Raw genomic sequence first — 106,292 nt, 5'->3', positions numbered from 1 at the left:
GCCGGTGTTCGCCACGCAACATCTTCTCATAGCCTTCGCCACGATCGATCATCGGAAGCGCGGCGGTGCGCTTGCTCCTGAGGTCCATGCGAGTGCGGTCCGTCGCAGCCATGTCCACGCGCGGCTCGTCGGGATCGTCGCCGGCCACAAAGACAACGCCGTAATCGCGCAGCGCGCTGTCCGGCGATACGCGTCCTTCGATCAGATCGCGCTGTACCAGTTCAACCTCGCGATCGAGCGGATCGCCCCACCCGCCGCCGCCGGTGGTGACCACGCGGACGACCTGGCCTTTCAAAACGGGATCGCCATCCACGAGCCCGCCGAGATCGCGCGCTGCGCCTTCGGCATCCACAGTGACGCAGAAAGGTTGCCCGGCCTTGCCGCCCTTGACGCCATAGCAGCCGAGACGGACGCGATCGGCGGTGACGATGGTGCGGCAATCGACCAGCATGCGATAATGTTTCTCGTAGCCTTGGCCGCCGCGGCGATAGCCGACACCGCCTGAGTCGGTCGAGAGCGCGAGCTTCTCGACGAGATAGGGAAACTTGGTTTCGGTGAATTCTGCTGGCTGATTGCGCGAGTCCGGCACGATGTGGATGACGTCGCTGCCATCGGCATAATAGCGACCGCCCGAACCGCCGCCGAGCACCTCGCGCGACAGGAATGACTTGCCCTCGAGGTCCTTGCCGTAGAATCCGGTATAGCGGATCGTCTCCTGATCCGCAGGCATGCGACCATCGACGGCCTGCGCGACCACGCCGCCGAGCAGACCAAGACTGCGCAGCAGCACGAAGGAGCGCGCATTGGTCGCTGCCGGCCATTCCGGCGTGATCAGCGTCCCCTTGGGCGGGAAGATGATCTCGAACACATCGCAGACGCCTTCATTGACGTGAATCTCTGCCGCGCGCTCGGGCGTATCGGCAAGATTGCGCAGCACCGGCGCGATCCATTTGATCAGAAAAGCACCATCGGCATAGTCGATGGGCCAGTTGATCGGCCCGGTGGATTGCGGATCGGTGCCGTTGAAATCGAGGATGAGCTTGCCATCCTTCTTGGTCATCTTGATCGCGATCTTGTGCAGCTTCGGATCGGTGATGCCGTCGTGTTCGACATAGTCTTCCCAGGCATAGTCGCCATCGGCGATCTTGCTGAGCAGTTCGTCGCGAAAAATATCGCGGCATTTGTCGAGAATGGCCTGGAAGCAGAGTTCGACCTGCGCGCGACCGAAACGCTCGAACAGGCCGGCCATGCGACGCGCGCCCATCAGGCAGGCCTGCACCTCGCTGTCGAGATCCGCCGACAGCATTTCGGGCACGCGGGTGTTGCGGCGGATGATGGTGAATACCGCCTCGTTGCGCACGCCCTCGCTATAGATCTTGACCGGCGGGATGGCGATGCCTTCCTCGAACACGGTGGCGGCGGTGCCGGGCATCGAGCCGGGCACGCGTCCGCCGACGTCGTCGTGATGACCGAAGGCCTGGATATAGGCGACCACCTCGCCGTCATGAAACACCGGGACCGTGCTGCAGACATCGGGGAGATGACCGATGGAGCCTTCGGTGAGATAGGTGTCGTTCATCAGGAACACGTCGCCGGGCTTCATGGTCTCCGGCGGAAAGTCGCGCACCACGGCATTGGGCATGGCCGAATAGGAGCGGCCGGTGAGCTTGCGGCAATATTTGTCGAACAGGCCGACACGATAATCATGCGCCTCGCGGATCATCGGCGAGCGCGCCGTGCGCTCGATGGCATATTCGATCTCGGCTTCGATGGAATTCAGCGTGCCCTCGACGATCTGCAGCACGATGGGATCGACCATCGTAGCATCGGTCTGCGGCGCCGTGGGCCATGGATGCTTGCTGTGCTTGTTCATCACACCGACTCCTTTGCCGATACCGGACGAATGACGAGAATGCCGTGCGGATCGACCTCGACGCTCTGATACGGGAACACCACCGTGGTGGAGCCGAATTCCTCGACGATGGCGGGGCCGAGCACCCGGCCGCCCGGCGGCAGCGCGGCGCGGTCATAGACCGGCGTGTCGCGGAAGGCGCTGCCGAAATAGACCGGGCGGCTCGATTGCGCCGCCGGATTGCCGGCGCGCGCCGCCAGCTTCGGCAGCGACGGACGATCGATCACGCCAAAGCCGGAGACGCACAGATTGACCAGCTCGATCTTCTGCCGACCGGCATAGTCATAGCCAAAGGTCTTTCGGTGGGCGGCGTTGAAACTGTCGACCAGCCCTTTCAGAAACGCTGCATCGATGGAGCCCGACGGCGCGGGCACGCGCACTTCCATGGACTGGCCGGCATAGCGGATATCGGCCTCGCGCACGAGCCGGATGCGCGCGGGATCGATGCCGTCGCGTTTCAGCGTGGCGGTCGCCTCGCCCTCGAGCGTGACATAGCGCGCCGCGATATCGGCGAGATCGATGGCATCTTCATGCATCACCTTGGTGACCATGTGATCGGTGCGCCAGTCCACCGCCAGCAGGCCAAAGGCGGAGAGATTGCCGGGATTGGGCGGCACGATGCAGGCCTTCATGCCGAGCAGATCCATCACCGCGGCGGACTGCACGGGCCCGGCGCCGCCGAAGGACAGCAGGCCGAAGGTGCGCGGATCGATGCCGCGCTGGATCGTCATCTGGCGGATCGCATTGGCCTGGCTCCAATTGGCGATCTCGATGATGCCCGAGGCGAGCTGCTCGACGCTCATATTGCCGGGCAATCGTGCGGCCAACGCCGCGATGCCTTCGCGGGCGCGCGCAACATTCAGCGTGATCCCGCCGCCGATCAAGGCTGCCGGCAGCCGACCGAGCACAAGATTGGCGTCGGTGATGGTCGGCTCCGGGCCGCCATTGGGGTAACACATCGGACCAGGATCGGCGCCGGCGCTGCGCGGGCCGACCTTGAGATGGCCTTCGCGGCTGAGCCAGGCGATGGAGCCACCGCCGGTGCCGATGGTCTCGATATCGATCATCGGGATGCGCACCGGGAACGGGCCGACCGAGCCGCCATTGGTGATCTGCGGCTTGGCACCCTCGATCAGGCAGAGATCGGTGGAGGTGCCGCCGGCATCGAGGGTGACCAGATCAGGGAAGCCCGCGATCTCGGCAATGACGGCACTGCCGAGCGCGCCGGCCGCAGGTCCCGAGAGCGCGGTGGTGATCGGCTTACGCACCACTTGCTCGGCGCTGGCGACGCCACCGCTCGACTGCATCACCAGAAACGGCTTGTCCTGCAGGCCCCGGCCGAGCTCGTCATGCACGCGCTTGAGATAGCGGTCCATATACGGCTTGACGTAAGCGTCCACCAGCGTGGTGACCGCGCGCTCATATTCGCGATATTCGGGCAGCACCTCGCAGGACAGCGACAGCGTCGCCTCCGGATACTCCTCGGCGACGATTGCGGCGACGCGGCGCTCATGGGCGTCATTGGCATAGGCATGCAGCAGGCAGATGCCGATGGAGCGGATGTTCCTGGCACGAAAGAAGCGCGCGGCAGCGCGGACGCTGTCCTCGTCGAGCGGCTTGAGTTCATTGCCCTTGAAATCGAGGCGCCCGGTGACCTCGCGGACGAATTGCAGCGGCACGATGCGATCGGGCTTCACCCAGAAATAGGAATTGCCATAGCCATCCGGCACCGACTGGCGCGCGATCTCCAGAATATGCCGGAAGCCGGTATTGACGATCAGGCCGAGCGAGTCGATCGCGCCCTGCAGCAAGGCATTGGTGGCGACCGTGGTGCCATGGGCGAGACCGGCGACATCCTCATGGCTGGCACCATGGGCCTCGAGGATGGCATTGACGCCGCGGACCAGCGCGATTCCGGGATTGCCCGGCGTGCTCGACACCTTGGTGACCTGGGTCGCGCCCGACTCCATGTCGACGGACACGATGTCGGTGAAGGTGCCGCCTGTATCGATGCCAATCCGAAAACGGGGAGTCGAGAGCTGGGACATTGGCGCACCATTCCGTGTGAACGTGCCCAGCATCCGTCGGCGGCTGCTTCCAAGTCAAAAACCGATTACCGATACACCTATCGGAAAATCAGATGGCTCGCTCAAGATTGCTTCAGCATCTCCAGCACGGTCTGCAATGCGCTCTCCTTGCGCCGCGACATCGGCTGGCGGCGGCGATAGAAGCTGAAGGCGACATTGCGCGCCGGCGCGATCGCCATCGCCTTCAACTGGCCGAGCGCCACTTCATTGGCTACGCAGGGGCGCGGCACGACGGCAAGGCCGCCACCGGATTGCACGATGATCTTGATGGTCTCGATATTGTCCACCACCGCACGGATATTCGGCTTCATGCCGAGATCGGTGAAAAGCGACATCACCACCGGGCCATAGCCGACCGACAATTCGCTCATGATGAAGGGCTCGGCAATCAGGCGGCCGATATCAACCGGCTGCTTGCTGCGCGCCAATGCATGTTTCACCGGTACGATCAGCGCCATCTCCGCATCGGCCAGCCGATCGAATACGAGCCCGGAAGGCAGCCGCTCCGGATCGGACTCGATCGCAAGGCCGGCATCGATGCGTTCTTCATGCAGCTCGGTGAAGATCGCGCGGGTCGGCGTGGTCTGGATATTGAGCTGCACATCCGGGAGCTTCTTGTGCAGATCCTGGAACAGCCGCGGGATGAAGAGCTGCGCCATGCCCGATCCCATGGCGATGGTCAGCGTATCCAGCTTGGCGCCGCGCAGCCGCCGCGCCGTGTCCGACAGGCTGAGCAGGTCGCCGACCACGCGCTCGGATTCGTACAGGAACGTGCGGCCACGATCCGTCGCCTCGATGCCGCGCGGGGTGCGCGTGAACAGGTCGAAGCCGATCTCCTCCTCCAGCAGGCGCACCTGTTCGCTGACGGCGGACTGCGAAATATTGAGCCGCTTGGCCGCGCGCGTGAAACTGCGCTCTTTCGACACCGATAGCGCGTAACGTAACTGCCGGAAATCCAAACCGTCATCCCTCCTCACAGCGCGAAACGACGGGAGAGTAACGGCCCGGCGGGACTTATCCAAGCGACGCAGCAGCACCTGTTCAGCCAGAAAACTCGTGCTATACAGTCAAAATGGGATTTGGGGTTTTCATTCACCGCACCGATTCGATTTACGACGACAGCCCGGCTGAACGATATCAATTTCCCAGTCAGTACCTTAGCCGCGCACAAACGTTCGTCGATGATTGGGTAGTCTACTACGAACCACGCAAAGTTGAGGCAACACGCGGCTATTTTGCTATCGCTAGAGTACAGCAAATTATACCAGACCCGGCCACGCAAGGCATGTATCTGGCTCTAATCGAGCCATCAAGCTACCTCGATTTCTCAACTCATGTGCCATTCACAGACGTAAACGGCGTTATTGAACGTGGCGTCCTCAATGAGCAAGGCCGAATATCTGGCCGCGCTCAATCCGCAGTTCGACCAATCAGCCCAGCGGACTTTGAGCGAATCGTTGAACGAGGACTAGGCGAGGATGCTGAGTTCTTGCCTCGGGTTGGCGATGCACAGGCACCTCTGCAACTTGATGAGACTCAAACTCCTTTTCAGTTCGATGAAACGCGAGAGCGGCTGGACTATCTCACATCGCGAATTGTCCGGGATCGAACTTTTCGCCGCATTATTCTTGACGCCTATGACCGTCGATGCGCGGTCACCGGCCTGAAACTCATCAATGGCGGCGGTCGCGCTGAGGTAGATGCGGCGCATATCAAACCTGTCGAAGCCAATGGTCCCGACATCATCAGCAACGGAATAGCCCTCTCAGGCACAGCTCATTGGATGTTTGACCGTGGACTGATTAGCCTATCAGACGACCTGAAGATTTTAATCTCGCGCCAAGTCAATGACGTGGTGAGCATTCAAGGTCTTCTCAATAAAAGCGGTCAAGCGATTTCTCCGCGGCGGGCGTCTCAACGCCCCCATCCACATTTTTTGAGCTGGCATCGCGAGAATTGCTTCAAGCATTGATCTGCTAATTTTACTCGCCCGGATACGACTGAGTTCAACGACGGAGACGCTTTATCCATGCTGCGAATGCCCCTGCGATTTGCGATCTTCCTCGTAGCACCGGTCTTCCTCACCTCCCCGGCCTTCGCCCAGCGCGGCGCATCCTGCCATGGCGGGCAGAGTTTTGATCAGTTTCTCGCAGGACTGAAGCAGCAAGCGGTCGCTGCCGGTGTCTCGCAGCGGGCGATGGCAGAAGCCGCGCCTTACCTCGTCTATGACCAGGGCATCGTCAATCGCGACCGCGGGCAAAAGGTGTTCGGGCAGCTGTTCACGCAATTTGCCGGACGCATGGCGGCGGATTACCGGATGCAGAACGGGCAGCTCAAGATCAAGCAACATGCCGCCGCCTTCGCGCGTGCCGAGAAGGAATATGGCGTGCCGCCGGCGGTGATCGCGGCATTCTGGGCGCTGGAAAGCGATTTTGGCGTGCAGATGGGCAATCTGCAGACGCTGCGCTCGCTGGTGTCGCTGGCCTATGATTGCCGGCGTTCAAAAATGTTTCAGGACGAGACGATTGCAGCGCTGAAGATCATCGATCGCGGCGATCTGGCGCCGGCCGAGATGATCGGATCATGGGCCGGCGAACTCGGCCAGACGCAGTTCCTACCGACGCACTACTTCAATTATGCCGTCGACTATGACGGCGACGGCCATCGCAACCTGTTGCGTAGCCCCGCAGATGTGATCGGCTCCACCGCGCATTACATTTCCACCGGGTTGAAATGGCGACGCGGCGAGCCGTGGCTGCAGGAAGTGCGTGTCGGCGAGAACCTTCCATGGGATCAGGCTGACCTCACCGTGAAACTGCCGCGCGCCAAATGGGCGTCGCTCGGTGTCAGCTATCCCGATGGCCGGCCGCTGCCGAATGACGACATGCCGGCTTCGCTGCTGCTGCCGATGGGCCGGCATGGCCCGGCCTTCCTGGCCTATGCGAATTTTGCGGCTTACACCGAATGGAATAACTCGCTGATCTATTCCACGACGGCGGCCTATCTCGCGACGCGCATTGCCGGGGCTTCCAAGATGCGCCAGCCTTCGGCGCCGGTTGCACAGCTGTCGCATAACGAGCTGCGTGAATTGCAGCAATTGCTGGCCAGGCGCGGCTTCAATGTCGGCAAGGTGGATGGCATCCTCGGCCAGCAAAGCCGCACCGCGGTGAAGGCGATGCAGGTGAAATTCGGATTACCGGCGGATTCCTGGCCGACGGCGGAGCTGCTGGGGACGCTGAAATCCGCGCGGTAACCTGTCATCGCCCGGCTTGACCGGGCGATCCAGTAAACACCGACCTTCGCGGCTTAATCAATATCGTCAGCGTTGACTGGATCGCCCGCTTCCGCGGGCGATGACAGATGACAAGAGAGTGTACAGCCACGACAAATTTCTTCTCTTTTCTGATACCGGGGCGGTTGAATTCCCCCGACCGCGCCCCAACTCCATGCAGCAGCATCTTTCTTGTTTCCGCCGCTGCATGTTGACCCGCATCACAGAGAAGCCCCATGTCCTTCTATGATTCCGCCGTTCCCGCCTATCTGCAGATGCTCGGCAGCCTGTCCGCCATTCTCGACAAGGCGGAAGCCCATGCGGCGGCCAGGAAAATCGACCCCCAGGTCCTGCTCAGCGCGCGGCTTTTTCCGGACATGCTGCCACTGACCAAACAGGTGCAGACTGCCTGCGACCAGGCCATGCGCGGCTGCGCAAGATTGACCCAGAACGAACCACTCTCGGTGCCCGACACCGAAACCACATTCGCCGAACTGAAAGCGCGGATTGCCAGGGCCGTCGACTATGTGAAGGGCTTTACGCCCGCGCAATTCGAGGGCGCCGACTCCCGCGACGTCACCTTCCCGATCGGCGCCGGCAAGACCACTACCATGTCGGGCCAGCAGTTCCTGACCAGCTTCAACCTGCCGAACTTCTACTTCCACGTCACCATTGCCCACGGCATTCTGCGACATAACGGTGTCGAGATTGGCAAGCGCGACTTCCTCGGCGCAAATTGAGCGATGATGCGGGGAGGACAATCCAGTGCTCGCAGCCTTGATCGCGACACACCCATTGCGCGATCCGCATCCATTCAGCGTGAACATTCTTTCGTCACCCGTGCGCCCGCAGTTGCCTTGCTAAAGCCTGCCGCAATGCGCAATTCCATCTTCATCGATCCCCTTCCGGAGCTTTCCTGATGAGCACGTCCAAACTCTTCGAGCCCTACAAGCTTGGCAAACTCACGCTGACCAACCGGACCGCGATGGCACCGCTGACGCGCAATCGCGCGCTGCCCGGTTTCGTGCCCGGCCCGCTGGCCGCCGAATATTACAGCCAGCGCGCCAGTGCCGGTCTGCTGATCACCGAAGCGAGCCAGATCTCGCAGCAGGGCCAGGGCTATCAGGACACCCCGGGCATCTACACGCCGGAGCAGGTCGCCGGCTGGAAGACAGTTACCGAGGCCGTGCACGCCAAGGGCGGCCACATCTTCATCCAGCTCTGGCATGTGGGTCGTATCTCGCATACCAGCCTGCAGCCGAATGGCGGCAAGCCGGTCTCGGCCTCGGCAATCGCGGCAAAGACCAAGACCTTCGTCAACAACACCTTTACCGACGTCTCCGAACCGCGCGCGCTCGAGCTTGCGGAAATTCCCGGCCTGATCGACGACTACAAGCGCGCCGCAAAGAACGCGGTTGAAGCCGGCTTCGACGGCGTCGAGATTCATGCGGCCAATGGCTATCTGCTCGAGCAGTTCGCTCGCGCGAGCACCAACAAGCGCACCGATGCCTATGGTGGCTCGATCGAGAACCGCTCAAAGCTGATCCTCGAAGTGGCAGCCGCCGTCGCGAAGGAAATCGGCAGCGACAAGACCGGCATCCGCATCTCGCCGGTGACGCCCGCCAATGACGCCGCCATCGACACCGATGCGCAAAAGCTGTTCGACCACATCACCGACGGGCTCAGCGCCGAGAAGCTGGTCTATCTGCATGTGGTGGAAGGCGCCACCGGCGGCCCGCGCGACAACGCCCCGTTCGACTATGCCAGCCTGCGCAAGCGCTTTGGCGGAACGTATATTGCCAATAACGGCTTTGATTTTGCGCTGGCGGAGAAGGTGCTGGCAGCCGATGCCGCCGACCTGATCGCCTTCGGCAAGCCGTTCATCTCGAATCCGGACCTGGTCGAGCGCCTCAAGGCCGGCGCACCGCTGAACGAGCCTGACAAGGCGACCTTCTATGGCGGCGGCGCGAAGGGCTATACGGATTACCCGACACTGGCAGCGGCGAAGTAGGACGCAGGCGTTTCCACACACTCTGATTGTCACCCCGCGAAAGCGGGGATCCCGTAGACACCGGCAGCTCGGCAAGAATACTGGCGCCTCGGTTTACGGGATCACCCGCTTTCGCGGGTGATGACAGATGAGATTGAAGCAGATGGCTAGCCACAATGAAGAGGCCGGGATCACTCCCGGCTTTTTGTTTGCAATTTCCGGCGCACGCCATCATGTCGTACTCACTCGTGAAACGATGTGCCTATCACAATCAGGTTCAACATGACGCAATCCACCTATCCCATCTCCATGAAGGCCGCTGCCTTCGATGACTTTGGCGGACCGGAGGTGTTGCGCTATGTCGATGTCCCCTCGCCGGTCGCGCGGTCGAACGACCTCATCGTGCGTGTGGCCGCGGCCGGCATCAACCAGGCTGACGTCAACTACCGGCTCGGCAAATACGGCAAGCAACCGAATTTCGGCGATTCCGATCTGACCGGTCTTGAAATTGCAGGCGCTGTCATCGCCGTCGGCGACGCGGTCACGACGTACAAGCCGGGCGACCGTGTGATGGGCATCACCGGTGGCGGCGGTTATGCCGAGCTGGCGCGCCTGGATGCCGGCCTCGCGATGCCCGTGCCGAACTGGCTGACGGATATCGAAGCCGCAGCGATCCCTGAGGCTTTTGTCACCGCCCATCAGGCGCTGTTTCATCTCGGCCGCCTGCAGGAAGGCGAACGCGCGCTGATCCACGGCGCCGGTGGCGGTGTCGGATCGGCGGCGGTGCAGCTCGCTGTTCTGGCCGGAGCTGGTGCCGTCATCACCACCAGCAGCGACGCCAAGCGTGACAGACTGCTATCGCTCGGCGTGCACCGCGCGATCGACTATCGCAGCGAGCAATTCGACGAGGTCATCGCGCAGTTACCGAGCGAGCCCGGCGTCGATGTGATCGTGGATTTCGTCGGCGCCCCCTATCTCGAACGCAACATCCGCTCGCTCCGCCCCGGCGGACGCCTGATCCAGATCGGCATTTCCGGTGGAGCACAGGGGACGCTTCCGCTGGATCTCGTTCTCTTCAAGCGATTGCGGATTGAGGGCACCGTGATGAAATCCGTGTCGCTGCAGGAGAAGCGCAACATGGTCAGTCGCTTTGCCGAGCGATGGATGCCGGCGCTGGTGAAGCGCGAGCTGACGCCGATCATCGATCGGACCTTTGCGTTGAGCGACGCCGGCGAGGCGCATCGCTATCTGCAGCGCGCCGAGCATTTTGGCAAAATCCTGTTGCTGCCGTAAGGCACAGTCCTACAGCCCGGCTGTCTTGCACATTCCTGCGCATGCGGCGCGGAAGCGCATATACCTTCGTTCAGACCGCGCAAACGCAAGCATGCTCAAGGCACGCTCTCGCGTGATGGAGCCGCGCGCGTCGTGCTGCGACAACAATGGCGTCGTTCCCGTCGAATGACAGCTGGCAGACAGCCACTGCAAAGGACATCGCCATGAAAATCCTCCTCGATCAGATCCTCTCCCAATCCGCTTTTTCGAGCGACATCGACGTCGCCATCGACAAGATCGATATCGCCGACTGGCTGTTCAACCTGCCGGAGGCGGAATATCAGCGCTGCTGCCCGCCCGACCATATCTCTGCGGGCACGACCAGCACCGATGACGGACGGCGGATGTCGATCAATGTGGAGCAGATCGGCGCGGGGCTGGTGATCCAGCACTATGTGGCCGAGGAGGCGACGCCCACCTATTGCAGGATGAATTCGATCTCGGATGTGTTCACCGCAAGCGGGCGCACACAGGTGAATGTGATCTGGGAATTGATCGCCGAGCCGCTGGAGGGCGGTCGCACGCGCTACACCAATCGCGTCACTTGCCATCCGACAGATGCGTTCATGGCGTTTATTGCGGAGCATGGCCAGCCATTCGAGCAGGCGGCCGCAGCGCGGCAGGCTGCAGGCGGCGATCACAACAGCCGCGAGACGCCGCTGTTTGCGGCGAGCATTGCAAGGAAGGCGCTGGGAAAGAAGTGAAGTCGTGCCTTCTCCCCGCCTGCGGGGAGAAGGTGTGGGCGCGAAGCGACAACGGATGAGGGGGCTCTCCACAAGCACGGAGCAAGGGGAGAGCCCCCTCACCCGCCCGGCTTCGCCGGACGACCTCTCCCCGCAGGCGGGGAGAGGTTAGGGCCGGAGCCTAATTCGCCGACGCGCGCTTCTGCGGCGGAGTGGCGGGCCACGACTTGATCAGCGTGTCGTAATCCACCGTCTCGCCCTTCGGCTTCTCATTCGCCAGCTTGCGCTGCGGCGCGATGTTGCCGTCCTTCGCGGACTTGTTGTACCAGAACTCCGCGGTCTCCTTCTTGTTCAGCTTCGGACCGCATTCGCCCTGCACCTTCGACCGCTCAAGACGCTCCAGCACCGAGTCCTGGGCCGCGGCCAGCGAGTCCATCGCCTGCTGCGGCGTCTTCGCACCGGACGACGCATCGCCGATGTTCTGCCACCACAGCTGCGCCAGCTTCGGATAGTCCGGGATGTTGTTGCCGGTGGGCGACCACTGCACGCGGGCCGGCGAGCGATAGAACTCGATCAGACCGCCAAGCTTCGGTGCACGTTCGGTGAACGACTTGTCCCAGATATCGCTTTCGCGGATGAAGGTGAGACCGACATGGCTCTTCTTCAGCGACACCGACTTCGAGGTGATGAACTGCAGATAGAGCCAGGCGGCCTTGCGGCGATCCGGGGGCGTCGACTTGAGCAGCGTGCCCGAGCCTACGTCCTGATAGCCGAGCTTCATGCCTTCCTTCCAATAGGCACCATGCGGCGATGGCGCCATGCGCCACTTCGGCGTGCCATCCGCATTCATCACCGGCAGGCCGGGCTTCACCATGTCGGCAGTGAAAGCGGTGTACCAGAACATCTGTTGGGCGACATTGCCCTGTGCCGGCACCGGACCCGACTCCGAGAAGGTCATGCCCTGCGCCTGTGGCGGAGCATATTTCTTCATCCAGTCGAGATATTTTACGATCGAATAGACCGCCGCCGGACCATTGGTATCACCGCCGCGCTCGATCGATGAGCCGACCGGACGGCAGCCTTCCATGCGGATGCCCCATTCATCGACGGGCAGACCATTCGGCAGGCCCTTGTCGCCATTGCCGGCCATGGAGAGCCACGCATCGGTGAAACGCCAGCCGAGCGACGGGTCCTTCTTGCCATAGTCCATATGGCCGAACACCTTGACGCCATCGATCGTCTTGATGTCGTTGGTGAAGAATTCGGCGATATCTTCATAGGCCGACCAGTTCACCGGCACGCCGAGATCGTAGCCATACTTGGCCTTGAACTTGGACTTGTACTCGGCATTGGTGAACCAGTCATACCGGAACCAGTAGACGTTGGCGAACTGCTGGTCGGGCAGTTGATACATCTTCTTATCGGGGCCGGTCGTGAACGACGTACCGATAAAATCCTTGATGTCGAGCGAGGGGCTGGTGACATCCTTGCCTTCGCCACTCATGTAGTCGGTGAGCGGGATGGTCTGGCCGTAGCGGAAATGCGTGCCGATCAGATCGGAGTCGTTAATCCAGCCATCATAGACGTTCTTGCCGGACTGCATCTGCGTCTGCAGCTTCTCGACCACGTCGCCTTCCTGGATCAGGTCGTGCTTCAGCTTGATGCCGGTGATCTCGGAAAACGCTTTGGCAAGCGTGCGCGATTCATATTCATGCGTGGTGATGGTTTCGGAGACGACATTGATCTCCATGCCCTTGAACGGGGCGGCCGCCTTTTCGTACCACTGCAGCTCCTTGAGCTGTTCTTCCTTCGACAGCGTCGAAGGCTGGAATTCGCTGTCGATCCACTTCTGGATCGTGGCGTCATCGGCCTTGGCGGGGACGGCGAGCAGCGCGCTCGCGGCCATCAGCGCGGCGGCGCTGGTCATCATGATGTGGCGCGTCGGACGACGGGCCTGCTTAGACAGGTGCCTCATAACTTCCTCCCATATGTTCAGGCCGGGTTATCCCGTGCCTGCAGTCCAGACTGGTCAGACGGTGCGGAAAATTCCCACCGCCGCGGCCAGCGAAATCAATGTCGCGAACCAGAGATTCGATACTTCAAAACCTTCCTCGCCGATCGGCAGCGTGGCGACCGGATCGGCGCCGATGAAGGCGATCCACAGGAGATGGATCACAGCGGCCGCGATCAGCGACAGGAACAGGCGATCGCCGCGCGTGGTCGGAATGCGGAGAATGCCGACGCGCTCGGCTTCGGGATAACGCACGGCGAGCACGGTCATGGTGGCGAGCGTGAGCGCGATGGCCGCGAAGAAGATCGCGGTCGGCGGCGTCCAGGCCATCCAGGCGATGTGATCCATCTTACGCCTCCGCTCTTGCCGCTTTAGAAACCAAGCGCGCCACAAGGTCCCCTCCCCCCACCGGGGGGAGCGTTAGGGAGAGGGGGCGCCACACGTGAGGTCGGCGTTTGTGGCTCCCCCTCTCCCGCGCGCAAGAGCGCGCGACCTCTCCCCGGTGGGGAGGGGTGACCGAAAGTGCGGTGTGTGTGGCCTTCATAATCACACCCGTCCCAGCGCGAAACCGCGCGCAATGTAGTTGCGGACGAACCAGATGACGAGCGCGCCGGGGATGATGGTGAGCACGCCGGCCGCAGCCAGCAACCCCCAATCCATGCCGGAGGCCGACACCGTGCGCGTCATGATCGCCGAGATCGGCTTCGCATTCACCGAAGTCAACGTGCGCGCGAGCAGCAACTCGACCCAGGAGAACATGAAGCAGAAGAACGCGGCGACGCCGATGCCCGACGCGATCAGCGGCATCAGGATTTTCACGAAGAACTTTGGAAACGAATAGCCGTCGAGGAAGGCTGTCTCGTCGATCTCCCGCGGCACGCCCGAGACAAAGCCTTCGAGAATCCACACCGCCAGCGGCACATTGAACAAACAATGCGCCAGGGCCACCGCCCATGGCGTGTCGAACAGGCCGACGGCCGAATAGAGATTGAAGAAAGGCAATGCGAACACGGCCGGCGGCGCCATGCGGTTCGACAGCAACCAGAAGAACAGATGCTTGTCGCCGAGGAAGCGATAGCGCGAGAAGGCATAGGCCGCCGGCAACGCGAACGAGATCGACAGCACCGTGTTGATGACGACGTATTTCAACGAGTTGATGTAGCCGGAATACCAGCTCTCATCGGTAAAAATACGGATGTAGTTGTCGAGCGTCGGCCGGTGCGGCCACAGGGTCATGGTCGAGACGATCTCGCCATTCTCCTTGAAGCTCATATTGACCAGCCAATAGATCGGCAGCAGCAGGAAGATCAAAAACAGCGTCAGGATGATGCGGCGGCCGGGGATGGAATTGTTCATGCCGTGCCCTCCGCCTTGCGATCAGTGCCGGCATTGGTCATCACGGTGTAGAACACCCAGCACACGATCAGCACGATGATGTTGTACACCAGCGACAGAGCCGCGGCCTTGCCGAGATCGAACTGGCCGAGCGCGATCTTGACGAGCTCGATGGAGACGAAGGTGGTGGAATTGCCGGGACCGCCGCCGGTGACGACGAAGGGCTCGGTATAGATCATGAAACTGTCCATGAAGCGGAGCAGCACGCCGATCAGCAGCACGCGGTTCAGTTTCGGCAGCTGGATGGCGCGGAACACCGCCCAGCGCGAGGCACCATCGATCTGCGCCGCCTGATAATAGGCGTCGGGAATCGATTTCAGGCCGGCGTAACACAGCAGCGCGACGAGGCTGGTCCAGTGCCAGACATCCATCACGATGACCGTGGCCCAGGCATCGAACTCGTTCGACACGTAATTGTAGTCGAAGCCCATGTGATTAAGGGTGTAACCAAGCAGGCCGATATCGGGGCGACCAAAGATCTGCCAGATGGTGCCCACCACATTCCATGGAATCAGCAGCGGCAACGCGAGGATGACGAGACAGGCAGCCACCCGCCAGCCATCGCGCGGCATCGACAATGCGACGATAATGCCGAGCGGCACTTCGATGGCGAGAATGATGGCGGAGAAAAGGAGGTTACGGCCGAGCGAGGCCAGGAAGCGGCCGCCGAGATCGCTGGAGGGATCGAGCAGTTCCTTGAACCAGCCGACGCCGTTCCAGAAGAACTGGTTGTTGCCGAAGGTGTCCTGCACCGAATAGTTCACCACCGTCATCAGCGGCAGCACCGCCGAGAAGGCGACGATGAGGAACACCGGTAGGACGAGGAACCAGGCCTTGTTGTTGACGGTCTTGTCCATCACTGGGCCCCTTCGATGAGGCGGCTGTCGGCATAAACGTGCACCCGTGCGGAATCGAACACCAGCCCGACATCATCACCATCCGGCGAGAATCCATCGGGCACGCGGGCCGCGAATTTGACGCCGCCGATGCGGACACGTGCGAAGCGGATGCGGCCGAGATCGTCGATACGCTCGATCTGTGCGGTGAGCAGTTCCGGCGCCGGTGTCGCCACATGGACGAATTCGGGACGGATGCCGATTTCGATCTTCTTGTTCGGCGGCAGAGCGTCATAGCTGCTGACCAACCCGATGACATGGCCACCGATGCGCGCTTGCCGGCCACCGACTTCTGCCGGCACGATATTCATGCCGGGCGAGCCGATGAAGTAACCGACGAATGTATGCGCGGGCTTGTCGAACAGCTCCTGCGGCGTACCGGATTGCACGACGCGGCCGTCATGCATGACGACCACCGTATCGGCAAAGGTCAGCGCCTCGGTCTGGTCATGGGTCACATAGATCATGGTGAGATCGAGCGCGCGGTGCAGCGCCTTCAGCTTCGAGCGCAGCTCCCATTTCAGTGCGGGATCGATCACCGTCAGCGGCTCGTCGAACAGAACGGCGGCGACGTCGTTGCGAACGAGCCCGCGGCCGAGCGAGATCTTCTGCTTGGCATCCGGCGTCAGCCGCGTCGCCTTGCGGTTGAGCCAGGGCGTGAGATCGAGCAGCTCACCGATCTCGGCGACGCGGGCATCGATCTGCGGCTTCGGCATGCCACGGTTCTTGAGCGGGAAAGCGAGGTTCTCGCCAACTGTCATGGTGTCGTAGATGACCGGAAACTGGAACACCTGCGCGATGTTGCGCTTCTGGGTCGGCAGCGGGGTGATGTCCACGCCGTCGAACAGGATCTGGCCGCGGGTCGGCGTCACGATGCCGGAGATCATGTTGAGCAACGTGGTCTTGCCGCAACCGGATGGTCCGAGCAGCGCATAGGCGCCACCCTGCCGCCAGGTCATGGAGATCGGCTTCAGCGCAAACGATTCCGGATCGGCATCGTTGCCGCTATAGGATTGCGCGAGATCGACGAGATCGATGCGGGCCATGTTACGCTCCCTTCGCCATGCCGGGAGCGGCGACCAGGCGGTCGCTGCCGTCGAAGACAAACAGATTGGCGGGATCGAGCACGGCGTCGAGCATGTGGCCGGGCTGGAATTCATGCACGCCCTGCAGCACCGCCACCCAGTTCGACGCATCGCGCTTCAGATGCACAAAGCTCTCCGAGCCGGTGATTTCGGTGACCGTAACTTCGGCCGGAAAGGCGTGACGGCCGGCAATGCCATTGGCGACTTCGAGCTGATGCGCGCGGAACCCGACGCGATAGGCGCCGTCAGCGAGCGATGCGTAAAGGCCGGCGGCCGGCGCATTGGCGCCGCCGGCGTAATGCACCTGTCCGTCCTTCTTCTCGATCGCGACCAGATTGAGCGGCGGATCGGAAAACACCTCGGCGACCTTCAGCGTTTCCGGATGACGATAGACCTTTGAGGTCACGCCATGCTGCAACACCTTGCCTTCCCACAGGCACAGTGTGCTGCCGCCGAGCAGCAGCGCCTCGGACGGTTCGGTGGTCGCATAGACGAAGATCGCGCCGGAGGCCTCGAAGATCTTTGGCAGTTCGGTGCGCAGCTCTTCGCGCAGCTTGTAGTCGAGATTGGCGAGCGGCTCGTCAAGCAGCACGAGATCGGCGCCCTTCACCAGCGCACGCGCAATCGCGGTGCGCTGTTGCTGGCCACCGGAGAGCTGCAGCGGCGTGCGCTTCAGATAAGGCTCCAGCTTGAGCAAGGCCGCGGACTCACGTACGCGCGTCTCGATTTCTGCCTTCGGCTTGCCTTGCACGCGCAGGGGAGACGCGATGTTCTCATAGACGGTGAGCGAGGGGTAATTGATGAATTGCTGATAGACCATCGCCACCGAACGCTTGCGGATGTCGATGCCGGTGACGTCCTTGCCGTCCACCAGCACACGGCCCTGGGCGGGCTTGTCGAGCCCGGCGAGCAACCGCATGATCGAGGTCTTGCCGGCCAGTGTCGGCCCGAGCAGCACGCTGAGGCTGCCGCGCTCCAAAGTGAGCGAGACATCGCGGATGGTCGTGATGCCATCCACCATCTGCGAGACGTGATCGAGGGTGACGCTCATGAACGCGCCTCCGCTTGTGCGGCGACGCTGTCATCTCGGTTCGCAGAGAGCCACGCGTCGAGCGCCACGATCTCCTCCCCTGACAATCGCAGGCCGAGTTTGGAGCGTCGCCAGACAATGTCCTCGGCGCTCACGGCCCATTCATGGGCCATCAGATAGCGCACCTCGCGCTCGGTCAATGTGGCGCCAAAGTCGCGGCCGAGATCGGCGGCAGACTTCGCATGCGCGAGAAGCTTTGCAGCACGGGTGCCATAGGCATGGACGAGACGGTTCGCATGCGCAGCACTCAGAAATGGATAGTCGCGGCGAATTTCGGCCGTCAGCGCTTCCACCGACGAGACATCAAAATCGCCGCCGGGCAGCGCCGCATGCGCCGTCCAGCCTTCTTTGGCCTTCGTGCCCTTGAGGTAAGGCGCGAGCTTTTCCAGCGCTTCCTCGGCCAGACGGCGATAGGTGGTGATCTTGCCGCCATAGATCGAGAGCAGCGGCGTGCCGCCGGGCAGATCGAGTTCGAGCACGTAATCACGCGTCGCGGCCTTGGCATCGCTGGCGCCGTCGTCATAGAGCGGGCGCACGCCGGCATAGGTCCAGACCACATCATCGGCGAGCACGGGCCTGGCGAAATATTCGCTGACCGAACTGCAGAGATAGGCGATTTCATCCGGCGTGATTTTCACGTCGGCGGGATCGCCGTGATAATCGACATCGGTGGTGCCGATCAGCGTAAAATCGTTCTGATACGGGATCGCGAAGACGATGCGGCCATCGGCGTTCTGGAAGATGTAGGCGCGATCATGTGCGTAGAGCTTCGGCACGATGATGTGCGAGCCCTGCACAAGCCGCACCTTCGCTTTTGCGTTCACCCCGGCGCCTGTTGCCAGCACATTCTCCACCCACGGCCCGCCGGCATTGACCAGCGTGCGCGCGTTGATGGTCTCGCGCTCATGGGTGAGCACGTTCTCGACGGTGACCTGCCAGATGCCGTCGGCCTGGCGGATCTCGACAGCGCGGCAGCGGGTACGGATATCGGCGCCGCGATCGGCGGCATCGCGGGCGGTGAGGACGACCAGGCGGGCGTCGTCGACGAAGCAATCGGAATATTCAAAGCCGCGATGGAAGCGGCCGGGGGTCAGCGGCTTGCCGGTCTCGTCCTTGTCGAGATCGAGGGTGCGCGTGGCCGGCAGCAGTTTGCGGCCGCCGATATGGTCGTAGAGGAACAGGCCCAGGCGCAGCAGCCAGGCCGGCCGCAGACCGGCGTGATGCGGCAGCACGAAGCGCAGCGGGCGGATGATATGCGGCGCGATCGCCCACAACACCTCGCGCTCCAGCAGCGCGTGACGGACCAGCTTGAAGTCGTAATATTCGAGATAGCGGAGCCCGCCATGGATCAGCTTGGTGGACCAGCTCGAGGTACCCGAGGCCAGATCCTTCATCTCGCAGAGAAACACGGAATTGCCACGGCCGACCGCATCGCGGGCGATCCCGCAACCGTTCACACCGCCACCAATGATTGCGAGGTCGTAGATCTGACCCACCCGGCTTCCCCTCTGCGCCAACAGTCTGGCGCCTCACATGGACGCGCCACCTTCGCTTTCAGCGATTTGGCTTTCGTTTCGGATTAAAGCACAAGTAAAAACGAAAGCAATGGGCGTTTTGGGGGGTGTCAAACGCCCGTTTTTGGCCATTGGCCTATCGACCGGGCTCAACCTGTCATCCCCCGCGAAAGCGGGGGATCCAGTAACCACTGGCTCAGGCCATAAACGGCGCTGTCTACTGGGTTGCCCGGTCAAGCCGGGCAACGACAAAAGAGGTTAAGCCTCCTCCGCCTCATCCTCGGCGCCCGGCAGTGCCTCAATCACCTTCACCCCCCGGCTCCTGCAGATCTCCTGCAACGCCAGCGGCAGGGCCGTATCGGTCACGAACGTGTGGATCTGGCTGACATGCGCGATGCGCACCGCGGCGCTGCGGCGCAGCTTTGTGCTGTCGCAGACCAGCATGACGCTGCGGGCATTTGCGATGATCGCCTGCGCCGCCTGCACCTCGCGATAGTCGAAATCGAGCAGCGCACCCTCCTCGTCGATCGCCGAGGCGCCGATGATGGCGTAGTCGACCTTGAACTGGCCGATCAGCTTGATGGCTGTCGAGCCAATCACCGCGCCATCTGCACGGCGCACCGTGCCGCCGGCGACGATCACCTCGATATGCGGATGGCGGTACAGCATCATCGCCACATTGAGATTGTTGGTGATGACCAGCAGGTTCTCGTGATTGGTCAGTGCGGCCGCGACTTCCTCGGTGGTGGTGCCGATATTGATGAAAAGCGACGAACCGTTGGGAATCTCGGCCGCAGCGGCAGCGCCGATCGCCTTCTTTTCGTCGGCAGCGACGAAGCGGCGGGCTTCATAAGCAAGATTTTCCGTGCCCGAGGCGACGATGGCGCCGCCATGGATACGCGTCAGCAGCCGCTGGTCGCAGAGATCGTTGAGGTCCTTGCGGATGGTCTGAGCCGAGACTTCGAAACGGCGGACCAGGTCATCGACCATCACGCGGCCAAAGGCGCGGGCGTGATTGAGAATTTCGGATTGGCGATGGGGAAGCCCGGCAGTCACATCAGCACCTCATGGAATGATTCCATGGTGGTGATGTTGGCGATGCGGGTCAACTTGGCTCGTCATGCCCCGGCACCCACGTCTTGGCGGCCGTCGCAGGAAGGCGTGGATGGCCGGGACAGGCCCGGCCATGACGGAGTTATAACAACTCTGTTCAGTGCTTACGCAGCTGTCGCCGCGACCGGCGTGCCCTGAGCGAACTGGAATGCAGCCCGCTCGGCCTCACGCGCATTGCGGAAAATCTGGCCATCCATCCCGTTGAACTTGTGAGACGCGGCAAAAAAGCGAAAACCGCCGGGATCGCGAACCACGATGCCGGCTGCCTGCGACGAGACTTCGATAATATAGGTGTCTGACATGGCGGCCCCTTTCGCGATGCGCCGTTTCGCGAATACGCTTTGCATATTCCGGGCCACTAACCGGGACGGTGGTAAATCGTTCCCGGCGCCGTTTAGAATTCCTATGCCGTAATCGTCGCATCCGGCTTCTGGATCACCTGCGGACGGCCGTTTTCGTCGATGGACACGAAGGTAAAATTGCCGTCAGTGACCAGGATCGGGGCGCTTTCGTTGCGGCGAAGCACCCAGGCTTCGATATGCAGCGTCAATGATGTGCGGCCCATGCGCACGAGATTGGCATGCACGGAGACGACATCGCCCACATGCACGGCCTTGCGGAAGGTCATCGCCTCGATCGCGACCGTGACGGTGCGGGTCTTGGCGACCTTGGCTGCTGCCATGCCGCCACCGAGATCCATCTGGCTGAGCAGCCAGCCGCCGAAAATATCGCCATTGGCATTGGTGTCCGCCGGCATCGCGACGGTACGGATGGTCAGGTCGCCAGTGGGCTCGGTGCCGAGACCGGTGGCGGGCTGATTCGTTGATTCAGTCATGAGCAGTGAGTGCCTGAAGTTGAGTCATTAGGAGAAGGTGTCCCAGCCCTCGTCCGGCGCGAAACGGTCGCCGTATTTCGCGGCCAGCGTGCGCAGCGTGGCGGCGACATTATCGGGGCCACGCGAGCGGGCATAGTTTAGAGGGCCGCCGCGGAACGGGGCGTAGCCGGTGCCGAAGATCATGGCGCCATCGACCACATCGGGATCGTCCACGATGCCTTCCCGCAGGCAGGCGACGCAGACATTGGAGATCGGCAGCACCAGACGGTCGATCATCTCCTGCGACGGCCGTGCGGTAGCGGCAGCGGCCGAGCTCTTCTCGGCCTTGCCGTCGCGCCACGTATAGAAGCCCTTGCCGGTCTTCTTGCCGAGTTCGCCGCGATTGACCTTCTCACGCAACCACGCCGGCGTCGGCGGCAGGAGGTCGCCGAATTTCGAGCGCAGCATGTCGCCGACGGCCATGCAGATATCGAGGCCGACCTGATCGGCCAGTTCGATCGGGCCCATGGGCATGCCGAATTGTTCGGCCGCAGCGTCGATGGTCTCCTTCTCGACCTTCTCGTCGAGCAGCATCATCGCTTCCAGCATGTAGGGCGTGAGTGCACGATTGACCAGGAAGCCCGGCGACGACTTCACCGGCAGCGGCAGGCGATCGATGGCGCCGACAAAGGCTGTGGCACGCTTCAACACATCCTGATCGACGCCGTCATGGCTGACGACCTCGACCAGTTGCAGGCGCGACACCGGATTGAAGAAGTGCAGCCCGAGGAAGCGGCCGGGATGGGCCAGCGACGATCGCAAATCCTGCAGCGGAATGCTCGACGTGTTGGTGGCGAGAATCGCATCTGGCTTCATGCGCGGCTCGAGCGCGGCATAGACCTTCTGCTTGAGGTCGAGTTTCTCGGACACCGCCTCGATGATGAGATCGGCACAGCGCACGCCCTCGCCGTCGAGATCCGGGATCAGGCGGTCGAGCGTATCGCGCTGATCGGTGCGCTTGCGGATGATTTTCGCGTAAAGATCGGCAGCGCGCTTGATGGCGCTGGCGAGCGGCTCCGCCTTCATGTCGGCAAGCGTGACGCGCAGGCCCTGATGCGCGCACCAGGCGGCGATATCGCCGCCCATGGCGCCGGCACCGATGACATGGACATGCCTGATTCCGCCATCGCCCGCGCCGGCAAGCTTCTTCATCGCTTCGCGCAGGAAGAAGACGCGGATGAGATTCTGCGCCGTGGTCGTGACCATCAGCCGGGCGAAAGAGCCCTGCTCGGCCTTGAGCATCGCGGCGCGGTCGCCGCCATGCTTTTCCCACAGATCGATCAGCGCATAGGGCGCGGGATAATGTTCGCGCGGCGCCTGTTTGGCGGCTTCCGCCACCATACGCGAGGCGAGAATGCCGCGCACCGGAGAGAAGTTCAGCAGCGGGATCAGCGGCGACGGTTTTGCCCGCTTGAGGCGGCCGAATACCGCTTCTTTCACCGCATTGCGGACATGGCGTTCTTCGGTGACGGCATCGACAAGGCCGATGGCTTTCGCCTTGCGGGCATCGATGGTCTTGCCGGTGAGCATCATCGGCATCGCCTGCAGCGGCGAGACCAGATGGGTGAAGCGTGCGGTGCCGCCGAGGCCGGGATGCAGGCCGAGCATCACTTCCGGGAAGCCGAAGCGGGCGCCATCGATGGCAATGCGCATCTGGCAGGCCAGCGCGATCTCGAGGCCACCACCGAGGCAGAATCCGTGGATCACAGCGACCGTCGGGATTTTTAACGCCTCAAGGCGATCGACCACCGCATGCGCACGCGCGATTTGGGCCTCGATGGCGCCGGCATCGCTGCCGCGGAATTCATTGATGTCGGCACCAGCAATGAAGCCGGATGACTTTGCGGAGCGGATCACGATGCCGGTGGGACGCTGGGTTTCCAGCGCGGTCAGCACCATGTCGAATTCCAGCAGTACTTCTTCTGATAGCGTATTCGCGGTGGACTCTGCTCGGTCAAACAGAAGCCACGCCACGCCATCGGCATCGCGGGTCAGCTTGAAATTGCGATAGGTGTCGCTCGTGTCAGGAGTAGGCCCGAGTTCGAGCGCACGGTCCTTGAGGGCGTCCAAAATTCTGCTGTCCATGACGCGCCTCACACCGTCTCGATCAACATCGCACCACCGAGCCCGCCACCGATACATTCGGTGGCGATGCCGCGCCGGGTGCCGAGCCGCTTCATGGCATTGACGAGATGCAGCACGATGCGGTTGCCGGACGTGCCGACGGGATGGCCAAGGCTGATAGCACCGCCATCGACATTCAGCTTGGCACGGTCGATTTCGCCGGCCGCGCCATCGAGACCGAGCACCTCGCGGCAGAACTGCTCGTCCTTCCAGGCAGCCAGACAGCCGAGCACCTGGGTGGCGAAAGCCTCGTTGAGCTCCCAGGTCTCGATGTCGTGGATCGTCATGTTGTTGCGCTTGAGCAGGTCATGCGACGACAACACCGGGCCGAGCCCCATGATCGAGGGATCGAGCGCCGACCACTGGCTATCGAGGATGACAGCCTTGGGCGTGAGCTTGTGTTTCACCACGGCTTCTTCGGAGGCGAGGATCACCCAGGATGCGCCATCGGTGATCTGGCTGGAATTGCCAGCGGTGACCTGTCCCCACGGCCGCTCAAACACCGGCTTCAGCATTGCGAGCTTGTCGGCCGAGGAATCCAGCCGCACGCCATCGTCGTGATCGTAGAACTTGCCCTTGCGATCGAAGGCAGTCTCGACCTCGCCTTTCAGCCAGCCCTGCTCCTGCGCACGCGCGAGACGCTTGTGGCTTTCCGAGGCATAGGCATCGGCCTGCAGACGCGTGATACCGAAGAGATGGCCGACCTTCTCGGCGGTTTGGCCCATATTGAGATCGGTGATGGGATCGGTGAGGCCGCGCTCGAGGCCGATCACCGGCTTGAAATAAGCGGGCCGCGCCTTGGCGAAAGCAGCGAGTTTGGCGAGCGGCCCCTTGGCCATTGCGAGGCCAGCGAACCAGCGCACGCCGTTCTGCGGCCAGACCAAAGGCGCGTGGCTGAGCGCTTCGGCACCACCGGCGAGAATGAGATCGGCATTGCCCTCGCGGATATAGCGATAGCCGGTGTCGATGGACTGCATGCCGGAGCCGCAATTGATCTGCACGGTGAAAGCCACCATGCGCTCGCCCATGCCGAGCCGGAGCGCTGCGACACGGGCGGGGTTCATCTCGTCCGCAATGACATTAACACAGCCGAGGATAACCTGATCGAAAGCGTTCGCCGCAAAAGGCTGCCGTGCCAATAGCGGGCGGCCACATTGCACAGCAAGATCAACCGGCGTGAACGGGCCGGGCCCGCTGCGCGCCTTCAGGAACGGCGTGCGGCTCCCGTCGACGATATAGACTGGTCTTGTCATCAGGATGCTGCTCGCTGGTCACCAAGTTCCTGGAAGAACTGATGCACATTGTCCGACTTCTTGGCCAGTGGCGACAGATCTTCCGGCGCGAAATCGTCCACCTCGATCACCAGCCTGGCGGCCTCGCGCGCAGCTTCCAGCCGCTCGCCTTCCGCTTGCGTAATCACGCCCTGCGCCACGGCCTGCTTCCAGTCCTTCAGTTTCGCGGTTCGGATGCGTTTGGCAATATCGTCAGTGGATGTCACCAGTTTGAAGGCCGTTTCCAGCCGTGCCAGGCCGCGATCGTCATCCACATGCGCAAGGTCTGGTGTCAGCCGGTCGCGTGTGGCCGAGGGCTCCAGAATCATCTGGGCACAGAGATGCACGACGCGGTCCGACGGGCCGAGCACCGACGCACCAAATGGCTGCACGACGAATTTCAGGATCGCCGCGACAAAGCGGTTCGGCAGATTGGCGAGGATTTCGGCAAAACGGTTCTCGATGGTCTTGAAGCCCGTGGCCATGCACCATTCGAGCGCCGGCAGATCGTCCTGCTGGCGGCCTTCGTCTTCCCACCGTTTGAGCGCGGCCGAGAGAAGATAGAGCTCGGAGAGAATATCGCCGAAGCGCGCCGACAGCATCTCCTTGCGCTTCAGCGCGCCGCCCAGCGTCAGCAGTGCCATGTCGGCGCAGAGCGCGAAGGCCGACGAATAGCGCGACAGCTGGCGATAGAACTGCGTGGCGGCACCTGCATCGGGCACGGGCGCAAAAGCGCCACCGGTCCAGCTGCGGCCCCAGGCGCGGAACAGCGTGGTGACGCTATGGCCCACATGTTTCCAGAATGCGGTGTCGAAGGCGTCGAGCCCCTTCTTTTTGTCGGGATCGCTGAGGGCATTCATCTCCTGTAGCAGATAGGGATGCGCGCGGATGGCGCCCTGCCCGAACACGATCAGATTACGCGTCAGGATATTGGCGCCCTCCACCGTGATGCCCACCGGCACCGCGCGATAGAGATTGCCCATGTAATTCTGCGGGCCATCGATGACGGCCTTGCCCGCGTGGATGTCCATGGCGTCGTCGATAACAGTGCGCATCCGCTCGGTGGCATGCAGCTTCATGATGCCAGAGATGACAGCGGGGTGATGGCCCTGATTGAGCGCCGCCGATGTCAGGCGTCGCGCGGCGTCGAGCAGATAAGCGGTGCCGGCGATGCGGGCGAGCGGCTCCTCGATGCCTTCGAATTTCGAGATCGAGATATTGAACTGCTCGCGGATGCGGGCATAGGCGCCGGTGGCGCGGGCGGCATAGGCGGCACCGGCCGCGGAGAGCGACGGCAGCGAGATGCCGCGGCCAGCGGCGAGCGCCGACATCAGCATCTTCCAGCCCTGCCCGAGCCGCTCCTGCCCGCCGATGATGTAATCGAGCGGGATGAAGACATCGCGGCCCCAGTTCGGGCCGTTCTGAAACACCTGCATCGACGGCAGGTGGCGCTTGCCGATTTCGACGCCCGGAAGATCATGCGGGATCAGCGCGACCGTGATGCCGAGCTCGTCCTGATCGCCGACGAGATGATCGGGGTCATAGGCCTTGAAAGCGAGACCGATCAGCGTGGCGACGGGGCCGAGGGTGATGTAGCGCTTGTGCCAGTTCAGGCGCAGGCCGAGCACGTCCTGGCCGTCAAAGGTGCCCTTGCAGATGATGCCGCTGTCGATCATCGACGCGGCATCGGAGCCGGCTTCCGGACTGGTGAGCCCGAAGCAGGGAATGTCGCGGCCATCGGCGAGACGCGGCAGCCAGCGCTGGCGCTGTTCGTCGGTGCCGAATTTCATCAGCAGTTCGCCGGGGCCCAGTGAGTTGGGCACCATTACGGTGACGGCAGCGACCACCGAGCGCGACGAAATCTTGCGCACCACTTCCGAATGGGCATAGGGCGAGAAGCCGAGACCGCCAAATTCCTTTGGGATGATCATGCCGAAGAATTTTTCGCGCTTGATGAAGTCCCAGACCTCCGGCGGCAGGTCGCGCAACTCCCAATTGATCTTCCAGTCGTCGATCATCTCGCAGAGACGATCCACAGGCCCGGTCATGAAGGCCTGCTCTTCCGCCGTCAGCGTGGCCGGCGCGACCTTGAGCAGCTTGTCCCAATCGGGATTGCCCGTGAACAGATCCGCATCCCACCAGACGTCGCCAGCCTCCAGCGCCTCGCGCTCGGTGTCCGACATCCTCGGCAGCACGCCCTTGGCCCAGCCGAAGATCGGCTTGGTGACGTAGTCCTTGCGCAGGCTTGGGGAGCTCATGGGAAGTCCTCTTCATCGGCGCGGCCGGGCTTCCGGGCGGAAGACGAGCCACTCAAAGGCATTCGCTCTAGCGGGACGGCGTTGGTTTCAGCTTAGCTTTCGCATTGAAATTTAAGCGAAATTGGCCAGCATTGAGCCATCGATAACGGCAAGGATACCGCATCGGTTCCATCAAGGCGAATGGAGGCTGCGTGGCAGGAGGTCGCGCGACCGGTCGTCCCCGCGAAAGCGGGGACCCATAGACACCGTCGGCGCGGTTATTGGCTCAGGCGGCGACAGCGTTTCGATCAGATCTTCGGAGGGTATGGGTCCCCGCTTTCGCGGGGACGACACCGAGTGTCAATCCGGCCGCACCATCTCGAACATGTCGTCATGTTTGACCGTGAAATAATCGCCCTGACGGCCGGCGCGGACGATCGGGCTGGCCAGGGCCGTGCGGTACACGCCGTCCACGATCAGGGTCTTGTCGATATGGACCGCCACCACTTCGCCCATGGTGAGGAAGGCATTGGCGGACTGGCCATCGGCACGCTTCAGCTCGATGATCTCGGTGACCTTGCATTCGAAGGAGACACGCGCCTCGCCGACGCGCGGAACGCTCACCAGCGTACTGGGCACCGGGGTGAGGCCGGCCACCTCGAATTCGTTCACGTCCGCATCGACATGGGCGGCCGTGGCGTTCATCTGCTGAGCCAGATCAATGGTGGCCAGATTCCAGACGAATTCGCCGGTTTCCTGCGCATTGCGGGTGGAGTGCTTGATGCCCATGCTGGAGAAGCCGATCAGCGGCGGCTTGTAGTTGAAGCCGTTGAAAAAGCTGTAGGGCGCGAGATTGACGCGGCCATCGGCGCCCTTGGTCGAGACCCAGCCGATCGGACGCGGCGCGATAATGGCGTTGAAGGGGTCGTGCTTCAGACCATGTCCGTTGCGGGGCTCGTAGCTGTGGAGTTCGAAAGCGCTCACGGGATATCCCTTTATTGACCGACGCTTCGAGGTCTAGCCCCGCGGTGCCAGCCCGGCAAGGACGAAGTCGACCATCTGGTCGATGGAGGGACCAGGCTTGTCGGCAGCCTCGACGATCATCTGGGGATGGAAATAGCGGATCATCGCCGCACAGACGCACATGGCGGCCAGAGGTACATCCGGTGCGTGAAATTCGCCGGATGCGGCGCCATCGGCGATCACTTGGCCGATGGCCCCGGTCACGCATTCGATATGGGCGAGGCAGACGTCCCAGCTCTCTTCCATGGCGATCGACACCATTTCATGCAGCTTGGCGTCGCCGACATAGCGCTCGGTGTTCATCTGGTGGATCGTGACCAGCAACTCGCGCATCCGCTGCGACGCCGGCTGCGGCTTGGCCACGATGGCCGTTGCTGCAACCTCGACTTCCCCCATCAGCCGCCTGGCCACGGCCGAAATGATCGACTTCTTGGAGTCGAAGAAGCGATAGACATTGGCCGGCGACATCCGCAGCAGTTTCGCGATATCAGCGACGGTGGTCTTCTGATAGCCCAGTTCGCGGAACAGCTTTTCAGCCGTCACCTCGATCCGGGTGCGCATATCGTCGGTTTCGGTATGGTCGGAAACAAGCGTCATCTTGAGCAAGCTATCTTCTTATTCGGCAGCAGCGGCAAGCGGAAAGGCGAGCTGTTTGTCGTGATGCTGCGGCGCATGATGCTCTGTATCTTCACCGGGACCGCGCTCATCGAGGCTCTTCCTGAACCACAGCGCATAGAGGCCGGGCAGATAGAGCAGCGTGAGGAAGGTCGCGACGAACAGACCGCCCATGATGGTGACCGCCATCGGGCCCCAGAAGGCCGAGCGTGACAGCGGGATCATCGCCAGGATCGCCGCCAGCGCGGTGAGCACCACCGGACGCGCACGGCGCACCGTCGCCTCGACGATCGCCTCGGCGCGGGTCAGACCATGCGCCACGTCGGTCTCGATCTGATCGACGAGAATGACCGCGTTACGCATGATCATGCCGGCCAGCGCGATCAGGCCCAGCAGCGCGACGAAGCCGAACGGCTTGCCGGCGACATTCAGCGCCAGCGACGCGCCGATGATGCCGAGCGGCGCCGTCAGGAACACCAGGATAAGCCGCGAGAAGCTTTGCAGCTGGATCATCAGCAGCGTCAGCATCACGATCATCATCAGCGGGAAGAGCAGCGCGATCGAGGCATTGCCCTTGTTGCTCTCCTCCACCGCGCCGCCGATCTCGATGCGATAGGCGGGCTCCAGGCTATCGCGGATCTGCTGCAGCTGCGGCCAGATCTGGTTGGTGACATCCGGCGGCTGCACGCCATCGGCGACGTCGCTGCGCACGGTGATCGCCATGTCGCGGTTACGCCGCCACAGGATCGGCTCCTCATGCGAGTATTCGATATTCGCCACCTGGGTCAGCGGCACCGCAACGCCATTGCGCGCGATGATGGTGAGATCGCCAACCTTGCCGAGATCAAGACGCTCCGACGGCACCGCACGAGCGACGACGGCGACCTTTTCGATACCGTCACGGATGGTGGTGACCGTCGTGCCGGAGATCAGCAGCGCCAGCGACTGCGAGACATCCTGCGGCGTGAGACCGAGTGCGCGCGCACGGTCCTGATCGACGACGAGCTTGAGGTAAGGCGACTGTTCGTTCCAGTCGAGCTGCGCTTCCATGATATTCGGATTGGCGCGCATGACGTCGCGCACCTTGTAGGCGATATCGCGCACCTTCGCTGTGTCCGGGCCGATGACGCGGAACTGAACGGGGAAGCCGACCGGCGGGCCGAAATTGAAGCGATCGACGCGCACGCGGGCCTCGCTGAGCTGGCCGTCAGTCACAGCCTTCTCGATCTTCGCCTTGATACGCTCGCGCGACTCGACGCCCTTGGCGACGATCACGATTTCAGCGAAGGCCTCATTGGGCAATTGCGGATTGAGACCAAGCCAGAAGCGCGGCGAACCGCGGCCGACATAGGATGTATAGGTCGCGATATCCTTGTCGTCCTTGAGCAGGGTCTCCGCTTTCTGCACCGACTTCTTGGTGACATCGAAAGCAGTGCCTTCCGGCAGGCGCAGCTGGAAGAACAGTTCGGGGCGTTCGGAGAGCGGGAAGAACTGCTGCTGGACATGGCCGAAGCCAACCACCGAGGCGAAGAAGATGCCGACGGTGGCCACCACCACCTTGATGCGATGATTGACGCACCACTGCACCACACCGCGCAGGATGCGATACATGCGCGTCTCGTAGATTGCATGCGGATCGTGATGCGCAGCCCCGTGTGCGGCCATATTCGGCAACAGCTTGACGCCGATATAGGGCGTGAAGATCACGGCCACGAACCACGACGCCACCAGCGCGATGGCCACGACCCAGAAGATGCTGCCGGCATATTCACCGACCGCCGAATTGGCGAAACCGATGGGCAGGAAGCCGGCGGCCGTCACCAGCGTGCCGGTGAGCATCGGGAAGGCAGTGGATTCCCAGGCGAAAGACGCCGCGCGCACGCGGTCCCAGCCCTGCTCCATCTTCACCACCATCATTTCGACAGCAATGATGGCGTCATCGACGAGCAGGCCGAGGGAGATGATCAGCGCGCCGAGCGAGATGCGATGCAGGTCGAGCGAGATCGCATTCATCACCATGAAGACGATGCCGAGCACCAGCGGCACCGACAGCGCCACCACGATGCCGGTGCGCCAGCCGAGCGCGAGGAAGCTCACGAACAGCACGATGGCCAGCGCCTCGACGAAAGAGCGCGTGAATTCGCCGACGGCCTCCTCGACCACATGCGGCTGATCGGCGATCTGCTCGATCTCGATGCCCTGCGGCACTGCGGCCATAAAACTGTCGGCGGCCTTCTTCACATTCTCGCCGAGCTGGAGAATGTTGGCGCCCTTGGCGGTGACGACGCCGATGCCGAGCGCCGGCTTGCCCTTTTGCTGGATCTGGAAATCCGGCGGATCGACGAAGCCATGGGTCACATTGGCGATGTCGCCCAGGCGGAAGGTGCGGCCATTGCTCTCCACCGGAGTCGAGGCGACAGCCTTCACGCCATCGAGCGCGCCGGTGACGCGCAGTGGCACGCGCTGCGAGGACGTCTCGACGGTGCCGGCGGGCGTGATGGAATTCTGCTTGGCAAGCGAGTCGAACAGCGCCTGCGTCGTGATGCCCAGCGTGGCGAGCTTCGCATGCGAGAACTCGACAAAGATGCGCTCGTCCTGGGTGCCATAGAGATTGACCTTGGTGACGCCATCGACCTTGAGCAGGCGCTGGCGCAGGCCTTCGGCGACCTTCTTCATCTGCGCGAAGTCGGCGCCATCGCCGGTCATCATGTAGAGGATGGAATCGACGTCGCTGAATTCGTCATTGACGGTGGGACCGATCAGGCCCGTCGGCAGGCTGCCCTGCACGTCCGCAAGCTTCTTGCGCAGCAGATAGAAGAGATACGGCACATCCTTCGGCGGCGCGTTGTCCTTGAACGACACCTGCAGTGCGGTGAAAGACGGCTTCGAATAGGTCTGGACCTTGTCGAAGTACGGCAGCTCCTGCATCTTCTTTTCGATGGGATCGGCGACCTGCTCCTGCATCTCCTTGGCGGTCGCGCCCGGCCAGATCGCCGTGACGTTCACCACCTTGACGGTGAAGAACGGATCTTCGGCCCGGCCGAGCTTTTCGTAGGAGAAGAAGCCGGCAAAGCCCAGCGCAATGATCATGAACAGGATCAAAGTGGGATGCGCAACGGCCCAGGCCGAGAGGTTGAAGCGATGCATCGGCTTCGTCCTTTATGTTTGCTTAGAACGACAGGGCCGAGACCACGCGCACCTTTTGCGCGGGATCGAGTTTCTGCACGCCGAGCGTGACGACCTTGGCGCCGTCATCGACACCGCCGGTGATGATCGCGTCGGCGCTTTCATAGGTCTTCACCTTGACCGGACGCAGCGTGATGTCGCCGCTGTCATTCACGGTGTAGAGCGAGGACTGGTTGCCCTGGCTGAACAGGGCAGACAACGGGACGCGCGCGATGCGCTCGGTCTTCGGATCCGCGAGCGTCAGCGTCGCGGTCATGCCAAGCGCGACCTTGTCGTCGGCTTCGGGCAGCGAGAATTTGGCCAGATAAGTCCGCGTGGCCGTATCGGCATTCGGGGCGATCTCGCGCAGCTTGGCCTGATAGGTCTTGCCGGGCTCCGACCACAGATTGACGGTGGCATTGCCATCCTTGGCGCGGCCGACCAGCGTTTCCGGAATGGCGACCACGGCTTCCTTCTCGGCAAAGCGCGCGACACGGATCGCGGCCTGGCCGGCAGAGATGACTTGGCCGGGATCGATCAGGGTGGCGGTGACCACACCGGCGGTATCGGCGACAAGCGTCGCGTAGGAGAGGCTGTTCTTGGTGAGCTCGACCTGGCGTTCGGCGCGGTTGAGGCGGGCGCGGGCCTCGTCACCGGAGGCCTTGGCCTGATCGAGTTGCGCCTGGGTGGCCCAGCCCTTGATCTTCAACTCATTGGCCCGCCCCTCGGCGGCGCTGGCCTGGGCCAGCACACCGGTGGCGGCGCTGAGTTCGGCGGCGGCCTGCTCGGCCTGCAGCTTCAGATCGACTTCATCCAGGGTGCCGAGCGGCTGGCCGATCTGGACGGTCTGTCCGACCTCGACGAGGCGCTTGGCGACCTTGCCGGTGACGCGGAAGCCGATATCGGTCTCGATGCGGGGCCGGATGGTGCCGACGAAACTGCGTGACGGCGATTCCGGCTGGTACTGCACGGTGGTGACCAGAACCGGCCGCGTCGGCTTCGCTTCGGCCTCGGTCTTCTTGCCGCAACTGGCCAGACCAAGCGCTGGGACCAGCAGCAAGGCTGCGACGGCCGGTTTACGGAGGACGCCGGACAGAGAAGCGCGGAACATGGGAGTTTCCTTTGAATGACGTAAGTCAAACTAAAGATGACCACTGACGATTGTCAATATTCGTCATTGATCACAAACTCGCCATCATCTCTGCACGATCGCGCAATGAAAAACGCCGGAGCAGAAGGCCCCGGCGTTTCGAACAGACTGAAAGCACAGGCGAATTACTTGCCCGGCTGGGGTGCCTTGCCGGCAGCAGCGAATTCCGTCGCCGTGCCGTGATTGCCGGCCAGCACAAGGATGCCCGCGATCAGCGGCATCGCCGCCAGCACGAGAAGCCCTGTCGAGGTGCTGCCGGTGGCTTCCTTCACGAAGCCGATCAGATACGGCCCGCCAAAGCCTGCAAGATTGCCGATGGAATTGATCATGGCGATGGCACCGGCCGCAGCGGTGCCGCTGAGCCATGCCGTCGGCAGCGTCCAGAACAGTGCGAAGGTGCAGAACACGCCGATGGCGGCGACGGTCAACATCACCATGGTCACCGTGGGATTGGTGACGACACCCGACGCGGCGAGCGCCACGGCGATTAGCAGCAACGGCAGGCCTACGTGCCAAACACGTTCCCGCGTCCGATCCGAATGGCGCGCCCACAGGATCATCGCGACGGAGCCGAAGGCATAGGGGATCGCCGTGACGAAGCCGGTCTGCACATTGGTGAAGCCGAACGCCTTCACGATCTGCGGCAGCCAGAACTGCATGCCATAAAGGGCGGCGACAAAGCCGAAATAGATCACGCTGAGCATCAGCACTTTTGGCGAGGTCAGCGCCTGGCCGAGCGACATGCCATGCGCACTTTCCTTGACGGTGCGCTCGCTCTCAAGCTTGTCCGCCAGCCACATCTTCTGGTCCGGCGTCAGCCAGTCCGCCTTGGCCGGTTTATCGGTGAGATAGAACCAGGTGACGATGCCAAGCAGCACCGAAGGAATGCCCTCAATGATGAACAGCCACTGCCAGCCCTTCAGGCCCATCATGCCATCGAGCCCGAGCAGCATGCCGGAGATCGGCGCGCCGATCACGGTGGAGACCGGCACCGCAATGGCGAAGGCCGCGAGGAAGCGGGCGCGGTACTCGGCCGGATACCAGTAGGTCAGATACAGAATGATGCCGGGGAAGAAGCCGGCTTCGGCGACGCCGAGCAGGAAGCGCAGCACATAGAAGCTGGTGGAGCCGCTGACGATCGCCATCAGCGCCGAGATGATGCCCCAGCTCACCATGATGCGCGCGATCCAGCGGCTGGCGCCGAATTTTTCCAGCGCGATATTGCTAGGAACCTCGAAGATGAAATAGCCGACGAAGAAGATACCGGCACCCCAGGCGAACACCGTGGGCGAGAAGTTCAGATCGGCGTTCATGGTCAGCGCGGCGAAGCCGAGATTGACGCGGTCGAGATAGGCGAGGAAGTAAGCCAGGATCAGAAACGGGATCAGCCGCCATGAGATGGCACGGATGGTCGATGTTTCGAGATCGGTCTTCGCGCTCTGCTCTGCACGCGTGCCGATGGTGGTCTGGCTCATTGTTCGCTCCCAGTAGCCTAATGTTCGCAGCGACCTTTGGCCGCACATTTTTGAATGTGAGCCGTTTAGCCGCCAACACCCCGGCTGGCAACGGGTCTTGCTATCGGGACGAGGTTCGGTGCAGCGCTAGAAAGGACGGTCCACAAGCAAACAGGGCCGGCATCGCTGCCAGCCCCAAGGGAATTTCAGAACCGCGCGACTGGCTTTCTAGGACCGCCTAGCCGCCAAACTTGTAATTGATGCCGACGCGCACCGTGTCCTGCTGGTGCCGGAATCCATAGGTCTGGAAAGTGGTCGGATCGAAGCGATCGACCAGAGTGAGGCTGGTGCTGCCGAGATCGACATGCAGGTACTCCGCTTTCACCGACCAGTTGGCGGCAAACATCCATTCCGCGCCGGCGCCTGCGGCCCAGCCGACACTGGTGCCGCTCACCGATCCCGCATTGGCGTAAGCCGGTCGCCCGGTCACGATGGGGAACACGTTCGGCAAGGCAGGGAACGTATTGGTGACACTGCTCTCGGTTTCGCCATAGGCCAGACCTCCGGTGACATAGAGCAGCAAAGTGGAGACCGGCGTGAAGCCGGCGCGGGCACGCACCGTGCCGAACCACTTCACACGATCGGATGCTGACTGCGTGTGATCAGCAAGAAATGAGTTACCGAGAAATGGCGTCGGTCGCGACAGGAACGTATTGCTGCGCTGATCGGCCCACTGAATATCGGTTTCCAAACCGAACACATATTGGCTCACTTGATAATTGTAGCCGATCTGGCCACCGCCAAACACACCGTCATTTTTGTTGCCGAAAGCGTCGGTGTAGAATTCCAGCGGGCCCACGGAGCCATTGAGATTAGCGCTATTGCCCGTGACATTGCCGCTGCGGCCGCCCCAGCCGTAGCCGACATTCGCGCCCGCATAAAAGCCGGTCCAGTTATAGATAGGCGCGACATAGGCCGGCGCCTTCGTATATGGCCTTGGCGCCAGATCGGCGGCCTGTGCGGACGCGGCGGCAGAGCCCACCAGACAGGCGGCGACCAGAAACTGTTTCATGTCGAATTCCCCAAAGCACAGCCCAAAACGGCTTTGGCGGAATCATTGCGAGATTTGCGGCGAGTTCGATAACCGGCATATGCCGGTGGCAGCAAGCTTTCGACAGGCCCTGTGCCCCATGAGCCACAGGCGGCGAATTAGCCGTAACGCCTGTTGGCCTCGATGGTCAGTCCCTTGCCGACGGCACCGAACGTGTCGCCATCAATGGCGCGGGCGGCCGGCAGCGCGCCGAGGATCGCCTTGCGGACATGCGCAAGCTGCACAGAGCCACCGGTCAGGAATACCGCGTCGATATTCTCCGGCTTCAGCTTCGCCTGCGCGAGACAGATGCCGATCCGCGCATGGATGCGATCGGCCAGCGTCTGGGTATGGCTGACGAGTTCCTTGCGTGCCATGCCGGCCTTGAGGCCCGGCTCCAGCCAGCTCAGCGGAATGCTCGATTTCGGACTGTCGGACAGACCGATCTTGGCCCCCTCCACCTCCATCGCCAGGGTGTGACCGCGCTGCTCCTCCAGCACGCGCACAAGACGGTCCAGCAATTCCGGCTGCTGAGCCTCGAAGCGCACCTGCCGGATCTCGTTCATCACCTTGGAATCATACATCCGATTGATGCTCGACCAGGTGGCAAGGTCGTGGAAATAGCCCGACGGCACGTCGAGGCCCGCACGCTTCATCGCCGAGCGATAGCCGAGCAGCGGCATCACCACGCCGAGGCTCAGATGCCGATCGAAATCGGTACCGCCGATCCGCACGCCGTCATTGGCAAGAATGTCGTCCTTGCGATCGGCATGGCGGTGCCGCTCCGGCGACAGGCGCACGATGGAGAAATCCGACGTACCGCCGCCGATATCGGCGATCAGCGCAATCTCTTCCGACTTGATCTGGCGTTCGTAATCCAGCGCCGCCGCGATCGGCTCGAACTGGAACGAGACGTCGGTAAAGCCGATGTCCTTGGCGATGCCGAGCAGCACATCCTCGGCCTTGCGGTCGCCGGCCGGATTGTCGTCGACGAAGAACACGGGGCGGCCGTGCACAACCTTGTGCAATTCAACGCCGGATGCTGCTTCCGCACGGCGCTTCACGGCGCCGATGTAATTGCCGATGACGCTGCGAAATCCGATGCGCTCGCGCCCGACCCGCGTGGTCTCGTCGATCAGCGAGGTGCCGAGCACCGATTTCAGGCTGCGCATCAGGCGGCCGGAGACGCCCTCCACATAGGCTTCCATCGCCTTGCGCCCGATAAAGGCGCCGCTATCGGCCTTGTAGAAAATGGCGCTCGGAATCGTGACATGCGCATCCTCCAGCGCAATCAGAACCGGGACGTCATTGTTGATGGTACCGAGCGTCGTGTTCGACGTTCCAAAATCCAGACCGCAAATCGACATGACCGCTCCAAAAGGAGCGTTCGTCTACACAGTTCGCGGCAGACGATCCAGCACTATATTTTTGCACAGCCGCATGGCTGAAAGGCACGCAATGATCCGGAAATCCGAAAGCGTTTTCAAAGCGGAACAGGCGATCCACAGAACATTCTGCCGCCGCGATCGGGGTTGATGAATCGCCGAATGCCGGTCAATAACGCGTTTACGACGGCGGGATGACCGCCACAGACTTTCGAAGGAATGGCTACGCGTGGCAAACATCAATCTAAAGATCGCAGACGAACTTGGCGTGCGCGAACAGCAGGTCGCGGCGACGGTGGAACTGCTGGACGGAGGTGCAACCGTGCCGTTCGTCGCGCGCTACCGCAAGGAAATCACCGGCGGTCTCGACGACGCGCAGCTGCGCACGCTGGAAGAACGCCTGACCTATCTGCGCGAGCTGGAAGACCGCCGCAAGGTGATCCTGGAATCGGTGCGCGAACAGGGCAAGCTCGATGCCACCGTCGAGACCGCCATCATGACCGCCGACACCAAGGGCCGCCTCGAAGACATCTATCTGCCGTTCAAGCCGAAGCGCCGCACCAAGGCGGAGATCGCCAAGGAAGCCGGCCTGATGCCGCTGGCGGATGTGCTGCTCGCCGAGCCGCAGAACGATCCGAAAGTGATGGCCGAAGCCTATGTCGATGCCGACAAGCAGGTCGCCGATGTCACCGCAGCACTCGATGGCGCGCGCGCGATCCTTGTCGAGCGCTTTGCCGAAGACGCCGATCTCATCGGCGCGCTGCGCGAGCAGATGTGGTCGAATGGCGTGATGGCCTCGAAGGTGCGCGACGGCAAGAAGGCCGAGGGCGAGAAGTTCAAGGATTATTTCGATTTCTCCGAGCCGCTGCACAAGCTGCCGTCGCATCGCGTGCTGGCGCTGTTCCGCGGCGAGAAGGAAGAAGTGCTGGATCTCGCGATGCAGCCCGAGCCGGTGCCGGCCGTGCCCGTGCCATCAACCACGCCAAGCTCGTATGAAATGAAGATCATGCAGCGCGTCGGCGTGTCGGACAAAGGCCGCCCCGGCGACAAGTGGCTGACCGATACCGTGCGCTGGGCCTGGCGCACGAAGATCCAGGTGCATCTCAATATCGATCTGCGCATGCGGCTGTGGACCTCGGCGGAAGAAGAAGGCGTGCGCGTGTTCGCCTCGAACCTGCGCGATCTCCTGCTCGCCGCCCCCGCCGGCGCACGCGTCACCATGGGTCTCGATCCCGGTTTCCGCTCCGGCGTGAAGACCGCGATCATCGACGCCACCGGCAAGGTGGTGGCGACAACGGCGATCTTCCCGCATGAGCCGCAGCGTCAGTGGGATGCGGCCCTGGCGACACTCGGCAAGCTGGCCGTGCAGCACAAAGTCGAACTGATCGCCATCGGCAACGGTACCGCCTCGCGCGAGACCGACAAGCTGGCGAGTGATCTGCTCAAGCTGCTGCCGGATCTGAAGATGACGAAGATCGTGGTGTCGGAAGCCGGCGCGTCGGTCTATTCGGCCTCGGCCTTCGCATCGGAAGAACTGCCCGAGCTCGACGTGACGCTGCGCGGCGCCGTCTCCATTGCGCGCCGCCTGCAGGATCCGCTGGCGGAGCTGGTCAAGATCGATCCGAAGGCGATCGGCGTCGGCCAATACCAGCACGATCTCGGCGAGAGCAAGCTCGCCCGCTCGCTCGATGCGGTCGTTGAAGACTGCGTGAATGGCGTCGGCGTTGATCTCAACACCGCATCTGCCCCTCTGCTGGCGCGCGTGTCGGGCATCGGCTCCGGCCTCGCCCAGAGCATCGTACAGCACCGCGATGCCAACGGCCCGTTCAAGTCACGCAAGGGACTGAAGGATGTGCCCCGTCTCGGCCCGAAGGCGTTCGAACAATGCGCCGGCTTCCTGCGTATCAATGACAGCGAAGACCCGCTCGACAAATCCGGCGTGCATCCGGAAGCCTATCCGCTGGTGCGCAAGATCATCGAAGCCACCAAGAGCGATATCCACGCGCTGATCGGCAATGCCGAGGTGTTGCGAAAAGTGCAACCGAAGAGCTTTGTCGACGATACGTTTGGTTTGCCGACGGTCACCGACATTCTGAAAGAGCTGGAGAAGCCGGGCCGCGATCCCCGTCCCGCTTTCAAGGCCGCGGTGTTCATGGAAGGCGTCGAGAAGGTCTCGGACCTCAAGCCCGGCATGATCCTCGAAGGCACAGTCACCAACGTTGCCGCCTTCGGCGCCTTCGTCGATGTCGGCGTGCATCAGGATGGCCTGATCCACATCTCGGCGATGTCCAGAACCTTCATCAAGGATCCGCGCGAGGTGGTGAAGCCTGGCGATATCGTCAAGGTGAAGGTGCTGGAGGTCGAGGTCGATCGCAAGCGCATCGCATTGTCGCTCCGCATGGACGATCCAATCGGCGCCAAGGAAGATCGCCCGAAGGCTGATCGCGGACCGCGTTTCAGCGAACGCAACATGACGTCGCGCGCGCCCGGCAAGCCGGAAGCGGGCGGCGGTGCATTTGCAGAAGCCATGCGCCGTGCGGCAGAAAAGGGGAATGGCAAGGGGCGGTAATGCCCCTGTCGTCCCCGCCTAGCACGCCGAAGGCGTGCGCGGAGCGGGGACCCATAACTTCCGAAGAGCTCTGGCACGCTGAACCGAGAGGCCAATCATTCGACACGACGACGGTGTCTATGGATCCCCGCTTTCGCGGGGATGACATCGGAGAGGTCGTCAGACCTTGCCCAACTCCACCGCCAGCGACAGCAGATCCTCGTCGCAATCGCGTGCGGCCATAATCGACAGGCCGATCGGGCAACCATCCAGTGTTGCCGCCGGCATCGACAGTTGCGGCGTGCCGGCGTGGCCGGCGACGCAAAGCAGTTCGATCGCGCGCGCACGGAAGACGTCGAGCACTGCATCGGGCGTCTGTCGCAGCGGTGCAATGCCCGGTGCCGTCGGCAGCACGAGGATCGCGTCATCCGCGAGCAGTGCGTTGATCCTGTTGATGATGGACTGACGCAACGGTTTTGCCGCTGCGATCTCGGCCGGATCCATCACCGCCGCCGCAGCAAAGCGCTCTTTTACGCCGGGGCCGAATGACGGCTTCACCGCCGTGATCCATTCGCCCTGCACCGCCCAGGCTTCTTCCGACTGCAACACGCGAAACGCATTGCGCCACGCGTCGCGTTCGCCACCGATGACATCGACCTCTTCGCTGCTCCCCACCAGTGCGATCAGGCGATCGACCGCCGGCTGCAGTGCATCGCGCACTGTCACATCCACCGCAGCAAACAGATCACGCGCAATGAGCAGTTTCTTCGGCTTGCGCGGCGCACGGACGCGATCGAGCAGCACATTGCCGACCTTCAGCATCAATTCGGGCGATCGCGCAAACCAGCCGAGCACATCATAACTCGGCGCCAGCGGCACGGCGCCATCAAGCGGAATACGGCCATGGGTGGTGCGGATGCCATAGATGCCGCAATAGCTCGCGGGTAAACGCACCGAACCGCCAGTGTCGGAGCCGATGGCGAAATCAACGAGTCCGCCCGCCGTCGCCGCAGCCGAGCCACTCGACGAACCGCCGGGAATGCGGCCGGGCGCGGCCGGATTCACCGGCGTGCCGTAATGCGCGTTCTCGCCATTGAGGCTCCACGCCAGTTCGTCCGTATGCGTCTTGCCGACAAGCTTCGCGCCGGCACCAAGCAGACGATCGGCCGCCGGCGTGGATTGTGTCGGCACCGGATGCGTCGCCAGCCATTCCGGATTGCCAGCCGCGGTCGGCACGCCGGCGAGATCGAACACGTCCTTCAGGGCAAAATTCAGCCCCGATAGCGCACCTTCGCTCGTCGGCTGCACCTCGATGCGGCCATGGTCCACAAAAGCGCCCAGCGTATCGTCGATCGGCATCATCATTCCCTTATCAAACCGGCTTCAGCAGGCTCGCAGCCGGCCTGACGAAGGTGCGGATCCCCGTCTTGAAGCCGAATATCGGCTGCGCGATCTCGCATACCGCCTCGGCCTTGGTCTCGCAATCCAGCACCACGAGATCGGCCGAATGGCCGACGGCAATGCCGTAGTCCTTCGTGTTCAGCAGCCGAGCCGATTCCGACGTCACCATGTCGAGGCAAGCGGCAAGTTCCTCGATGCGGCCGATCTGCGCGACATTGGCATAGAGATTGATCATGCGGATCAACGACACGTCGCCGAATGGCGTGAAGGGATTCAGCACATTGTTGGTGGAGATATTCGCCGTCACGCCAAGCGCCCGCAAGCGATGCGCCGGCGTGACGCCGCGCGGCACGTTGTGATCGTGATTACGGCCAGTGAGAAACAGATCTGTGGCCGGTAACACGGTGACGGCAACGCCGGCATCAGCCAGCCGACGCGCGGCAGCTTCGAAATCCGCACGCGGCATCGCCGAGAGTTTTGTCGCATGGCCGATGGCGACACGGCCGCCCCAGCCGGTGGCTTGGGCCTGACGACACACTTCGCCGAAATTGGCATGCGCAGGATCGAGATCGAAATCGAGATGGAAGTCGATATCGACGTCGAACTCCCGCGCCATCTGGAAAATTTTGGCGATCTGACCATGGGCATCCCGGTCCAGATAAGGCACGCCGCCGACCACATCGGCACCCTCGCGCAGCGCCTGCAGCATCACCTCCTCGCAGCCGGGATCATCGAGCAATCCTTCCTGGGGAAACACGCACAACTGCAAATCGATCGCCCAGGCATAATCCTGCTTCAGTTTTTTGAGCGCGCGAAAGCTGGTGAGGCCAACGCGCGGATCGACCTCCACATGGGTGCGCATCAGATTGGTGCCGTGGCTGATCGCCTTTTCCAGCGTGCGCGCGGCGCGGCGATAGACGTCTTCCTCGGTGAAATCACGTTTGGCCTTGGCGACCTCCGCCACCGCTTCCTGCACCGTTCCGCTGTCGCAATTGCAGCGGCCGAGCAGGCAGGATTTATCGAGATGCAGATGGGTTTCGACAAAGCCCGGCAGCACCAACCGGCCGTGCAGGTTCTGATCCGGTGCTTCGCCCTTGGGCAATCCGACCTCGATGGCGGCGAAGCGGCCATCCTTGATGCCGATATCGAGAGGGCTTTCCGGCCGATCCACGATGCGGGCATTGCGTAGAATAAGGTCGAACGTCATGGAGGCTCCTGAAGGCACGCGGTGGGCCATCTCACGGCCGACCCGGTGTAGCCGAAAGCAAGAGATACGCCAATGCGCATGCGATCAGGACAGGCCACAATCGATTGAAATTTATAGGGATATTTGAACTTCAAGCGACTAGCGGCGCCCATTTTTCAGGCTGCTACAGAACGAAGTGCATACAATTTAGGACGCCCAATGAATGCAATCTGTTCCTTGCTTTGCTAGGATGTCGCCAGCCCCGATTTCAGGAGACAACCGATGTCGCAACCATCAGCAACCGCGCCCCTTACCGACGACGCCGCACTGGTCGAGCGCTTTCTGGTCGCGTCAATGATCCCAGATCCCGAAACCGCCGGGACCTTCATGTCGGCCGATGTGGACATCACATTCACAGGCGGCCGCAAGTTCAAGCACCCGCGCGACGCCACCGCCTTTAACGCCATGCGCTACAAATGGGTGAAGAAGAAGATGGAGCGTACCGACGTGGCGCCTGGTGACGGCGAGACGGTCGTCTACAACACCGGCACGCTGTATGGCGAATGGCACGACGGCACCACCTTCGAAGGCAATCGCTATGTTGATCGCTTCGTGGTGCGCGACGGCAAGATCGTGAAAATGGATGTCTGGAACGACAGCGCCGAGCGCATTCTCGTCCGCATGGATATCGAGGCCTGACAGCCGCCCGACAGTCCGGATGGAGCACCGCTCCATCCGGACAACACGCTATTTTTCTGTCTTGAGCAGCACGAGATTGGCGGCGACTTCCTTCGCCACCATGTCGTCCATCTCCTTCGTCGTCATCGGCACCGGTTCCACGCCGATCTTCTTCAGTGCCGCCTGCATCTCCGGCTTGGCCAACACTTTCAGGCCCGCATCGCGCATCTTGTCCACGATCTCGCGCGGCGTCTTCGACGGCACGAATACGCCGATCCAGCTATCGCTCACGCCATCCTTGAGCCCCACTTCGGCCAACGACGGCACGTCGGGCAACTCAGCCGAACGCTTCTCTGTCGAGACAACGAGGGCGCGTACCTGCCCTTCGCGGATGAGCGGCAAGGCCGTCGCCGCCGGGCAGAAGTAGAAATCGATGCGCCCGCCGAGAATGTCCGCGATCACTTCCGGCCCGCCGCGATAGGGAATGTGGGTTGCCTCGAAATTGCCAGCCCGGCGGAATTTCTCGGCGCTGATATGCACGGCACTGCCGATGCCGACCGAACCGAAATTGATCGATGAGCCCTTGGCCTTGGCATCCTTCAGGAAATCATCCACCGTCTTCCACGGCCGATCCTTTGGAATGATCATGATCTGCGGGCTCGCCCCGATCATGATCACAGACGACAAGTCTTTTGTCGTGTCGTAGGGCAGGTTCGCATTGATGGCCGGCGTAATCGCCAGGGCCGAAGAATGCGCCAGCACCGTGTAACCATCAGGCTCGGCCTTCGCGACCGCCGCCGTCCCGACGGCGCCGCCGCCACCCACGCGGTTTTCGACGACGATGGTCTGGCCCAGTTCGGGCCCGAGCCGTTCGAAGAAAATCCGCGGCACCACGTCGGTCGCGCTGCCCGGCCCGAAGGGAATGACGGCCTTGATCAGCCGGCTGGGCCAGTTGGTTTCGGCCTGGGCTGCCGAGCACAGCAATACGCTCGTCAGGACACAGGACCATCGCAGAAACGTTCTCATCACGCGCTCCAATCCTGCCGTCCGGTTGGACGGCAGCCCGATTTTCGGGTCAATCTTGCATGCGATGCAAGAAGCAGACCGCGCGGGGAGCCTTTCACACCGTCACTTCGCAGCCTCGCCCTTGAGCAATTCCTTGTTCGCCACGATCTCGCGGGCGAGCAGCGCATCCATCTCGGCCGACTTCAGGGGCATCGGCTCGATGCCGATCTTCTTCAGGCTGGCCTGGGTCTCCGGCGCATTCAGCACCTTCGTCCCGGACTGATAGAGCTTCTCGACGATGGCCGGCGGTGTCTTCGACGGCACGAAGACGCCGAACCAGATCGAACTATCGGCATCCTTGAGGCCGGCATCGAGGGGCGTCGGCACCTCAGGCAGATCGCGCGCACGTGTCGGCGTTGACACCACCAATGCACGCACCTGCCCCTCGCGGATCAGCGGCAGAGCCGTGGCGATCGGGCAGAAATAAAAATCGATGCGCCCACCGATAATATCCGTGATGACTTCGGAGCCCCCGCGATAGGGGATATGCGTCGCCTGGAAGCCGGCAGCCGCACGAAACTTTTCCGAACTGATATGCACGGCGCTGCCCACGCCCACCGAGCCGTAATTGATCACTGTGCCCTTGACCTTCGCCGCGGCAAGAAAGTCCTGCACCGTCTTCCACGGCCGTTCATTCGGCACGATCATCACATTCGCCGCATAGCCAATCATCACCACCGAGGTGAGATCCTTGGTGGTGTCGTATGTGAGATTGTTGAAAATGGCCGGCGCGATTGCGATCGCATTGGTCTGCGACAGCAAGGTGTATCCATCAGGATCGCTCTTCGCCACGGCGCCGGTACCGACCGAACCACCAGCACCGACGCGGTTTTCAATCACGATCGGCTGTCCGAGCTCGGCGCTCAGGCGCTCGAAGAACAGCCGCGGGACGACGTCTCCGGCACTACCCGCTCCGAAGGGATTGACCGCCTTGATCGGCTTTGACGGATAGATGTCGGCATCGGCCGCAGACGACAGTAGTAGACCGGCCAGCACGCACGCCCATCGCACAGACTTGTTCATCGCTCGCTCCTGTTGTCCCGCGCATCGCGCGGCATTCACAGGTTCAAAAGCAAGAACCGGACCGGGTTAGAAAGAAGCACCCGCGCGCCGCTTCTTTTCCGGCACTTGCTGCGGTTCGACCGGCACCGGGCCGATGCGCAGCGCCGTGATCCGGTTGCGCTCACGGCGCAATACGCGGAAGCGGAAGTTGTAGAAGGTAAAACTCTGGCCGCGCTCCGGGATCGAGCGTGCCTCGTGAATCACGAGACCGGCCACCGTCACCGCCTCATCATCCGGCAGATGCCAATCCATCACACGGTTGAGATCGCGGATCGGCACCGAGCCATCCACCACCACGGAGCCATCCGCCTGCGCGCGCACGCCGGCGACGACGTCGTCATGTTCGTCGGAAATATCGCCGACGATTTCCTCGAGGATGTCTTCCAGCGTCACCATGCCTTCCACTTCGCCATATTCATCGACGACGAGGGCGAAGTGTGTCTTGCGGCGGCGGAAGGCCTTCAGCTGATCTGATAGCGGCCGCATCTCCGGCACGAACCACGGCGGCGATGCGATGGAGGCAACATCAATTTTCGACGTATCACCTTCGGCGGCGCGGATTGCACGGAGCAGATCCTTCGCATGCAGGACGCCGACGATGTTTTCCGGCTTCTCGCGCCACAGCGGAATGCGGGTGTATTCGGTGGAGAGCACCTCACGGACCAGTTCTTCCGACGGAAGATCGGCATTCAGCATGGTCATTGCCGTGCGATGAACCATCACGTCGGAGACGGCGAGTTCGCCGAACCGAAACACGTTCTGCAAATATTCGGCCTCACCGCTCTCGATGCCACCATGTTCGGCGGACTGACCGACAAGCCCCTCGATTTCGACGCCGGTGAGAATCTCATGCGGCGACGCTTCCTTCACGCCGATCATCGACAAAACACCGCGCGAAGCCGCGTTGAGCAACCAGTTCAACGGAAAGAAAACGATATAGGAGACATAGAGTGGATAGGCGATCCATTGCGACACCGGCTCGGGCTGGCGGATCGCCAGCGTCTTCGGCACCTGCTCGCCGATCACGATATGCAATGACGAGAAGACGAGGAATCCTGTCAGAAACGAGGTGAAGTGCAGCGCCGATTCCGACATGCCGAGCGGATCGAGCACCGGCTTGAGCAATGCAGCCACCGTCGGCTCGCCCACCCAGCCGAGGCCGAGCGAGGCCATGGTGATGCCGAGCTGGCAACAGGCGAGATAGGGCTCGATATTATTCATCATCCGCTGCAGCAGATGCGCGCCAAAACTGTTGCGCTCGGCCATCGCCTTGACGCGAAAACCGCGGCTTTTCACCAGCGCGAATTCCGCAGCCACATAGAAGGCATTGGCCGTGAGGAGGAAGACGGCGAGCAGGATATTGACGGTGATCGAACTCATGGAACTTCCGTAATTATTCGTCATTGCGAGGAGCGCAGCGACGAAGCAATCCAGAGTGCGGCGAAGAAAGACTGGATGGCTTCGCTACGCTCGCAATGACGACCCCGGGAAAGAAAAACTCTACGCTGTCAGCTTCCGATGCAGGAAGTCGCGCACCGTAGCAGGATCGACATCATTGGCGATGACAGCCTGACCGATGGCCTCAAGCAAAATGAAGGTCAGCTTGCCGCGCTTCACCTTCTTATCCTGCGCCATCAGCGCCATCAGCCGGTCCGCATCCGCAAGACCTTCTTGCGTGAAGCCCGCAATGTCCCGCAAACGCGTCGGCAGACCGGCATCGATGAGATGGCGTTCAACGCGTGCGGCATCATCCACCGCGATCATGCCGAGCTGCGCCGAGAATTCGGCGGCCAGCACCATGCCGATGGAGACACCTTCGCCATGATAGAGTCGATCGGAGAAACCGGTGACGGCTTCCAGCGCATGACCGAAGGTATGACCGAGATTGAGCAGCGCGCGCTCGCCATTCTCGCGCTCGTCGCGCGACACCACGCCGGCCTTGGCGCGGCATGAGGTGGCGATGGCATGTTCTCGCGCCGAACCACCGCGGACAATGTCAGCATGATTGGCTTCGAGCCAGTTGAAGAACGCGGCGTCGCCGAGCACGCCATATTTGGCGACTTCCGCATAGCCGGCGCGGAACTGGCGCGGTGACAGCGTATCGAGCACCGCCGTGTCGGCCACCACCAGCACCGGCTGATGGAAGGCGCCGATCAGGTTCTTGCCCTGCGGCGAGTTGATACCGGTCTTGCCGCCAACCGACGAGTCCACCTGCGCCAGCAGCGATGTCGGCACCTGCACGAAATCAACGCCGCGACGCAGGATCGAGGCTGCAAAGCCGGCGAGATCGCCAACCACGCCGCCGCCGAGGGCGATGACGAGATCGTTGCGCTCGATCCTGGCCGCGACCAGCGCTTCGGAAACGGTTTCAAGGCCGGCATAGCTCTTCGAGCCCTCGCCTTCCTCGACTGCAATATGCGAAGTCGGAATACCGGCTGCAGCCAGCGACTCTTCCGTCGCCTTCAGCCAGTGTTTTGCGACCGTCTTGTCCGTGACGATCGCCGTGCGCGCGCCTGGCCGCAACGCAGCGATGCGCGCGCCGAGAGACGGCAACACGTTGCGGCCGATGACAATGTCATAGGCGCGTTCGCCCAATCCCACATTGACGGTGATCGGATCGGCGTTCTTCAGCGGTGCGGTCATAAACTCGGGCTCAGGGGATCGCCGGCCGGGGTCGGCAGTGCGGATGCCGTATGCGGGCGGAACAGGTGCTCATGCAGCGCCACGATCGCCTCATCGACGATCTTCTCATGCGGCACGTCACGGGAATCGATGGTGATGTCGGTCTGCTCGTAGAACGGATGCCGCGCCTCGATCAGCCGGGCAATGGTGCCCGCCGGGTCCGGCGTCTTGAGCAGCGGGCGATTCTCGCGCTTCTTGACCCGGCGCAGGATCACATCCGCGTCGGCCTTGAGCCAGAGCGAGATCGCCTTGTCATGGATGCGCTGGCGGGTGTCATCGCGCATGAAGGCGCCGCCGCCCGTGGCCAGCAGGATCGGCCCGCCCTCCAGCAACCGCGCGATCACCCTCGCCTCGCCGTCTCGAAAATGCGGCTCGCCATGAACCTCGAAAATATCCGGGATCGACATGCCGGCTGCAGCCTCGATCTCGTGGTCGGCATCGATGAAGGGCAGCCGCAGCCGCATCGCCATGCGGCGGCCGATGGTCGACTTGCCCGCCCCCATCATGCCCACCAGCACCACGGCGCGCCGGCCCAGCGCCGCGACGATCGCGGCCTCCTGGGTGGCGCCGGCCAGAGCTGGCAGAACGGTCTCGGACATCAGAAAAACACTCGTAAAATCAGTGGGCGACACTGGATCGCAGCGATTTGCCCCATTCCTGTCATTTATACTACCCCCGAAGGCAGCGTTGCCAGCACCTCGTGCAATCTGTATCCGAACGTGGTGACCGCCGCGGGCGGCCCCGAATCGCCCCATCCGCCGAGTTCCCGAGCCATGCCCAGCCTGTTCCGCTTCCTGACGGTCGTCGCTGTCATCGGCGGGGTGATCTATGGCGCCATTTTCGCTCTGGCGAATTTCGTCAATCCGAAGCCGCGGGACATGACGATCACGGTGCAGCCGGACAAATTTCTCAAGAAATAGCGGATAGGGTTTAGGCACGCTCGTCGTGTCCCCTCCCCCCAAGCGAAGCGCAGCGGGGAGGGTCAGGGTGGGGCTGCCCCACGCTCCGACGTCACGTGGGGCGCCCACCCGGCGCTTCGCGCCACCCTCTCCACTGCGCGGCTGTGCCGCTTGGGGGAGGGAAAGAACCGCGCGTCCACTTCGAGGCCCACGCATGAGCATCCCGTCCGACGCCCGCCTGTCCGCCCTGTTCCTCGACATGCTCGCAGCCGAGCAAGGCGCCGGCGCGAACACCCTCGACGCTTATCGCCGGGATCTCGAGGATTTTTCCGAGTTCGCGGCCCGTGCCAAATCCAGCTTCGGTTCGGCCGATACCCAGTTGCTGCGCGACTATCTTGAGGACCTCGACGATCGCGGCTTCAAATCGACCACCGTGGCGCGCCGGCTGTCCGCCCTGCGCCACCTGTTTCGCTTCATGCTGAGCGAGAACATCCGTACCGACGATCCCGCCGCCATCCTGTCCGGCCCCAAGCGCGGCCGCAGCCTGCCGAAGGTGCTGTCGATCGCCGATGTCGATCGCATGCTGGTGCAGGGCCGCAGCATGGCCCAGAGCACCGAGGCCACGCTGCCGCAGCGGCTGCGCCATGCGCGGCTCTATTGCCTGCTGGAGGTGCTCTACGCCACCGGTCTCCGCGTCTCCGAACTGGTCTCGCTGCCCATCACGGCCGCGCGGCGCGATGCACGTATGATCGTGGTGCGCGGCAAGGGTAACAAGGAACGGCTGGTGCCGTTGAATGAGACGGCGAAGACGGCCATGGCGGAGTATCTTGCCGTGATGGCCGAAACGCAGAAGGGCGAGAAGAAAGGTGCCACGTCAAAATGGCTGTTTCCGTCGTCCGGCGAAAGCGGCCATCTCACCCGCCAGCATTTCGCCCGCGACCTGAAGGATCTCGCCAGTGCCTCCGGCATCGCGCCGCGGCTGGTGTCACCACATGTGCTGCGCCACGCCTTTGCCAGCCACCTGTTGCACAACGGCGCCGATCTGCGCATCGTGCAGACCCTGCTCGGCCATACCGATATCTCGACGACCCAGATCTACACCCATGTAGTGGAAGAGCGGCTCAAGAGCCTGGTCCGCGACCTGCATCCGCTGGCCGAGCAATAAAGCGAAACGTGAAATGTCGAGCGTCTCTAAAGAGACGGCCTTGGCGCGAAACCGGATCATTGCCACATAGGCCTTGCCTCGATTTCACTCCATGGATTGCACCTACTTGACCAAGCATGAAATTACCCGCGTCCGCCACGAGCTGCGCCGACGCCTTCTCACCGTTTCCGCCACCGAGCGCCTCACCCCGCAGATGCAACGCATCACGCTCACCTCATCGGACCTGCACGACTTCGTCAGCGCGTCATTCGACGATCACGTCAAACTGATCTTCCCGGGAAGTGGCGACACGCCTGAAATGCGCGAATACACCCCGCGCAGCTTCGACACAGCGCGCAACACACTCGTCCTCGACTTTGCCCTTCACGAAGCAGGTCCTGCGACGGCGTGGGCAACCAGCGCCAAGGTCGGTGACACCTTGCAAATCGGGGGCCCACGCGGCTCCGCCGTGATCCCGGACGATTTCGACTGGTATCTCCTGATTGGCGACGAGACTGCACTCCCCGCCATCGGACGACGGCTCGAAGAACTGCGGCCGGGTGTACCAGTTGCGAGCTTTGTCATCGGTGAAGCGCAGCGACGAAGGCCGATTGGTCATCGCAATGGATCGCGCGTGACGGCAAGAGCGACGATGCAGCTCAGTTGCAGGCGGCACTTGAAAGCTATGCCTTCCCGCAAGGCGAAGGCTTTGTCTGGATTGCCGCCGAAGCGCAGGTTGCGCGCCAACTGCGCCTCTATGTCACCGGCACCCGCGGCCACAACAAGTCGTGGACCAAGGCTGCCGGCTACTGGACCCGCGGCAAGGCAGACACCAGCGAGAAGTCGATCGAGGATTGATCGACCCCGATCGTCATTGCGAGGAGCGCAGCGACGAAGCAATCCAGAGGGCCACAAAGCAAGGTCTGGATGGCTTCGTCGCCAAGAAGCTCCTCGCAATGACGGAGTTTTCTATTCTTGACTGTCCCGTCGCATCCCGGAACTCGGCACCAGCACCGGCTGCAGCGCCGGAATCAATTTTGCGCGCTCCCGCTTCGCCGGCAGCGCGCGATAGACCTGCTTGCTGGCCTCGACGATATGCAGTCCTGCAAACGGCATCGACAATGCCGCGCCAAAGCGCTCCCACATCAGGGCCGAGCGCAGGAACCATCCCATGCCCACCGGTGGCATAAACAGCGCTTCGCTCCAGGCGGTCGGCGTGAACCAGGTCTGCCGCAGCAGCTGCGTGATCTGCGAGCGCGAATAGGGTCGGCCATGGCCGAACGGCGTCGAATCCGAGCGCGTCCACACGCCACGCCGATTCGGAATGATCGCGATCATCTTCCCGGACGGGGCGAGCACGCGCCAGACTTCGCGCAGCAGGCCCTCGGGATCATCGGAGATTTCCAGCGCATGGACGAGGATGATCCGGTCCACCGCCGCATCCGGCAGCGGCAGCGACATCTCATCCACCAGAGTGGCCAAGGCCGGCTTGGCCGTCGGCCATTTCAGCACCCCCTGCGCCGCTGGCATAAACGCGATGCAGCGCTCGGCATTCTCCCGGAACAGGCCGAGATAGGGCGTGGGATAGCCGATGCCGAGCACACGCTGGCCTCCGGCATCCGGCCAATGCGCCTTGATGCCACGATTGATCAGCCGCCGCGCCACGATGCCGAGGCGGCGGGAATAGAAATCCCGGAGATCGATCACATCAATGGTCATGAATACGTTCTACCATGCCACATCTGGTGCACGATCCCTCAAATCGCGAATTGCTTGGCGCAACCTTAACGCTCTATGTCGGCGACATGGCGGCGCAGAGCGCGCGCAATTGACAAAACCCGTCAGGCTGCGGCTAGCTTGCATGGCGAGAATCCTGGAGAACCGGCATGGTGTCACGGCGACTTCAAAAATCCGCGGGAAGAGCGGCGATCATGGCCGCTGTGATGATGGCGGGGCTGCCGGCCCGCGCCAACCCCGCGACCGTCGATTATCTGTGCAACCCAGCGCTGCCTGGCGGCAACAAGATCTCGGTGGATTACAATTCTGGCGGCAAATCGATCACATTATTTTACCCCAATGGCGAATCGCTGCGCATGCCGATCCTGCGCTCCGGCTCGGGCTTTCGTTACGGCGAAGGCAATATCCTGATCGCCGGCAAGGGCACGACCACGATTACGCTGCAGATTGGCGAGCAACCTTCACGGCAATGCGTGACGCCGCCGCGCTAGGCGCAAAACGCTACCAATCACGACACGCGCCCCGCGATGCGGGCGCGTCCAAGAGACGTCAACGGAGTTACCATGGCTGCTGAAATTCGCGTGTTCCCCTGCCTGTCCGACAATTTCGGCTATTTGATCCATGATCCGCAAAGCCTGAAGACGGCGGCCATCGACGCCCCCGAAGCCGGCCCCATTATGAAGGTGCTGCAGCGCGAGGGCTGGAAGCTCACCGATATTCTGGTCACCCATCATCATGCCGACCATGTCGGTGGTATCGCCGAACTGAAAAAGACCTATGGCTGCAAGGTGACCGCGCCGCACGACCAGGGCACTCCTATCCCGCATGTGGATGTCCGCGTCGCGGAAGGCGACACCGTGCAGGTCGGCGCGCTGGTGGCGCGTGTGTTTGAGACGCCCGGCCATACGCTGGACCACATCTGCTACGTGTTCGACAGCGAGCTGGCGCTGTTCTCTGCGGACACGCTGTTCTCGGGCGGTTGTGGCCGGGTGTTCGAGGGCACCTATCCGATGATGTGGCAGTCGCTGAAGAAGCTGCGCATGTTGCCAGACGACTACCGTGTCTATTGCGGCCATGAATACACCGCATCCAACATGAAATTCTGCCTCGGCATCGACGCCAATAACGAGGCGCTGAAGAAGCGCTCCGACGAGGTGACGCAGCTGCGCGCCGCCGGCAAGCCGACCATTCCCGTGCTGCTCGGCCTGGAAAAGCAGACCAATGTGTTCCTGCGCGCCGATGATCCCGCCATAGCCGCCGCGGTGCGCCTCAAAGGCTATAGCGAGGACGACGTGTTCAGCGAGTTGCGCGAGCGCAAGAACAAGTCGTGACGATGCCGACCGCAGCCGACATCATCGCAACGCTCGGCCTGCAACCGCACCCGGAAGGTGGGCATTACCGGGAAACGTTTCGCGATGCCCGTACGGATGCCGATGGCCGCGCGGCATCGACAGCGATCTACTTCCTGCTGGCGTCCGGCGAACGATCGCACTGGCATCGTATCGATGCGGTGGAGATCTGGCACTATCATGCCGGCGCCCCGCTGACGCTGGAGATCGCGGACGACAACGGACAGCGCGCGATCACGCTGGGCCCGGATCTCGCAGCAGGCCAACAGCCGCAAGGCATAGTGCCGCCGCACGCCTGGCAGGCGGCATCGACGACTGGCGACTGGACACTGGTCGGCTGCACGGTGGCGCCAGGATTTGACTTTGCGACGTTTGAACTGGCGCCGAAGGGCTGGGAGCCGGGCGGCTAGCACCGCGCACTCTCCCCTCATCCTGAGGAGCCGCGGAGCCGCGTTTCGAAGGACGGCCGCAAACGCAGAGCCCGGGCATCTCATGGTTCGAGACGGCGCATCGCGCCTCCTCACCATGAGGGTTAGGAGTTTTGCCGCCAGAACATGTCCTTGGCCGCGATCAGCCCGCCGCCGGCGATCAATGCGGCGGCCAGCGCGATATTGGCGCTTGCCTGCGCAAAGCCCGCCAGGATCAGGAAACCGGTCGACAACAGCGGCGTCGCATAGGAGGCTGCACCCAGCACGCGGATATCGCCGCGTTTCATGCCGATGTCCCAGGTGTAGAACGCCGCGCCGACCGGGCCCACGCCGAGCGCGATGACCGACAGCCATTGCAGCACTGTCTCGGGCCAGATCGTCGTCTCGATGGCGAGATGCGTGATAGCGGCGAGCACGGCCGTGGCAAAACAGAATCCCGCCACTGCATCGGTCGGCACCGCCTTGAGCCGCCGCGACATCACTGAGTAGCCCGCCCAGACGAAGGCGGCACAGAAAGCCGCCAGATATCCGCCGGCATGGCCGGACGAAAAATCCAACGAGACATTGCCCCAGAGCAGCAGCACGGTGCCGGCAAGGCCGAGCAGCGCGCCGAGCATGTGATGCGGGTAGAGACGCTCCCCGGGCAGCAGCGATGAAAACAACACGATCAGCAGCGGCCAGAGATAATTCAGCAATCCTGCCTCAGCCGGCGGCGCGAAGCGCAATGCGATGAAATACAGCGCGTGATAGCCGAACAGGCCGCCGACACCGACTGCCCAGGTGAGCGGCGACTGCCGGAGCGTGCGAATCGCGTCGGGGCGCCAGATCCAGCTGAGCGCCGCTGCCAGCGCACCGATGGCGAAGGTCATGGCGGTCAATTGAAACGGCGGCATGCGGCCTGATGCCACCGTCATGACGGACAGCAGCGACCACATCAGGATAGCAGTGAGGCCGATGAGAGTGGCAGTGCGGGAGGTCATCATGGCCCTGTGTCGCAGGCCAGTTCCGGCCCTCAAGGTGAGGAGGCCGCTTCTTCAGCGGCCGTCTCGAACCATGAGATGCATGCACATCCTATGAGACGCCCGCAAGGGTGGACTGCTCAGGATGAGGATAGAGCGTGTTTCAGCTTACGCGTGATACTGCCCGCCATTCACCGTCAGCGTCGAACCGGTGACGAAACCAGCCTCATCCGCAGCGAGGAACAGCACGGCGCGGGCGATTTCCTCGGGCTCGCCAAGACGACCGACAGGGATCAGCGGCAGGATGCTCTTCTCCAGCACGTCCTTCGGCACGGCCTGCACCATCTCGGTGTTGATATAGCCGGGGCAGATCACATTCACGGTGATGCCGAGCTTGGCATTCTCCAGCGCCAGCGCCTTGGTGAAGCCGATATCGCCGGCCTTGGCGGCGGAGTAGTTGACCTGGCCGAACTGGCCCTTCTGGCCGTTGATCGACGAGATATTGATGACGCGGCCGAATTTCCGCGCGCGCATGCCGTCGATGACGGGCTTGGTCATGTTGAACAGCGAGCCCAGATTGGTGTTCACCACCGCGTGCCAGGACTCCGGCGTCATCTTATGGAACGCGCCATCCTTGGTGATGCCCGCGTTGTTGACCAGCACATCGACAGGCCCAAGGTCAGCCTCGACCTTCTTGATACCGTCGGCACAGGCCTCGAACGAGGCCACGTCCCATTTGTAGACGGGGATCCCGGTCTCGCTCTTGAATTTCTCGGCGGCGGCGTCATTGCCGGCATAGGTGGCGGCGACTTTGTAACCCGCGTCCTTCAAAGCCTTGCTGATGGCTGCGCCGATGCCTCGTGTTCCACCCGTCACCACTGCTACGCGCGCCATGATCGCTCCCTCCACAAAATCACTTCGAAATTATAGTAGCGAGTTAAGCTGGCGATAGGATGAACATCAAGAAAAAACGCCCGACGCATTGCGCCGAGCGTTTTGATTTAATCGACGATGCAACGTCAATCGCTGTGTGCAGTGCAATCGCGCGCTGACATTTTCAGCGCGCGTGCTGCCCTTTTAGTCGCGTGCAATGCACATCGCGATGCCCATGCCGCCGCCGATGCACAGCGTGGCGAGACCCTTCTTCGAATCACGCTTCTGCATTTCATGCAGCAGCGTCACGAGAACGCGTGCGCCTGACGCACCGACCGGATGCCCAATGGCAATCGCGCCGCCATTGACGTTGACCTTGGAGGTATCCCAGCCGAGATCCTTGTTCACCGCACAAGCCTGCGCAGCGAAAGCCTCGTTGGCCTCGATCAGGTCGAGATCGTTGATCGACCAGCCAGCCTTCTTCAGCGCCGCACGCGAGGCCGGGATCGGGCCGGTGCCCATGATCTTCGGATCGACGCCGGCCTGGCCCCAGGACACGATGCGCGCGAGCGGGGTGAGGCCTTCCTTGGCGGCCTGCTTGGCAGTCATCAGCACCACGGCGGCAGCGCCGTCATTGATGCCCGAAGCCGAACCCGCGGTGACGGTGCCTTCCTTGTCGAAGGCCGGGCGCAGCTTGGCCATGGCTTCGATGGTGGCGCCATGGCGCGGATATTCGTCGGTGTCGACGATGGTGTCGCCCTTGCGGCCCTTGATGGTCACCGGGACGATTTCGTCCTTGAACTTGCCGGCCTTCTGCGCGGCTTCCGCCTTCTGCTGCGAGGCAACGGCGAACTCGTCCTGCTGCTGACGCGTGATCTGGAACTGCTTGGCCACGTTCTCGGCGGTGTTGCCCATGTGATAGCCGTTGAAGGCATCCCACAGACCGTCCTTGATCATGGTGTCGACCAGTTCGGTGGAGCCCATCTTCACGCCGCCGCGCAGATACTGCGCATGCGGAGCCATGCTCATGGATTCCTGGCCGCCGGCGATGACGATCTCGGAGTCACCATTCATCAGCGCCTGATAGCCGAGTGCCACGGTACGCAGGCCGGAGCCGCACAGCATGTTGACGCCCCAGGCCGAGGTCTCGACCGGAAGGCCTGCGGCGATCGCAGCCTGGCGCGCCGGGTTCTGCCCCTGCGCCGCGGTGAGGATCTGGCCCATGATGACTTCGGAGACGCGGGCGGGATCGAGCTTCGCACGCTCGAGAGCAGCCTTGATGGCGATCGCGCCAAGATCATGCGCGGGCGTGGTTGCGAAAGCGCCGTTGAAGCTACCGACCGGTGTGCGGGCAGCGCTGACGATCACGACATCGTCTGACATGGGACATCTCCTGTTTTGTTGTTTTGAAAGTGGGCCTGTTCGACTTTGATCACGCCAGAACGGCTAAGCCGCAAGGCGCGCATCCTCTTAAAACTGGTAGCGATGTGTCAATTGAACCTGCGGGTATTTTCGGCCGCAGCGCAACAAAATTGGCACCAATGTCGCATTGCATAGCACAAAGATGCCGCGATTTTAACCGTGACGCACAAAACGGTAGCCGAGGCAGTTTGAAAGTGCTTACTTTATTGCATTGCGTTGTTCGACCACCCAATCCGATTGGCCTTTTTGGCGCGGTGCCGAAAGGTTTCCTGTTCCCGGTAGGTAAGTGAGCCATGGCGAAATCAGATCAACCCACCACCATCAAGAAATACGCGAACCGTCGGCTCTATAATACCGGAACGAGCACGTATGTGACGCTGGAAGACCTTGCCGCCATGGTGAAGGACGGCGAGGATTTTCTTGTCTACGACGCCAAGAGCGGCGACGACATCACGCGCCAGGTGCTGGCACAGATCATTTTTGAACAGGAAAACAAGGCCGGCCAGAATCTGCTGCCGACAACCTTCCTGCGCCAGCTGATCCGCTTCTATGGCGACAGCATGCAGATGGTCGTGCCGAAATATCTCGAACAGTCGATCGATTCGCTGACGCGCGATCAGGAGAAATTCCGCAAGCAGATGACGAACACGTTTTCGATGACGCCGTTCGCGCCGCTGGAAGAAACCGTTCGCCGCAACATGGAGCTGTTTCAGCAGACCTTCTCCATGTTCAAGCCGTTCGTGCCGCCGCGCGGCGGCGCTGCAGCGGAGCCGGAAAAGGCACCGGAGCCGGCAGCTGGTGGCGGCGACAATATCGACGACCTGCGCCGCCAGATGAAAGAGATGCAGGACCGCCTCGAGCGCATGTCGCACGAGCCGAAGAGCGAATAAGTCTGCATCGGAAATCGGGACGACCCGCCGACCGTGGCAAGCTACGGTCGGCTTTTTCATGCAATGAGCCGATCCGATGGCAAAGCCCGTGACACCGCTGCATCTCGACCGACTGGACACACCGATCGGCACGGCACTTTTGGTGACGAATGCAGATGGCGCACTGTGTGCGCTCGACTGGACAGACTACGAAGAGCGCCTCAATACCTCGCTGCGCCGCTATCTCAGCGCGGCACCGCTTGTGGATACGCCAGCCCCGAAATCGATTCGTCAGGCGTTGACGCGCTATTTCGGCGGCGATCTCGCTCAACTCGACACGATCCCGTGCCACATCCCTGGTACGACATTTCAGAGCAATGTCTGGACAGCATTGCGGAAGATTCCGGCGGGCACGACGCTCAGCTACGGCGCCCTTGCGGCGCAACTCGGCTCACCGGCAGCGATGCGCGCCGTCGGTCACGCCAATGGATCGAATCCTTTGAGCGTCGTCATCCCCTGCCATCGACTGATCGGCGCCAATGGCGCCCTTACCGGCTATGGCGGCGGCATCGAGCGCAAGCGCTGGCTGCTGCGGCATGAGGGTGTGGACGTGGCGTGACACCAGCCCCTCATGGTGAGGAGGCGCGAAGCGCCGTCTCGAACCATGAGCTGGCTGCGCTCCAGCGTGTACCACCATCCTTCGAGACGAAGCTCCGCGGCTCCTCAGGATGAGGATGGAGTTAAGCCGCCGGCTTTTCCGCCGCCTCGCTATTCGCCAACAGATGGATCAGCGCCCGCTTGATTGCAGCCTGCCGCGTGGGCGCCGTGATTTGCGCGCCGAGCAGATCGGTCACATAGAACACGTCACGCGCGCGCTCGCCGAAGGTCGCCACATGGGCCGAGGCGATGTTCAGGTTCAGCTTCGAGATCGCCGTAGTGAGTTGATACAACAAGCCCGGACGATCGAGACCCGAGACTTCGATCACCGTATAGCGATCCGACCACTGATTGTTGACGATCACTTCCGGCTCGACCGTAAAGGCCCTCAGCGCAGCCTTCTTCGACGAATTCGACGACGCGCGCTTCGCTACCGTCTCAGGCAGCCGCACCTTGCCTTCCAGCACGTCCTCGATCATGTCGCCGATCCGCGTCGCACGGCGGCCTTCGTCGTCATCGCGGTCGTATTCGCGCGAGATGGCGATCGTATCGAGCGCACGTCCATCGGTAGTCGTGTAGATCTGCGCATCGACGATATTTGCGCCCGCCGCGGCGCAAGCGCCGGCGATGATCGACAGCAGCCAGGGATGATCTACGGCCAGGATCGTCAGCTCGGTCACGCCCCGGGCTTCGTCGAAGCCGACATTGATCGCCAGCTTGTGGCCGGCCTCTTCGCTCGCCTGCAGGAAACGTGCATGACGTATCTTGCGTTCGATATCGACCTTGAGCCAGTAAGCGGGATAGTGCCGCGAAATGTAGGAACTGAGCTGCGTCTCCGGCCATTCGGTGAAGGCGCGGCGGAATTCCGCCTGCGCGCCAGCGATGCGCTGGGCGCGGTTCACTTCCGAGAAGCCGCCGGTGAGCACCGGCTCGGTCTCGTAATATAGCGTGCGCAGCAGCTGCGCCTTCCAGCCGTTCCAGACTCCTGGCCCGACGCCGCGAATATCAGCCGTGGTCAAAATCGTCAGCAGCTTCATCTGCTCGACCGATTGCACGACAGCCGCAAAATTCTCGATGGTCTTGGTGTCTGACAGGTCGCGCGATTGCGCCACCGTGGACATCGTGAGATGTTCCTCGATCAGCCACGCGACAAGATCGGTATCGCCCGCATTGAAGCCGAGACGCGGACACAGTCGCCGCGCCACTTTGGCGCCAGCGATCGAATGATCCTCCGGCCGCCCCTTGGCGATGTCGTGCAGCAGCACGGTGACATAGATCACCGCACGATGCTCCGGACGGATCTTGCGCATCAGGTCCGACGCCAGCGCGAACTCTTCATTGCCGCCGCGCTCGATCTCCTGAAGGATACCGATGCAGCGGATCAGATGCTCATCCACCGTATAGTGGTGATACATATTGAACTGCATCATGGAGACGATGCGGCCGAAGGCGCGGATGAAGTGGCCGAGCACGCCAGTCTCGTTCATCCGCCGCAGCACGATCTCGGCATTGTCCGAAGTCAGGATCTCCATGAAGATCTTGTTGGCTTCCGCGTCCTCGCGCACTTCCTGAGTGATCAGCCGCAGCGAGCGCGTCGCCGTGCGCATGGCATCGGGATGGAAGGCGAGATTGTTCTTCTGCGCCAGGCGGAAGAACCGCAGCAGATTGACCGGATCTTCCTTGAAGACATCGGGTGCTGCAAGATTGATGCGGTTGTTGTCGATGATGAAGGCATCGCTGCCAGGGACGCGGCGACGCTTGGTCTCCGGCCGCAGCTTGGCCATCATGCGCGTCAGCGCCGGCGCCGGCTTCGCCTGCTGGTCTTCCAGCTTGGCGCATAGGATCGCCGTGAGGTCACCAACTTCCTTGGCGATCAGGAAGTAGTGTTTCATGAAGCGCTCGACGTCCTGCATGCCGGGATGCGAGGTATAGCCCAGCCGCTGTGCGATCTCGCGCTGCAGATCGAAGGACAGCCGCTCTTCCGGCCGCTTAGTCAGGAAATGGATATTGCAGCGGACCGACCACAAGAAGTCTTCGCAGCGCTTGAAGGTACGGTACTCCTGCGCATCGAACACGCCACGCGCCACCAGCTCCTTGCTGTCGCGCACGCGATAGACATATTTCGCGATCCAGAACACCGTGTGCAGATCGCGCAAACCGCCTTTGCCGTCCTTGACATTCGGCTCGACCAGGTAGCGCGACTGCCCGCCGCGGCGATGCCGCTCTTCGCGCTCGGCGAGTTTGGCAGCGACGAATTCGGCCGCAGTGCCCTGCACCACTTCCTCATCGAAACGCGTGACGAGTTCGTCGTACAGCGCCTTGTCGCCGGCAAGGAAGCGTGTCTCGAGGATCGCCGTGCGGATGGTCATGTCGCCGCGCGCCTGACGGATCGACTCGTCCACCGAGCGCGTGGCATGACCGACCTTCAGCCCCATGTCCCACAGGCAATAGAGAATGACTTCGGCGACCTGCTCGCCCCAGGCGGTCTGCTTGTAGGGCAGCACGAACAACAGATCGATGTCCGACTCCGGCGCCATCAGGCCGCGGCCATAGCCGCCGGTGGAAACCACCGACATGCGCTCGCCGCTCGACGGCAACGGCGCGTGATAGAGATGCTTGATGGCCGCGTTGAACAGCAGGCGGATGATGTCGTCCTGCACATCGCAGAGCCGCTCGGCACAGCGCCGGCCGTGACGGTCCTTCAACAACACCGCCTCGGCCGCCTCGCGCGCCGTCATCAATTCGGCTTTGAGGAGCTTTGCCAGTGCAGCGCGAAACAGGTCGCTCTTGCCGCGATGCTCCGCGGCGAGCGCGTCGATCTCGGCGGCGATCCGCACGGTATCGAATTCCACTTCGGGGGCCGTCTCGGTCTTCAGCGCAGCACTGTCCATAGGCATCCCGGATATCGGACGGCGCAAGCGCTGTCACGGTGATTGTCATCCAACAGTTAGTTCATGCTGCCATTTGCGCAATCGAAGAAACGGCATCCTCAAAGCGAGCGCTCTGGCACGCCATATCTTCTCGTTGACGAAAGAACATAAGCAATTGAAATTACACATAGTTTTTGCATTGCAACGCGATGATGTCCGGGCGCTCCCGGCGCGTTGGACGGATGTTGTTGGCACGCAGAAACGCATGTCATGTCAGGGGAGATTCGAATGTCCAGCCTATCACGGCGCGTTGTCGCCGGTCTGATTACAGCCGCGGCACTACTGCCCGCCACCGCGTTTGCCGCCGATCCGCTCAAGGAAATCCGGCTCGACTGGGCGACCTATAATCCGGTCTCCATCATCCTCAAGCAGAACGGCTTGCTCGAGAAGGAATTCGCCAAGGACGGCATCAAGATCACCTGGGTGCAATCGGCGGGCTCCAACAAGGCGCTCGAATTCCTCAATGCTGGCTCGATCGATTTTGGCTCCACTGCCGGCTCGGCCGCATTGGTCGCCAAGATCAACGGCAATCCGATCAAGTCGGTCTATGTCTATTCGCGGCCGGAATGGACCGCGCTGGTGACGACCAAGGATTCCAGGATCGCCTCCGTCGCCGATCTCAAGGGCAAGCGCGTCGCCGTGACCCGCGGCACCGACCCGCACATCTTCCTGGTGCGCGCGCTGCTCGACGCCAAACTCACCGACAAGGACATCACCCCGGTGCTGCTGCAACATGCCGACGGCAAGGCCGCTTTGATCCGCGGCGATGTCGATGCATGGGCCGGCCTCGATCCGATGATGGCGCAGGCCGAAGTCGAGGACGGCGCAAAGCTGTTCTTCCGCAAGCCTGAGGCCAATACCTGGGGCATCCTGAATGTGCGCGAGCAGTTTTTGAAGGACTATCCGGATGCGGCCCGCCGCGTACTCGCCGTCTATGAAGACGCGCGAAAATATTCGCTGGAGAATTATCCGGAGCTGAAGAAGGCCTTTATCGGCGTCACCAAGCTGCCCGACGCGGTGGTCGACAAGCAGCTCAAGGAGCGCACCGAACTCACCCACAGCCGCATCGGCGCCCCGCAGCGCGAGTCGATCCTCGCCGCTGGCCTCGCGCTGCAGCAGGCGGGCGTGATCGACGCCAAGGTGGACGTGAAGGCGACGGTGGATGCGCTGATCGACGACCAGATCCCGCTGCCGAAGAGCTAGCTCCCTGTCATCCCCGCGAAAGCGGGGATCCATAACCTCCGACGCCGTGGTTGAAACGGGATTTCGACCACGGCGTTTTGACTATCTCTCCAGCGTGCATGGATCCTCGCCTTCGCAGGATCACGTGGGGAGGTTCGCCAACCAAGAGTCGCCATCTCTCATGACCATGACGCTGGAAACACCCGTAAGCGAGCGAGCTGCGATAGGCGAGCAGCCGTTGCCCCCTAAAAGCTGGCAGCGCCTCGCTCGTCCCCTGCTCGGCATCGTCGTCCCGCTCACTCTCGCACTCGCCTGGGAAGCCGCCGTCTGGGCCGGTTGGTCGAATGGCCGTCTCGTCCCGCCGCCATCGCGTGTGTTTGCCACCATCGCCGACCTCGCCCGCAGCGGTGAGCTCTCCAAGCACGTCACCACCACGCTATTCCGCGTGGCCGCCGGCTTCGGCTTCGGCGTCATCGCCGGCACGCTGCTCGGCGCCGTCTCCGGCTATTGGGGCATCGCTCGCCGCCTGCTCGATCCCTCGATCCAGGCATTGCGCGCCATTCCCTCCATCGCCTGGGTGCCGCTCTTCATCCTCTGGCTCGGCATCTTCGAGACCTCGAAAGTAGCCCTCATCGCCGTCGGCGTTTTCTTCCCGGTCTATCTCGGCGTGATGGGCGCCATCCTTTCGGTCGATCGCAAGATCGTCGAGGTCGGCCGCACTTTCCGCCTGTCCGGCCCCGCCATGATCCGCCGCATCCTGCTGCCCGCGGTGCTGCCGGCCTATGTCGTCGCGCTGCGCGTCGGCCTTGGGCTCGGCTGGATGTTCGTGGTCGCCGCCGAATTCATGGGCGCCTCCGAAGGGCTCGGCTATCTCCTGATCGACGGCCAGCAACTCGGCAAACCCGCGCAGATCCTCGCCGCCATCACCATTTTCGCGCTGCTCGGCAAAACCACCGACTGGCTGATCGAGCGCCTCACCGCGCCCCTGCTGCGCTGGCAGGATTCCTTCCGTCCGGGCGGAGAGACCTGATGCTGACCCTCGACCATGTCGGCAAGACCTATCCCAACGGCGTCCATGCGCTGGAGCGCTTCAACGCACGCATCGCGCAGGGCGAGATCATCGCGATCATCGGCGGCTCCGGATGTGGCAAGTCCACGCTGCTGCGCGCTGTCGCAGGGCTCGATCGCGCTTCCAATGGCACGGTCCGGATCGACGACATCAACGTCACCGCGCCGCACGAAAAGATCGGCATCATCTTCCAGGAGCCGCGGCTGCTGCCCTGGCTCAACGTCGCCGACAATATCGGTTTTGGCCTCGCCCACCTGCCCACATCCGAACGCCGCGAGAAGGTCGACCAAGCGCTGGCGCGCGTCGGCCTGTCCGACAAGGCAAAAGCGTGGCCGCGCGAACTCTCCGGCGGTCAGGCGCAACGCGTCGCCATCGCCCGCGCCTTGGTGCCGCAGCCGGAAGTGCTGCTGCTCGACGAACCGTTCTCCGCCCTCGACGCCTTCACGCGACGTGATCTGCAGGATCATCTGCTCGACCTCTGGGCCGATACGCGGCCAACGCTGATCCTCGTCACCCACGATGTGGATGAAGCCGTGGTGCTGGCCGATCGCGTGCTGGTGATGCGGCCGCGCCCGGGAAGACTGTTTGCCGAAATCGATGTCGGCCTTGCCCGGCCGCGAGATCGCGCTTCGCCGTTGTTTGATGCCGTGAAGAAACGCGTGCTGACGGCACTCGATCGTTCGCTCGATCGCAACGTGCCAGATCAGCCCCCCGCCGAGGCCGTCGGCGCCTGGTGGTGACATCGTCACGCTGCACGACTAAAAGCTGCAACTAACAAATCGCAGGGAGAGACATCATGGACGCCGCAACGCTCCGCGCCACCCAGGCACCGATCAAGGAACGCTACAAGACCGATCCGCAGGCCGCCTTCATCACGCTGAAAGCCAAGGGCTCCATCGACAATGACGGCATCGCCTGCAAGGTCGAGACCGGCCGGCAGATCGCCGCCGCCGGCCTGCATCCGGCGACGGGTGGCTCCGGCCTCGAACTCTGCTCCGGCGACATGCTTCTGGAAGCGCTCGTCGCCTGCGCGGGCGTCACGCTCAAATCCGTCGCTACCGCCGTCGAGATTCCTTTGAAGTCCGGCAATGTCGTTGCCGAAGGCGATCTCGATTTCCGCGGCACGCTGGGCGTCGATAAGGAGGCCCCGGTGGGCTTCGCCGAAATCCGCCTCCGCTTCGGTGTCGAGACCGACGCGCCGCAGGACAAGCTCGACCTGCTGCTCAAGCTCACCGAGCGCTACTGCGTCGTCTACCAGACCATCAAGAATGGCCCGAAGGTATCGGTGGCGCTCAACAGGCTGTGACGGCGGCGCGTCATGAGGACCCAACAGCCGGCCGCTTCGGCGAGAACAGGCTCACCAGCGCCCGGCGGCCCGGCATCTCCACTAGCCGGTAGCTGAGCTCCGCCAGCACCAGAATGACGGCAAAGGCGACCAGCGAGGCGGCGATATAGACCCATTCCTGCTGACCATTCAGTCGCCAGGTGCGGATGGCAAAACTCACAAAGAGCGGGTGGATGAGATAGATCGAATAGGAGATGATGCCGAGCCGGTAGACCAGCGCATTGCCGAACAGCAGCTGCGCCATCCAGCCATCGCGCGACAGGACGGCGACCAGCGGAATGTAGAGCAGATACATCAGGCGGTCGCTGGCATCGGCGATACCGACAGCGATGATGGCGAGCGGGAGCGCGATCACGAGCATGTCCTGCACCGACGCCGACAGGCGGTCGACGAGATATCCAAATCGGAAGATGACGAGGCCAAGCGCGAAGCCGCACACGGCGCGCAACATCGGATACAGCGAATTGCCATTGACCACATCGAGCGGCCCGCCCGATCCACGGCCCGTGATGCTCACCGCATAGATGCCGACAAGAGCGGCGACCACCGCCAGCAGCGCGATCCATCGATGCCTGCTCTGCGTCCATGGCATCAAGAATGGCAACAGCAGATAGGAGCCCATCTCCGCGCTTGCGGCCCAGGCCACGCCGATGATCGGGAAAATATAAAGCCCCCAGCCGGACAGCATGAACAGATTGCCGAACCAGTCCCACGCCGAATACATGCCGAGCTTTTCGCCGGAGAGGTCGGCTGCGATCTTGGCGACATAGAACAGGCCAATGACGAAATAAGCGGGATACAAGCGCGCCACGCGCTTCAGCATGAAATTGGCAAATACCCTGCCGGTGAGATGCTGGAACGTCTCGCGATAATTCAGCGCCATCACATAGCCGGACAGCATGAAGAACATGTCCACCAGCAGATAGCCGTAGGGGATGCGAAAGAACGAGCCGGTGCCGCCGGTGGCGAGCTGCACGTCACCGAAATGATAGACGACAATCACCGCAGCAGCGACGCCACGCACGCCGGTCAATGCCCTGATGTCGTCAGCCATGAAAAAAGCCCCTGCTCTGCCGGCTCATGTCTAGCGCATGAGCGGGAGAGAGGGGCGTAAAATTTCGATGAACCGTAGGGCCGATTAGCGAAGCGTAATGCGCCGCGGAGTTTCCGCTACGTGCTCGGCCGGCGGATTGCGCCTTCGGCTAATCCGCCCTACGGCTGAGCAATACTTCAGCGCTCGAACGCAGCCCGCAGACGGTTGAGCTGCGGCATCAGCGGATTGCCGATCGGTGCTGGCTCAGCGGCAGCGTGAATATTGGTATCGAGACGACGCACCTTGGTCTGCAGGGTCATCGAACGCGCGATCAGGACCTGCAACTGCTCCGGCAGCTTCAGCAGCATGTCTTCCGGGCTTGGATCTGCGGCGCTTAGCTTGACCTTGGTCTTTTCGCGATTGGCCTGCGACAGCGTCATTTCGCCCTCCTTCACCGCGCGGTGCAGCAGCAGCCACGAAGCGAGCTGCATCAGGCGGGTGGTGAGGCGCATGCTTTCGGTCGCATAAGTGAGGCTCACCGAACGATCCAGTGCCTTGGCTTCGGTGCGGCCGATGCCATCGAGATAAGCGGCGGTTTCTTCCACAAGGTCCATGCCCTCACGGAACAGCACACCGAAGGCGGCGGAGTTGGTCAGCCGCTCGCTGAACTGGACGAGAGCAGGTTCGCTCTGCAGACGATCCGTCATGGTTAACGCCTCACGCAATTGATTGAGCAACCGACTCTTTGGCCGGTCGTCTTATGATGAACAAATCATTGCGTAGGGAACGCCGAGAGTCCAGCGGCCGAAAAATTAAAGAAAGGTTTATGGTTTAAATGCGCGAGCGCACGTGACGCCAAAAAAAGAGCCGCCGTTTCCGGCGGCTTTAAAGTTGATAACAGGGAGGCGTCAAACAGAGTGGACAGGAGCCACTCGGTGTCCAAACAAGGACAATTTGAGTAATATGCGAGAAAGCTTAATTGCACGTAAATCTGTGGGGATTTGTTAGCTGTCGCAGCGTGGAAACATGTACCGAAATGGGACGCTCGCGGATGTGTGATTGATAGTTGGCGCGATAAACACGCGCTCCTCATGGTGAGGAGGCGCAAAGCGCCGTCTCGAACCATGAGATGGCTTGGCTCCGGAATTCGGCGCCCTCCTTCGAGACGCGCGCGATGCGCGCTCCTCGGGATGAGGGCGGAGTGGAAGTTGTCGTTTCAGAAAATCATCACGACTTGAAGAACCGGTCCGCCGCATCGCGCGTGGCGCGCTTCAGGTTCATGCTCGACTGCAAACGGGCGATCTCGCCGTTCAACAATTCGATCCGGGCCGCCAATTCTTCCACAGACAATTGCGAGAGGTCCTGCCCGATCTCGTGACCGACCTGCTTTTTCGGCCGTTCGTCATCTTGGATCGCCATCGTCATCTCCAGAATCGTAGCCCGGATAAAGCGCACCGCAATCCGGACATGTCGAGCGAGTTCAAGCACCGGTAGCCGGGTTACGCTCTGCTCCACCCAGGCTACACGCATCCGCCGGTTGCCAGTCCCACCGAGGCTCACTAATCAGTGGGACCACCTCATCACCCGCAAGGACAAATCATGGAACAGCTGCCCGCGCAAATGACCGTCGTCGCCATCAGCAAGCCGGGCGGCCCCGAGGTCCTGATCCCGGAAACCCGCGACGTGCCCAAGCCCGGCCCCGGTGAAATCCTGGTCAAGGTGGGCGCTGCCGGCGTCAACCGTCCGGACGTGGCGCAGCGTTCCGGCAGCTATCCGCCGCCGCCCGGCGCCAGCGACCTGCCCGGCCTCGAAATCGCAGGCACAGTGGTTGCGCTCGGTGATGGCGCCACCAAGCACAAGCTCGGTGACAAGGTGATGTCGCTGGTCGCCGGCGGCGGCTATGCGCAATATTGTATCGCACAGGACGCCCAGGCGATGCCGGTGCCCGAAGGCTTCTCCATGCTAGAAGCCGGCGCCACCGCCGAGACGCTGATGACCGTCTGGCACAATGTGTTCGAGCGTGGCGGCCTCACCGCCGGTGAAACCCTGCTGATCCATGGCGGCTCGTCCGGCATCGGTACCATGGCGATCCAGCTCGCCAAGGCTTTCGGCGCCAAGGTGATCGTCACCGTCGGCTCACAGGACAAGGCGGATGCCTGCCTCAAGCTCGGCGCCGATCATGCGATCAACTACAAGGCCGATGATTTCGTCGAGCGGGTGAAGGACATCACCAACAAGGCCGGCGTCGAGCTGATCCTCGACATGGTCGGCGGCGACTATGTGGACAAGAACTTCGACGCCGCCGCCGTCGATGGCCGGATCGTCCAGATCGCCGTGCTGAACGGCCCCAAGGCGACCATCAATCCCGCCAAAATCATGGTGAAACGGCTGCATTATACCGGTTCGACCCTGCGCCCGCGGACCAATGAGGCCAAGGCCGCCATGGTGTCGGCCATCGAGGCCAAGGTTCTGCCATTGCTCCAGGCTGGCAAGGTCAAGCCCTTGATGGACAGCACTTTCCCGCTGGAGAAGGCCGCCGACGCCCATCAGCGAATGGAAACCAGCGCACATATTGGCAAAATTGTGTTGCAGGTTTAGCGCTGGAGAACAGCGTTAAACCCTTTGATTTGTTATGCTTTCGTGTCATTTATCGAGCCTTCGATAAATGACACGCGCGGGGCGTTGGCGCGGTCCACGGATTGGTGATCGCGGAACATGACAATGCGTTTGGTCAGGTGGCTTGCGCCCTTTGCGCTCAGCCTCATGATGATGGTTGCCGCGGCTCCTGCGCGCGCCGTTGATGCTGTCAGCGTCCGCGGCGACGCGCCTGCCATCGATCTCACCGGCGTTCTCGATTTCCAGCATAGCGAGACCGACAGGATCCAGGTGTCCACCGCGCCCGGCACCGACGGCATCGTCCGCCGCGTCGAAGTGCGAGGCCGCGAAGGCGGCCAGAACTGGGTCGTGTTCGCGCTCGCCAACAACACCGACGACCAGCTCGATCGCCTGATCGTCGCGCCGCATTACCGCATGGTGAATTCGGGCCTGCTGTGGCCGGACCTCGGCCTGTCGCGCATCGCTACGATCACGCCGTCCACCGGCGATCGCCCGGAACGGCAGGACAGCGCCACCGCGGACGTGTTCCGCGTCACGCTCGATCCCGGCGCCGTCATCACTTTCGTCGCCGAGCTACGCACCGACAAGCTGCCGCAGCTCTATCTGTGGGATCCGGAATCCTACAAGGACAAGGTCAATTCCTTCACGCTCTACCAGGGCATCGTCATCGGCATTTCCGGCTTGCTGGCGCTGGTGCTGACGATCCTGTTCGTGGTGAAGGGCAGCATCATGTTCCCCGCCGCCGCGGCGCTGGCCTGGGCCGTGCTGGTCTATATCGGGGTCGATTTCGGCTTCTGGGGCAAAGTGCTCGACATGTCGCAAGGCGCCGAGCGCGTCTGGCGCGCTTCGGGCGAAGCGATATTGGCCGCGACGCTGCTGGTGTTCCTGTTCGCCTATCTCAATCTCAACCGCTGGCATGTACGCTATTCGCATATCACGCTGGCCTGGCTCGTCTTCCTCGGCTCGCTGGTCGGTCTCGCGCTGTTTGATCCCGCGGTCGCATCAGGCATCGCGCGCATCTCGCTGGTGCTGATCGCCTTCGTCGGCTTCGGCTTGATCCTCTATCTTTCGACCCATGGCTTCGACCGCGCGGTGTTGCTGATCCCGACCTGGTTCCTGCTGGTGGTGTGGGTGGTCGCATCGGGCATGGCCGTTGGTGGCGCCGTCACCAATGATATCGTGGGCCCGGCTTTGCTCGGCGGCCTCGTGCTCATCGTGATGCTGATCGGGTTCACGGTGATGCAGCACGCTTTCGCTGGCGGCGGCGCCAGCAATGGCATCGTCTCCGACGTCGAGCGCCGCGCGCTGGCGCTGACCGGCTCGGGCGACCTGATCTGGGACTGGGATGTCTCCGCCGACAAGGTTTTCACCAGCGCCGAAACCGAAGCCCTGCTGGGACTCAAACGCGGCACGCTAGAAGGCCCGGCTTCCGACTGGCTCGAAATCCTCCACCCGCTCGATCAGGATCGTTTCCGCGCCGCCCTCGACAGCGTGCTGGATCAGCGCCGCGGCCGACTTGTGCAGGATTTCCGCTTGCGCACGCCCGACGGCCACTTCATGTGGTTCGCGCTGAAGGCGCGCCCGGTGGTCGGCTCCGATGGCGAAGTAACGCGCGTGGTCGGCACGCTCACCGATGTCACCGAGAGCAAGAATGCCGAAGAGCGCATGCTGCACGACTCGGTCCATGACAATCTCACCGGCCTGCCGAACCGCAAACTGTTCATTGATCGCCTGAACGCTTTGGCCAATTTCGCCAAGACCATGCCGAATTTGAAGCCGACGATCATGGTGATCGATCTTGATCGCTTCAAACAGGTGAACGACTCCGTCGGCATCGCGGTAGGCGACTCCATCCTTCTGACGCTGGCACGCCGCCTCACCCGTATTCTCAAGCCGCAGGACACGCTGGCCCGCATCGCCGGCGATCAGTTCGGCCTGATCCTGATGTCCGAACAGGACTCGGCCAAGATCACCGCTTTCGCCGAGACGATCCGCAAGACGATCCGCGCACCGATCGCCTTCAACGACCGTGAGATCTTCCTTACGGCATCCATCGGTCTCGCGCTGTCTGATCCGACAACGCCTGTCACCGATGAGCTGATCAAGGATGCCGAGCTTGCGATGTATCACTCCAAGCGCATCGGCGGCGATCGCATCGACGTCTACAAGCCGGCCATGCGCGCCCGCAAGACCGATCGCCTGACACTGGAATCCGAACTCCGCCGCGCCATCGAGCGGCAAGAAATCACCATCCTGTATCAACCGATCGTGCGTCTCGAAGATCGCTCCATCGCCGGTTTCGAAGCGCTGGCGCGTTGGGATCATCCAAAGCTCGGCCGCATGTCGCCGGTGGAATTCATTGCGATTGCCGAAGAGATCGGCCTGATCATCGATCTCGGCATGTTCGTGCTCGACCAGACCGCACGCCAGCTCGCGATCTGGCAGCGCGCCATGCGCGCGCGCGATCCGATCTTTGCCAGCGTCAATGTCTCCTCACGCCAGCTGCTGCGCCACGATCTCCTGCACGACATCCGTACCGTGCTGTCGCGCTCCTCGGTCGCCCGCGGCACGCTCAAGCTGGAGCTGACAGAGTCGCTGGTGATGGAGAATCCGGAACACGCCGCCCAGATGCTGCAGCGGATCCGCGAACTTGGCACTGGCCTCTCCCTCGACGATTTCGGCACCGGCCACTCGTCGCTGTCCTATCTGCAGCGTTTCCCGTTCGACACACTGAAGATCGACCAGTCCTTCGTCCGCACCACCTCGCGCGGTACTCGTCCGGTGATCCTGAAATCGATCATCGCCATGGCCCACGACCTCGGCATGGATGTCGTCGCCGAAGGCGTCGAGACGGATTCGGATGCGGTGGAGCTATATCAGCTCGGCTGCGAATACGCTCAGGGCTTCGCATTCGGCGAACCGATGGACGCCGATGCGGCGATGCGGCTGCTGACGGAAGAACGGTTGGAGACGGCGAGCTGACAAAGCGCCGGCCAAAGCATTGCCCGGATGCGGCAAAGCGCCGTCCCGTTCACGCAATCACCTTAGCAGATCCTTAATGGCACGCGCGTAGGTAGCTTCCTGCACTCATCCATGAGCTGCGGGGGGATTTCGTGACAATCATCGGCATCGATGGGCCGCGGCCTGTCGCGCTCTCCGCGCGTGTGCATCCTAGATGGCTGGTGTCCTTTGTTGTCATCGCGTGCAGCATGGCGCTCGGGGCGGCCTATGCCGGCTTCGCCGGTGAAGACGTCAACTGGGATTGGCAGAACTATCATCACTACAATGTCTGGGCTTTGCTGAACGGCCGCTACGACCACGACGTGGTCCCGCCCGGCTTCCAGACCTATTTCAACGCCTACATCTATTTCCCCTGGTACTATCTGCGCGAAACGCTGCCACCGATTGCTGCCGGCACGATCATGGGCGCCGTGCACGGGCTCAATCTTGCGCTGATCTACTGGCTGGCGCGTTGCGTACTCGGCAATGCGGCCAGTGTCATGATCACCGCAGCCATCTTGCTGCTGGCCGCGTCCGGCCCGATGACGCTCTCGGAAACCGGCACCAGCTTCGCCGATATTCTCACCGCCATCCCGATCATCGCCGGCCTGATCCTTCTACTGGCGCACGACGATGTCCGGCCATGGCCCTATATCGGCGCCGGCCTTTTGATCGGCCTCGCACTCGGGCTCAAGCTCACCAACATCGTGTTCGCCATCGGCCTCGGCCCAGCAGCATTGGCCGCCTCGCGCCCGCTGCTGGCGATGATCTATATCGCCATCGGTGGCGCGATCGGCACCTTGCTCGGCGGCGGCGCCTGGGGCCTGATGCTGTGGCGGGAATTCGGTAATCCGCTGTTTCCACTACTGGCCGGCCTGTTTCCATCGCCCGAACTGCCGTCAGTGACGATCCTCGATCGCCAATTCATTCCGCGCAGTTTTCTCGACGGTCTGGCCTATCCGTTTTATTGGCTGATGGGCGATTATCGGAGTTCGGAATTCCCGTTCCGTGATGCGCGCTTCGCGATCCTCATGCTGCTGATCCCGCTCACGATCGCTGCCCACCTCAAGGCTGGGCGAACATTGTTCTCGCGGCGCGAATGGCAGCTGATTCTGTTCTTCGCTACCGCCTATGCCATGTGGTTGGCCTTGTTTGCGATCCATCGTTACATCGTGGCGCTCGAACTGCTGATCGCGCCGCTGATCGTGATAATCCTGCTGCGCTGCTGCAGTGCCCTCGGCTTGTCCGTCCGGTTTGCCGGGCTTGCAAGCCTCACCATCGCGATCGGTGCGGCGCTATGGCTGCAGCCCGCTGACTGGTGGCGAAGGCCGTGGTCGACGCCGTATCGGCCGGCCATTCCGGTCGAGCTGAAGCAAGCCGCCACCTATTTGCTGCTCGACAAGCCGCTCGCCGTGATGGCGCCGTTCCTGCCGGCGGGCTCGCGCTTCTATCAACTCGCAGACATCGCCATGCCGATCATGCCGAACGGCAAGTTCGATCGCCGCATCCGCGAGGCCATGACTATGCCGCTGCCAGGCGGAGTCTGGGCCATGCATATCAAGGGAAGACCGCCGCGCAACGAAGCATTGGCGACTTATGGATTGGTGATCGATGTGGCACGGCCGTGCGTGGAGATGGAAGGCCCGCAGCTAACGACAATCAATGTCGCCTGCGCGCTGATTCCATCTGTGCGCTGAATGTCAGGCGTGCCCGGCTTCGGCCGACAGCGTGCCCGGTGCGACGCCGATCTTCTGCAGCGCGCGCATATACTTTTCGTCGATATCGGTGCCGAAGATCAGGTCATCGTCGGCCGCGCAATGTAGCCAGCCATTGCCCTGGATCTCGTCCTCGAGCTGGCCCGGTGCCCATCCGGCATAGCCAAGCGCGAGGATTGCGTGCTTCGGCCCGCCGCCATTGGCGATGGCACGCAGGATATCGACGGTCGCCGTCAGGCAGATGCCATCATCGATCGGCAGTGTCGCATCATCAATAAAGAAATCGCTGGAATGCAGCACAAAGCCCCGCCCGGTCTCCACGGGCCCCCCCTTCAGCACTTTCATGCTTTCGGCGCTTTCCGGGAGCTTGATATTGTCGGCGTCGTCGATGATCTCGAGTTGCGCCAGCAGTTCAGGAAAGTCGATGCTGCCGGCCCGACGATTGACAATGATGCCCATGGCCCCTTCTGACGAATGAGCACAGACATAAATCACCGAACGCGCGAAGCGCTCGTCGTCCATCACCGGCATCGCAATGAGGAGCTGGCCATCGAGATAGCTGCCAGCGTCATCCACGGCACCCAGGCTGACTGGGCGGGATTTGGCGGGGCTCTTACGGCTTCGCTTGCGAGTGGGTTCCATCAGCAAGGCGCTCTCATGTTATTCGTTCATCCTGATATCGAGGCCGGTTGCTGTCAATCCGCCTTCGGCGGCGCACAGCAGAACGGCATCACAAGCAGTTCAATAGCTTAAGTTAGGTTTGGGGTTATGACAGGCTACCCTTGTAAGGACGTCTGATGATCGTTTCGGTTCCGCATCACATTGTCGCTGCCTGCGCTTCCGGCCTCTTGCTGGCCTCTCCAGCGGCGCATGCCAACGACGCGTCGCCCTGGCAGACAGACAGTCATTCGCAGATCAGGCTTGTGGCAGGCTCGCGTAGCGGTCCGGTCATGCTCGGCGGGATTGCAATCCAGTTGCAGCCGGGCTGGCATACCTACTGGCGCAATCCCGGCGATTCCGGCGTGCCGCCGCGGTTCGACTTCTCGAAATCCGACAATCTCGACAGCGTCACAATTCTCTGGCCGGCCCCGGTAAAATTCGACGATGGCGCCGGTGGCGAGTCGCTCGGCTACGAAAAGCAGGTGCTGCTGCCGATGCGCGTGGTGGCCAAGGATGCGGGTAAGCCGGTCGTGGTCCGCGCTGCGATCTCCTATGCGGTGTGCGAAAAGATCTGCATTCCGGTCGAAGCCAATGCCGAGCTGGCTTTCACCAGCGTGGCGTCCACCGAGGATGGCGCATTGACGGCCGCCCTCGATACCGTCCCGAAGCCTGCGACTATCGGCGACAACAACCCACTCACCGTCCGCGACGTGAAGCGCGAAGGTAAAAATGTATTGGTTGATGTGACGGCCCCCGAAGGCAAGACGCCGAATCTCTATGCCGAGGGGCCGACAGCGGACTGGGCGCTGCCGATCCCGAAGCTCGACAAGCACAGCCCTGCAGGTGTGAAGCGGTTCAGCTTTGAACTCGACGGCCTACCCTCCGGCGCGACCGCGGATGGCGCTACGCTGAAGCTGACGCTGGTTGGGACCGACAAGGCCTATGAGTACAATGTGACGCTGCCCTAGAGGCTGCCACCCGAAATTAACGTCTCCCTGCTACGCGAAACCTTCGCCGCCTTCCTGCGGCGGAGGAGCCCGTCGTGGCCGTGATGGATGCAGACCCCGCACAATCAACGCCACCGGCCGGGCTCATGGCCCGTCTCCGCGGCCTGTTCTCTGGCTCTGGCGAAGCTTCGCTGACGCGCCGGCTGGCCGGCACCATCTTCCTCATTCGCGTCATTTCCGCAGGCTTTGCCTATTTCTCGCAGATCCTGCTCGCGCGCTGGATGGGCTCCGGCGACTACGGCGTCTATGTCTATGTCTGGACCTGGGTGCTGCTGCTCGGCTCCATGCTCGATTTCGGCATCGCCGCATCGGCGCAAAAGATCATTCCGGAATATCGCCTGAGCGGTGATCACGCCTTGCTGCGGGGCTTCCTCTCCGGCAGCCGGTGGTTCACCGGCCTCGCTTCTGGGGCGGTCGCGCTGTTGCTCGCCGGCCTGGTGAAGCTGCTGTCGCCCTGGATCGACGCCAACACCGTTGTGCCGCTCTATCTCGGCTGCCTCACGCTTCCGGCTTTTGTCGTTGCCAATACCCAAGATGGCATCGCGCGTTCACATGACTGGATGCGGCTCGGCCTGATGCCGCAATTCATCGTGCGGCAGGGCCTGATCATCGGCTTCACCGCCGGCGCCTTTGCGCTCGGTCTTCAACTCGGGGCTGTCGTAGCGATGGGAGCGAGTGCTGCAGCGGTTTGGCTTGCGATGATCGGCCAGATGATCGTGCTGAACCGGCGGCTTGGCGCGCATGTGGAAGCCGGACCGAAGACTCATGATTATCGCGGCTGGTTGAAAGTCTCGCTGCCGATCCTGCTGGTCGAGAGCTTCTATCTGCTGCTGTCGTATACCGACGTGCTGGTGCTCGAACGCTTTGTGTCGTCCGAGGAGGTCGGCGTCTATTTCGCCGTGGTGAAGACGCTCGCACTGGTATCGTTCATTCACTATGCGATGTCGGCGACCACAGCCCATCGCTTCACCGAGTATCACGCCACCGGTGACAAGGAACGGCTCGCCGCCTATGTGATGCATTCCATCAAGTGGACGTTCTGGCCATCGCTCGCGGCGACGCTGGTGCTGCTGGCGTTCGGCAAGCCGTTGTTGTGGCTGTTCGGACCGCAATTTACGGCGGGCTATGACATCATGTTCATCGCTGCTATCGGCCTCGTCGTGCGCGCAGCGATCGGGCCGATGGAGCGTCTGCTCAACATGCTCGGCCACCAGAACGCCTGCGCGCTGGCCTATGCGTCGGCCTTTGTGATGAATCTGGTGCTGTGCCTGCTGCTGATCCCGCATTTCGGTGGTCATGGTGCCGCGGCAGCGACCTCGATTGCGCTGACGTTTGAGACCGTGCTGCTGTTCTGGATCGTGCGCCAGCGGCTCGGGCTGCATGTACTGGCGTTTGGGAAGCGCTCCTCTTAACCTCTCCCCGCATCTTGCGCGGGGACAGGTCGGCGCGCCTTCGCGCCGGGTGAGGGGCATGGCACACGGCCAGCCTAATGTTCTGAACTATCGGATCGGACTTGCAGAACTGAGCGAGCCGAGAGACTGCACTTGGTGAAAGGCCAGTGAGCCGCCCCTCACCCGCCACGCTTCGCGTATCGACCTCTCCCCACGCAAGATGCGAGGAGAGGTAAGGATCGAACTTCGCGGCTTAAGCTGCCGTCCACCCGCCATCGATCGAGAGGTTCGTGCCCGTGATCTGCGCCGCTTCGTCGCCGCACAGGAATAGCGCCAGTGCCGCCACCTGCTCCGAGGTCACGAACTCCTTGGTCGGTTGCGCTTCCAGCAGTACGTCATTGATGACCTGCTCCTTGGTCAGCCCGCGCGCCTTCATCGTGTCGGGGATCTGCTTTTCCACCAGCGGCGTCCAGACATAGCCGGGCGAGATGCAGTTGCAGGTGATCTTGTGGGTGGCGACTTCCAGCGCCACGGTCTTGGTGAGACCGGCGATGCCGTGCTTGGCCGAGACATAGGCCGACTTGAACGGCGAGGCGACCAGCGAATGCGCCGAGGCCGTGTTGATGATGCGGCCCCAGCCGCGCTTCTTCATGCCCGGCACAACGGCGCGGATACCGTGGAAGGCCGATGACAGATTGATGGCGATGATCGCGTCCCATTTCTCGATCGGGAAATCCTCGATCGGCGAAACGAACTGAATGCCGGCATTGTTGACAAGAATATCCACCGCGCCAAACGTCTTCTCGCCGAGCGCGATCATCTCGGCGATCTCGGCGGGCTTGGTCATGTCGGCCGGCGAATAGATCGCCTTGACCTTGTAATCGCTTTCGATCGCCGCGCGTTCCTTCTCGATATCCGCGGGCGCGCCCATGCCATTGATCACGACATTGGCGCCAGCACTGGCGAAAGCGCGCGCATAAGCGAGGCCGATGCCGCTGGTCGAACCGGTCACGACCGCGGTATTGCCTGTGAGATTGGTCATTCACTTGCTCCTGTTGGATTTGATCAGATGGAGAGGAAGCTCGTTGTAATCGTCGGGCGTCAGCGCGTGGGTGACCATGGATTCACCTGGCTGCGGCCCCTCGAACCAGTCCTTGTGGCGCATCGAGAGGAACACATCGCGCTCGCCGCAGCCCCAGTGCTCGACCATATTGATATGCGCGAAATTGTAGTCCTTCGACGACGACTCGTAGACCTTGCTCGTATAGATCAGGTGGATCACCGTGACGGTGTTTTCCTTGGCGGCGTCCGACAGCAGCGCCACCGACGAGTCCTGCTTGAGTTCCTCCGGCAACTTGCCGATCAGATCGCGCAGCGCCTTGCGGATATTGTGGATGCGCTTGTTCTTGTCAGTGTTCATGCGCGTCCGGCTTGAGAAGCGGATGTCCTTCTCGCGCTCCTGCGCATCCAGGATGGACTGCGGCAACAATCCGCGCGCGCTGAACAGATCGACCTGAAAGATCAGGAGATCGCTGGCCACGTCGTCGAGCACGAAATCAAGCGGCGTGTTGGAGGCGATGCCGCCGTCCCAGAAATGCTCGCCGTCGATCTCCACCGACGGAAAGCCGGGCGGCAAGGCGCCGGACGCCATGATGTGTTCGGGGCCGATCTTCTTGCCTTTGGCCTTGAAGAGCTCGTTGTCGAAATAGGTGAAGTTGCCGGTGGTGACGCTGACGGCGCCGACGCTGAGGCGCGTTTTGCAGTCGTTGATGCGATCGAAATCCACCAACCGCTCCAGCGTCGCCTTCAGCGGTGCCGTATCGTAATAGCTCAGCGACTGCGGGCTGCCCGGCGGCCATAGCGGCGCGGGCGGGAGGCGCGGCACGAAAAAGCCGGGAACGCCGAAGGCGGCGATCACCGCTGCACCCGCTTCGTTGAAATAGGTGCGCGCACGATCACCTGGCAGGAGTGGGCTCCATGGCACAGGCGCCGCCGCCATCTCCCAGAATTCCTTCAGCCGGGGCACGCGTTTCTCACGCTCATTGCCGGCGATGATGGCGGCGTTGATCGCACCAATCGAAATGCCAGCGACCCATTCCGGCTCGAAATCATGATGGCAGAGCGCCTCATAGGCGCCAGCCTGATAGGAGCCCAAGGCGCCGCCGCCCTGCAGCACCAGGACACGTTTGGCTTGGGACGGCTTTTTGGCTGCCTGATCGGTCGAAGATGCGGACATGTCTGTGAGCCACCCGAGATCGCTGATGCGAGGGAACCGGCACCGTGGCCCGCTGGCCTCGTGGCGTCAATTGCCGATGCTGCAGAGCAGCATCACAAGGAAGCCATCACATGCGACGGGACTATTTGTCCGTCGAGGCCAGGATCATGGTCCAGAACACCTTGTACTTGGTGTTGGGAGCATAGATCGCGGCAATGCCGAGTTTTGTGACACCCGATTTCAGCATATTGGCGCGGTGCGGCGGCGAATCACGCCAGCCCGAAAAAGCCTCCGCCAGGGTGTGATAACCGGCCGAGACGTTCTCGACGGCGACAGTCGCGGGATAACCGCCCGCATTGAGCCGCTTGGCAAGCGGCGCCTTCACGTCATGATCGAGCTTGTTCTTCTTCGCCATGGCGGTGGATTGATCTTCCGCCAGCGCCATCAATGCGGGATCGACCACCACGGGACCGAGGCCGTTGTTCTGGCGATAGAGCGAGATCATCGAGGCAGCAGCCTGCGGATCCAGCTTGGCTCCGCCATTGGCCATCGACAGATACATGGTCGGCTGATCAGGCGCCTGCTCCACGGTGGTTCCGCAGCCCGCCAGCAACACCATACCCAGACTGGCCAGAGCCATCCGCTTCATCGGCAATCCCCTCAAATCGAGGGGCCGTTGTTGCACAGGAACAGTGGCTGAATGGTGAACGGAGAGGAAAGAAGATTGCTCTATTGCCCGGCAAAAATCCGGTAGCGTCGCGGTTGCAGACTGATGGCGTCGCCGGTGGTCAGCGGACGATCGCGCGGTGCATCGATTTCGACCAGCGTGTCATCGCCATTCAGCGCGATATCAGCACGCTGGATCGGGCCGAAGGTACGAACGCGACGCACGATGCCTTCGAGGGCGCCCTCGCCCACCGGCCCCACTTGCATGTCATGACGACGCACGAAGAGTTTCGATGGCCCGACGGCGCTCCCGGCATCGATATTCAGCGGGCGATGGCCGAGCTTCACCTGCCCTTCGCGCACGTCGACCGGCAAGACGATGGACTCACCGATGAAGGAATGCACGAACGCCGTAGCCGGATTGTCATAGACATCGCCCGGCGTGCCAATCTGTTCGATCTTGCCCTTGTCCATCACCACCACGCGGTTAGCAACTTCGAGCGCTTCTTCCTGGTCATGGGTGACGAAGATCGAGGTGACGTGAATTTCCTCATGCAGCGTGCGCAGCCACTGGCGCAACTCCTTGCGGACTTTCGCGTCGAGCGCACCGAAAGGCTCGTCGAGCAGCAGGATACGCGGCTCGATGGCGAGCGCGCGAGCCAGCGCGATGCGTTGGCGCTGGCCACCGGAGAGCTGGCTCGGATAGCGATCTGCGAGCCAATCGAGTTGCACGAGATCGAGCAGCTCCTTCACGCGGGCGCGGATCTGCGTCTCGCTCTTGCGGATCTTGCGCGGCTGCACGCGCAGGCCGAAGGCGACGTTCTCGAACACGCTCATATGGCGGAACAGCGCATAGTGCTGGAACACGAAGCCGACATTGCGCTCGCCGGCGCCGCGCTCCAGCGCATCCTGGCCGTCGAACTTGACCTCGCCGGCATCGGGCCAGTCGAGACCGGCGATAATGCGCAGCAGCGTCGTCTTGCCCGAACCGGATGGGCCGAGCAGTGCCAGCAATTCGCCATCGGCGACCTTCAGATCGACGCCGTCGAGGGCAGTAAAGCTGCCGAATTTCTTGACAATGTTTTTGACTTCAATCGCCACGGGTCGGTTGTCCTTGATCCAGATGCCGTTCGAGGATCGCTTTCGCCGCCAGCGTGATCAGCGCCAGCATGGCGAGCAGCGATGCGACCGCGAACGCAGCCATGAACTGATACTCGTTATAGAGAATTTCCACCAGCAGCGGCATGGTGTTGGTTTCGCCGCGGATATGGCCGGAAACCACCGCCACCGCGCCGAATTCGCCCATCGCGCGCGCGTTGCAGAGCAAGACGCCATACAGCACGCCCCATTTGATATTGGGCAATGTGACGCGGAAGAACGTGGCCAGGCCGGAGGCACCGAGCGAGATCGCGGCCTCCTCCTCGGAGGTGCCTTGTTCCTGCATCAGCGGGATCAGCGCCCGCACGACGAAGGGGAATGTCACGAAGGTCGTCGCCAGCACGATGCCCGGCACCGCGAACAGGATCTGGATGCCGTGGCTCTGCAGCCACGGGCCGAAATAGCCCTGCCCGCCGAACAGCAGCACGAAGACCAGGCCGGAAATCACCGGCGACACGGAGAATGGCAGATCGACCAGCGAGATCAGCACGGTCTTGCCGGGAAATTCGAATTTAGCGATGGCCCATGCGGCGATCAGGCCGAATACCATATTGAGACTGACGGAGATGGCGGCGACCAGCAGCGTCAGCCGGATCGCAGCTTGCGCCTCGGAGTCGGTGATGGCGCGAAGATAGGCCTCGGCGCCGCGTGAAAATGCCTGGCTGAACACCAGCACCAGCGGCAGCACGACAAAGACGATCAGGAACAGGATCGCCAGCGTGATGATAATGGCACGAATCCAGCGCGGCTCGGTCAGCGTCGGGCTGCGCGCGGCGGAGGGGCGGGATGGGGGCGGTAAAATCGACATGCGGCTTTGAGACTACACCATGCGGCTCTGCGACCAGCGCTGGATGCGGTTGATCGCGAAGATGACGATGAAGGAGGCGAGCAGCATGACGACGGCGATCGCCGTCGCGTCGGCATAGCGGAATTCAGACAACCGAATCACGATGAGGAGCGGCGCGATTTCGGAAATATTGGGCAGGTTGCCGGCGATGAAGATCACCGAACCATATTCGCCGACAGCGCGCGCGAAAGCGAGCGCGAATCCTGTGAGCATCGCCGGCAGCAGGCTCGGCAGGATCACGCGCCACACCGTCTGCCAGCGGCTGGCGCCAAGGCTGGAGGCGGCCTCCTCGATTTCCTTGTCGAGATCCTGCAGCACCGGCTGCACCGTGCGCACCACGAAAGGAATCCCGATGAAGACCATGGCGACGAAGATACCGATCGGGGTGAATGCCACCTTGATGCCGAGTTCGGCAAGCGGCGCACCGAGCCAGCCTTTCTGTGCGAACAGCGAGGTCAAGGCGACGCCGGCCACGGCGGTCGGAAGCGCAAAGGGGATATCGACGATCGCATCGAAGATGCGCCGGCCGGGAAAGCGATAGCGCGTCAGTGCCCAGACGATCACCATCCCTGCGATCAGGTTGACGATCGCAGCGAGGAACGCGATTCCGAACGACGTCTTCAGCGCGTTCAATGTCCGTCGGCTGGTGAGGATGCCCCAGAACTGCTCGAATGAGAGTTCGAATGTCTTGAGCACCAAAGCCGCCAGCGGGATCAGCACGATGATCGACAGCCAGGTCAGGGTCAGGCCCATGGTGAGCCCGAATCCCGGCAGCGTGCGTCGTTGTTTAGCCGCGCTCACGCTGCCCCCTGTATATCGACGCTACGATCAGTTCTTGTAGATCTGATCGAACACGCCACCTTCGGCGAAGTGAGTCTTCTGTGCCTTGGTCCAGCCACCGAACACGTCGTCGATGGTAAAGAGGTCCACCTTGGCAAACGAGGTCTCATACTTCTTCGCGATGTCGGCATCGCGCGGACGATAGAAGTTGCGAGCGGCAATCTCCTGTCCTTCCTTGGTGTACCAGTATTTCAGATAGGCTTCCGCAGCGGCGCGGGTGCCCTTCTTGTCGGCGACGGCATCGACCACCGCGACCGGCGGCTCGGCCAGGATCGATAGCGGCGGGGCTACGATTTCGAACTTGTCTTTACCAAATTCCTTCTGCGCAAGGAACGCCTCGTTTTCCCAGGCGAGCAGAACGTCGCCGACGCCGCGCTCGACGAAAGTCACCGTCGAGCCGCGCGCACCGGTATCGAGCACCGGGACGTTCTTGTAGAGATCGCCAACTAACTTCTTCGCCTGCTCTTCCGATCCGAACTTCTTCAGCGCATAGCCCCACGCCGCTAGATAGTTCCAGCGCGCGCCACCCGACGTTTTCGGGTTCGGCGTGATCACGCTGACTCCCGATTTGAGCAGGTCGTTCCAGTCCTTGATGCCCTTGGGATTGCCCTTGCGGACAAGGAACACGATGGTCGAGGTGTAGGGCGCCGCGTTCTGCGGCAATTTCTTCTGCCAGTCTTCGGCGATCAGCTTCTTGCCCGCGATGGCATCGATGTCATAGGCCAGCGCCAGCGTCACCACATCGGCTTGCAGTCCGTCAATCACCGAACGCGCTTGCGAACCCGAGCCGCCATGGGACTGCTTGATTTCGACGCTCTTGCCGCTGTCCTTCTGATAGGCCGTGGCAAACGCCTTGTTGAACTCGACATAGAGTTCACGGGTCGGATCATAGGAGACGTTGAGCAGCGAGACGTCAGCGGCAAGGGCAGAACTCGCCCAGAGCAGACCAGCGAGAACGGGAACGATGCGACGAACCATGTGGGATCTCCGTGAACCGAAAGACTCAAATGCTTTCGGGCAAGGCGGACAAAATCGTGAACAACCAGATCGAAGTCAACGAAACCACATTTCAATGTTTCTACAGTGACGGCAGCAATCTCCCACGGATTTGCCGCATTTGGGATGCGGCATTCCGTCGGTCTTGATTGACGTCAGCGCGCACTCTCCGCGTGCCGTGCTTGCATGCGTCGATGCAGCGCGGTGATGCGGCCATCGCCTGTCGGTTGATAGAACACGGTGTAGCGTTTCACCGTGGCGGCAAACGCCTCCGCGTCTGCGTCCTTCTTCACCTCGAAAGCATCGAAACCCGCGCGGAGCATCAGCACAAACTGGTCGCGTAGCACCTGCCCGGTCGCGCGCAGCTCGCCCTTGTAACCATAACGCTCGCGTAGCAACCGCGCCTGGCTATAGGCGCGACCATCACGGAAGGTCGGAAACACCAGCGCCACCACCGCAAGTTTGTCGAGATAGGGCACGAGCTCATCGAGATCGCGATTGTTCGGCCAGATCACGCCGGTCGGGCTGTTGCGCGCCACGAGCGCTTCTGGATCGGCCAAAAACCGTACCGCCGGGATCAGTGCAGCGCCCTCAACCGGAATCTCGCTGTCATCCACCGCATGCGTAAAGCTGTCGGCAACGATCGCGCCCTTCTTAACGAGTGGCATAAACACGCTCCTTGAACGGCTCGACGCCGAGACGTTCGACGGTCTGGTAAAACAATTCATCCGGCCGCGCCCGCAGCGCCAGATAGGATTCGACGATGTCCTCGATCACATTGGCCACGTCATCATAAGGCACCGCAGGGCCGATCAACGTTCCGACCACAGCACCTTCATCAGCACGGCCGCCGATCGTGATCTGGTAGAATTCCTCGTTGTTCTTTTCGACGCCGAGGATGCCGATATGGCCGACATGATGATGGCCGCAGGCATTGATACAGCCGGAAATATTGATGTGCAGCCGGCCAATCATGTCCGCAAGGTCGTGATTGGCGAAGCGCCGCGTCAGCTCCTGCGCCACCGGGATCGCGCGCGCATTGGCCAGCGAGCAATAATCAAGGCCGGGGCACGCGATGATATCGGTGATCAGATTGACGTTCGGCGTCGCCAGCTGGAGCTTGTCGAGCTGTCGCCACAGCGCCGGCAGATCGCGCTTGGCGACATTCGGCAGCGCCAGGTTCTGCTCATGGCCGACACGGATCTCGCCGAACGAATATTTGTCTGCGAGGTCGGCGATGGCATCCATCTGCTCGGCCGTGGCATCGCCGGGCGGACCACCGATCGGCTTCAACGACAGTGTGACGATTGAATAGCCTGGATGCTGATGGGCCGCGACGGAGTTCTTCAGCCAGCGTTCGAATTGTGGATCGGCGGATGCCGCTTTCAGCTCGTCCGGTGTATCGGACAGGGTTTGATAACCGGGATACTGGAAGCGCGAGCGGATATCGGCGACGATCTCGTCGTCGAGCTGCAGCGCGCTGTGACGCATCGCCTGCCACTCCTCCTCCACCTCGGCAGAGAACTTCTCGATACCGAGTTCATGAACGAGGATCTTGATGCGCGCTTTGTAGATATTATCGCGGCGGCCATACTGATTGTAGACGCGCAGGATCGACTCCACATAGCTGAGGATGTCGGCGCCATGCACGAAGGGCTTGATCACCTTGCCGATGAAGGGCGTGCGGCCGAGACCGCCGCCAACCAGCACTTCAAAGCCGGTCTCGCCAGCTTCGTTCTTGAGAATCCGCAAACCGATATCGTGGACCTTGATCGCCGCGCGATCATGATCAGACGCCGTGATGGCGATCTTGAATTTGCGCGGAAGATACGTGAATTCCGGATGCATGGTCGAATATTGCCGCAGCAATTCCGCCCAGATGCGTGGATCCTCGACCTCGCCCGGCGCGACGCCGGCCCACTGATCAGTGGTGACATTGCGCACGCAATTGCCCGAGGTCTGCATCGCGTGGATACCGACGGAAGCAAGATCTTCCAGCGCGTCCGGCAGATCGGACAACTTGATCCAGTTGAACTGGATATTCTGCCGCGTGGTGAAGTGGCCGTAGCCGCGGTCATACTTACGCGCCACATGGGCCATCTTGCGCAATTGCGGCGATGACAGCGTGCCATAGGGAATGGCGACGCGCAGCATATAGGCGTGCAGCTGCAGATAGACGCCATTCATCAGGCGCAGCATCTTGAATTCGTCTTCGGTGAGTTCGCCGGAGAGACGACGCTTCACCTGATCGCGGAATTCGGCGACACGCTCGTTGACGAGCGTGCGATCGATTTCATCATAAGCATACATGTCGAGAACTTTCAGGCCGAGATCGGCAGATCGATGGTGACACCCTTGCGGCGGATGCGCTCGCGCAAATTGCCGGGCTCGATGGCGCCGTCGTCCTTGACGATCACCGGGGCGATATAGGGGCCAATGGCGCCGACATCATCGGCGGCGGATTCGGCAAGCAGCGCACGCGCATCATCGGCCGTGCGCACGATGGCCGCCTGGGCAAGATCATCTGTCCAGCCCTTCTTGGCATCGCGATAGATGACGATGCCATCCCAGGTGCGGTTGGCTGTCACCACTGAAGGACCGGCGATCTTGATTTTCTGTTGCAGGGGAGAGGTCATTCGGCAGCTACCAAAATGTCAGAGGCGAAAGCGTTGATATTGGCGGCGCGCCATGGCGCGGAATGCGCCACGACATCGCCGATGATGAGAACGGCGGGGCCGCCATCGATCTGCGCGACCAGCGAGGGGAGATTGTCGAGCGTGCCGACAGCTGCCTGCGCATCGGGCCGTGTTACGCGCGCGAATACGCCGACCGGCGTCTGCGGCGAGCGGCCGGCCTTGATGAGGCCTTCGCGGATCGCCGGCGCCGCCGTCATGCCCATATAGACGACCACGGTCATCTTCACGTCTGTGAGCACGGACCAGTCGACCTTGTCGGCGTCCTTCTCTTTGTGCGCGGTCAGGAACGTGATGCGCAGCGCCTCGCCGCGATAGGTGAGCGGGGTCTCGAACATCGCAGCAGCGCCGAGGCCCGCCGTGATACCGGGAATGACGGAGTAGGACACGCCGGCATCGCGGAGATATTCGATCTCCTCGCCGCCACGGCCAAAAATGAAGGGATCGCCCCCCTTGAGACGCACCGCGCGCTGGCCTGCTTGCGCGGCCTCAACGAGCAGCTTGTTAGTGGCATCCTGCCCGATGCCGGGCTTGCCGATACGGCGCCCCACCGGCACGCGTGACGCGTCACGGCGGATGCGATCGAGAATTTCGGACGACACCAGTTCGTCATAGAAAACGACGTCGGCATCCTGCAGCGCGCGCAGCGCCTTGATGGTGAGCAGATCGGGATCGCCGGGGCCGGCGCCGACCAGAGTGACATGCCCCTTCGCACCACCCGTCTGCGAGGCACCGGCGAAGGCCGCGAGATCGTTGATCGCACCAAGCGCCTGCTCGGCCTCGCTGCCGCGACCGGCCAGAACCTTGGCGCCGATGTCGCCATCGACCACGCGCTCCCAGAAGCGGCGGCGCAGCGGCGCCTCGGAAATCCTGTCATTGATCGATTTGCGCCAGCGCCCGATGAAGGTCGCGAGATCGCCGATGCGCGCCGGCAACACGCTCTCGATCATCTCGCGCACACGCCGCGCCACCACCGGCGATGTCCCACCAGTGCCGACCGCCACGACGACATCGCCGCGATCGACGATGGCCGGAAATATGAATGTGGAGTTGGCGAGATCGTCCATCACATTGACGGGTAATCCCACCGCCCTGGCGCGCTCAGCCATCATCGGCCCGAGATCGCCGGCGCCTGCGCACATCACGGCGATGACACCGGTGAGGTCCGCACTGAGCGGATTCCCCTCCGCAAATTCGATCGCATCGACAGCTGCGGCATCGAGCCCGGCGAGGTCGCGATCGCTATCGGTCGCATGCCAGCGGATGCGCGCATGGGCTGCCAGCAGCAACCGCAATTTGGCGCGCACGAGCTCACCGGCACCGATCAAAAGGATCGGTCCGGCCTGCAAGTCCAGGAAGACAGGCAGAAAGCGCATGCAAACTCCGACGCCCCGAACTTCGGGGTTGACTGGAATTATATTCTATATATCTCTCGATTACAGCACGCAAAGAGAAGATTTTTTCTTCTTTGAGCCGTTCTAATTGTAGAACTTTTTACTCTCGAACACCAGATGCCGGAGATGGTTCTTCTCTCGGACGATCGCATCAGCGGGTTGCTGCAGTAAAACGCGCAACCGCACACGATCGTTGCAGGGCAGATTTCGGACCGCCCGGCGGATAAAGTGCCGCAGCTATCCATCACCGATCCGCTCAACGCAGGGGACTATTCGTGAACCGCCTTTTGACCACTTTCGCCGCCGGCCTCGGCCTTCTCGCCGTGGGCGTCACCGCACCCGCCCAGGCGCAGACGCCGACCACCCTGCTCAACGTGTCCTACGACATCGCGCGCGAGCTTTATGTCGAGATCAATGCCGCTTTCATCAAGCAGTGGAAGGCCAAGACCGGTCAGGACATCACCATCAATCAGTCGCATAACGGCTCGTCGCGCCAGGCGCGCTCGATCCTCGAAGGGCTCGAGGCGGATATCGTCACCTTCAACCAGGTCACCGACGTGCAGGTGCTGCATGACCGCGGCAAGCTGATCCCGGCCGACTGGGCCAAGCGGTTGCCGAACAATTCGTCGCCTTATTACTCGCTGCCGGCCTTCCTGGTGCGCGCGGGCAATCCGAAGAATATCAAAGACTGGGACGATCTGGTGAAGCCGGGCGTGCAGGTGATCTTCCCGAATCCGAAAACCTCGGGCAATGCGCGCTACACCTATCTGGCTGCCTATGCCTTCGCGAAGAACAAGTACGGCGCCGACAAGGCTGATGACTTCATCAAGAAGCTGTTCGCCAATGTCCCGGTGTTCGACACCGGCGGCCGCGCAGCCACCACCACCTTCGTCGAGCGCGGCACCGGCGACGTGCTGATCACCTTCGAAGCCGAAACCGCGTCGATCCGCGACCTCGTCGGCAAGGACAAGGTGGAATCCGTGGTGCCGCCGACCAGCGTGCTCGCCGAATTCCCGGTCACCGTGGTCGACAAGTATGCCGACAAGCACGGCACCAAGGCGCTGGCGACGGCTTATCTCGAATTCCTGTATTCGCCGGAAGGTCAGGCCATCGAGCTCAAGGGCTATAACCGCGTCGTCGACAAGGACCTGATGGCCAAGAACAAGGACAAGTTCCCGGACGTGAAACTGTATCGCGTCGAGGACGAGTTCGGCGGCTGGGACAAGCTGAATGCCGAGCATCTCAATGCCGGCGCAAAGCTGGATCAGCTGTTCGGCGGGAAGTGAGGCATCGACTGTCGTCACCCGGCTTGACCGGGTGACCCAGTAAACACCGCAGCTTCAGAGTGTACTGGATCGCCCGGTCAAGCCGGGCGATGGCAGTTTGAGATTGGAACGCTCCCCCGCATTCCCTTTCCCCTCAAATCGTCTATGAAGCGCCCACACGGCTTCACTCACGGACCTCTCCTTGCGACGTAGCGTCATCCCAGGTTTCAGGCTCTCGCTCGGCATCACCCTGCTTTATCTCGGGGTCATCGTCCTGTTGCCGCTATGCGCGCTGATCCTGAAGGCGTCCGATGTCGGGCTGACGCAGCTCTGGGGCATCCTGTCGTCGCCGCGCACGCTGTCGGCCATCCGCGTCACCGTCACCATGGCCGCTGCCGCCACCGCCTTCAACGCGGTCTATGGCCTGCTGCTGGCCTGGGTGCTGGCGCGCTACCAGTTCCCCGGCAAGCGCATCCTCGATGCGCTGGTCGATGTGCCCTTCGCTCTCCCCACCGCGGTCGCCGGTCTCGCGCTGACCGCACTGCTGTCCAAGAATGGCTGGTTCGGCGCGCCGCTGGCCGAACTCGGCATCCAGGTCGCCTACACGCCGCTCGGCATCGCCATTGCGATGGCCTTCACCAGCATCCCTTTCGTGGTGCGCACGGTGCAGCCGGTGATCGAGGATCTCGGCACCGATGTGGAGGAAGCCGGCCGCTCGCTCGGCGCCAGCGATCTGCAGATCCTGTGGCGCGTGATTTTCCCTGCGATCTTCCCGGCCTTCCTCGCGGGCTGCTCACTGTCCTTCGCGCGCAGCCTCGGTGAATTCGGCGCTGTGATCTTCATCGCCGGTAACCAGCCGATGAAGACCGAGATCGTGGCACTGCTCACTTACATCCGCCTTGAAGAATACAATTATGAAGCCGCCGCGGCGATCGCCGTGGTGATGCTGGCCATGGCCTTCACCATGCTGATCATCACCAATGCCGTACAGGCCTGGAACTTGCGCTATCTCGGCCGGGGAGACGCGTGATGGCGGACAAGCGCAGCAATGGCGCATGGATGGTGACGCCGGTCGGTGCCGGACCTGTGGCGCGCCGCGTGGTGCTCGGCGTCGTCTTCGTGCTGACGCTGCTGGTGCTGATCGCGCCATTGGCACTGATCTTCTCCTCCGCGCTGTCGCAGGGCATCGCAGTGTTCTTCCGCAATCTGGCCGAGCCCGGCACCCAGCACGCGATCTTCCTGACCGTCATCGCCGCGCTGATCGCCGTGCCGGTCAACATCCTGTTCGGCCTCGCCGCCGCATGGAGCGTGACCAAGTTCACCTTCCCCGGCCGCACGCTGCTGATCGCGCTGATCGAGCTGCCCTACTCGATCTCGCCCATCGTTGCCGGCGTCGCCTATCTCTTCGTCTACGGCACCACCGGCCTGTTCGGCCCGATCATCGAGATTCTCGGCATCAAGGTGATGTTCGCCACGCCAGCCATCGTGCTGGCCTCCATGTTTGTCACAGCACCTTTTGTCGCCCGCGAACTGATCCCGTTGATGCAGGTGCAGGGCACCGACGAGGAAGAAGCCGCAGTGACGCTCGGCGCCTCCGGCTTTGCGACCTTCATCAAAGTCACGCTGCCCAATGTCCGCTGGGCCGTGCTCTATGGCGCGATCCTGTGCAACGCCCGGGTGATGGGTGAATTCGGTGCAGTTTCGGTGGTGTCGGGCAATGTCCGCGGCCAGACCACCACGCTGCCGCTGCAGATTGAACTTTTGTATCAGGACTACAATGTCGCCGGCGCGTTCGCGGCGGCGACGGTACTGACCGCGGTGGCACTGTTCACCATCCTCATCAAGGTGGTGCTGGAACGGCTCTCGCCGGATCACCACAGCCGCGCACCCGGCCACTGAGCCCGCGGGGGCTTTCCCGCCCCCCTGCTTTGGCGCTAGAACGTCTCCGGGCCTTAAAACGTCCCAAAGACGGCCGTTGTTTTGGCAGTCTTCGCCTGCACGTTCCCAAAATCAGAGCTTAATTGCCGCGCCGCGAGAGAAACGCATCATGAAACGCATCGACGCCCATGGTCTGCAGATCGCCCCTGTTCTGTACGACTTCATCGCCAAGGAAGCCGCCCCGAAGACGGGGATCGCGCCCGATGCATTCTGGGCCGGCGTGGCCGGCATCATCAACGATCTCGGCCCGAAGAACCGCGAATTGCTGAAGATCCGCGACACCCTGCAGGCCAGGATCGACGACTGGCACCGCGCCAACAAGGGCAAGGCGTTCGACCTCGATGCCTATACCGCATTCCTGAAAGAGATCGGCTACCTCCTCCCCGAGCCAGCAACCAAGACGGTCGAAACCGCCAATGTGGACGAGGAAATCGGCAAGATCTGCGGCCCGCAACTCGTCGTGCCGCTGACCAATGCGCGCTACGCGCTCAATGCGGCCAACGCGCGCTGGGGCAGCCTGTATGACGCCTTCTACGGCACCGATGCGATCCCGCAGGATCCGAGCGAAGGCGGCAAGGGCTACAACAAGGCCCGCGGCGACAAGGTGATCGCGAAGGCAAAGGCCTTCCTCGATTCCGCCGCCCCGCTCGCCACCGGCAGCCATACAGACGTGACCGGCTACAGCATCGTGTCCGGCCAGCTTTCCGCCAAGCTCAAGAGCGGCAATCTCACCGCGCTGAAGAACGAAGCCCAGCTCGCCGGCTATCTCGGCGACCACGCAGCGCCCAATGCAATCCTGCTCACCAATAACGGCCTGCATATCGAAGTGCAGATCGATCGCGCCAATCCGATCGGCAAGGACGATCCAGCCGGCGTGTCGGACATGCTGATGGAAGCCGCCGTCTCGACCATTCTGGACATGGAAGACAGCGTCGCCACTGTGGACGCCGACGACAAGGTGCTGGTCTATCGCAACACCCTCGGCCTGATGAACGGCACGCTCTCGGCCGACTTCGACAAGGGCGGCAAGACGCTGACCCGCGCGCTGAACGCCGACCGCACCTACAAGACGCCATCGGGCAAGGACCTCACGCTGCATGGCCGCAGCCTGATGCTGATGCGCAATGTCGGCCACCACATGTTCACCGACGCCGTGCTCGACAGCAAGGGCGAGGAAATCCCCGAAGGCCTGCTCGACGCTGCCGTGGCCGGCCTGATCGGCATCCACGACGTCAAGAGCACCGGTAGCTTGCGCAACTCGCGCACCGGCTCGATCTATATCGTCAAGCCGAAGATGCACGGCCCGGACGAAGTCGCCTTCACCTGCGAGATCTTCGGTCGCGTCGAAAAGATGCTGTCGCTGCCTGAGAATACGATGAAGGTCGGCATCATGGATGAGGAGCGCCGCACCACGGTGAACCTCAAGGCCTGCATCCAGAATGCGTCGAAGCGCATCATGTTCATCAATACCGGCTTCCTCGACCGCACCGGCGACGAGATCCACACGTCGATGGAAGCGGGTCCGATGATCCGCAAGAACGACATGAAGGCCACGCCGTGGATCAAGGCCTATGAAGAGTGGAACGTGGACACGGGCCTGCTCGATGGCCTGCCCGGCCATGCGCAGATCGGCAAGGGCATGTGGGCCGCGCCGGACAAGATGGCCGACATGCTGACCCAGAAGATCGGCCACCCGCAGGCCGGCGCCACCACCGCCTGGGTGCCGTCGCCCACCGCCGCGACGCTGCATGCCCTGCACTATCATCAGGTCGGCGTGATCGAACGGCAGAAAGAACTCGCCAAGGGCGGTGCCCGCGGCAAGCTCAGCGACATCCTCACCATCCCGGTGTCGCAGTCGAACTGGGCGCCCGACGATGTGAAGCAGGAGATCGATAACAACTGCCAGGGCATCCTCGGTTATGTCGTGCGCTGGATCGACCAGGGCGTCGGCTGCTCCAAGGTGCCGGACATCCACGGCGTCGGCCTGATGGAAGACCGCGCCACGCTGCGCATCTCCGCCCAGCATCTCGCCAACTGGCTGCATCAGGGCGTCATCACCAAGGATCAGGTGATGGAATCGCTGAAGCGCATGGCCGTGGTGGTCGATGAACAGAACAAGGGCGACGCGATCTACAAGAACATGGCGCCCGGCTTCGACGGCGTCGCGTTCAAGGCTGCCTGCGATTTGATCTTCGAAGGCCGCACGCAGCCGAACGGCTATACGGAGTATATTTTGACGGCACGCCGCCGCGAGGCGAAGGCGGCGGGCTGATCGACGGATCACCAAATAGCAAAAGCCCCGGTTCGCACCGGGGCTTTTTTGTTGCCTTCAGCTTGTCATCATCCGCGAAAGCGGGTGATCCAGCAAACACAGTCGCTAGTGTCTAATGGATCGCCCGGTCAGGCCGGGCGATGACAGCGCGCCCCTAAAACACCGCAATATATTTCAGCAGCGAAATCACACCGAGAATGATGACGATCACGCGGCAGATCTGCTTGGCGCGACCGTCGAGCGGTAGCATGTTGATCAAATACAAAATCAGGATGACGACGAGAAACGTGATCAAAGCGCTGATAAGTATGCCCATTTGTAGTTCCCCAGCTTGAAATCATGACATCGCGCAACAACGCGCAGATGAGTGCGATTGAGCAGCACCACTACAGATGAGAACGCAAAAGCCGGCCTTGGGTTCCATGTGCGGAACGGCCGCATATTGCGCTGCAAGAAATTTTTACCTTTCTGCGGCTAGGTCATCGCATTGACTGAGGACATTGCGATGAATCGTTTAAGCGTTTCCACTTTGCTGAAATCAGTGATTGCCGTGATGGCGGCCTGCGTCGTGGTCGTGCTCGCATCCGGCGCCTGGACGTCATGGCAACGACTGCAGACTGCCAATCGCATATCTTCGATTGCCGAAGCTTCCGGATACATCTTCAAGGCTATGCATAATCTGCGCGCTGACCGCGCATCGACGGTTCGTTCGCTGAATGCAGACAGCATCATGCAGCCCGATTTCGCAAAATATGCGCGTGCGATCCGCGACGCCGAACTGCCGGCGATGCAGAAGTCGGTTCAGGTGCTGGCCAATATCGATTTCGAGAACAAGGCTACGCTGCTGCCGCAAGCATCCCGCCTCGTCGATGAGCTGGCGAAACTTCAAGCGGAATCCTGGGAGGCCATGAACAAGCCGAAGGCCGACCGCCGCCCGACGCTCGCCAAGGACTATGCGACCAATAACGACGCGCTGCTGCCAGTGCTGGACAAGATTTCATCGGTGCTCTCAGGCGCCGTCAACAATAGCGACGCGGTCATCGATCAGCTGCTCTCCATCAAGCAGATGGCTTGGCTGCTACGTCAGACCGCCGGCGAAGCGTCGGTCCTGATCACCACCTCGCTCGGCAATGGCAAGCTGCCGGCGGATGGTCAAAGAACCTATGCCAAGCTGGCCGGCGGCACGGAGGTCGCATGGACCGCACTCGATCTGGCAACCACGGGCATGAAGATGCCGCCGACGCTCAGCGCTGCAATGGATACGGCCAAGAAAACCTATTTCGATCCCGCTCTGCTGAAGCTGCGTGACGGCCTTGTCGAAGCCCTCGCCAATGGCACCAAGCCCGAAATGTCCGCTCTCGCCTGGAGCCCATATTCCGTCGAACGCATGAGCACTGCGGTGATCGTCGCCGAACGCGCGCTCGATCTCGCCACTGAGCGCGCCGTCGATCAGATTAGCGTCGCGCAGCGCGCGCTGTTCGTGCAAACCGCGCTCCTCTTGATCGCTATCGCAGTTGCCGTGGCCAGCATGCTCGCCGTGACGCGTCGGGTCATCGTGCCGCTCAATCATATTCGCGATGCCATGCTGAAAGTCGCCGGCGGCGATCTCGCTGTCGAGTCCGGCTACAAGGATCGTCATGATGAAATCGGCGCACTCGCCGGCGCACTCGAAACCTTCAAGCAACAGGCCATCGAGAAGGCTGACATCGAGCGGCAGGAACGCGAGCGGAACGCCCAGACCGTGAACCGTCAGCAGGCGATCGAGCAATATATCGGCCAGTTCGAGGTCCAGATGCAGGACACGCTCGGCACCCTGGGCAGCGCCTCCGACCAGATGAATACGACATCAGACGGCATGGCTGCTGTCTCCAGCCAGACCAATGCGCGCGTGCAGGATGCCGCGCGTGCCTCCAGCGACGCCTCGGCAAATGTTCAGAACGTCGCCGCTGCCGCCGAGGAGCTCAGCACGTCCATCAACGATATCAGTCGCCAGGCATCGCATGCGGCCGGCATTGCCAGCCGCGCGGTAAACCAGGCGCAGCAGACCGACACCACCGTGCAGGGCCTCGCAGCGAGCGCGAACCGCATCGGCGAAGTGGTCGGCCTGATCAACGATATCGCCTCGCAGACCAACCTGCTGGCGCTCAATGCCACCATTGAGGCCGCACGCGCGGGCAAGGCCGGCCGTGGCTTCGCCGTGGTCGCCTCTGAGGTGAAATCGCTGGCCAGCCAGACCGCTAAGGCCACCGACGACATTTCCGAGCAGATCGCGGACATCCAGCGCGTGGCCAATGACGCCATTGAGGCCATCAAGGCCATCGGCGGCATCATCGGCGAGGTCAACGAAGTCGCCACGGCGATTGCCGCAGCCGTCGAAGAGCAAGGCGCCGCCACGCAGGAGATCACGCGTTCAACCCAGCAGGCTGCGGATGGCACACGCAACGTTTCCGACAACATCACCGGCGTCAGCGCCGATGCCGATGCAGCCGGTGCAGCCGCACAGGACGTGAAGATGGCGTCTGAAACGCTGGCAACACAGACGCGCCAGCTGGGATCGCAGGTGACGGATTTTATCGGAAAGATCCGGGCGGCGTAAAACGCGTCCAAACTGTCATCGCCCGCGAAAGCGGGCGATCCAGTATGCGCTGCCGAAGAGATCAATCACGATCGCCGATGTCTATTGGATCGCCCGGTCAAGCCGGGCGACTTTCAAGGCAACAATTTACTCCCGCGCCACAACCGGCACCCGCTCATATTTTGCGCTCACCGAGGCCGGGACCGGTGTCATGTTGAGCGAAGCACCGCGTTTGTCAGTACGGGTTACCGACCTCAGCCCATCCGCACCGGCCACGATATCGCCCTTTCGCAAGGTCGGATCATCTTCGATCTTGACCTGCGCAAGACCGAATTGGTCTTTTCCGTTGCAGGTACAGCCTGCAACGATCTCGTTCCTGAACTTGAAGGCATTCGGCAGCTCCGAATAGGATTTGCCATTCTCAGTCGCTGCATGATCGATGCTGCTGCCGTAGACGATCTCAGTCTTGCTCGCAGGGCAGAAGCTGTTGCATGAGGCGGCCCGGCTCTGGCTGTCATTCGCCGTGATCGGGAAATAGCGGCCATCGCAGGTCCGCACGCAATAAGCCTGCGCGCCACCGCCGGCAACACGTGGTCGCTCGGCCCGCATCGGCGGGCCGTCGTCGAACGGCATCTGCATGCTCGGCATACGACCGCGCGCGATACCGCCGAACAATTCAGAGAAGAAATCTTGTGCGTGAGCAGCAGGGATGGCGACGACAACTACGCCGAACGCCAATGCAGCTGCTCCGAAGAGCCGTCGTCCCGACATAGGGGTCATGGGGCCCGGCCCTCCAACTTTCAAATGATCCGTCTGGAACTCAGTACAGCGACGACGCCGAGAGGTTCATGGCCTGCTGTCCCGTCGCCTGCACCCGTAGCGGCTGCGCGGATGTCACTGTCCGCGAGGTCGGTGCGTTGCGTGCGATTTCGCGCGATACACCCGACTTCGGCAATACAACGACTTTGGTGCCAACGTTCACGCGGCTGAAAAGGTCCTGCACATCTTCATTGGTCAGACGGATGCACCCCGACGACACGAATTTCCCGATCGTGGTGGGATCGTTGGTGCCGTGGATGCGATAGATGCTGGAGCCGAGATACATCGCGCGCGCGCCGAGCGGATTACCGGGGCCGCCGGCCATGAAGCGCGGCAGATATGGCTGGCGGCGGATCATCTCGACCGGCGGGTGCCAATCCGGCCATTCCGCCTTCCGCGTCACCGTCTCGGTGCCAGCCCAGGTAAAACCTTCGCGGCCAACGCCGACGCCGTAACGGATCGCGCGGTTGTTGCCGAGGATGTAATAGAGCTGGGTATTGCCGGTATCGATCACGATCGTGCCCGGCGCCTGATTGCTCACATAGCTGACTTCGGTACGACGCAGGCGCTCCGGCATCACGTAGGACGCGGCATCCTGCTGCTGCTCCGGCGTGACCATGATGCTATATTCGAGGAAGCTATCCTGCGATGTCGGCGCATAGCTCATGACCTGCGCCGATGCGCTGGTCATCAAGCATGGCGCGAGGGACATGGCCGCAACAAGCGCAAACGCGCCAACGCTGCGGAGCGAAAGCTTGCGAGAAGATGCGTCTGACATGTGACTGCCCCGTGTGAATGACGCGCAGATAACATTATCTCGGTCGCACTGGTTCCGTCGCGGGTTCATCACAACAGCGATTTGTCAACCAAGCGACCATCACGCTTTCGCGACGGAACTTGTAAGGTAGTCCCGTGTTGTCGGGCGATCCTTGTGGAGCTGCAATTTGCGCTTCGCCATTGGAGGCGGCGTGCCGTGACAGATCATGAGTAAGGTCCGCGCTTTCCCTGAAAAGCCTCCGGGCACTCCCGTTTCCGAAAGCAGCATCGAACAGCCGCCGGTGATCCGGCGCGCCGAAGTCGTGGCCTTTGCGCTGGTGTCGCTGCTGGTCATCACCGTGATGGTGGTGCTGTATTTCGCCAAGGCGTTCTTTCTTCCCGTCGTCACAGCTTTTATCGTCGGCACCATGCTGTCGCCGGCGGCGAGCTTTCTCGAAAAGCGCCGCATCCCGCGCTCGGTATCGTCGGTGCTCATCGTGCTAGCGGTTGGTGCGGTCGCGGTGTTCATCATTGGGTTGATCTCGGCGCCGCTGATGGAATGGAGCGACCGCCTTCCCGAGCTCGGCGCACGGCTCAAGGATAAGCTGCAGATCCTCGATCGGCCGCTGACGCTGTGGCATCAGATTCAGGGATTGTTCGGCGACGCCGAACCGCTAGCCAATACGCAGTTCAAACTGCCGAAGATCGAGTGGGTGCAGCCCACGGTCGAATTCCTCTCCCCGACCTTCACCGAATTCCTGCTGTTCTTCGCGACGCTCGTGCTCTTTATCGCGAGCTGGAAGGACTTGCGCCGCGCGATGGTGATGAATTTCGCCGATCACGAATGGCGACTGCGCACGCTGCGCATTCTCAATGCCATCGAGACCCGGCTCGGCGATTACCTGATCATGGTGACGGTGATCAATTTCGGGGTCGGCATCGGCACCGGCATCATCTGCGCCGCTACCGGCATGCCTAATGCGGCAGGCCTCGGTGCCTTGGCGGCAACGCTAAATTACTTTCCTATTATCGGCCCGGTGGTGATGTTCGTGATCCTGGTGGTGGTTGGCATCATCTCGGCCTCCACACTCGGCGCCGGCCTGATTGCTGCGGCATTGTTTGTCGGGCTCACCTTCATGGAGGGCCACTTCATTACGCCCACCATTATCGGCCGCCGGCTGCAGCTGAATGCGCTGGCCGTGTTCATCGGCCTCGCCTTCTGGACTTGGTTATGGGGGCCCATGGGCGGCTTCCTGGCGGCACCGATCCTGATCGTCGGGCTGATCCTGAAAGAGCATTTGATGCCGCTCAATTCGCCCCAGTTGCCGCAGGAGTAATCCGGGTTTATCGATGGAACTTACGATCTGACGGCGCGTTTCTGCTGCAATTCCGGTTCTGGTTTCTAAGGGAGCTTCGCATGTCCGACGACGATGCCTTGAGCGAATTGAAGAAACTAACGGACAAAGCAACCTATAGCCGCCTGCAGAAGGATCTTGCTGCCGTGAAAAACGACGTCTCCGCCCTCACCGACCAGATCACCGACGCCCTCAATGCCTTTACCGGCCAGGCCGGCAAGCAGGCCCGCCGCGGCGTCAAGGAAGCGCGCTCGCGTGCCGATGACGTGTATTCCGACCTGCAGGATCGTGGCAGCGCTATTTATGACGACCTGCGCGAACGCGGCAGCGCCGCCTATGACGCCGCGTCGTCACTGGAAGAGACGCTGGAAGACAGCATCACCCAGCGTCCGCTCGCCAGTGTTGGTCTGGCACTCGGCCTCGGCGTGTTGATCGGCATGGCGTGGCGCAAGCGTTAACCACGGCGCCGACAATCGTGACATACGACACTGGCGGGGCCGCAAGGCGCCGCCGGTTTTCTTTATGATAAAGCAATCGATCCGGGGGCTTTGATGCTGCAGCGTTACATCGACGATCTCAAACACTCGACCGGCGCCAGCCTGCGCATGACGTCGCTGGTGGCGATCGCAGGTTTTGCCGGCTTCATCGCGCTGGGCTTTGCCTGCGCCGCGATTTTCATTGCCGTGCTGCAGGCCTATGGCGCGATCACCGCCTGCCTTGCGATTGCAGGCATTTTCCTGGTTGTCGCCGGCATTTTCGCGCAGGTTTATGCGATCAAGCAAAAGCGCGCACGAGAGCGGGCCGCTGCGGCGGCACGTGCCGCGGCACGGGCTGCCGCCAGTGCGCCGCTGATCGACCCGATGATGGTCGCAACGGGAATCCAGATCGCGCGCGCGGTCGGACTTAAAAAGCTCGTACCATTGCTGGCGTTGGTGGGCGTCGCGGTGGGCTATATGGCGAACCGCAGCACTTCTTCGGACGAAGATGAAGACGGCAACGTCGACGGCCCCGATGAGGCTGCCGGCGACTGATTTTCCCAGATTTCTTGCGGCAACTTTGTGGCAGCCCAGCGGCAAGGCTTGCTTCAAGACGTTAGGTCACGCAGCGGCCCGGCTGCAACGAACGCGCGACTTCGGTGAGCATGCTGACCGGCGGCTCGCAGGCCACCGTTGCCTTGCGCGGCTTGGTATCGATGGGGATGGCCTTGGTGCTCGCCGGTTTGTCCTGTTGAGCCTTCGGGGCACCGGCCAGACGGAGCAGCACCGACGTATCGGTCAGGCCGTGGACCTGGAAGGACAGCGTCTGTCCGGCATCGAGCTTGGCAGGGGTGGTATCGCGATCGCCCTTGGCGGTGCGGTTGACGGCAAGCGCGAACGAGGCGGTCGAGATGGCGGTATCGCGGTCTGTCAGCGTGCCACGGAGGCTGCTGCCCGAAAGATCGTTACCGGAGGCGTATTGGATGGCGCCGAACATGGCAGCACCGCTGACCAAACCCAAGACCAGACTGGACATCTTTGACATCTGAGCCTCGCTGTAACGCTCTGTGTGACGCTAACCCTGCCCACGTCTGCGCGTGGCGCTATGGCATTAGAACGTCAGTCAAGCCCTGAGGTTCACGACTGGCGTTCACTTAACCGTGCTTTAAATATTTTGGGTTCCACGGAACGCTTTTCGCGCGCCGGCGTCATCAAGACAGCCGGTCGTCCCCCTGCCCCAAAGACCGGCGACGCGGGGCGTAGCCGTGGTGATGCCGGCTGCGCCTCGCATTCTTTTTCATCCCATTAAATTATCGGATGACGTCGCGCCGGTTCGTATCGGCGACGATGATCGCTTCGCCATGTGGCAGGTCTTTCACGACGTCACGCGACAGGCCGAGATTGGTGGCCAGCACATCCGGCGGATTGGTCGAGAGCCAGGCGCTGAGATCATTGGACTGGTACTGCCCGCTGTTGAAACCGATCAGCACACGCAGCACATCACTGCCGGTATTCTTGATGTAGTGGCCCGAGCCCATCGGCGCGTAGCCGGCATCCCCTGCCTCGAACTGCTCGGTCACGACCTGACCTTCGGCGAGGAAGACGGCCATCTCGGCCGTGCCCGTGAGATAATACTGCCATTCATCGGCATTCGGATGCCAATGCAGTTCGCGCATTGCGCCGGGTTCGATTTCGAGCACCGAGCCGGCCATGGTGGTGGAGATTGGGAATTCCTTCACCGAGGCAATATATTGCACGCCACCACCGGCGATCTGGCGCGGCTGCTGTGCCAAGAGCGGATAGCGGTGGGCGCTGACGAGCTCGGGATATTTTCGCACGGCGGCATCCCATGAGCGCTCGTTCGGCACGGAGCCTGCGGCAAAATAGGCTTCGCCCTTCGGCCAGGCCTTCAGCTTGTCGGCATCGATGCCGAGATTTTGCGAGACGACGGATTGCGGCGTATGCGCAAGCCAGTCGGTGATGCTGAAGGTGTGATCTTCGGAAAAATCGCCATTGTCGAAAATCAGAACGAAGTGACACTCGCCCGGACCGATGCTCTGGATCGAATGACCCCAGCCGCGCGGGAAATACCAGATGTCGCCGGGACCGAACACGTCGATCTCCGACGAGCCATCGGGATTAAGCAGCGTGGTGCGGCAGCGGCCGGAAATCACATAGCCCCACTCAGCCGCATTCGCATGCCAGTGCAACTCGCGCATCGAACCGGGCTCGAGGCGCATGGAGACGCCGGCAATGCCGATGCTGGCCGGGAATTCATGCACCGACGCGCCGCGGGTGGTGCCACCGGAACTGGTGCGGGGCGTCTGCTTTTCCAGCTGATAGCGGAATGAGAGATTGGTCGTCGCCTTCATGGAAGCCTCCTGTTGTGTATGGTGAGAAATTAGCGACGCCGTAGCCGGAATGATTGGATCGCCGGATGCCGATTTGGCGAAATGCGTGGTGCTATCGCGGGGGCACCTTGATGATCTTGCGGAGTGCCGCAAATTGCGCGCAGGCATCGATGGCCATAAGCGCGAACAACACCACGGCACAGGCACCGAGACATGGCGCCAGTCCGAATTGCGCGAGCGATACGGCACCGCTGATCGCGCCGAGCACGATGGTGAGCCATGACGCCGCATGAAGTGCGGCTTGCCTGAACTGGCGGCGATCCTGCAATGCGAACGCCAGCGAATGACCGATGCCGAACAATTCGCCGGTGACAAAACTGCGGCCGATGGCAATGCCGGACACCGGGCGCGGAATCGCATTCTGCATGCCCATGGCCAGACAGACGGGAAGCAGCGCGATGAAGCCGTTGATCTCGCCGACCAGAAAGATGGACAGGACAATCATCGCGACTTCGAGCATCAACACGATCATCGTCGCCGATATGCGCCGCTGCGCGATCAGCGAGCCGATGAAGGCCCCCACGACGAAACTCGTGATCGCCGATGCGATCGGGATAGCCACCGCCGTGCGCCCATGCGCGACGGCAATGCCGAAGCCGATACTGTTGCCGCTCATGAAGGAGACGAAGATGCCGGACAGATAGGTGACGCCGACCGCATCGAGGAAGCCGGCGGCGAAGGTGATGATCACATCGAACAGAAACGGATTCATCGCGGGCTCCTTGCGCGTGGCGATGCGATGCCGTCAGCGGTTCTGGCTGTGCGGCGAGAATGGTCCGGGAGGGGCCGCCGTGATGCCGGCGAGCACGATCAATGCGACAACCGCGCACCAGGTGGTGAGCCAGAAGCCGTCGATGTAAGCGAGCACATTGGCCTCGCGCTGCACGAGGCCCGCGAGCGTCGCCATCGCGCGGCCACCGGCCTCGCCCACACCATGCGGCGTGAAGCCTGCGGTGAGACGCGCCAGCAGATCGGTGACATGAGTGCTGCCATTTGCGACGTGCTGGCCGAGCAGATTCGAGTGAACCTGCTCGCGCACCCGCAGCCAGGTGGCCATCAGTGCGACGCCGATCTCCGCGCCGCCGAGACGCACCACCTGGATATAGGCGGCGAACGCGGTGGCGTGCTGCGGATTGGAGTTCGCAAGCGTGATGAGAATGATCGGCAGCAATGAGAAGGTCTGGCCGACCGCCTGCAGCAACAGCAGCGGAATGAAATTGACCGCGGCCCATTCATGCGTGAGGCGCGTGCCGAGTAATCCGGCCGCGAAGAAAGCCAGCAGCCCGATCATCAACACGTAGCGGGCATCAATGATGCGCACCACGATGACCGATAGTGGCAGCATGATCAGCATCGGCAGAGCTGCCGCAAACAGGAACAGCGGACCGATCTGCTCCGCACGCAGCCCGGCAATACCGAGCAGGAAGTTCGGCACCAGCGCTGCATTGGAGAGACCGGTGAGCGCATAGAGCACGATCATCACCAGGTTGAGCCCGATATTGCGCGACAGGATCACGCGGGCTTCGGCCCAGGGATGGGCGACCACGGCTTCGTTGATGAGAAACAGCACCGCGAGCAAGGCGCCGCCGCCGAGCAACACGGTGACGGTGCCCGACGAAAACCAGTCGAGCCGATTGCCCTGATCGAGCCCGGCATAGATCATCGCCATGCCGGCGCCGAGCAGCAGCATGCCGCCCCAATCCGCATTGCGGACCAGTGCGCGATCGATCGGTTCGGCCGGCGTGCCGAGATAGACGAACAGGCCCATCAATGGCGCGATCACCACATCCTGCCAGAACAGCCACTGCCAGCCCCATTGCGACTCGTAGAAGCCGACCATGGCGACGCCGAAATTGAGGCTGAAGCCGACACGGATACCGTAGATGGCGATGGCCGGCAGCCACCAGCGCATGGGCAGATTGCGGAAGATGATCATCAGCGTCGCCGGCACGAAGGTGCCGAGCAGCAGCCCGCGCAGGATGTTGAGCGCCATCAGCGTGCTGTAATCCTGCATCAGCGGCATCAGCAGCGAGACGGTGGCGTAGACGAGACTGGGAATGCCGAGCACGCGGCGCAGGCCAAAGGCGGTGGCGAGCCATGCCACCGCGGGCGCGATCAGGATCTGCATGGCCGTGGTTGCGGTGCCGAGCCAGGATGCCTGGTCGAAGCCAAGCGAGAAGGCGCCGCGCAGATCGGGCAGCGCCACGAGAAACAGCCGGCTGTCGAAATTCGCCAGGAACGAGCCGAGCAACACGGCACCGACGGCGAAGATCGGTCGCGGCGCGAGGGCGCCGGTGGAGACCGGCCCGGACTCGATGGCGTTACTTTGCGCCATCGGACTCGTCCGCATCGGTGACATGAATGCGGGTGGTGACCGACATGCCGGGCAGCAGGCGATCCACCAGCGGCTGTTTGTCGTCGAAGCGGATGCGGACGGGAATGCGCTGCACGACCTTGGTGAAATTGCCGGTCGCATTATCCGGCGGCAGCAATGCGAATTGCGAACCCGAGGCCGGCGCGATGCGCTCCACATAGCCGGCGAGCTTCTTGCCAGAAAACGTGTCCGCCTCTATATCGACGCGCTGTCCCGGCCGCACGCGGCGCAGCTGCGTCTCCTTGTAATTCGCGATCACATAGACTTTCGGCAGCGGCACGACGGCGATGAGATTGCTGCCGATATTGACGTAATTGCCCGGCTGCACCTGCCGCTCGCTGACGACACCATCAAAAGGGGCGGTGATGCGCGTATAGCCAAGGCGCAACTGCGCAGCCTGGAGCGCGGCACCTGCGCCTTGCAATTCGGCCACATGCTGTTGCCGCGTGCCTTGCAAGACGGCGAGCTGCCGGTTCTGCGCGGCAATGACGGCGTCGCTGGCTTTCACATCGGCCTGGGCCTTGTCATAGGCGGCCGTGGCCTGCTGCAGCTTCTGGACAGTGCCGGACTGGGTCTGCACCAGCGCCTGCTGGCGTTGCTGCTCCTGCCCGGCCTCGACGGCGAGCGCCACGGCCGAGACATGCTGCGCCTCGGCCTGCGCCACCAGCGCCTTTTGTGCATCGATCTGGTTGGCGAGATTGGCGAGCGTGGCCGCGGCGGCAGCCTTGCTGGCTTCGGCCTGGGCGACCTGGGCGAGATAATCCGCGGGATCGATCTGCAACAGGAGATCACCGGACTTCACATGCTGGAAATCATCCACCGGCACCGCCTTCACGGCGCCGGATACGCGGCTGCTCAGCTGTGTCATCTGCGCGCGTACATAGGCATCGTCGGTGGCCTGGATCGGCCACTCGCCGGTCCAGCGATCCCAGCTCAGCGCCGCCACCACGACGCAGGACAGCGCGATGGCGATGGCCACGATGGATGGTGCAAGGCGCAGCCACACCGCGCCTGCATGCCGCTGCGGCACCTCCGTGGTCGAAGCTGGCTGATCCATGACGATCACGCCGCTTGCAGCTGGGCCGGCGCCTGCCCGGCATGGTTGCACTGGCTGCGGCGCCAGGCATTCGGGCTGGCGCCGGTGGCACGGCGGAATTGACGGCACAGATGCGCCTGATCGGAGAAGCCGCAATCGAAAGCGATGGCGCAGAGCGACAGCTCGCTGGAGATCATCAGCTCCTTGGCGCGATCGAGCCGGCGGGCGACGATATAGGCATGGGGCGACTGGCCGAAGCTCACTTTAAAAGCATTCGAAAAGTAGCCGGCGCTGAGGCGCGCGATGCTGGCCAGATCTGCCACCTGGATCGTGTCGTCCAGATTCGATTCAATGTGACGCTTGATCTTCTCGATCTGCCAGCGAGCCAGACCACCGCGGGCCTGGGCCGATACGGGCTCCGCCGCAGGCTTGCCGAGCAGCGTCACCGCCTGCTCGATGCAGCGAAGCGCCGCACCTGTATCAGAGCCGATGGCCCGCTGCGCGTCTAGCAGGAGTTGCGACAGCGCCATAGAATTCGCGACATTGCGGGTCGCCTCGACTGATGTCCAGTTGACGTGATCAGGCTGAGAATTGAGAAGCATGTCGATCTCTCCTTCGATGCAGTCGAAACGCCGTTGTTTCGATGGGTCGAAGGTGAGTGATTTTGGCAGGGCCGACTATTCTACCTGGATAGCAATTCAGGAAACGAAAGTTAGCACCGCCTATACCAAGGTTTATGGACGCAACGATGCCCGCGCCGACAGCCCATCCGCCAATGTCCGAACGTCGCTTTGCGGGCGTCACGAGCCTCGAAGAGGCACATGGCCCAACGCGCACCATCATGATGGTGACGACGGCCATCCTCACCGCCGTGATCTTCGCCTTCGACGTGTTCAGCCCGCTCGGCATCGCGGTCGCTGCGCTCTATATCGTCGTGCTGCTGATGTCGCTGCGGTTTTCAAATCTCAAAGGCATCGTGCTGATCGCTATCGGCTGCGTGATCCTGACCATCGCCGGCTATCTGATCGGGCACGCCCACGACACCGAGGAAGGCCCGCTGCTGCGCTGTGTGGTCAGCGTGCTGGCCATCGCCATCGCCGCCCTGCTCTGCGTGCAGATCCGCATGGCCGATGCCAAGCTTCGCCGCAGCGAGGAGCGCTATCGCAATATCTTCCAGAGCACGAGCGTTGCCGTGTGGGAGCAGGACTATACGCCGGCGGCCGAGATCTGTGCGCCGATCCTCGCGCAGGGATTGCCGCAGTTGCGCGAGCACCTGACACGCAATGAGGACTTCCTCAAGCGCTGCCTGCTGAGCCTGCGGACCATCGACGCCAATGACGCCGCGCGCTTCCTGATCGGCGATCTCAGCGAGGCGCATGCACCGGCTTCATGGGAAGCGGCACGCGTGCCGGAATCGCAGGTGGCATTCCGCGAGATCCTGCTCGCTTATCTGGATGGCCAGACCTCCTACACGATGGAGAGCGCACTGCGCGCCACCGATGGCTCGCGCCGCGACATCATCATCACCGCGACCTTCCCAAGCGATCGCACCCGTTCGGTGCTGATCAGCGCGCTCGATGTCACGGCGCAGATCACAGCCGAGCAGGCGCTGCAGCAGAGTGCGGCCGAACTGACGCGGGTGTCGCGGATCGCCACGCTGGGCGCGCTGACAGCGTCGATCGGGCACGAGGTCAATCAGCCGCTTGCGGCCGTTGTCACCAATGGCGAAGCAGCGCTGCGCTGGCTCGGACGCGACGAGCCCGATCTCGACGAGGTGCGCACCTGCATCGAGGAGACCGTGCATGAAGGCCGCCGGGCCGCCGAGATCATCCAGCGGCTGCGCTCGCTGTCGGTGAAAGGCGAATTCACCCGCAGCCCGGTCGATCTCAACGATATCGTCTCCCAGGTGCATGCGATGGCGCGGCGCGATCTCGCCGATCAGGAGATCGCCGTGACGCTGGATCTGGCGCCGGGCCTGCCCGACATCTCCGGCGATGGCGTGCAGTTGCAGCAGGTGACGATGAATCTGGTCAACAATGCCATGCATGCCATGACCGGTTCGGCGTCGCGACAGCTGCGCATCCAGACGGCATTCGAAGCCCAGGGCGGCATCCGCGTCAGTGTCAGCGACAGTGGTGCGGGCATCTCGGATGACAACATGCAACGGCTGTTCGCGCCGTTCTTCACCACCAAGAGCGAGGGCATGGGCATCGGCCTGTCGATCTCACGCTCGATCATCGAGACCCATCGCGGGCGCATCTGGGCGGAGCGGCGCCCCGAAGGTGGAACCAGCTTCCATTTCATGATACCGACGACGGACGAAACAGGATCCGTGGCCGTTGCCTAAAGACCAGGAAGCACCTTTGGTCGTCATCGTCGATGACGAAGCCGCCATCCGCACCGCGGTGGGCAGCCTGCTGCGTTCGGTGGGCTATGAGGTGGCTCATGCCGCTTCCGCAGTGGAATTGCTGGAGAGCGACGATCTCGAGCGGGCGAGTTGCCTGGTCCTGGACATCCGGCTGCCCATCGTCA

The 106,292-nt window shown here is 62.2% G+C and carries 93 protein-coding genes and 1 pseudogene; 35 read left to right on the top strand and 59 right to left on the bottom strand.

Translation table 11 applies throughout. From position 1 onward, the window contains the following. The 3 genes from ACIQ2A_RS03025 to ACIQ2A_RS03015 form a co-directional block, all read right to left on the bottom strand. Positions 1-1,873, bottom strand: a 1,873-nt coding sequence (locus ACIQ2A_RS03025) for a hydantoinase B/oxoprolinase family protein (protein ID WP_398475601.1), incomplete at its 3' end; no start/stop codon positions are given. Further along, positions 1,873-3,960 carry a hydantoinase/oxoprolinase family protein gene (locus ACIQ2A_RS03020; protein WP_398475599.1) on the bottom strand — a complete coding sequence of 696 codons (2,088 nt, stop codon included), beginning with the start codon at positions 3,958-3,960 and terminating at the stop codon, positions 1,873-1,875. The genes ACIQ2A_RS03020 and ACIQ2A_RS03025, both read right to left, overlap by 1 nt. Before the next feature lie 101 nt (positions 3,961-4,061). Next, on the bottom strand, positions 4,062-4,958 hold the full coding sequence (locus ACIQ2A_RS03015; RefSeq protein WP_398475597.1) for a LysR family transcriptional regulator: 897 nt from the start codon (positions 4,956-4,958) through the stop codon (positions 4,062-4,064). A 113-nt stretch (positions 4,959-5,071) separates the two neighbouring features. Here ACIQ2A_RS03015 and ACIQ2A_RS03010 point away from each other — a divergent pair, with 113 nt between their 5' ends. The 6 genes from ACIQ2A_RS03010 to ACIQ2A_RS02985 all read left to right on the top strand — a co-directional run bounded on the left by ACIQ2A_RS03010 (position 5,072) and on the right by ACIQ2A_RS02985 (position 11,296). Continuing rightward, on the top strand, positions 5,072-5,971 hold the full coding sequence (locus ACIQ2A_RS03010; RefSeq protein WP_398475595.1) for an HNH endonuclease: 900 nt from the start codon (positions 5,072-5,074) through the stop codon (positions 5,969-5,971). Positions 5,972-6,028: 57 nt separating this feature from the next. Continuing rightward, positions 6,029-7,252 carry a lytic murein transglycosylase gene (locus ACIQ2A_RS03005; protein ID WP_398475592.1) on the top strand — a complete coding sequence of 408 codons (1,224 nt, stop codon included), beginning with the start codon at positions 6,029-6,031 and terminating at the stop codon, positions 7,250-7,252. Between the two features lie 254 nt (positions 7,253-7,506). Then, the gene (locus ACIQ2A_RS03000; RefSeq protein ID WP_398475590.1) at positions 7,507-8,010 is read left to right on the top strand and encodes a DUF1993 family protein; all 504 of its coding nucleotides are present in this window, start codon (positions 7,507-7,509) and stop codon (positions 8,008-8,010) included. 179 nt (positions 8,011-8,189) lie between these two features. Next, a complete protein-coding gene (locus tag ACIQ2A_RS02995) occupies positions 8,190-9,281 on the top strand; it encodes an alkene reductase (RefSeq protein WP_398475588.1) in 1,092 nt (363 codons plus the stop codon). A gap of 261 nt (positions 9,282-9,542) precedes the next feature. After that, a complete protein-coding gene (locus tag ACIQ2A_RS02990) occupies positions 9,543-10,553 on the top strand; it encodes an NAD(P)H-quinone oxidoreductase (RefSeq protein WP_398475586.1) in 1,011 nt (336 codons plus the stop codon). Between the two features lie 203 nt (positions 10,554-10,756). Beyond that, positions 10,757-11,296, top strand: coding sequence for a hypothetical protein (locus tag ACIQ2A_RS02985; protein ID WP_398475584.1), 540 nt, complete (start codon positions 10,757-10,759; stop codon positions 11,294-11,296). 160 nt (positions 11,297-11,456) lie between these two features. On the opposite strand, the gene ACIQ2A_RS02980 is transcribed toward ACIQ2A_RS02985, so the two are convergent. The 20 genes from ACIQ2A_RS02980 to ACIQ2A_RS02885 all read right to left on the bottom strand — a co-directional run bounded on the left by ACIQ2A_RS02980 (position 11,457) and on the right by ACIQ2A_RS02885 (position 36,749). Next, a complete protein-coding gene (locus tag ACIQ2A_RS02980; RefSeq protein WP_398475614.1) occupies positions 11,457-13,202 on the bottom strand; it encodes an ABC transporter substrate-binding protein in 1,746 nt (581 codons plus the stop codon). A gap of 102 nt (positions 13,203-13,304) precedes the next feature. Further along, entirely contained in the window at positions 13,305-13,634 is a 330-nt protein-coding gene (locus tag ACIQ2A_RS02975) for a DUF2160 domain-containing protein (protein WP_398475582.1), read from the bottom strand. Positions 13,635-13,832: 198 nt separating this feature from the next. Continuing rightward, positions 13,833-14,642 (bottom strand): carbohydrate ABC transporter permease, encoded by an 810-nt coding sequence (locus tag ACIQ2A_RS02970; protein ID WP_398475580.1) that lies wholly within the window; start codon positions 14,640-14,642, stop codon positions 13,833-13,835. Beyond that, positions 14,639-15,538, bottom strand: a complete 900-nt coding sequence (locus ACIQ2A_RS02965) for a carbohydrate ABC transporter permease (protein ID WP_398475578.1) — start codon at positions 15,536-15,538, stop codon at positions 14,639-14,641. Before ACIQ2A_RS02965 ends, ACIQ2A_RS02970 begins: the two co-directional genes overlap by 4 nt. Then, complete coding sequence (locus ACIQ2A_RS02960) at positions 15,538-16,623, bottom strand: ABC transporter ATP-binding protein (protein WP_398475576.1); 1,086 nt, start codon at positions 16,621-16,623, stop codon at positions 15,538-15,540. Before ACIQ2A_RS02960 ends, ACIQ2A_RS02965 begins: the two co-directional genes overlap by 1 nt. Position 16,624: 1 nt before the next feature. Beyond that, entirely contained in the window at positions 16,625-17,713 is a 1,089-nt protein-coding gene (locus ACIQ2A_RS02955; protein ID WP_398475574.1) for an ABC transporter ATP-binding protein, read from the bottom strand. Beyond that, the gene (gene glpD / locus ACIQ2A_RS02950; protein WP_398475572.1) at positions 17,710-19,248 is read right to left on the bottom strand and encodes a glycerol-3-phosphate dehydrogenase; all 1,539 of its coding nucleotides are present in this window, start codon (positions 19,246-19,248) and stop codon (positions 17,710-17,712) included. The genes ACIQ2A_RS02955 and glpD overlap by 4 nt, the downstream gene beginning before the upstream one ends. Positions 19,249-19,524: 276 nt before the next feature. Continuing rightward, positions 19,525-20,322 carry a DeoR/GlpR family DNA-binding transcription regulator gene (locus ACIQ2A_RS02945; RefSeq protein ID WP_398475570.1) on the bottom strand — a complete coding sequence of 266 codons (798 nt, stop codon included), beginning with the start codon at positions 20,320-20,322 and terminating at the stop codon, positions 19,525-19,527. Between the two features lie 161 nt (positions 20,323-20,483). Beyond that, positions 20,484-20,681 carry a hypothetical protein gene (locus ACIQ2A_RS02940; RefSeq protein WP_398475567.1) on the bottom strand — a complete coding sequence of 66 codons (198 nt, stop codon included), beginning with the start codon at positions 20,679-20,681 and terminating at the stop codon, positions 20,484-20,486. A 101-nt stretch (positions 20,682-20,782) separates the two neighbouring features. Then, positions 20,783-21,214 carry an acyl-CoA thioesterase gene (locus ACIQ2A_RS02935; protein ID WP_398475565.1) on the bottom strand — a complete coding sequence of 144 codons (432 nt, stop codon included), beginning with the start codon at positions 21,212-21,214 and terminating at the stop codon, positions 20,783-20,785. 27 nt (positions 21,215-21,241) lie between these two features. Then, positions 21,242-23,338: a 3-hydroxyacyl-CoA dehydrogenase NAD-binding domain-containing protein gene (locus tag ACIQ2A_RS02930; RefSeq protein ID WP_398475563.1), complete on the bottom strand. Its 2,097-nt coding sequence runs from the start codon at positions 23,336-23,338 to the stop codon at positions 21,242-21,244. An 8-nt stretch (positions 23,339-23,346) separates the two neighbouring features. Continuing rightward, positions 23,347-24,630, bottom strand: a complete 1,284-nt coding sequence (locus ACIQ2A_RS02925) for an acetyl-CoA C-acetyltransferase (RefSeq protein WP_398475561.1) — start codon at positions 24,628-24,630, stop codon at positions 23,347-23,349. Continuing rightward, positions 24,630-26,906 carry an acyl-CoA dehydrogenase gene (locus tag ACIQ2A_RS02920; RefSeq protein ID WP_398475559.1) on the bottom strand — a complete coding sequence of 759 codons (2,277 nt, stop codon included), beginning with the start codon at positions 26,904-26,906 and terminating at the stop codon, positions 24,630-24,632. The genes ACIQ2A_RS02925 and ACIQ2A_RS02920 overlap by 1 nt, the downstream gene beginning before the upstream one ends. Positions 26,907-27,245: 339 nt before the next feature. Further along, a complete protein-coding gene (locus ACIQ2A_RS02915; RefSeq protein ID WP_398475557.1) occupies positions 27,246-27,869 on the bottom strand; it encodes a flavin reductase family protein in 624 nt (207 codons plus the stop codon). A 33-nt stretch (positions 27,870-27,902) separates the two neighbouring features. Then, the gene (locus tag ACIQ2A_RS02910; protein WP_398475555.1) at positions 27,903-28,505 is read right to left on the bottom strand and encodes a TetR/AcrR family transcriptional regulator; all 603 of its coding nucleotides are present in this window, start codon (positions 28,503-28,505) and stop codon (positions 27,903-27,905) included. An 18-nt stretch (positions 28,506-28,523) separates the two neighbouring features. After that, positions 28,524-31,670, bottom strand: coding sequence for an efflux RND transporter permease subunit (locus tag ACIQ2A_RS02905; protein ID WP_398475553.1), 3,147 nt, complete (start codon positions 31,668-31,670; stop codon positions 28,524-28,526). Between the two features lie 22 nt (positions 31,671-31,692). After that, entirely contained in the window at positions 31,693-32,799 is a 1,107-nt protein-coding gene (locus tag ACIQ2A_RS02900) for an efflux RND transporter periplasmic adaptor subunit (RefSeq protein ID WP_398475551.1), read from the bottom strand. 164 nt (positions 32,800-32,963) lie between these two features. After that, positions 32,964-34,313 (bottom strand): MFS transporter, encoded by a 1,350-nt coding sequence (locus ACIQ2A_RS02895; RefSeq protein ID WP_398475549.1) that lies wholly within the window; start codon positions 34,311-34,313, stop codon positions 32,964-32,966. Between the two features lie 217 nt (positions 34,314-34,530). Further along, positions 34,531-35,364 (bottom strand): outer membrane protein, encoded by an 834-nt coding sequence (locus ACIQ2A_RS02890; RefSeq protein WP_398475547.1) that lies wholly within the window; start codon positions 35,362-35,364, stop codon positions 34,531-34,533. Positions 35,365-35,501: 137 nt separating this feature from the next. Then, positions 35,502-36,749: an Hsp70 family protein gene (locus ACIQ2A_RS02885; RefSeq protein WP_398475545.1), complete on the bottom strand. Its 1,248-nt coding sequence runs from the start codon at positions 36,747-36,749 to the stop codon at positions 35,502-35,504. Positions 36,750-36,996: 247 nt separating this feature from the next. On the opposite strand from ACIQ2A_RS02885, the gene ACIQ2A_RS02880 reads away from it, so the two are divergent. Further along, the gene (locus tag ACIQ2A_RS02880) at positions 36,997-39,336 is read left to right on the top strand and encodes a Tex family protein (RefSeq protein WP_398475543.1); all 2,340 of its coding nucleotides are present in this window, start codon (positions 36,997-36,999) and stop codon (positions 39,334-39,336) included. Positions 39,337-39,495: 159 nt separating this feature from the next. Here ACIQ2A_RS02880 and ACIQ2A_RS02875 read toward each other — a convergent pair whose 3' ends face one another. Next, on the bottom strand, positions 39,496-40,680 hold the full coding sequence (locus ACIQ2A_RS02875) for an amidase (RefSeq protein WP_398475540.1): 1,185 nt from the start codon (positions 40,678-40,680) through the stop codon (positions 39,496-39,498). A 7-nt stretch (positions 40,681-40,687) separates the two neighbouring features. Then, positions 40,688-41,923: an amidohydrolase family protein gene (locus ACIQ2A_RS02870; RefSeq protein ID WP_398475538.1), complete on the bottom strand. Its 1,236-nt coding sequence runs from the start codon at positions 41,921-41,923 to the stop codon at positions 40,688-40,690. Between the two features lie 261 nt (positions 41,924-42,184). Here ACIQ2A_RS02870 and ACIQ2A_RS02865 point away from each other — a divergent pair, with 261 nt between their 5' ends. Continuing rightward, positions 42,185-42,601, top strand: coding sequence for a nuclear transport factor 2 family protein (locus ACIQ2A_RS02865; RefSeq protein WP_398475536.1), 417 nt, complete (start codon positions 42,185-42,187; stop codon positions 42,599-42,601). Between the two features lie 48 nt (positions 42,602-42,649). Here the strand turns inward: ACIQ2A_RS02865 and ACIQ2A_RS02860 are convergent, their stop codons facing one another. The 5 genes from ACIQ2A_RS02860 to ACIQ2A_RS02840 all read right to left on the bottom strand — a co-directional run bounded on the left by ACIQ2A_RS02860 (position 42,650) and on the right by ACIQ2A_RS02840 (position 47,988). Continuing rightward, entirely contained in the window at positions 42,650-43,606 is a 957-nt protein-coding gene (locus ACIQ2A_RS02860; RefSeq protein WP_398475535.1) for a Bug family tripartite tricarboxylate transporter substrate binding protein, read from the bottom strand. Between the two features lie 102 nt (positions 43,607-43,708). Continuing rightward, complete coding sequence (locus tag ACIQ2A_RS02855) at positions 43,709-44,668, bottom strand: Bug family tripartite tricarboxylate transporter substrate binding protein (RefSeq protein ID WP_398475534.1); 960 nt, start codon at positions 44,666-44,668, stop codon at positions 43,709-43,711. Between the two features lie 66 nt (positions 44,669-44,734). Continuing rightward, positions 44,735-46,087 (bottom strand): hemolysin family protein, encoded by a 1,353-nt coding sequence (locus ACIQ2A_RS02850; RefSeq protein ID WP_398475533.1) that lies wholly within the window; start codon positions 46,085-46,087, stop codon positions 44,735-44,737. Positions 46,088-46,207: 120 nt separating this feature from the next. Beyond that, the gene (gene aroB, locus ACIQ2A_RS02845; RefSeq protein ID WP_398475531.1) at positions 46,208-47,350 is read right to left on the bottom strand and encodes a 3-dehydroquinate synthase; all 1,143 of its coding nucleotides are present in this window, start codon (positions 47,348-47,350) and stop codon (positions 46,208-46,210) included. Beyond that, positions 47,347-47,988, bottom strand: coding sequence for a shikimate kinase (locus ACIQ2A_RS02840; protein ID WP_398475529.1), 642 nt, complete (start codon positions 47,986-47,988; stop codon positions 47,347-47,349). Before ACIQ2A_RS02840 ends, aroB begins: the two co-directional genes overlap by 4 nt. A 174-nt stretch (positions 47,989-48,162) precedes the next feature. Here ACIQ2A_RS02840 and ACIQ2A_RS02835 point away from each other — a divergent pair, with 174 nt between their 5' ends. The 3 genes and pseudogenes from ACIQ2A_RS02835 to ACIQ2A_RS02825 all read left to right on the top strand — a co-directional run bounded on the left by ACIQ2A_RS02835 (position 48,163) and on the right by ACIQ2A_RS02825 (position 50,290). Then, a complete protein-coding gene (locus ACIQ2A_RS02835) occupies positions 48,163-48,309 on the top strand; it encodes a histidine kinase (protein WP_398475527.1) in 147 nt (48 codons plus the stop codon). A gap of 193 nt (positions 48,310-48,502) precedes the next feature. After that, entirely contained in the window at positions 48,503-49,453 is a 951-nt protein-coding gene (gene xerD, locus ACIQ2A_RS02830) for a site-specific tyrosine recombinase XerD (protein WP_398475525.1), read from the top strand. A 91-nt stretch (positions 49,454-49,544) separates the two neighbouring features. Further along, a pseudogene (locus ACIQ2A_RS02825) lies at positions 49,545-50,290 on the top strand (siderophore-interacting protein). Positions 50,291-50,401: 111 nt separating this feature from the next. On the opposite strand, the gene ACIQ2A_RS02820 reads toward ACIQ2A_RS02825, so the two are convergent. Then, on the bottom strand, positions 50,402-51,151 hold the full coding sequence (locus ACIQ2A_RS02820; protein WP_398475523.1) for a methyltransferase domain-containing protein: 750 nt from the start codon (positions 51,149-51,151) through the stop codon (positions 50,402-50,404). Positions 51,152-51,363: 212 nt separating this feature from the next. Between ACIQ2A_RS02820 and ACIQ2A_RS02815 the strand changes: the two genes are divergently transcribed. The 3 genes from ACIQ2A_RS02815 to ACIQ2A_RS02805 all read left to right on the top strand — a co-directional run bounded on the left by ACIQ2A_RS02815 (position 51,364) and on the right by ACIQ2A_RS02805 (position 52,928). Further along, complete coding sequence (locus ACIQ2A_RS02815) at positions 51,364-51,660, top strand: MliC family protein (protein WP_398475521.1); 297 nt, start codon at positions 51,364-51,366, stop codon at positions 51,658-51,660. 72 nt (positions 51,661-51,732) lie between these two features. After that, on the top strand, positions 51,733-52,500 hold the full coding sequence (gene gloB, locus ACIQ2A_RS02810; protein WP_398475519.1) for a hydroxyacylglutathione hydrolase: 768 nt from the start codon (positions 51,733-51,735) through the stop codon (positions 52,498-52,500). A gap of 2 nt (positions 52,501-52,502) precedes the next feature. Then, a complete protein-coding gene (locus ACIQ2A_RS02805; RefSeq protein WP_398475612.1) occupies positions 52,503-52,928 on the top strand; it encodes a cupin domain-containing protein in 426 nt (141 codons plus the stop codon). Positions 52,929-53,050: 122 nt separating this feature from the next. Here ACIQ2A_RS02805 and ACIQ2A_RS02800 read toward each other — a convergent pair whose 3' ends face one another. From ACIQ2A_RS02800 to ACIQ2A_RS02790, 3 genes are all read right to left on the bottom strand, one after another. After that, positions 53,051-53,926 carry a DMT family transporter gene (locus ACIQ2A_RS02800; protein WP_398475609.1) on the bottom strand — a complete coding sequence of 292 codons (876 nt, stop codon included), beginning with the start codon at positions 53,924-53,926 and terminating at the stop codon, positions 53,051-53,053. Positions 53,927-54,073: 147 nt separating this feature from the next. Continuing rightward, a complete protein-coding gene (gene phbB, locus ACIQ2A_RS02795; RefSeq protein ID WP_398475516.1) occupies positions 54,074-54,799 on the bottom strand; it encodes an acetoacetyl-CoA reductase in 726 nt (241 codons plus the stop codon). A 183-nt stretch (positions 54,800-54,982) separates the two neighbouring features. Continuing rightward, positions 54,983-56,161, bottom strand: a complete 1,179-nt coding sequence (locus tag ACIQ2A_RS02790) for an acetyl-CoA C-acetyltransferase (RefSeq protein ID WP_398475514.1) — start codon at positions 56,159-56,161, stop codon at positions 54,983-54,985. 332 nt (positions 56,162-56,493) lie between these two features. Between ACIQ2A_RS02790 and phaR the strand changes: the two genes are divergently transcribed. Continuing rightward, a complete protein-coding gene (phaR, locus tag ACIQ2A_RS02785; RefSeq protein ID WP_398475511.1) occupies positions 56,494-57,090 on the top strand; it encodes a polyhydroxyalkanoate synthesis repressor PhaR in 597 nt (198 codons plus the stop codon). A 76-nt stretch (positions 57,091-57,166) separates the two neighbouring features. Beyond that, positions 57,167-57,688: a methylated-DNA--[protein]-cysteine S-methyltransferase gene (locus ACIQ2A_RS02780; protein ID WP_398475509.1), complete on the top strand. Its 522-nt coding sequence runs from the start codon at positions 57,167-57,169 to the stop codon at positions 57,686-57,688. A gap of 121 nt (positions 57,689-57,809) precedes the next feature. Here the strand turns inward: ACIQ2A_RS02780 and ACIQ2A_RS02775 are convergent, their stop codons facing one another. Further along, the gene (locus ACIQ2A_RS02775) at positions 57,810-60,617 is read right to left on the bottom strand and encodes a [protein-PII] uridylyltransferase (RefSeq protein WP_398475607.1); all 2,808 of its coding nucleotides are present in this window, start codon (positions 60,615-60,617) and stop codon (positions 57,810-57,812) included. Positions 60,618-60,884: 267 nt separating this feature from the next. On the opposite strand from ACIQ2A_RS02775, the gene ACIQ2A_RS02770 reads away from it, so the two are divergent. From ACIQ2A_RS02770 to ACIQ2A_RS02755, 4 genes are all read left to right on the top strand, one after another. Next, positions 60,885-61,859, top strand: a complete 975-nt coding sequence (locus tag ACIQ2A_RS02770; RefSeq protein ID WP_398475507.1) for an aliphatic sulfonate ABC transporter substrate-binding protein — start codon at positions 60,885-60,887, stop codon at positions 61,857-61,859. Between the two features lie 160 nt (positions 61,860-62,019). Further along, a complete protein-coding gene (locus ACIQ2A_RS02765; RefSeq protein WP_398475505.1) occupies positions 62,020-62,868 on the top strand; it encodes an ABC transporter permease in 849 nt (282 codons plus the stop codon). Next, positions 62,868-63,647, top strand: coding sequence for an ABC transporter ATP-binding protein (locus ACIQ2A_RS02760; protein ID WP_398475503.1), 780 nt, complete (start codon positions 62,868-62,870; stop codon positions 63,645-63,647). Before ACIQ2A_RS02765 ends, ACIQ2A_RS02760 begins: the two co-directional genes overlap by 1 nt. 56 nt (positions 63,648-63,703) lie before the next feature. Beyond that, a complete protein-coding gene (locus tag ACIQ2A_RS02755; protein WP_398475501.1) occupies positions 63,704-64,213 on the top strand; it encodes an OsmC family protein in 510 nt (169 codons plus the stop codon). Between the two features lie 10 nt (positions 64,214-64,223). Here the strand turns inward: ACIQ2A_RS02755 and ACIQ2A_RS02750 are convergent, their stop codons facing one another. The 3 genes from ACIQ2A_RS02750 to ACIQ2A_RS02740 form a co-directional block, all read right to left on the bottom strand. After that, complete coding sequence (locus ACIQ2A_RS02750) at positions 64,224-65,306, bottom strand: acyltransferase family protein (protein WP_398475499.1); 1,083 nt, start codon at positions 65,304-65,306, stop codon at positions 64,224-64,226. 176 nt (positions 65,307-65,482) lie between these two features. After that, positions 65,483-65,992: a DUF1465 family protein gene (locus ACIQ2A_RS02745; RefSeq protein ID WP_398475497.1), complete on the bottom strand. Its 510-nt coding sequence runs from the start codon at positions 65,990-65,992 to the stop codon at positions 65,483-65,485. Positions 65,993-66,512: 520 nt separating this feature from the next. Beyond that, positions 66,513-66,704 carry a DUF1192 domain-containing protein gene (locus ACIQ2A_RS02740; protein WP_398475605.1) on the bottom strand — a complete coding sequence of 64 codons (192 nt, stop codon included), beginning with the start codon at positions 66,702-66,704 and terminating at the stop codon, positions 66,513-66,515. Positions 66,705-66,884: 180 nt separating this feature from the next. Here ACIQ2A_RS02740 and ACIQ2A_RS02735 point away from each other — a divergent pair, with 180 nt between their 5' ends. The 3 genes from ACIQ2A_RS02735 to ACIQ2A_RS02725 all read left to right on the top strand — a co-directional run bounded on the left by ACIQ2A_RS02735 (position 66,885) and on the right by ACIQ2A_RS02725 (position 72,598). Next, positions 66,885-67,883, top strand: coding sequence for an NAD(P)H-quinone oxidoreductase (locus ACIQ2A_RS02735; protein ID WP_398475495.1), 999 nt, complete (start codon positions 66,885-66,887; stop codon positions 67,881-67,883). 123 nt (positions 67,884-68,006) lie between these two features. Beyond that, the gene (locus tag ACIQ2A_RS02730; RefSeq protein ID WP_398475493.1) at positions 68,007-70,883 is read left to right on the top strand and encodes an EAL domain-containing protein; all 2,877 of its coding nucleotides are present in this window, start codon (positions 68,007-68,009) and stop codon (positions 70,881-70,883) included. A 131-nt stretch (positions 70,884-71,014) separates the two neighbouring features. Beyond that, positions 71,015-72,598 (top strand): glycosyltransferase 87 family protein, encoded by a 1,584-nt coding sequence (locus ACIQ2A_RS02725; protein ID WP_398475491.1) that lies wholly within the window; start codon positions 71,015-71,017, stop codon positions 72,596-72,598. A 3-nt stretch (positions 72,599-72,601) separates the two neighbouring features. Here the strand turns inward: ACIQ2A_RS02725 and ACIQ2A_RS02720 are convergent, their stop codons facing one another. Continuing rightward, positions 72,602-73,258, bottom strand: coding sequence for a YqgE/AlgH family protein (locus ACIQ2A_RS02720; RefSeq protein WP_398475489.1), 657 nt, complete (start codon positions 73,256-73,258; stop codon positions 72,602-72,604). 155 nt (positions 73,259-73,413) lie between these two features. Here ACIQ2A_RS02720 and ACIQ2A_RS02715 point away from each other — a divergent pair, with 155 nt between their 5' ends. Together ACIQ2A_RS02715 and ACIQ2A_RS02710 are read left to right on the top strand one after the other, a co-directional pair. Next, the gene (locus ACIQ2A_RS02715; RefSeq protein ID WP_398475486.1) at positions 73,414-74,244 is read left to right on the top strand and encodes a protein-disulfide reductase DsbD domain-containing protein; all 831 of its coding nucleotides are present in this window, start codon (positions 73,414-73,416) and stop codon (positions 74,242-74,244) included. 74 nt (positions 74,245-74,318) lie between these two features. Beyond that, positions 74,319-75,695: a flippase gene (locus ACIQ2A_RS02710; RefSeq protein ID WP_398475484.1), complete on the top strand. Its 1,377-nt coding sequence runs from the start codon at positions 74,319-74,321 to the stop codon at positions 75,693-75,695. A gap of 232 nt (positions 75,696-75,927) precedes the next feature. On the opposite strand, the gene ACIQ2A_RS02705 is transcribed toward ACIQ2A_RS02710, so the two are convergent. The 11 genes from ACIQ2A_RS02705 to cysG form a co-directional block, all read right to left on the bottom strand. Beyond that, positions 75,928-76,716, bottom strand: a complete 789-nt coding sequence (locus ACIQ2A_RS02705; RefSeq protein ID WP_398475482.1) for a 3-hydroxybutyrate dehydrogenase — start codon at positions 76,714-76,716, stop codon at positions 75,928-75,930. After that, positions 76,717-77,910 carry a DUF3734 domain-containing protein gene (locus ACIQ2A_RS02700; RefSeq protein ID WP_398475480.1) on the bottom strand — a complete coding sequence of 398 codons (1,194 nt, stop codon included), beginning with the start codon at positions 77,908-77,910 and terminating at the stop codon, positions 76,717-76,719. A gap of 121 nt (positions 77,911-78,031) precedes the next feature. Further along, positions 78,032-78,538, bottom strand: coding sequence for a CAP domain-containing protein (locus tag ACIQ2A_RS02695; protein WP_398475478.1), 507 nt, complete (start codon positions 78,536-78,538; stop codon positions 78,032-78,034). An 80-nt stretch (positions 78,539-78,618) separates the two neighbouring features. Then, the gene (locus ACIQ2A_RS02690; RefSeq protein WP_398475473.1) at positions 78,619-79,656 is read right to left on the bottom strand and encodes a sulfate/molybdate ABC transporter ATP-binding protein; all 1,038 of its coding nucleotides are present in this window, start codon (positions 79,654-79,656) and stop codon (positions 78,619-78,621) included. Then, a complete protein-coding gene (cysW, locus tag ACIQ2A_RS02685) occupies positions 79,646-80,521 on the bottom strand; it encodes a sulfate ABC transporter permease subunit CysW (protein WP_398475471.1) in 876 nt (291 codons plus the stop codon). The genes ACIQ2A_RS02690 and cysW (ACIQ2A_RS02685) overlap by 11 nt, the downstream gene beginning before the upstream one ends. 12 nt (positions 80,522-80,533) lie before the next feature. Then, positions 80,534-81,361 carry a sulfate ABC transporter permease subunit CysT gene (cysT, locus tag ACIQ2A_RS02680; protein WP_398475469.1) on the bottom strand — a complete coding sequence of 276 codons (828 nt, stop codon included), beginning with the start codon at positions 81,359-81,361 and terminating at the stop codon, positions 80,534-80,536. Between the two features lie 27 nt (positions 81,362-81,388). Then, positions 81,389-82,378, bottom strand: coding sequence for a sulfate ABC transporter substrate-binding protein (locus tag ACIQ2A_RS02675; RefSeq protein ID WP_398475467.1), 990 nt, complete (start codon positions 82,376-82,378; stop codon positions 81,389-81,391). Positions 82,379-82,551: 173 nt separating this feature from the next. Then, a complete protein-coding gene (locus ACIQ2A_RS02670) occupies positions 82,552-83,064 on the bottom strand; it encodes a DUF934 domain-containing protein (protein WP_398475465.1) in 513 nt (170 codons plus the stop codon). After that, entirely contained in the window at positions 83,051-84,706 is a 1,656-nt protein-coding gene (locus ACIQ2A_RS02665) for a nitrite/sulfite reductase (protein ID WP_398475463.1), read from the bottom strand. Before ACIQ2A_RS02665 ends, ACIQ2A_RS02670 begins: the two co-directional genes overlap by 14 nt. An 11-nt stretch (positions 84,707-84,717) precedes the next feature. Then, a complete protein-coding gene (locus tag ACIQ2A_RS02660) occupies positions 84,718-85,032 on the bottom strand; it encodes a DUF2849 domain-containing protein (protein WP_398475461.1) in 315 nt (104 codons plus the stop codon). Continuing rightward, positions 85,029-86,465: a siroheme synthase CysG gene (gene cysG / locus ACIQ2A_RS02655; RefSeq protein ID WP_398475458.1), complete on the bottom strand. Its 1,437-nt coding sequence runs from the start codon at positions 86,463-86,465 to the stop codon at positions 85,029-85,031. The genes ACIQ2A_RS02660 and cysG overlap by 4 nt, the downstream gene beginning before the upstream one ends. A 293-nt stretch (positions 86,466-86,758) precedes the next feature. Here cysG and cysP point away from each other — a divergent pair, with 293 nt between their 5' ends. The 4 genes from cysP to ACIQ2A_RS02635 all read left to right on the top strand — a co-directional run bounded on the left by cysP (position 86,759) and on the right by ACIQ2A_RS02635 (position 91,958). Then, the gene (gene cysP, locus ACIQ2A_RS02650; RefSeq protein ID WP_398475456.1) at positions 86,759-87,769 is read left to right on the top strand and encodes a thiosulfate ABC transporter substrate-binding protein CysP; all 1,011 of its coding nucleotides are present in this window, start codon (positions 86,759-86,761) and stop codon (positions 87,767-87,769) included. Between the two features lie 181 nt (positions 87,770-87,950). Continuing rightward, positions 87,951-88,778: a sulfate ABC transporter permease subunit CysT gene (gene cysT, locus ACIQ2A_RS02645; protein WP_398475454.1), complete on the top strand. Its 828-nt coding sequence runs from the start codon at positions 87,951-87,953 to the stop codon at positions 88,776-88,778. After that, positions 88,778-89,647, top strand: coding sequence for a sulfate ABC transporter permease subunit CysW (gene cysW, locus ACIQ2A_RS02640; protein WP_398475452.1), 870 nt, complete (start codon positions 88,778-88,780; stop codon positions 89,645-89,647). Before cysT (ACIQ2A_RS02645) ends, cysW (ACIQ2A_RS02640) begins: the two co-directional genes overlap by 1 nt. A 148-nt stretch (positions 89,648-89,795) precedes the next feature. Further along, positions 89,796-91,958 carry a malate synthase G gene (locus tag ACIQ2A_RS02635; protein WP_398475450.1) on the top strand — a complete coding sequence of 721 codons (2,163 nt, stop codon included), beginning with the start codon at positions 89,796-89,798 and terminating at the stop codon, positions 91,956-91,958. A gap of 154 nt (positions 91,959-92,112) precedes the next feature. Here ACIQ2A_RS02635 and ACIQ2A_RS02630 read toward each other — a convergent pair whose 3' ends face one another. Then, the gene (locus ACIQ2A_RS02630) at positions 92,113-92,274 is read right to left on the bottom strand and encodes a Thivi_2564 family membrane protein (RefSeq protein WP_398475448.1); all 162 of its coding nucleotides are present in this window, start codon (positions 92,272-92,274) and stop codon (positions 92,113-92,115) included. Positions 92,275-92,463: 189 nt separating this feature from the next. Here ACIQ2A_RS02630 and ACIQ2A_RS02625 point away from each other — a divergent pair, with 189 nt between their 5' ends. After that, positions 92,464-94,554, top strand: coding sequence for a methyl-accepting chemotaxis protein (locus tag ACIQ2A_RS02625; protein WP_398475446.1), 2,091 nt, complete (start codon positions 92,464-92,466; stop codon positions 94,552-94,554). Positions 94,555-94,680: 126 nt separating this feature from the next. Here ACIQ2A_RS02625 and ACIQ2A_RS02620 read toward each other — a convergent pair whose 3' ends face one another. Both ACIQ2A_RS02620 and ACIQ2A_RS02615 read right to left on the bottom strand, forming a co-directional pair. Further along, positions 94,681-95,304, bottom strand: coding sequence for a DUF2865 domain-containing protein (locus ACIQ2A_RS02620; protein WP_398475603.1), 624 nt, complete (start codon positions 95,302-95,304; stop codon positions 94,681-94,683). A 49-nt stretch (positions 95,305-95,353) separates the two neighbouring features. Then, positions 95,354-96,043, bottom strand: a complete 690-nt coding sequence (locus ACIQ2A_RS02615; protein ID WP_398475444.1) for a L,D-transpeptidase — start codon at positions 96,041-96,043, stop codon at positions 95,354-95,356. A 292-nt stretch (positions 96,044-96,335) separates the two neighbouring features. Between ACIQ2A_RS02615 and ACIQ2A_RS02610 the strand changes: the two genes are divergently transcribed. The 3 genes from ACIQ2A_RS02610 to ACIQ2A_RS02600 all read left to right on the top strand — a co-directional run bounded on the left by ACIQ2A_RS02610 (position 96,336) and on the right by ACIQ2A_RS02600 (position 98,494). Next, positions 96,336-97,445 (top strand): AI-2E family transporter, encoded by a 1,110-nt coding sequence (locus ACIQ2A_RS02610; RefSeq protein ID WP_398475442.1) that lies wholly within the window; start codon positions 96,336-96,338, stop codon positions 97,443-97,445. Between the two features lie 80 nt (positions 97,446-97,525). Continuing rightward, positions 97,526-97,921 (top strand): YqjD family protein, encoded by a 396-nt coding sequence (locus tag ACIQ2A_RS02605; RefSeq protein WP_398475440.1) that lies wholly within the window; start codon positions 97,526-97,528, stop codon positions 97,919-97,921. 93 nt (positions 97,922-98,014) lie between these two features. Further along, the gene (locus tag ACIQ2A_RS02600; protein ID WP_398475438.1) at positions 98,015-98,494 is read left to right on the top strand and encodes a phage holin family protein; all 480 of its coding nucleotides are present in this window, start codon (positions 98,015-98,017) and stop codon (positions 98,492-98,494) included. A gap of 61 nt (positions 98,495-98,555) precedes the next feature. Here ACIQ2A_RS02600 and ACIQ2A_RS02595 read toward each other — a convergent pair whose 3' ends face one another. The 6 genes from ACIQ2A_RS02595 to ACIQ2A_RS02570 all read right to left on the bottom strand — a co-directional run bounded on the left by ACIQ2A_RS02595 (position 98,556) and on the right by ACIQ2A_RS02570 (position 104,362). Then, the gene (locus tag ACIQ2A_RS02595) at positions 98,556-98,975 is read right to left on the bottom strand and encodes a hypothetical protein (protein ID WP_398475436.1); all 420 of its coding nucleotides are present in this window, start codon (positions 98,973-98,975) and stop codon (positions 98,556-98,558) included. A gap of 274 nt (positions 98,976-99,249) precedes the next feature. Continuing rightward, complete coding sequence (locus tag ACIQ2A_RS02590) at positions 99,250-100,311, bottom strand: cupin domain-containing protein (RefSeq protein ID WP_398475434.1); 1,062 nt, start codon at positions 100,309-100,311, stop codon at positions 99,250-99,252. A 91-nt stretch (positions 100,312-100,402) separates the two neighbouring features. Beyond that, entirely contained in the window at positions 100,403-101,062 is a 660-nt protein-coding gene (locus ACIQ2A_RS02585; protein WP_398475432.1) for a YoaK family protein, read from the bottom strand. A gap of 33 nt (positions 101,063-101,095) precedes the next feature. Further along, entirely contained in the window at positions 101,096-102,685 is a 1,590-nt protein-coding gene (locus tag ACIQ2A_RS02580; RefSeq protein WP_398475430.1) for an MFS transporter, read from the bottom strand. Further along, entirely contained in the window at positions 102,672-103,781 is a 1,110-nt protein-coding gene (locus ACIQ2A_RS02575) for an HlyD family secretion protein (protein WP_398475428.1), read from the bottom strand. The genes ACIQ2A_RS02580 and ACIQ2A_RS02575 overlap by 14 nt, the downstream gene beginning before the upstream one ends. A gap of 5 nt (positions 103,782-103,786) precedes the next feature. Further along, positions 103,787-104,362: a helix-turn-helix domain-containing protein gene (locus ACIQ2A_RS02570; protein ID WP_398475425.1), complete on the bottom strand. Its 576-nt coding sequence runs from the start codon at positions 104,360-104,362 to the stop codon at positions 103,787-103,789. Between the two features lie 146 nt (positions 104,363-104,508). On the opposite strand from ACIQ2A_RS02570, the gene ACIQ2A_RS02565 reads away from it, so the two are divergent. Then, the gene (locus tag ACIQ2A_RS02565; RefSeq protein WP_398475423.1) at positions 104,509-106,107 is read left to right on the top strand and encodes an ATP-binding protein; all 1,599 of its coding nucleotides are present in this window, start codon (positions 104,509-104,511) and stop codon (positions 106,105-106,107) included. Next, positions 106,100-106,292, top strand: a 193-nt coding sequence (locus ACIQ2A_RS02560; protein ID WP_398475421.1) for a response regulator, incomplete at its 3' end; no start/stop codon positions are given. The genes ACIQ2A_RS02565 and ACIQ2A_RS02560, both read left to right, overlap by 8 nt.

Source organism: Tardiphaga sp., from assembly GCF_044336785.1.
GTDB lineage: Bacteria > Pseudomonadota > Alphaproteobacteria > Rhizobiales > Xanthobacteraceae > Tardiphaga.
Note: the sequence above shows the minus strand (reverse complement) of the source record. Positions and strands in the feature narration are given on the sequence as shown.

Bases quoted from the DNA above. Each gene is read 5' to 3' on its own strand.
- ACIQ2A_RS03000 (WP_398475590.1), top strand. From the start codon at position 7,507: ATGTCCTTCTATGATTCCGCCGTTCCCGCCTATCTGCAGATGCTCGGC.
- ACIQ2A_RS02860 (WP_398475535.1), bottom strand. From the start codon at position 43,606: ATGAGAACGTTTCTGCGATGGTCCTGTGTCCTGACGAGCGTATTGCTG.
- gloB (WP_398475519.1), top strand. From the start codon at position 51,733: ATGGCTGCTGAAATTCGCGTGTTCCCCTGCCTGTCCGACAATTTCGGC.
- ACIQ2A_RS02900 (WP_398475551.1), bottom strand. From the start codon at position 32,799: ATGTTCCGCGCTTCTCTGTCCGGCGTCCTCCGTAAACCGGCCGTCGCA.
- ACIQ2A_RS02585 (WP_398475432.1), bottom strand. From the start codon at position 101,062: ATGAATCCGTTTCTGTTCGATGTGATCATCACCTTCGCCGCCGGCTTC.
- ACIQ2A_RS02745 (WP_398475497.1), bottom strand. From the start codon at position 65,992: ATGACGGATCGTCTGCAGAGCGAACCTGCTCTCGTCCAGTTCAGCGAG.
- ACIQ2A_RS02700 (WP_398475480.1), bottom strand. From the start codon at position 77,910: ATGTCCGCATCTTCGACCGATCAGGCAGCCAAAAAGCCGTCCCAAGCC.
- ACIQ2A_RS02835 (WP_398475527.1), top strand. From the start codon at position 48,163: ATGCCCAGCCTGTTCCGCTTCCTGACGGTCGTCGCTGTCATCGGCGGG.
- phbB (WP_398475516.1), bottom strand. From the start codon at position 54,799: ATGGCGCGCGTAGCAGTGGTGACGGGTGGAACACGAGGCATCGGCGCA.
- ACIQ2A_RS02630 (WP_398475448.1), bottom strand. From the start codon at position 92,274: ATGGGCATACTTATCAGCGCTTTGATCACGTTTCTCGTCGTCATCCTG.
- ACIQ2A_RS02605 (WP_398475440.1), top strand. From the start codon at position 97,526: ATGTCCGACGACGATGCCTTGAGCGAATTGAAGAAACTAACGGACAAA.
- ACIQ2A_RS02905 (WP_398475553.1), bottom strand. From the start codon at position 31,670: ATGCATCGCTTCAACCTCTCGGCCTGGGCCGTTGCGCATCCCACTTTG.
- ACIQ2A_RS03010 (WP_398475595.1), top strand. From the start codon at position 5,072: ATGGGATTTGGGGTTTTCATTCACCGCACCGATTCGATTTACGACGAC.
- ACIQ2A_RS02600 (WP_398475438.1), top strand. From the start codon at position 98,015: ATGCTGCAGCGTTACATCGACGATCTCAAACACTCGACCGGCGCCAGC.
- ACIQ2A_RS02935 (WP_398475565.1), bottom strand. From the start codon at position 21,214: ATGACTGAATCAACGAATCAGCCCGCCACCGGTCTCGGCACCGAGCCC.
- ACIQ2A_RS02755 (WP_398475501.1), top strand. From the start codon at position 63,704: ATGGACGCCGCAACGCTCCGCGCCACCCAGGCACCGATCAAGGAACGC.
- ACIQ2A_RS02565 (WP_398475423.1), top strand. From the start codon at position 104,509: ATGCCCGCGCCGACAGCCCATCCGCCAATGTCCGAACGTCGCTTTGCG.
- aroB (WP_398475531.1), bottom strand. From the start codon at position 47,350: ATGACCGCACCGCTGAAGAACGCCGATCCGATCACCGTCAATGTGGGA.
- ACIQ2A_RS03020 (WP_398475599.1), bottom strand. From the start codon at position 3,960: ATGTCCCAGCTCTCGACTCCCCGTTTTCGGATTGGCATCGATACAGGC.
- ACIQ2A_RS02575 (WP_398475428.1), bottom strand. From the start codon at position 103,781: ATGGATCAGCCAGCTTCGACCACGGAGGTGCCGCAGCGGCATGCAGGC.
- ACIQ2A_RS02885 (WP_398475545.1), bottom strand. From the start codon at position 36,749: ATGTCGATTTGCGGTCTGGATTTTGGAACGTCGAACACGACGCTCGGT.
- ACIQ2A_RS02870 (WP_398475538.1), bottom strand. From the start codon at position 41,923: ATGACGTTCGACCTTATTCTACGCAATGCCCGCATCGTGGATCGGCCG.
- ACIQ2A_RS02940 (WP_398475567.1), bottom strand. From the start codon at position 20,681: ATGTCAGACACCTATATTATCGAAGTCTCGTCGCAGGCAGCCGGCATC.
- ACIQ2A_RS02985 (WP_398475584.1), top strand. From the start codon at position 10,757: ATGAAAATCCTCCTCGATCAGATCCTCTCCCAATCCGCTTTTTCGAGC.
- ACIQ2A_RS02975 (WP_398475582.1), bottom strand. From the start codon at position 13,634: ATGGATCACATCGCCTGGATGGCCTGGACGCCGCCGACCGCGATCTTC.
- ACIQ2A_RS02800 (WP_398475609.1), bottom strand. From the start codon at position 53,926: ATGACCTCCCGCACTGCCACTCTCATCGGCCTCACTGCTATCCTGATG.
- ACIQ2A_RS02970 (WP_398475580.1), bottom strand. From the start codon at position 14,642: ATGAACAATTCCATCCCCGGCCGCCGCATCATCCTGACGCTGTTTTTG.
- ACIQ2A_RS02855 (WP_398475534.1), bottom strand. From the start codon at position 44,668: ATGAACAAGTCTGTGCGATGGGCGTGCGTGCTGGCCGGTCTACTACTG.
- ACIQ2A_RS02670 (WP_398475465.1), bottom strand. From the start codon at position 83,064: ATGCCACTCGTTAAGAAGGGCGCGATCGTTGCCGACAGCTTTACGCAT.
- ACIQ2A_RS02705 (WP_398475482.1), bottom strand. From the start codon at position 76,716: ATGACCAATCTCACAGGCAATACCGCGGTCGTGACCGGTTCGACCAGC.
- cysW (WP_398475471.1), bottom strand. From the start codon at position 80,521: ATGTCGATTTTACCGCCCCCATCCCGCCCCTCCGCCGCGCGCAGCCCG.
- ACIQ2A_RS02820 (WP_398475523.1), bottom strand. From the start codon at position 51,151: ATGACCATTGATGTGATCGATCTCCGGGATTTCTATTCCCGCCGCCTC.
- ACIQ2A_RS02865 (WP_398475536.1), top strand. From the start codon at position 42,185: ATGTCGCAACCATCAGCAACCGCGCCCCTTACCGACGACGCCGCACTG.
- ACIQ2A_RS02625 (WP_398475446.1), top strand. From the start codon at position 92,464: ATGAATCGTTTAAGCGTTTCCACTTTGCTGAAATCAGTGATTGCCGTG.
- ACIQ2A_RS02735 (WP_398475495.1), top strand. From the start codon at position 66,885: ATGGAACAGCTGCCCGCGCAAATGACCGTCGTCGCCATCAGCAAGCCG.
- xerD (WP_398475525.1), top strand. From the start codon at position 48,503: ATGAGCATCCCGTCCGACGCCCGCCTGTCCGCCCTGTTCCTCGACATG.
- ACIQ2A_RS02815 (WP_398475521.1), top strand. From the start codon at position 51,364: ATGGCCGCTGTGATGATGGCGGGGCTGCCGGCCCGCGCCAACCCCGCG.
- ACIQ2A_RS02770 (WP_398475507.1), top strand. From the start codon at position 60,885: ATGTCCAGCCTATCACGGCGCGTTGTCGCCGGTCTGATTACAGCCGCG.
- ACIQ2A_RS02895 (WP_398475549.1), bottom strand. From the start codon at position 34,313: ATGAGCCAGACCACCATCGGCACGCGTGCAGAGCAGAGCGCGAAGACC.
- ACIQ2A_RS02990 (WP_398475586.1), top strand. From the start codon at position 9,543: ATGACGCAATCCACCTATCCCATCTCCATGAAGGCCGCTGCCTTCGAT.
- ACIQ2A_RS02995 (WP_398475588.1), top strand. From the start codon at position 8,190: ATGAGCACGTCCAAACTCTTCGAGCCCTACAAGCTTGGCAAACTCACG.
- ACIQ2A_RS02890 (WP_398475547.1), bottom strand. From the start codon at position 35,364: ATGAAACAGTTTCTGGTCGCCGCCTGTCTGGTGGGCTCTGCCGCCGCG.
- ACIQ2A_RS02715 (WP_398475486.1), top strand. From the start codon at position 73,414: ATGATCGTTTCGGTTCCGCATCACATTGTCGCTGCCTGCGCTTCCGGC.
- ACIQ2A_RS02775 (WP_398475607.1), bottom strand. From the start codon at position 60,617: ATGGACAGTGCTGCGCTGAAGACCGAGACGGCCCCCGAAGTGGAATTC.
- ACIQ2A_RS02955 (WP_398475574.1), bottom strand. From the start codon at position 17,713: ATGAGCGTCACCCTCGATCACGTCTCGCAGATGGTGGATGGCATCACG.
- ACIQ2A_RS02615 (WP_398475444.1), bottom strand. From the start codon at position 96,043: ATGACCAGCGCATCGGCGCAGGTCATGAGCTATGCGCCGACATCGCAG.
- ACIQ2A_RS02760 (WP_398475503.1), top strand. From the start codon at position 62,868: ATGCTGACCCTCGACCATGTCGGCAAGACCTATCCCAACGGCGTCCAT.
- ACIQ2A_RS02590 (WP_398475434.1), bottom strand. From the start codon at position 100,311: ATGAAGGCGACGACCAATCTCTCATTCCGCTATCAGCTGGAAAAGCAG.
- ACIQ2A_RS02790 (WP_398475514.1), bottom strand. From the start codon at position 56,161: ATGTCAGACGATGTCGTGATCGTCAGCGCTGCCCGCACACCGGTCGGT.
- ACIQ2A_RS02740 (WP_398475605.1), bottom strand. From the start codon at position 66,704: ATGGCGATCCAAGATGACGAACGGCCGAAAAAGCAGGTCGGTCACGAG.
- ACIQ2A_RS02965 (WP_398475578.1), bottom strand. From the start codon at position 15,538: ATGGACAAGACCGTCAACAACAAGGCCTGGTTCCTCGTCCTACCGGTG.
- ACIQ2A_RS02980 (WP_398475614.1), bottom strand. From the start codon at position 13,202: ATGACCAGCGCCGCCGCGCTGATGGCCGCGAGCGCGCTGCTCGCCGTC.
- ACIQ2A_RS02675 (WP_398475467.1), bottom strand. From the start codon at position 82,378: ATGGTTCGTCGCATCGTTCCCGTTCTCGCTGGTCTGCTCTGGGCGAGT.
- ACIQ2A_RS02580 (WP_398475430.1), bottom strand. From the start codon at position 102,685: ATGGCGCAAAGTAACGCCATCGAGTCCGGGCCGGTCTCCACCGGCGCC.
- ACIQ2A_RS02930 (WP_398475563.1), bottom strand. From the start codon at position 23,338: ATGGACAGCAGAATTTTGGACGCCCTCAAGGACCGTGCGCTCGAACTC.
- ACIQ2A_RS02805 (WP_398475612.1), top strand. From the start codon at position 52,503: ATGCCGACCGCAGCCGACATCATCGCAACGCTCGGCCTGCAACCGCAC.
- ACIQ2A_RS02665 (WP_398475463.1), bottom strand. From the start codon at position 84,706: ATGTATGCTTATGATGAAATCGATCGCACGCTCGTCAACGAGCGTGTC.
- phaR (WP_398475511.1), top strand. From the start codon at position 56,494: ATGGCGAAATCAGATCAACCCACCACCATCAAGAAATACGCGAACCGT.
- ACIQ2A_RS02925 (WP_398475561.1), bottom strand. From the start codon at position 24,630: ATGACAAGACCAGTCTATATCGTCGACGGGAGCCGCACGCCGTTCCTG.
- ACIQ2A_RS02635 (WP_398475450.1), top strand. From the start codon at position 89,796: ATGAAACGCATCGACGCCCATGGTCTGCAGATCGCCCCTGTTCTGTAC.
- ACIQ2A_RS02660 (WP_398475461.1), bottom strand. From the start codon at position 85,032: ATGACCTCTCCCCTGCAACAGAAAATCAAGATCGCCGGTCCTTCAGTG.
- ACIQ2A_RS03005 (WP_398475592.1), top strand. From the start codon at position 6,029: ATGCTGCGAATGCCCCTGCGATTTGCGATCTTCCTCGTAGCACCGGTC.
- cysG (WP_398475458.1), bottom strand. From the start codon at position 86,465: ATGCGCTTTCTGCCTGTCTTCCTGGACTTGCAGGCCGGACCGATCCTT.
- ACIQ2A_RS02850 (WP_398475533.1), bottom strand. From the start codon at position 46,087: ATGAGTTCGATCACCGTCAATATCCTGCTCGCCGTCTTCCTCCTCACG.
- ACIQ2A_RS02920 (WP_398475559.1), bottom strand. From the start codon at position 26,906: ATGAGCTCCCCAAGCCTGCGCAAGGACTACGTCACCAAGCCGATCTTC.
- ACIQ2A_RS02750 (WP_398475499.1), bottom strand. From the start codon at position 65,306: ATGGCTGACGACATCAGGGCATTGACCGGCGTGCGTGGCGTCGCTGCT.
- ACIQ2A_RS02730 (WP_398475493.1), top strand. From the start codon at position 68,007: ATGCGTTTGGTCAGGTGGCTTGCGCCCTTTGCGCTCAGCCTCATGATG.
- ACIQ2A_RS02610 (WP_398475442.1), top strand. From the start codon at position 96,336: ATGAGTAAGGTCCGCGCTTTCCCTGAAAAGCCTCCGGGCACTCCCGTT.
- ACIQ2A_RS02595 (WP_398475436.1), bottom strand. From the start codon at position 98,975: ATGTCCAGTCTGGTCTTGGGTTTGGTCAGCGGTGCTGCCATGTTCGGC.
- ACIQ2A_RS02960 (WP_398475576.1), bottom strand. From the start codon at position 16,623: ATGGCCCGCATCGATCTCGTCGATCTCGCGCAATCCTATAGCGGCAAC.
- ACIQ2A_RS02840 (WP_398475529.1), bottom strand. From the start codon at position 47,988: ATGTCCGAGACCGTTCTGCCAGCTCTGGCCGGCGCCACCCAGGAGGCC.
- ACIQ2A_RS02620 (WP_398475603.1), bottom strand. From the start codon at position 95,304: ATGTCGGGACGACGGCTCTTCGGAGCAGCTGCATTGGCGTTCGGCGTA.
- ACIQ2A_RS02765 (WP_398475505.1), top strand. From the start codon at position 62,020: ATGACCATGACGCTGGAAACACCCGTAAGCGAGCGAGCTGCGATAGGC.
- ACIQ2A_RS02875 (WP_398475540.1), bottom strand. From the start codon at position 40,680: ATGATGATGCCGATCGACGATACGCTGGGCGCTTTTGTGGACCATGGC.
- cysW (WP_398475452.1), top strand. From the start codon at position 88,778: ATGGCGGACAAGCGCAGCAATGGCGCATGGATGGTGACGCCGGTCGGT.
- ACIQ2A_RS02570 (WP_398475425.1), bottom strand. From the start codon at position 104,362: ATGCTTCTCAATTCTCAGCCTGATCACGTCAACTGGACATCAGTCGAG.
- ACIQ2A_RS02720 (WP_398475489.1), bottom strand. From the start codon at position 73,258: ATGGAACCCACTCGCAAGCGAAGCCGTAAGAGCCCCGCCAAATCCCGC.
- ACIQ2A_RS02780 (WP_398475509.1), top strand. From the start codon at position 57,167: ATGGCAAAGCCCGTGACACCGCTGCATCTCGACCGACTGGACACACCG.
- ACIQ2A_RS02695 (WP_398475478.1), bottom strand. From the start codon at position 78,538: ATGAAGCGGATGGCTCTGGCCAGTCTGGGTATGGTGTTGCTGGCGGGC.
- ACIQ2A_RS02910 (WP_398475555.1), bottom strand. From the start codon at position 28,505: ATGACGCTTGTTTCCGACCATACCGAAACCGACGATATGCGCACCCGG.